Origin of the sequence: Nocardioides sp. (genome assembly GCF_041913365.1) — a bacterium.
Taxonomy (GTDB): domain Bacteria; phylum Actinomycetota; class Actinomycetes; order Propionibacteriales; family Nocardioidaceae; genus Nocardioides.
The window spans coordinates 17,204-104,452 of record NZ_JAYSFM010000004.1 but is presented as its reverse complement, the minus strand read 5'-3'; the positions used below and the strand labels follow the sequence as shown (position 1 = coordinate 104,452).

The following is an 87,249-nucleotide window of genomic DNA, read 5'->3' as shown; positions in this document are numbered from 1 at the left end:
CCCGAAATCCCCCTGGGCCACCGCTCGGGACGACGGTCAGCGGGTGAGCAGGCCGAGGTAGGTCTCGAGGTCCGACAGCGGGGCGGAGCCGTAGACGAGGAGCGCCTCGTCGTCGAGCTCGGTGGAGAAGCCGTGGTCCCCGCCGTCGTCGGACCAGGTCTGCCAGGTGTCGGTGATCTCCGAGGAGACGGTGGCGTCGTCGCCGGCGTCGGGCTTCTCGTCGACGTAGAGCTCGACGAGCTCGTCGACGGAGGCGTCCTCCTGGCGGATGCCGATGAAGTCGCCGTCGGCGGTCAGCACGCCCAGGCCCCAGCGCGGGTCACCGGTCGCGACCAGGTCGACGCTGGTGGCGGTCCAGCCGGCGGGCAGCTCACGCGGGTGCACGACCGACAGGTCGGCGCGCTCGGCGAGCGCCACGCTCTCCTGCCAGTCGACGACCGTCGGGGTCTCGTCGGACTCGCCGCGGAACAGCCCGCGCCACGTCACGAAGGCGAGCACGAACACCACGGTGACGATCAGCGCACCGGTCATGCCGCCGAACGAGCGGGTGTATCGGCTGGGCTGCTCACTCACGTGCCTCATCCTCCCAGCCACCACCACCGCCTGTAACGCCGGGTTGGTGGCTCTACCCACCCTGATGCATCGGGGTGGGTAGTTGCCGCAACCAGGCGTTACAGCAGCCCCAAGCGGCGGACGACTCTCCGCAGGAGCGGAAGGCAGCGAGCAATACGGCCGCAGGTGCGGCATACTTCCCGCGTGGTCACCTACCGAATCGCGGAAGTCGCGGAGATCCTGGCGGTCAGCGACGACACCGTACGCCGCTGGGTGGAGGCGGGCCGGCTGCCGTCCCACACCGCCGACGGCCGCGCGGCGGTGTCCGGTCCGGACCTCGCTGACTTCGCCGAGCACCTGGCCGAGTCCGCCGAGACGGCCGAGCGCGACCGCACCCGGGCGAGCTCGGTCAGCGCCCGCAACCGGATGAGCGGGATCGTCACGCGGGTCAAGCGCGACCACGTGATGGCCCAGGTGGAGATGATCTGCGGCCCCTACCGGGTCGTGTCCCTGATGAGCAGCGACGCCGCGGACGAGCTCGGCCTCGAGCCCGGCGTGCGCGCCATCGCCAGCGTGAAGTCCACCAACGTCGTCGTGGAGGTCCCCCAGTGAAGCGTGCCTTGCCTGTCCTCGCCCTCGCCCTCGTCCTGCCGCTCGCGGCGTGCGGCAACGACGACGACGGCACCGCGACCGGGGAGGACGCAGAGCTGACCGTCCTCGCCGCGGCGTCGCTCACGGATGTCTTCGAGCAGCTCGCGACACCGTTCGAGGAGGAGCACGACGCGACGGTCACCTTCTCCTTCGGCTCCAGCACCGACCTCGCCGAGCAGGTCGCCGACGGTGCGCCGGGCGACGTCCTGGCCACCGCCGACGAGACGTCGATGGGGCTCGCCGAGGACGCCGGCGTCACCGGCGCGGTCGAGACGTTCGCGACCAACGTGCTCACGATCGTCGTCCCGAAGGGCAACCCCGCCGGCATCGAGACCCTCGACGACCTCGCCGGCGCCACCTGGGTCCGCTGCGCCGACGAGGTGCCCTGCGGCAAGGTCGCGCTCGCGGTGCTCGACGCGAACAAGATCACCGCCGAGCCGGCCAGCCTCGAGGAGGACGTGCGCGCCACGCTCGACAAGGTGGTCTCCGGCGAGGCCGACGCCGGCCTGGTGTACGCCACCGACGCCGTCGCCGCGGCCGACGCCGTCGATGCCATCGAGATCCCCGGCGCGGAGGACCAGATCACCTCCTACTACACCACCACGCTGGAGCAGTCCGAGGACGCCGACCTTGCCGCAGACTGGGTCGCGTGGGTGACGTCGGAGGAGGGCCGGGCGGTCCTCTCCGACGCCGGCTTCGGCAGCCCGTGAGGGACCGGCTCGGCCGCCCGCCCGCACTCCTGGTGGTGCCGGCGGCCCTCGCCACCCTGCTCCTGCTCGTCCCGCTGGTGGCGATGGTCGCCAGCACGAGCTGGCAGGAGCTGCCCGGCCACCTCACGTCCACCGCTGCGCTCGACGCGCTGCGCCTGTCACTGGTGACCTCGACGGTCGCCATCGCGTTCTGCCTGGTGCTCGGGCTGCCGCTGGCCTGGCTGCTCGCGCGCGTCGACTTCCGCGGCCGCGGCGCCCTCCGGGCCCTGGTCACGGTGCCGCTGGTGCTGCCGCCGGTCGTCGCCGGCGTGGCCCTGCGCAGCGCCTTCGGCCGCACGGGCGTGGTCGGGGAGCCGCTGCTCGACTGGACCGGCTTCGCCTTCCCCTTCACGACGTACGGCGTGGTGCTGGCGCACGTCTTCGTGTCGATGCCCTTCGTGGTCATCGCCATCGAGGGGGCCCTGCGCTCCGCCGACCCGAGGTACGACGACGCTGCCGCCACCCTCGGCGCGACCCGCTGGACGACGTTCCGCCGGGTCACCGTGCCGCTGGCGCTGCCCGGCGTCGTGGCCGGGACGGTGCTCGGCTGGGCCCGGTCGCTGGGCGAGTTCGGCGCGACAATCACCTTCAACGGCAACTACCCGGGCCGCACCCAGACCATGCCGACGCTGATCTACGTCACCCGGCAGGCCGACCAGGACGCCGCACTCTCGCTGAGCCTGGTCATGCTGCTCGTCTCCATCGGCGTGCTCGTCGCGCTGCGCGACCACTGGCTGGGTACGCCGTGACCGCCCGGCTGGAGGCCGACCTCCGGGTGGCCGACCGCGTGCGCGCCGCCTTCACCGCCGAGCCCGGCGAGGTGCTGGCGGTCATCGGCCCCAACGGCGCCGGCAAGAGCAGCCTGCTGCACGCGGTGGCCGGGCTCGTCGACGTCGAGGGGCACGCGCTCCTGGGCGGGACCGACCTGCTGACCCTGCCGGTGCGCGAGCGCAACGTCGGCCTGGTCTTCCAGGGCCAGCTGCTCTTCCCGCACCTGACCGCGATGGACAACGTCGCCTTCGGGCTGCGCGCCCGCGGTGTGAGTCGGTCGGACGCCGAGGCCGTCGCACGCGACTGGCTGGATCGCTTCGGCATCGCCGACCTCTCCGGGCGCAAGCCGCGTGAGCTCTCCGGCGGGCAGGCGCAGCGCGTCGCGATCGCGCGCGCCCTGGCGACCGACCCCGACGTGCTGCTCCTCGACGAGCCCTTCACCGGTCTCGACGTGTCCGTCCAGATGGCGCTGCGGATCGAGCTCGGCCGCCACCTGCGTGACTTCCCCGGCATCGCGCTGCTGGTCACCCACGACGCCATCGACGCCCTCACCCTCGCCGACCGGGTGCTGGTGCTCGACGAGGGCCGGGTGGCGCAGGTGGGTCCGCCCGCCGAGGTCGCCGCCGAGCCGCGTACGTCCCACGTCGCTCGCCTCGTCGGGCTCAACCTCGTCGCCGACGGTGACGACCTGATGGCCTTCACCCCCGACGCGGTGGTGGTCTCGCTGACCGAGCCCGAGGGCTCCTCGCGCCTGCACTGGCACGGCCGGATCGGCACCCTCGCACCTCACGGCGACGCCGTACGACTGCTGGTGCACGCCTCCCCCGACCTGCTCGCGGACGTCACCCCCGCGGCCGCCACCGAGCTCGAGCTGGTGCCCGGCCGCGAGGTCTGGCTGTCGGCCAAGGCGACCGCAGTGAGCCGCTACGGAGCGCGCCGATAGCATCGCGCCATGACTGCGCCGAAGCCCGAACGCAACCTCGCCCTCGAGCTGGTGCGGGTCACCGAGGCAGCCGCCATGGCCGCCGGCCGCTGGGTCGGCCGTGGTGACAAGAACGACGCGGACGGCGTGGCGGTCGAGGCGATGCGCTACATGATCTCCACCGTCGAGATGCGCGGCACCGTGGTGATCGGCGAGGGCGAGAAGGACAACGCGCCGATGCTCTTCAACGGCGAGGAGGTCGGTGACGGCACCGGCGCCGAGTGCGACGTCGCGGTCGACCCCATCGACGGCACGACGCTGACCGCCAAGGGCATGAGCAACGCCATCTCGGTGCTGGCCGTGTCGCCGCGCGGCTCGATGTACGACCCGAGCGCGGTCTTCTACATGGAGAAGCTCGTCACCGGGCCGGAGGCCGCGGACGTGGTCGACATCCGGCTGCCCGTGAAGGAGAACATCACCCGCGTCGCCAAGGCGAAGGGCATCTCGGTCCACGACGTCACCGTCGTGCTGCTCGACCGGCCGCGCCACGCGCAGCTGGTCGACGACATCCGCGACACGGGTGCGCGGATCAAGTACATAGCCGACGGCGACGTCGCCGGCGCGATCATGGCCGCGCGTCCCGACACCGGTGTCGACCTGCTCCTCGGCGTCGGTGGCACGCCCGAGGGGATCATCACCGCCTGCGCGATGAAGTGCCTGGGCGGCACCATCCAGGGTCGGCTGTGGCCGCAGGACGACGAGGAGCGCCAGCGCGCGCTGGACGCCGGGCACGACCTCGACGCCGACGTCGTCCTCCACACCGACGACCTCGTCACCGGCGACGACGCCTTCTTCGTCGCCACCGGCATCACCGACGGCGAGCTGATGCGGGGCGTGCGCTACCGCGGCGACGGTGTCACGACGCACTCGCTGGTGATGCGCTCGCGCAGCGGCACCGTGCGGTCGATCACCGCCGAGCACCGCCTGTCGAAGCTACGCGATCTCACCGCGATCGACTTCGACAACTGAGGCCGTTTCGGCGGGCCGCAGCGCGGCCGTCACCGCGGCGATGACGGCCGGGTCGAACGCCATGCCCAGGTGCGAGGACCGCACCTCCACCGGGCGGGCGACCGGGTCGACGCAGGCGCGCCAGTCGACGATGCCGTCGCGCCGGGAGTAGATCGCGGTGAAGTCGACCTCGTCGGGCAGCGGTGCCCGGGCCTGGTCGAAGCTCTCCTGCGCGCACGAGCCGGCCACGCAGTCCTCGGCCATCAGGTTGCGCAGGCCCGCGCGGTTGAGCCGCACGAGCAGGTCGACGCTGCGGGCGAGCGAGACGTGGTGGGCGCCCGGGGCCAGCATCGGGCTGCCCATCGTGACGATCCCGGCGACGAGGTCGGGCCGGCGCGCGGCGACCCCGCGGGCCAGCATCCCGCCGAGGCTGTGGCCGACGATGCGCACCTTCGACCCGCGGCGCTGGGTGAGCCCCTCCAGCCGCTCCTCGAGCTGGGCCGCCGCCGCCAGCGTGCAGCCGACGTTGGCGCGGATGTCGGCGCGGTAGGTGCGGAAGCCCTGGTGGCGCAGGGTGCGGCTCATCAGCCCCAGCGAGGAGTCGCCGGCCAGGAAGCCGGGGACGAGCAGCACCGGCTCGCTCGCCCGCTCGGGGTGCGAGCCGAACGGCGTACGACGTCGGGCACCGCGGGCGGCGAGGGCGTACACGGCGTAGCGACCGGCCTCGGTGATCACCGAGCCCTCGCGCAGCACGGCCGACACCGACGGCTGGACGAAGCCGTCCGGCGTCAGGAATGCGGCCACTGTGCGATGCGTCACAATCGTCGAACGTAGCGGAGAGCCCCGATGGAATGGGGGATGTGGCGCAACGTGCGTTTTATTGGGGACGCCGGTCGTGTTCACTGGGGACATGTACCCGTCTCGCCGCGCTTCATCCGAGGCACCCGTCGTGTCCGACGAACTGCTCGCCCCGATCGGCAACGAGGTCGAGCTCTGCTACCAGACCTTCGGTGACCCGGACGGCGAGCCGCTGCTGCTGGTGATGGGCCTCGGCGGCCCGATGACTTGGTGGGACCCGGAGCTCTGCTCGATGCTCGCTGCGGAGGGCTTCTACGTCGTCCGCTACGACAACCGCGACACCGGCCGCTCGACCCGGATCCGCGAGCGGGTCACCCGCGGCCAGCTGGTGCGTGCGTTCGGCGGTCGCCGGGTGCGGGCGCCGTACTCCATGAGCGACCTGGCTGCTGACGCCGTCGCGCTCCTGGACCACCTCGGCCTCGAGTCCGCGCACGTCGCCGGCATCTCGATGGGCGGCATGGTCGTCCAGACGATCGCCGTCGAGCACCCCCAGCGGGTGCGGTCGCTGACGAGCATCATGTCGACCACCGGCAAGCGCACCGTCGGCTGGCAGGACCCGCGCCTGATCCCGGCGCTCATCGCGCCGCGCAAGCCGGGCCGGGAGTCGTACGTCGAGACCAGCGTGGCGTTCTGGGACGTCATCGGCTCGCCGGGGTGGCCGGGCGACCGCGACAAGCTGGCCGACCGGGCCGGCGAGACCTTCGACCGCGGCTACAGCGCCAGCGGCATGATGCGGCAGATGCTCGCGATCCTCACCCAGCCCGACCGCACCCAGCGTCTGCGCAGCCTGCGCGTGCCCGCCCTGGTGGTGCACGGGATGGCGGACAAGATGGTCCACGTCAGCGGCGGCCGGTCCACCGCCGCGGCCATCCCCGGTGCCGAGCTCGTGCTGATCGACGGCATGGGCCACGACCTCCCGCCCGCCCTCTTCCCGACCTTCGTCGAGGCCATCGCGCGCACCGCCGACCGGGCGTCCGACTGACCTAGCGGACCGCCCTCGCTCCAGCGGCCGCCTCGGCGGTGAAGAGGCTCGGCTCGCCGAAGCCGGCGTCGGCGAAGGCACGGCGTACGGCGTCGCCTGCCGCGTCGACCTCGCCCTCGGGCACCAGCCCGATCACGCAGCCGCCGAAGCCTCCGCCGGTCATCCGGGACCCGACGGCGCCGGCGTCGAGCAGGGTCTCGGCCGCGGTGTCGACCTCGGGCACGGTGATCCGGAAGTCGTCGCGCATCGAGGCGTGGGACGCGGTGAACAGCGGACCGAGCCGGTCGAGGTGCCCGGCGCGCAGCACCTCGACCGCCTCGAGGACACGGGCGTCCTCGGTCACGACGTGGCGGACGTAGCGCTGGAGCTCCTCGTCGTCGAGGCGCGCGACGGCCTCGTCCGCGTCGATGATGTCGCGCAGCGCCGGGACGCCCAGCTGCCGGGCGGCCTCCTCGCAGCCGTCGCGGCGGGCGGCGTACTCCCCGTCGACGAGGCGGTGCGGCGCCCGGGTGTCCACGACCAGGAGCGACAGGCCACTCGCCGCAGGGGCGAACGGCACGGCCTCGGAGGTCAGGTCGCGCATGTCGCAGAAGAGCGCGTGGCCCGCCTCGCCGCGCAGGCTGATCAGCTGGTCCATCCCGCCGGTCGGCGCCCCGACCGCGTCGTTCTCGACCCGCCGGCTCAGGGCCAGCAGGCCGGCCGCGTCCAGGCCCAGTCCGAGGTGCTCGTCGAGCGCCCGGACGACGGAGCAGACCAGGGCCGCCGAGGACGAGAGACCCGCCCCCGTGGGCACGTCGGAGTCGACGGAGATCCGGACCGGAGGCACGTCGACGCCGTCGTCGTGGAGCAGCCACAGCGCCCCCAGGACGTACGTCGCCCACTCGGGCACCTGCTCCCGGTCGGCCAGCCCGGACGGGGTGACGGCGACCGTCCCCGACGCCTGGGCGGAGACCACCGACCAGCCCTCGCGAGCGTCCTCGACCGAGGTCGTGCAGCCCATCGGGAGGGCCATCGGGAGGACGAAGCCGTCGTTGTAGTCGGTGTGCTCGCCGATGAGGTTGATGCGCCCCGGGGCATGCCAGACCGCCATCAGACCTCGCTCGTAGGAAGGCACCCGATCGTGTGGGTGCATGTTGCCAAATCGTGTCAAGGACCACTAGACCAGAGGTCACAAGTCGAGACGAGGGAGGGTGCGGATGTCACGGGAACCGTCGATCCGGCAACGGGGCCGGCCGAGGGGAAGACGGGCAGTGGCACCACTCGCAGCCCTCGCCCTCGCCAGCGGCCTCCTCACCGCGTGCGGCAGCTCGGGAGGCACTCCCGAGCTGGTCTGGTACATCAACCCCGACTCCGGCGGCCAGGCCGCGATCGCCGAGGAGTGCTCGACCGACGACTACACGATCACCACGCAGGTCCTCCCCCAGGACGCCGGCCAGCAGCGCATCCAGCTGGCCCGCCGCCTCGCCGCGAAGGACCCCGAGATCGACCTGATGTCCCTCGACCCGCCGTTCACCGCGGAGTTCGCCGACGCCGGCTTCCTCGCCGAGGTGCCGCAGGACGCCAGGGCCCAGCTCGAGGAGCAGGGCACCTTCCAGGGCGCGCTCGACGCGGCCACGTGGAAGGAGAAGCTCGTCGTCTTCCCGTTCTGGTCCAACACGCAGGTCCTCTGGTATCGCAAGTCCTTCGTCGAGAAGGCCGGCATCGACATGAGCCAGCCGGTGACGTGGGACCAGATCATCGACGTGGCCAGCGAGAACGACGCGAAGATCGGCGTCCAGGCCAACAAGTACGAGGGCTACGTGGTGTGGATCAACGCCCTCGTCGAGGGCGCCGGCGGCCACATCCTCGAGGACGCCGGCGAGGGTGTGGACGCCACGATCACCCTCGGCGACGACGCCGGCGAGAAGGCCGCGGGGATCATCGAGAAGCTCGCGTCCTCGGAGGCGGCCCCGGCCGACCTCAGCGTCTCCAACGAGGGCACCGCCGGCTCGACGTTCGGCTCGGACCAGGGCTCGTTCCTGGTGAACTGGACCTACATCTGGCACAACTACGACGAGACGGCCCCCGACGTGGCCGACGACATCGGCTACGCCCGCTACCCGCAGACCGTCGAGGGCGAGGACTCGCGTCCGCCCTACGGCGGCATCGGGATCGGCGTCAGCGCCTACTCCGACGAGAAGGACCTCGCGCTCGAGGCGGCGGCCTGCCTCGTCAGCCCGGAGATGCAGGGCATCAACGCCGACATGACCGGCAACATGCCGGCCAGCACCCAGGGCTACGAGTACCCCGCGCTCCAGGAGAGCTTCCCGGCCGACCTGCTGCAGCTCTTCCAGGACAGCGTCGACGCCGCCGCACCGCGCACCGTGACGCCGTACTGGAGTGACGTGTCCGGCTCCATCCAGAACATCTGGCACCCCCCGCGGTCGGTCGACAGCGACACCCCGGGGCGTTCGACGACGTTCATCGAGGACGTACTGAAGGGTGGTGACCTGCTGTGAGCACGACTGTCGCACCCGACTCCGAGAAGGACGTACGCCGCGCGGCGAAGAAGGCAGCCAGCGACCGCAGCGCGGCGGAGAACTCACTGGGGCTCAAGCTCGTCGCCCCGGCCGTCGTGCTGATGCTGCTGGTCACGGCCTGGCCGATGATCCAGGCGCTCTACCTCTCGCTGTTCCGCTATCGCCTCACCGCACCCGACGACCGGTCGTTCGTCGGCGTCGACAACTACCTGACGATCCTCAGCGACGACCAGTTCTGGAAGAGCACGCTGACCACGCTCCTGATCATGGTCGTGACGGTGGCGGTCGAGCTGGTCATCGGCTTCGCGTTCGCGATGGTGATGCACCGCATCGTCTTCGCCCGCGGCCTGATGCGCACCTCGATCCTGATCCCCTACGGCATCATCACCGTGGTCTCGGCCTTCGCCTGGCAGTTCGCGTTCTCGCTCAACAACGGGTTCGTCAACGCCTGGTTCAACTGGCTGCCGTGGATCGCCGACGACACCAACTGGTTCGGTGACTACCCGCACGCGATGTTCGCGATCATGGTCTCGGAGATCTGGAAGACCACGCCGTTCATGGCCCTGCTGCTGCTGGCCGGGCTGGCCCAGGTGAGCGAGGACATGCTCGAGGCCGCCAAGGTCGACGGAGCCACGTGGACGCAGCGGCTGACCAAGGTGATCCTGCCCAACATGCGGGCCGCGATCATGGTGGCGGTCCTCTTCCGCGCCCTCGACGCCTACCGCATCTTCGACAACATCTTCGTGATGACCAAGGGCGCCGAGGGGACGCAGTCGATCTCGTTCCTGACCTACCGGCAGGTGATCGAGCAGATGCAGCTCGGCCTCGGCTCCGCGATGTCCGTGCTGCTGTTCCTGTCGGTCCTGCTGCTGGCATGGCTGATCGTCAAGCTGTTCCGCGTCGACCTGGCGCAGGCGAGGGGTGAGGGCTGATGAAGGGGAAGAACGCAGTCGGCACCTGGATCGGGTTCGTCCTGATCATGCTGTGGTGCCTGTTCCCGGTGGCGTGGATCATCTCGCTGTCCTTCAAGTCGGTGGGTGAAACCGGTGCGGGCAGCCCGCAGTTCCTGCCCAAGGAGCCGACGCTCCAGAACTACAAGGACATCCTCGACAACCCCGACTTCACCCGGGCGCTGATCAACTCGTTCGGCATCTCGCTGATCGCCACGATCCTGTCGGTCATCTTCGCCACCCTGGCGGCGTACGCCATCGCCCGGCTCGAGTTCAAGGGCAAGCGGCTCGTGCTCTCGCTCGCGCTGGCGATCGCGATGTTCCCGGTGGTGTCGCTGGTCGGCCCGCTCTTCGACATGTGGACCACGTTCGGCCTGTTCAACACCTGGCCGGGCCTGATCATCCCCTACATGTCGTTCACGCTGCCGCTGGCGATCTGGACGCTCTCCGCCTTCTTCCGCGAGATCCCGTGGGAGATGGAGCAGGCGGCCCAGGTCGACGGCGCCACGTCGTGGCAGGCCTTCCGGAAGGTCATCGTCCCGCTCGCCGCACCCGGCGTCTTCACCGCGGCGATCCTGACCTTCTTCTTCGCGTGGAACGAGTTCGTGCTCGCGATCTCGCTGACCTCCACCACCGCCTCCCGGACGGTGCCGGCGCAGATGTCGTTCTTCGTCGGACCCGACCCGTTCAACCCGCCGTACGCGCAGCTCGCGACGGCGTCGGTCATCGTCACGTTGCCGGTGATCGTCATCGTCCTGCTGTTCCAGCGCAAGATCGTCGCCGGCCTGACCTCCGGCGCAGTGAAGGGGTGATCAGCTCATGGCTGCCATCGAGATGAAGAACATCGTCAAGCAGTACGGCGACGGCTTCCCCGCCGTCAACGACGTGAGCATCGACGTGGAGGACGGCGAGTTCCTGATCCTCGTCGGACCGTCCGGGTGCGGGAAGTCCACGCTCCTGCGGATGATCGTCGGCCTCGAGGACATCACCGACGGCGACATGGTCATCGGCGGGAAGCGGGTCAACGACCTGGCCCCGCGCGACCGCAACCTGTCGATGGTGTTCCAGAACTACGCCCTCTACCCCCACCTCACCGTCTACGAGAACATCGCGTTCCCGCTACGGCTGGCCAACAAGCCGGACTCCGAGGTGGACGAGAAGGTCCGGGAGGCGTCGAAGACGCTCGAGCTCGACGAGCACCTCGAGCGCAAGCCCGGCAACCTGTCGGGAGGTCAGCGCCAGCGCGTCGCGATGGGGCGCGCGATCGTCCGCGACGCCGAGGCCTTCCTCTTCGACGAGCCGCTGTCCAACCTCGACGCCAAGCTGCGTGGGCAGATGCGCACCGAGATCTCGCGGCTGCAGAAGCGGCTGGGCATCACCACCGTCTACGTCACCCACGACCAGACCGAGGCGATGACCCTCGGCGACCGGGTCGCGGTCATGAAGCGTGGTGTGCTCCAGCAGCACGCGACGCCGCGCGAGCTCTACGAGAACCCGGCCAACCTCTTCGTCGCCGGCTTCATCGGCTCCCCGCCGATGAACTTCCTGCCGGCGACGGTGAAGGGCAACCAGGTCGAACTGCCCTTCGGCACGGTGACGATCCCGGAGGACAAGGCCGCCAAGGCGCAGGGCAAGGACCTGCTCATCGCGGGCATCCGGCCCGAGCACTTCGAGGACGCCAGCGTGGTCGACAGCGACAAGGTCACCGACGAGGCGACCTTCCACGCCACCGTCGACGTCGTGGAGTGGCTCGGCAACGAGGCCTACGCCTACATCCCGTTCGAGGCGCCGCCCGAGGTGGAGAAGCAGCTCCAGCAGCTCGAGCGCGACCTCGACGGCGAGTCGCTGCGGACCCAGCTGGTGATCTCGCTGGACGGTGCGAGCCGGATCGCGGAGGGTGACGACGCCACGATCTGGGTCGACGCCCGCAAGATCCACCTCTTCGACCCGGCGACCGGCGACAACCTCACCATGGACGCCAACAACGCCGGCATCGTCCCCGGCGGCAACGCGATGGCGAAGGCGGAGGAGGTCGGCAAGGAGCAGGACGAGGTCCAGCCCGGCTCCGACCAGGCGACCACCTGAGACCGCACTAGTCGCCGTCGTGGAGCCACACGGCGGCGTACGGCTCCAGCGGGACCGCACCCTCGACCAGCGAGGGGGCGGTCCCGCTGATCGCGTCGCGGAGGCCCGGGGTGTGCAGCCCGAGCCAGTGCAGCACGTCCGCCTCCACGCGTGCCTCCTCGCCGCTCACGTTGAACGCGGCGAGCAGGGGGCCGGTCGGGTGCCGGCGGACCACCAGCAGCACGCGCGGATCCCGCGGGTCCCACACCTCGGTGGGCGAGGCAGCGTGCAGGTGCGGCAGCGAGCGGCGTACGTCGATCAGGTGCCGCAGGCCGACCGTGATGCCGTGCTGGTCGCGACCCGCCTCCACCTCCGGCCACGGCATCCGGGGCCGGTGCACCCAGCGGTTGTCCGCGGCGTGCGCCGGGTCGTCGGCCCAGCCGGCGTCGTTGAGCAGCCCGAGCTCGTCACCCATCCAGATCACCGGGAGGCCCCCGAAGGCGAGGACCACGGCGTGCGCCAGCAGGATGCGTGCGGTGGCGCCCGGGTCGCCGGCCTCGAGCCCGGCCAGCGACGCGAGCGACCCGGAGATCCGGCGGTCCCCCGTGGCCTCGTTCTGCTGGAAGACCAGCCCGCGGGCCCACGAGCCGGGGAAGGCGCCGGAGTACCAGTCGGAGAGGAAGCGGCGGTGCGCCACCGGGTCGAGGCCGACGGCGCGCGCGTCCTCGTCGGAGACGGCCCAGCCGATGTCGTCGTGGCACCGGGCGTAGGTGACCCAGGCGGTGGTGGAGGGCGGTTGTGGCAGCTGCTGGAGGGCGTGTGCGGTCAGCGCCACCTCGCCCGAGGCGAGCATCGACCAGACCTGGACCATCAGCCCGTTGTGGTAGGCCAGGTCGCTGACCCGGCCGCGGTGGCGACCGACGCCGAGGTAGGCGGGCAGGTCGGCCGGGCCGACGATCGCCTCCGCCTTGAACAGCACGGCCGGCGCGGCGATCCGCGCCACCGTGCGCAGCGCGCGGGTGAGCTCGTGCACCTCGGGCTGGTTCTGGCAGGCGGTGCCCAGTCGCTTCCAGATGAAGGCGATCGCGTCGAGCCGGAAGACCTCGACCCCGGCGTTGGCGAGGCTGAGGATGATGTCGGCGTACTCGCAGAGGACGGCGGGGTTCGACCAGTCCACGTCCCACTGGTAGTCGTTGAAGGTCGTCCAGACCCAGCCGGCGAGCTCGTCGTCCCAGGTGAAGTTGCCCGGCGCGAAGTCGGGGAAGACCTCCGGCAGCGTGGCCTCGTAGGCGTCGGGCGCCGACCGGTCGTCGTACACGTGGAAGTAGGCGCGCTTGTCGGGGTCGCCGGCGCGGGCGGCGACGGCCCACTCGTGCTCGCGCGCGACGTGGTTGAGGACGAGGTCGAGGCACAGGCTGATCCCCTCGCCCCGCAGCGTGGTGGCCAGGTCGCGCAGGTCGTCGACGGTGCCCAGGTCGGGCCGCACCGAGCGGTAGTCCATCACCGCGTAGCCGCCGTCGTTGGGTGCCGGGCGCGGCGTCAGCAGCGGCATCAGGTGCAGGTAGCCGACACCCAGGTCGCGGAGGTACGCCGCGCGCTCCCCGACGCCGGCCAGCGTGCCGGCGAAGCGGTCGGCGTAGGCGGCGTAGCCCACCATCCCGGGCCGCTGGAACCAGTCAGGCGTGCGCAGCCGCTCCTCGTCGAGGGCGCGCAGCTCGACGGGCCTGGCGTCGTGGGCGGCTCGGGCGATCGCGACCAGCCGGTCGGTCACGTCGGCCGCCGAGTCGGCGCCGTAGACCCGCTCGAGGGTGTCGCGCAGGTCCGGTACGAGGGCGTGCAGCCGGGCCTCGAACGCTTCCTCTGCTGCAACGTCTGGCACGGCACTCAGTATGGCGACACAACGCCTCCCGGTCACCGGCCGAGCGCCCTACGCTGACGGGTCGTGAGCAACGACCCGACCCTGCGCCCACGTGACCACTTCACGCCGCGACGCGGCTGGCTCAACGACCCCAACGGGCTGATCCACCACGACGGCGAGTTCCACCTGTTCTTCCAGCACCACCCCCACGCCCTCGTGCACGGGCCGATCTCGTGGGGTCACGCGGTCAGCGCCGACCTCGTCGACTGGACCGAGCTCCCCACGGCGCTGCTCGCGACCGACGAGGAGCACGTGTGGTCGGGCAGCGTCGTCCACGACGCCAGCCACGATCGACTCGTCGCGGCCTACACAGCCTTCGACCCCGCCACCGGGCGCCAGGCGCAGTCGCTGGCCTTCAGCACCGACCGCGGCCGGACGTGGGTGCCCCACCCCGGCAACCCGGTGCTCGACGTGGGCTCCACGTCGTTCCGCGACCCGAAGGTCTTCCGTCACGGCGACGGCTGGGCGATGGTCGTGGTGCGCGCGGACGACCGCACCGTCGACCTCTACCGCTCCCCCGACCTGCTCGCGTGGACCCACCACTCGATCTTCGGGCCCGAGGGCTCCGTCGAGGGCGTGTGGGAGTGCCCTGACGTCGTCACCGTGCCCGTGGAGAGCACCGGGGACACCGCGGACGTGCTGCTGGTGAGCGTCTCGGCCGGCGCCCCCGCGGGGGGCTCCGGCATGCAGTACTTCGTGGGCGAGCTGACGGAGGCCGGCTTCCGCTCCACGCAGCCGGCACGCTGGCTCGACCACGGCCCCGACTGCTACGCCGCGGTCTCCTACACGGACGCGCCCGGCGAGGAGCCGGTCATCCAGGGCTGGATGAGCAACTGGCTGTACGCCGACACGGTGCCCGCGACGGACTTCCGCGGGTCGATGACGGTCGCCCGACGACTGACCCTGCGCCGGCGAGGCAGCGACCTGGTCCTCGTGCAGCGGCCGGTCGTGCGCCCAGGTGAGGTGCGCTGCTCGCTCGAGGAGGTCGACGTCGCCGGCGAGCGACCGCTCCCGGTCGTCGCGCGCTCGTGCCGGGTCGTGGCGGACCTCGAGGCCGGCACGGCGCAGCGGTTCGGGCTCCACCTGCGCGTCGGCGACGGCGAGCGGACCACCGTTGCCGTCGACCCGGACGCTCTCACGGTGTCGGTCGACCGCACGGCCGCGGGCGAGGCCACGCACCCCGCGTTCGCCGCGCTCCACGCCGCGCCGCTGCCGGACGCGGACGTCGTACGCCTCGAGGTGGTCGTCGACATGACCTCGGTGGAGGTCTTCGTCGGTGGCGGTGAGGTCGTGCTCACCGAGCAGGTCTTCCCCGACCCGGCGAGCACCGGCATCTCGGTCTTCGCCGAGGGCGGCACCGCGCGCATCCACACTCTTTCGGTGGTCGAGTAGCGCCAGCGGTGCAGTTGGTCGAGTAGCACGCGAGCGCAGCGAGCGGCGTATCGAGACCCCCTCATCGCGAGTGGGTCTCGATACGCCGCTCGCTGGCGCTCGACTACTCGACCACCTGCAGTGCGGTCCTCGCTCGGCTACTCGACCACCTGTGGAACGGGTGCTCTCAGTCGGAGAGCCGCTCCCCGGTGTCGGTGTCGAACACGTGGACGTGCTGCGTGTCGGTCGTGACGTAGAGGGTCTCGCCCTTCTGCGGGTGGGTGCGGCCGGCGACGCGGACGATGACGTTGGAGGGGGTGCCCTCCACGTCGCAGGTGCCGTAGACGAAGCTGTCGGCGCCGAGCTCCTCGACCACGGTGACGGTGACCGGGAGGCCACCCTCGCCGCTGTTGACCAGCCGCCAGTTCTCCGGGCGCACGCCCACGGTGACCCGGCCGCTCATCTTCTTCTCGGCGGCGGGGTCGACGGGCACGTTGTAGCCGCCGACCTTCACCGTGCCGTCCTCGGCGGCCACGCCCTCGAGGAGGTTCATCTGCGGGGAGCCGATGAAGCCGGCGACGAAGAGGTTGGCGGGCTTGTCGTAGAGCTTGAGCGGGGTGTCGACCTGCTGGAGGACGCCGAGCTTCATCACCGCGACCCGGTCGCCCATCGTCATGGCCTCGACCTGGTCGTGGGTGACGTAGACGGTCGTGACGCCGAGGTCCTGCTGGAGCCGGGCGATGTCGGTGCGGGTGGCGACGCGCATCTTGGCGTCGAGGTTGGACAGCGGCTCGTCCATGCAGAAGACCTGCGGCGCACGGACGATCGCGCGACCCATCGCCACGCGCTGGCGCTGGCCGCCGGACAGCGCCTTCGGCTTGCGCTGGAGGTACTCGGTGAGCTGGAGGATCTCCGCGGCCTTGGCCACGCGCTCCTTCCGCTCGGCTGCCGGCACCTTCGCCATCTTGAGCGAGAACGCCATGTTCTCCTCGACGGACATGTGCGGGTAGAGCGCGTAGTTCTGGAACACCATCGCGATGTCCCGGTCCTTGGGCGGCACGTTGGTCACGTCGCGATCCCCGATGAAGATCTTGCCGTCATTGACCTCCTCGAGCCCCGCCAGCATGCGCAGGGTCGTGGACTTGCCGCACCCGGACGGCCCGACGAGCACCATGAACTCGCCGTCCTTGATCTCCAGGTCGATGCCCGGGACCGCGGGCTCGTCGGCCCCCGGATACCACCGCTGGGCCTTCTCGAACGTCACTGATGCCATTGTTCTGCTCTCCTTCACCGGCAGGTACGTGCCGGACGATCCGTAGTGAAGTGACGCGGGTCACAGTAGGTCCGCGCGACCTGCGGTGGCAACGCCGCCGTCCACCGCTCAGCGGGAGCGGACCGATCCTCCGTGTCGTACGACCATCGGCACCGAGACCGTCCCGCCCGTGTCGGTGGCGTCGAGCAGGCGACGTACGGCGAGTGCGCCGAGCTCGGTGAACGGCAGCTCGACGGAGGTCAGCACGGGACGCAACCAGCCGGCGAGCGCCGAGCCGTCGAAGGAGACCACGCTGACGTCGTCGGGCACCCGCAGCCCGGCCTCGGCCAGCGCCTGGTAGACGCCCATCGCGACCCGGTCGTTCATGCACACCAGACCGCCGGCCCGCCCACCTGCGGCCAGCCACCGCGACGCTGCGTCGAACCCCGCGGTGACGGACCAGTCGCACGGGACGATCCCGGCCAGGGCCACACCGCTCGCCGCGAGCTCCGCCCGCACGCCCCACATGCGCCGCGGTCCGGCGGTCGCCTCGGGGGTCGGGTCCTCGCCCACGACCCACACGTCCTCGACGCCGGCCTCGAGCAGCACCGCGGCGGCCTGCCGACCACCGCCCTCGTCGTCGGGCACCACCGCGGGCAGGGTCCGGTCGGGATCCTCGCAGTTGAGCAGGACGCACCGGGTGCCCTGCAGCTCCTCGGGGAGGTGGACGGTCCGAGCCGTGCGGGTGGCATAGACCACCCCGTCCACCTCGCGCTCGACCATCTCCTCGATCAGCAGCCGCTCGAGCTCCCGGTCGCCGCCGCTCTCACCCATCACCACGACGTGGTCGAGCTCGCGCGCCGCGAGGCTCGCGCCAGTGAGCATGCTGCTGCCGTACTGCTCGCCGGCGATCTGGTCGGAGATCAGCCCGACCGTCGCCGTACGCCGCGTGCGCAGGCTGCGGGCACTGCGATTCGGCCGGTAGCCCAGGCGGGCGACGGCTGCCCGCACCCGCTCCTCGGTCTCGGTCGCGATCCGCATCTCGTCGGCCCGGCCGTTGAGGATGTACGACGCGGTCGTCGTCGACACACCCGCCTCCGCAGCGACGTCGGACAGCACGACGCGTCGCCTCTTCACCATGCCTCTCCCCTCGTCCAAGGCGTGCCAGATCCTGCCGCAGCACTCGCCTGCCTCGCGGGACCTCGTGCTCGAACCGTTGCTTGACACCTGACCCGCGAGCCGAACATGATGCGGCTGATTCGATTCAGCAGTGGCGTACGTCACAGTACGACACCCCGATTGGCGCGGGTAGGCCCGTCAACCAGGAGAAGAGGCTCATCGCATGCGCTCACGGAAGACGCGTCGGCTAGCGGCGCTGGGAATCGGTTTGACGCTGGCAGTGGGGGCCACCGGGTGCCTGCAGCCGTCCAACGGTGGAGCCGGCGCCGGTGCCGGGCTCGAGGGCTACGTCGACAACGCGCAGGCCGACGGGGACGGCGAGGTCACCGTGCTGGGTGCCTTCGGCGGCACGGAGCAGGAAGCGTTCGAGGCGTCCATCAAGGCGTTCGAGGACGAGTCCGGCATCGACGTCAAGTACACGGCCGACCAGGACTTCACCACCACCATCAAGACCCGCGTGGGAAGTGGCGACAGCCCCGACATCGGGCTGTTCCCCCAGCCGGGTGGCATCGCAGAGTTCGTCGAGGACGGTGCGGTGCAGCCGATCGACACCTTCCTCGACTACGACAACCTCGACCGGACGCTGGTGCCGGGCTTCCTCGACTTCGCGCGCTTCGACGGACGCGTGTACGCCGCTCCGATGCGGATGGCGGTCAAGAGCGTCGTCTACTACCCCAAGCCCGAGTGGGAGGCGGCCGGTTACCCGAAGGAGTTCGACACCTACCAGGACCTGATGGAGTTCAGCGACCAGCTGATCGCCGACGGCGAGACCCCCTGGTGCATGGGCTGGGAGTCCGACCAGGCCACCGGCTGGGTCGGCACCGACTGGATCGAGCAGATGCTCCTGGTGACGGCTGGTCCCGACGTCTACGACGACTGGGTGAGCCACGAGATCCCGTTCAACGACCCGCAGGTCGTCAAGGCCTTCGACGTGTTCGGCGAGATCGCCAAGGCGGACGGGATGGTCCTCGGCGGCAGCCAGCGCATCCTCAACACGCCGTTCGCCGAGGCGGCGTTCCCGATGTTCGAGGCCAAGCCCGAGTGCTGGATGGAGCGCCAGGGCAACTTCGGCATCGGGTTCTTCCCGGCCGAGGTGCAAGAAGACCTCGACAATCGCGTGGGCGTCTTCAAGTTCCCGCGCTACGAGGGCGGCTACGACGGCGACCCGACCCTGGTCGGTGGCGACTACGCCGCCGTGTTCAACGGCAACGACGAGGACGCGGCGGAGTTCATGAGGTTCCTGACCTCCGACGCCTTCGGGGCCGAGTGGGCCCAGGCAGGTGGCTGGCTGTCCCCGCACACCACCTTCGACGTCTCCAACTACCCCAACGAGACGACGCGCCAGATCGCTGCGATGGCCTACGAGGCGTCGGCGACCAGCTACGACGCGTCCGACCTCATGCCGAAGACCGTCGGGTCGGGCACGTTCTGGACCGAGATGGTCAAGTGGATCGACGGCGCCTCGACGCAGGCCACGACGGATGCGCTGGAGGACAGCTGGCCGGCCAGTGGTGAGGAGTCGGAGCAGTGACCGTCGGCGACGACCTCAAGGAGCGGGGCGGAACTCCACCCCCCGGCATGCCCGACGGACCGGGCGAGTCCGGGGGAGGCAGCGGCTCGGCGAAGGCGGACGCTCGCAAGCTCGGCATCGGGCTCGTCGGGATGGGGGTCGTGGCCTGGGCCATCGGCAACCTGTTCCTGGCGTTCGGCTACTACCCCAACTGGTTCTTCGACAGCAAGATCCTCATCGGCGTCCTCGCGCTCGTCGCGGGGGTCGGCGGCGCGTACCTCTTCTTCTTCTTCCTGAACATGTTCGTCGAGGGCCTGCCCGAGCGCCTGTCGTTGCTGGCCACGCCGTACGCCTACCTGCTGCCGGCCTTCGCGGCGATCGCGGTGATGCTCCTCTACCCCACGATCCAGACGATCAACTACTCCTTCGCCAACGACGACTCGACCGAGTACGTCGGGTTCGCCAACTACCGTGAGGTCTTCTCCTCGCAGGCGTTCCGCGACTCGATCCTCAACAACGTGCTGTGGCTGCTGCTCGTGCCCGCGGTGACCGTCGCCTTCGGAGTGCTCGTCGCCGTGCTCGCCGACAAGCTCTCCACCCGCGGCGAGCAGGTGAGCAAGAGCCTGATCTTCCTGCCGATGGCGATCTCGTTCGTCGGCGCAACCGCCATCTGGAGCCTGATCTACGCCTTCGACACGACCGGCCTCCTCAACGCGATCGTGACCAGCCTGGGCGGCGAGGCACAGACCTGGTTGCAGATCTCGACCGCGCGGCTCAACTCGCTGCTGCTGATGGTCATCCTCGTCTGGCTCCAGGTGGGCTTCGCGATGATCCTGCTCTCCTCGGCCATCAAAGGGGTGCCCGAGGAGACCCTGGAGGCGGCCCGGATCGACGGCGCGTCGGAGCTGCAGATCTTCTGGCGGGTCGTGATCCCGCAGATCAAGGGAACGATCATCACCGTCTTCATCACCGTGGTGATCCTGGTCCTGAAGGTCTTCGACATCGTCTACGTGTCGACCAACGGCAACTTCAAGACCAACGTCATCGCCAACCTGTTCTTCAACAAGCTCTTCGCCGACGACCAGGCAGGTCAGGCAGCGGCGATCGTCGTGATCCTGTTGATCGCCGTGATGCCGGTGCTCGTCTGGCAAGTGCGGCACTTCCGGGAAGAGGAGGCGAACCGATGACGCACGCGCTCGCGGTGCCCGAAGACACCGACAGGGCCCAGGCGGCCGGCATCAAGCCCAGGGGCACCCTGACCAAGATGAAGGACGGCCGGCCCCGCAGCTGGGTCGCCGTGGTCTCCATGGTCGTGCTCACCGTGCTCTGGTCGATCCCCACCATCGGCCTCCTCGTCACCTCGTTCCGTTCGCGCGAGGACGCGGCCACTTCGGGCTGGTGGTCGGCCCTGCTCAACCCCATCACCTCGAACTGGACGACGGCCAACTACTCCGGCGTCTTCGGCGGGACCAGCGACATGGGCGCCGGCTTCCTCAACAGCATCGTCGTGGCCATCCCCGCCACGATCATCCCGATCATGTTCGCGGCGTTCGCCGCCTACGCCTTCTCGTTCATGGACTTCCGCGGCAAGGACGTGCTGTTCATCTCGATCGTCGCCGTGCTGGTGGTGCCGATCCAGGTGGCGTTCGCGCCGATGCTCGACATCCTCGGACCGCGGGGCCTGGGCATCTCGGGCCAGTACATCGCCGTCTGGATCCTGCACACCGGCTTCGGCATGCCACTGGCGATCTACACCTTGCGCAACTACATGTCCACGCTGCCCAAGACGGTGATCGAGTCGGCCAAGATCGATGGGGCGACGCACTTCCAGACCTTCTGGAGGCTGATCGTGCCCATGTCGGTTCCGGCGCTCGCGGCGTTCGCCATCCTGCAGTTCATCTGGGTGTGGAACGACCTCCTCATCGCCAAGCTGTTCCTCAGCGCCGACAATGCGACGGTCATCGTGAAGCTCCAGCAGCTCCTCGGCACGCAGGGGCAGGGAGCCGAGCTGCTGACGGCCGGCGCCTTCATCTCGATGGTGCTGCCGATGATGGTCTTCTTCTCGCTGCAGCGGTTCTTCGTCCGCGGCCTGACCGCCGGAGCCGTCAAGGGGTGACGGCACGTACGCTGCCCGGCGCCGGCCGCCGGGCGGCGTACGACCTGTCCTGACGATCTCGGAAGCGAGCCATGCTCTTCCCTCCCCGCGACCCGACCGGCCCCGCCCGGCTCACCCTCGAGCTGGACACCTCGCAGGACCTGCTCCCCCGGATCCTCTGGGCGGGCGTGGCCTCCGGCGAGACGGCCCACGCGGCCGGCTACCCGTCCACGTTCCGCGGGCCGGGCGTCCCGCTGCTGGGCGAGCACGCGCACGAGCTGTTCACCCGGCCCCACCTGCGCGGGCACCGGGTCGACGCGCCCGACTCGGACGCGGCGTGGTCGACGCGCTTCCTCGTCGAGGACCTGTCGGCCACCGACGACACGCTCACGCTCACGGCGTACGACGACGCGGCGGGGCTGCGGCTCACCACCGAGCTCGAGGCGCTCCCTGGCGGCCTGCTGCGGGGTCGGCACACGGTGCGCAGCACCGGCGCGGGGACCTACGTGCTCACCGGCCTGGAGGTGGTGCTGCCCGCTGCCGACGACCTCGTCGAGCTGCTGGACTTCACCGGCCGGCACGAGGGCGAGCGCACGCCGCAGCGGCACACCGTCACCGACGGGATGTGGCTGCGCGAGGGACGCGAGGGTCGGCCCGGCCTCGGCGGCGCGACGATGGCCGTCCTCGGCACGCGGGGCTTCGGCACCCGCTCCGGCACGGTCCTCGGGGTGCACGTCGCGTGGAGCGGCAACAGCCTCCTGCGGGCGGAGCGCTCTCCCGACCTCGGCACGACCCTGGGCGGCGGCGAGCTGCTGCAGCCCGGCGAGGTGCGGCTCGCGCAGGGTGAGGAGTACGCCTCGCCCTGGGTGGTCTTCGGCGCGTCGGACGGCGGTCTCGACGGCCTGGCCGAGGCGTTCCACACCTACGAGCGCTCGCTGACCGCGCACCCCGGCCACCAGCCGGTGGTCCTCAACGTCTGGGAGGCCGTCTGGTTCGACCACGACCTCGCGCGGCTCCACCAGATCGCCGACCGCGCGGCGGGCATCGGCATCGAGCGCTTCGTCCTCGACGACGGGTGGTTCCACGGGCGACGCGACGACACCGCTGGCCTCGGCGACTGGTGGGTCGACCCCGACGTGTGGCCGGAGGGTCTGGCGCCCATCGCCGACCACGTGCGCTCGCTGGGCATGCAGTTCGGGCTGTGGTTCGAGCCCGAGATGGTCAACCCCGACTCCGAGCTCTACCGCGCGCACCCGGACTGGATCCTCTCGGCGGGCGCGCGGGTGCCGCAGCTGCACCGCAACCAGCTCGTGCTCGACCTGTCCCGCCCCGAGGTCTGGCAGCACGTCCACGACCGGGTCGACTCGGTGCTCTCCTCGGCGCCGATCGACTACGTCAAGTGGGACCACAACCGCGAGCTGCTGGAGGCGGGCTCGGGCGCGCGGGGCGGGTCGTCGGCGGTGCGCGAGCACACGCTCGCCTTCTACCGGTTGCTGGACTCGCTGCGCCGGCTGCACCCGCGGATCGCCTGGGAGACCTGCGCCTCCGGCGGCGGCCGCATCGACCTCGGGGTGCTGGAGCGCACCCAGCGCGTGTGGACGTCCGACATGACCGACGCGCTCGCGCGCCAGCACATCCAGCGCTGGACCGGCCAGCTGGTGGCGCCGGAGTACCTCGGCGCGCACGTCAGCGCACCGGTCGCCCACCAGACCGGTCGGACGCTGCCGCTCGACTTCCGCGCGGCGACGGCCCTCTTCGGCGCCTTCGGCGTGGAGTGGGACCTCAGCACCGCGACCGACGACGAGCTGGCCGCGCTGGCCGGGTGGGTCGGCCTGCACAAGCACTTCCGGCACCTGCTGCACTCCGGCCGGACGGTGCGACCGGAGTCCGCGGACCCGGCCGTGATGCTGCACGGGGTCGTGGCCCGCGACGGCAGCGAGGCGCTCGTCGCGCACGTGCAGCTCGACGAGTCCGCGAGCAACCGCGGCACCGTGGTGCGCGTGCCCGGCCTGCGGCAGGAGGCGTCGTACGACCTGCGCTGGGCGGGCCCCGTCGTCCACCGTCCGGTCAGCCGGTCGGTGCCGCTGCCCGAGGAGGGCCCGACCGACGGCGTCGCCGTCCGCGGCGCGGTGCTCGACGCCCGCGGCTACTGGATTCCCCGTCGCCGACCGGAGACGATCACTCTCGTGCACCTCACGCTCACCGATCGCAGCGCGGCCCGATGACGTCCCCGGTCCTGGACCCGGACCCTGACTGGTGGCGCACCGCCGTCGTCTACCAGGTCTACCCCCGCAGCTTCGCCGACTCGGACGGCGACGGGATCGGTGACCTCAGGGGCCTGATCCAGCGGCTCGATCACCTCGAGCTGCTCGGCGTCGACGTGGTGTGGCTGTCCCCGGTCTACCGCTCGCCGCAGGACGACAACGGCTACGACATCAGCGACTACCAGGACATCGACCCGACCTTCGGCACCCTGGGCGACGTCGATGACCTGATCGCCGCCCTGCACGAGCGCGGGATGCGGCTGATGATGGACCTCGTCGTCAACCACACCAGCGACGAGCACGCGTGGTTCGAGGAGTCGCGGTCGTCGACCGACAACCCGAAGCGCGACTGGTACTGGTGGCGCCCGCCCCGCGCGGGCATGGAGGGCGGCACGCCCGGCGCCGAGCCGAACAACTGGGCCAGCGTCTTCTCCGGTCCGGCCTGGGAGTACGACGAGGCGAGCGGCGAGTACTTCCTGCACGTGTTCTCCCGCAAGCAGCCGGACCTCAACTGGGAGAACCCGGAGGTCCGCGAGGCGGTCTACGCGATGATGCGCTGGTGGCTCGACCGCGGGGTCGACGGCTTCCGCATGGACGTGGTCAACCTGATCTCGAAGGACCCGTCGCTGCCCGACGGGATCGTCCACGCGGGCACGTTCGGCGACAGCTCGCCGTACCTCGTCAACGGGCCCCGCATCCACGAGTTCCTCGCCGAGATGCACCGGGAGGTGATGGAGGGCCGCGACCGGAAGATCCTCACGGTCGGCGAGACGCCCGGCGCGACGGTCGAGGACGGCCTGCTCTACACCGACGCCGCTCGCCGCGAGCTGGACATGGTCTTCACCTTCGAGCACGTGGGGGTCGACCACGCCCAGACCAAGTGGGACCTCATCCCGCTGCGGCTGACAGCACTCAAGGCCGTCCTCGGTCGCTGGCAGGTCGGTCTGGCCGACGTCGGGTGGAACTCGCTCTACTGGAACAACCACGACCAGCCGCGCGCGGTGTCCCGGTTCGGCGACGACGGGGCTTGGCGGGTGCGCTCGGCGAAGCTCCTCGGCACCGTCCTGCACCTGCACCGCGGCACGCCGTACGTCTACCAGGGCGAGGAGCTCGGGATGACGAACCACCCGTTCGGCGCCATCGACGACTTCCGGGACATCGAGTCGCTGAACCACTTCCGCGAGGCCGTCGCCCAGGGCGCCGACCCCGAGGACGTGCTGAGGTCGCTGCGCTCGCGCGGCCGGGACAACGCCCGCACCCCGATGCAGTGGGACGCCTCGCCCCACGCCGGTTTCACGACGGGCGACCCGTGGCTCCCGGTCAACCCGAACCACACCGAGGTCAACGCGGAGGCCGCGACCGCCGACGAGGACTCGGTGTTCCACCACTACCGGCGGCTGATCGAGCTGCGCCACGACGAACCGGTCGTGGCCCTGGGCGACTTCACCATGCTGCTGCCCGAGGACGAGGTCGTCTACGCCTTCACCCGCTCGCTGGACGGCGTCGAGCTGCTCGTCCTGGCGAACTTCAGCAGCGAGCCGGTGCACCCCGAGCTCGATGCCGCTCGGTGGGCCGACGCCGAGGTGCTGCTGGACAACGTGGAGGACGGCGCCGGGACCTGGCACGGCCGGCTCGAGCCGTGGCAGGCGCTGGTCCTGCGGCGTACGACCTGAGGGCGGCGCCCCTCAGTAGGTGCCGATGATCTTCTTCGGCGTGCCGGGCGGGGGCTGGCGCTGGACCGTCACCGATCCCATGAGGGCCATGCCGCGGATCCGCACGGTCGGCGAGTCCGGGCGCAGCTCGGCCGGGACCTTGTCCTTGGCCTGGTTGTACTCGCCCATGATCGGCGTCCCGTCGACCACGACGTGCATGTCGGCCGGGACGATGACCTTGACCTCGCCCATGATCGCGCTGGCGTTGATCTGGGTCTCGTGGCCGGACAGCTGGGCCTGGCGGAGGTCGATCAGCACGCTGCCCATGAGGGCGAAGGCGCTGTGGTGCGCCGGGACGGCCCAGACGCCCTGGCGCTTGCACTCGCTCATGATCGCGGTCGAGGAGTTGTGTCCGACCGCGGGGAGGTGGGACGCCCGACGCACGGGCGCGTGCGCCGGCGGGGTGACCGGGCCCGTCGCCTGGAGGTCCAGGGTGATCGGCACCAGCTCGCCGTAGGTCTTGGCCTGGAAGGTCAGCTCGAGCCGCTCCTCCAGCTCGTCGAGGTCAAGCCGCCCCTCGCCGGCCGCATCGCGCAGCACGTCGGCCACGCGCTGGCGGTCGGCGTCGGAGATGCGCATCTGCGACGGGTCGTGCGGGCGGTTCTCGATCTCCCCCATGGCGTCAGCCTAGCGAGCCGCCGCGATCCTGACCCGTGACGGGCGTCAGGACCGGCGGGCGCGACGGCTCCATGCCGCCGCGCCCACCCCCGAGGGAGGTCTCAGCGGCCGGGGCGTCCGTACTCGTCGTCGTACTGCAGCCGGTTGAGGGTGCCGGCGATCTCGTCACCGGACTGGACCGGGTAGGGGCAGGTGGTGACGGGGGGCTGCTTCCCGGGGTTGAGGCAGTCCTCCAGCGTGAAGGTGGGGAGGGGCTCCTTGGGGCCCGCTCCTCCGATGTCGTTCTTCGGTGGTGCGACCTCGGTGCCACACGCAGCGAGTGTCACGAGGGCGACGGTGGCAGCTGCGGCTGCGAAGCCTCGCCGCACGGTGGTGATGGATGTGGTGGACATGGCAGTGCTCCTTCGGGTGGGCCGGTTCGGGTCCGGCGATGGGCACCACCCTCGATCCGCGCGGAGGCGGGTTGACGCGTGTTGACGATCGTTGACAGCAGAGACGGAATCGGGTTGCCGGAGCGTCGCCGGCGGGAGGATCCTCGACCTGAGGAATGGGTGGTTGGAGGGCCCCATGAGCGCACTTCCCCGACCCGACGTCGCGGGTCCGGCTCGGACGCTCAACGACGCCCTCCACGACCTCCACCACCGCGCCGGCTGGCCCTCGCTGCGCACGCTCGCCAGGGAGACGGGGGTCTCCCACACCACCGTCTCGAAGGTCTTCTCCTCGGGCGCGCTGCCGGGGTGGGGCACGCTCGAGCTCCTCGTCGAAGCGCTGGGCGGCGACGTCGGCACCTTCCACGACCTGTGGCTCGCCGCCTCCTCCCCGACCAACGGCAGCGGCCCGGCACCCGGTCCGGGCATCGCCGGCCGCCGCGCCGAGCTCGACGTCGTACGCCGCCACCTGGCACACGGCAGGGGCCTGCTGCTCGTGACCGGCGAGGCGGGGATGGGCAAGACCACGCTCGTGCAGGCGGCGACGGCGTCCCCGGACGCGCTCGTGCTGGCTGGTCGGTGCCTGCCGCTGTCGATCGACGTGCCGTTGATGCCGGTGTGCGACGCGCTGCGCGATGCGCTGGCGCAGGACGACGGGCGCCGGCTGGCCACAGCCCTCGCCTCCTGCCCGGCGTTCGTGGCCGTGGAGCTGGCGAGGCTCGTGCCCGAGCTCGGGACCGCCACCGCGGCGGACGACTCCTTGGGGCGCCAGCACCTGTTCACCGCCGTGGGAGCGGCGCTGGCTGCGCTGGCGCGCGACGGTCGCGTGGCGGTGGTGCTCGAGGACCTGCACTGGGCGGACACCGTCACGCTGGACCTCCTCGAGCACATGGCGCTGTCGGCCGCGGACGGGGACCTCGCCTTCGTGGGGACCTGGCGGGACGGCGACCCCGGCACGCCGGCCGTCAGCACCCAGTGGCGTGCGCGCGTCGAGCGGGCGCCGGCCAGCTCGACTGTGCGCCTCGGCCCGCTGACCCGCGAGGAGACCGAGGCGCAGCTCGTCGGGCTCGGCACCGTGGCCGACGTCGAGGCCGTCTTCTCGCGGAGCCGCGGGCACCCGCTGTTCACGACGCACCTCGCCGCCCACCTGCCCGAGGCCGGGCTGCCCCACGCCCTCTCCGACCTGCTCGACGCGCGGCTCGAGGGCCTCGACCCGGCGCCGTGGCGCGTGGTCCGCGCGCTCGGCGTTGCCGACCGACCACTGCCCGCCACCGTGGTGGGGACCATCGCTGGGCTCGAGGTGGACGAGCTGGCGGAGGCGATGCGGTCGCTGCGCGCCCTGCGCCTGCTCGGCCGTGGCGACGACGCCGACAACGCCGTGCTCGACCACCCCCTGCTGGCCGAAGCCGCGCGGCGCCGGCTCGTGCCGGGCGAGGGTCGCGAGGTGCACCGTCGCCTGGCCCGGGCCCTTGCGAACAGCCCCGCACCCGAGCCGGCCGAGGTCGCCCTGCACTGGCAGCGAGCCACCGAACCCGGGGAGGAGCTGCCCTGGCGCGTCGCGGCCGCGCTGGAGTCGGCGAGGCGGTTCGACTGGAGCCAGGAAGCCGAGCAGTGGCTGCGGGTCCTGGAGATCTGGCCCGACGGGCTCGACAGCGTGGGTGAGCCACCCACCCGGTTGTCGGACGCCTACCTCGCGGCGATCGATGCCCTCGACGAGTCGTTCCAGTGGGACCGGGGCGCGGCCCTGAGCGCCGAGGCGGAGCACCGCTTCGCCACCGCGCCGGAGGAGGTGCGCGTCGAGGTGCTCCTGCGCGCGGCGGCGTTCCGCGGCGAGCAGGAGGGCGTGTCGGTCGGCCTGGCCCTGATCGACCAGGCGCTCGAGATCCACCGGCTCCTGCCCGAAGGACCCGGCCTCGTCCGTGCGCTCAACCGGAAGCGGCTGCTGCTGGAGGACCTGGGACGGTTCGACGAGGCGCTCGTCCACGTCCGCGAGGCGGCGGAGGTCTCCGCCCGGATCGGCGACGCACGCCTCCAGAGGTACCACCGCACGACGTTGGCCGGTCCGCACGGCACCGACGGGGACGTGGCCGGATGCTTCGAGCTGTTGCGACAGGCGGCGGCGCTGACCCCGGACGGCACGGACCCGCTGGGCGACATCCGGCAGGCGGTGATGGCTACGGACGTGCTCCTCAAGAATTGCGCCACCGTTGACGAGATCGAGGCCGTGGCCCGGCCCGCGTTCGAGGCCGCGACGTCGCTCGGGGTGGACAGCGAGATGGTGATGTTCCTGCGCGGGAACGTCGTGGAGGCGATGCTGCGGGCCGGACAGGTCGCCCGCGCGACGGCACTGCTGGGGGTCGGCCCCGACGACCCGCCGGACTACGACCACTGGGTGCTGCACTTCCTCCGCGCCGAGATCGACGTTATCTCCGGGCGGGTGATCGAGGGTGCGGCGCGCTTCGAGGAGGTACGACGCGTCGTGGGCGCCCCCGACTCGGTCCAGTCGGACTTCCTGGGCGAGCTCGTGGACATGGACTACTGGACCGGGACGCCGACCCGGCTGATCGACCAGATCCTCCACTGCATCCAGGTGAACCTCGACGGTGGCGCGTCGCCCCGGATGCTCTTCCGCGCCGTCGTGGGGGCCGCTCGCTCCATCGCCAGCGGGGCGGACCCGACCCGCGGACGCTCCCCCTACCGGGAGGTCGTGCTGGAGCTGGCCGAGCGGTGCGGCATCGGCTCCGCGGGGCCGTCGGACGATCCGTGCGTGGCAGCGCACCGCTGCGCCGTGAGCGCCGAGCTGGCCCGGCACGACGGCACCGCCACTGCAGCCCTCTGGGCGGACGTGGCCGCGCGATGGGACGCCCTGGACCGCCCGCACGACGCGGCGTACGCCCGATGGCGCGCGGCGCAGTGCGCCCTGCGCGAGGGTCGCGGCACGGTCGCCGCGCGGTTGCTCAAGCGAGCCGCAGCAGACGCGCGCGAGCACGTCCCGCTCACCCAAGCCATCACCCGCACCGCGGCAGGCGCGTGATGGGCGCCCTCCCCCGCCCCGACCTCGCGCCCGGACCCGTCCGGACGCTCAACGACGCCCTGCACGACCTCCACCACCAGGCCGGCTGGCCCTCCCTCCGCACCCTCGCACGCGAGACCGGCGTCTCCCACACCACCGTCTCCAAGACCTTCTCCCGCCCGGCGCTCCCCGCCTGGGGCACCCTCGAGCTCCTCGTCGAGGCCATGGACGGAGACACCACCACCTTCCACGACCTCTGGCTCGCCGCCACCACCCCCACCAACGGCGACCGTCCCACCGCACCCCGCATCGCCGGCCGCCGCGCCGAGCTCGACGTCGTACGACACCACCTCGAGACCGGCACCGGCCTCCTCCTCGTCACCGGCGAAGCGGGCATCGGCAAGACCACCCTGATCGAGGCCGCGGCCGCGTCGACCGAGGCTTTCGTCGCGGGTGGGCAGTGCCTGCCGCTGTCGACCGTGATCCCGTTGCTGCCCGTCGCGGACGTGCTGCGGGCAGTCCATGGTGCGCGCGACGGCGCCTGGCTCCGCGACGCCCTGGGCCGTTGTGCGCCGTACGTCACGGCTTCGGTGTCGGCGCTCCTACCGGAGATCCAGTCCTCGTCCGATCTTCCCGGCCGCACGGGTGACCAGGGCCTCCTCTTCGCCGCGGTGGCAGCCGTGGTCGAGGCGCTATGCGAGGACCGGCCCCTCGCACTCCAGATCGAGGACCTCCACTGGGCCGATCCCATGACGTTGGACCTCGTCGAGTACCTCCTTGGTCGCTCCGTCTCGGTCCCCGTGGTCGGGACCTGGCGACGTGGCGACCCGGGCACACCAGTCGCGAGCGAGGAGTGGCTGGTCCGGGTACGACGCCGCCTGCCGGCCGCCTCGGTGATGGAGCTCGGTCCACTCAGCCGCGACGAGACCGCCGACCAGCTCGCCCTCCTCGGCACGGTCGAGGTCGAGACGATCGACACGATCCACGCGCGAAGCCGTGGCCAGCCGCTGTTCACCGAACAGCTGGCCGTCCAGCTGGACGAGGGCGACGGCCTGCCGAGCCTCCTGCTCGACCTGCTCGACCGGCGCCTCGCCGGCACCAGCGAGGAGTCGTGGTCGGTGCTCCGCGTCCTGGGGGCCGCAGCCAGGCCCGTTCGTCCCGCGGTCCTTGCGGAGGCGGTCGGCGTCGACGCCGACACCCTCACCCGCCGCGTGCGCGAGCTGAGGGAGCGACTCCTGCTCCGGCGCGTCGGTGAGGCCATCGAGCTCCAGCACCCGTTGCTCGCCGAGGCAGTCCAGCAGCGGCTCGTGGCCGGGGAGGACCAGGCGGTGCACCGGGCCGTTGGCCAGGCTCTGGCTGCGACTCCCGACGCCGAGCCGGCGGAGGTGGCTGAGCACTTCCAACGGGCCGGCCTGCCCGAACCCGAGCTCCAGTGGCGGATCTCGGCCGCCCGGGCCGCCGCCCGGCGCTACGACCGCGGCCGGGAGGCGGAGCACTGGCTGCGCGCGCTGGAGGTGTGGCCCGACGATGCGTCGCCCGACGTCGATCCCCCGATCACCCGTGCCGGTGCGTACCTGGAGGCGATGGACGGCCTGAGGTTCTCGCTCCAGTGGGATCGAGCGGCGGCGATGAGTGACCAGGCGGGTGACGTCCTCGGCGACGTCGATGACGCGGTCCGGGCCGAGCTCCTGTGGCGTGCGGCCGAGTTCCGCGGCCAGCGCGAGGGGGCTTCGGTCGCTCGTGCACTGATCGACGAGTCCCTCCGGCTCTTCGAGCACGTCCCCCTGTGCTCCGGGACGCTGCACGCACTGGACTGGAGGGTCAACCTCCTCGAGGCCGCCGGGCGCTTCGACGAGGCGCGCGACGCCCTTCAGGCCAAGCTCGCGGCGGCGGAAGCGCTGGGTGACCGCATCGTGCTGCGCGACTGCGTGATGGATGCCGCCTGGCACGCAGGTGTGGAAGGCAGGACGGACGAGGCAGTGCGCATGCTCGCCGGGTCGAAGCAGCGCGCCGGCCTGTCGCTCGACCCGCTGGGCGACCTCCGCCAGGCGGTCGCCGCCACAGACGTCCTCCTCATCAACGGCCGTCCACTCGCCGCTGTCGCCGACCTGGCCCACGGGGGCTTCGCGGTGGCGGACGAGCACGGCATCGCCAACCCGCAAGTGGCCATCCTGCACATCAACCTGGCCATCGCGCTCCTGCGCGCTGGACGGATCGACGCGGCGGAGGACGAGATCGGCATCGGCCGCAGCGAGCCAGTCGACGTCGGTCGCTTCCACCTGCACGGGTTGCGCGCGGCAGTCGACTCGGCGCGAGGGGCCCACCAGGCTGCCCAGGATCGGCTGGCCGCGATCTGGGCGACGGTGGCCGGCAACCTCGAGACGGACCTCGAACTCCTGGTCACCGCAGGGTCCGTCGGCTGCTGGGCCGATGAGCCGGAGCCGGCGAGGACCCGCCTGCTCCGCGCCCTCGACCTCGTCGCGGGAGGTACGCCGATCCGAGTGGTCGCGCCGGCCCTGGTGGTCGCGGCCCGTTGCGTCGCCCACCAGGCCGGGTCGGAGACCGGTGCCGATCGAGCAGGTCGGGACCGCGAGGCACTACGCGCCCTGGCCGACAAGGCCGGCCTCCTGAGCGACCATGCCGGTGACCACAACCTCGGCGCCCACCGTGCGGCCTTCGAGGCAGAACTCGCCAGGTGCGAGGACCGGGCGACCGTCGACGCCTGGGTGCAAGCCGCGGCCGGCTGGGACGGGCTCGGCCGCCCACACAACGCGGGGTACGCCAGGTGGCGGGCCGCGCAGTGCGCCCTGCGCGAGCGGCAGGGCACGGTGGCGGCGAGGCTGCTCAAGCGGGCTGCAGCTGATGCCCGCGAGCACGTGCCGCTGTCCCGGGCGATCGCCGGGACAGCGGCGGGATGAGGAGATCGAGCGGCGGCCCGAGAAAAGGCCCGGCAGGGACGGGACCGGGCGACGTACCCCGTCCGCCGCCCGGCCCCCGGTCTCTCAGTGCCAGTCCTTCGTGCGGTCGATGGGATCGTGATCCTTCCCCGGCTGCTCCGGCTCGGCGTCGCCGAACTCGTCGTTGAAGTCAGTCCTCGGGATGGTGGTCCTGGGCGACCGCGGCTCGTTCTGCTGCTGCTGCGTGCCCCCGATGTCCTGTGACGGCGGGGCGGCCTCGGTCCCACACGCGGTGATGGCGAAGAACGCGGTGGCAGCGGTGACGGCGGCGAAGCCCTTGCGAATGGTGTTTCCGTTGGTGTTCATGGTCGTGTCCCTTCAGGTTGCCGACCCCGGTCGGGTGCGGCGTTGGGACCACCGTGCGGCCGCCCGGGAGGCGGTTGACGCCGGTTGACGAAGGTTGACAATCAGCCCGCGATGGCGGGCTCGGCCGCGAGGTGGCGGGACACCGCGAGCGCCGCCTGCCGGCCGGCCCGCGAGGCGCCGATCGTGCTCGCGGAGGGCCCGTAGCCGACGAGCTGCACGCGCGGGTCGCGCTCGGCGGTGGTCGCGCCCTGCACGTTGCCGGGCACCGGCACGAGGGCGATGCCGCCCTCGGGGCTCCGCAGGCCGAGTGGCGCCAGGTGGTCCACCGCCGGCCGGAACCCCGTCGCCCACAGGATCACGTCGACGCTCTCGGACCTGCCGTCGGCCCAGCGGACCCCGTCGGGCTCGATCCGGGAGAACATCGGCAGCCGCTCGTAGGCACCCAGCCGGGCGGCCTCCTGCTCCTGCGGCCGCAGCTTGAGCCCGGTCACGCTGACCACGCTGGCGGGCGGGAGCCCACGGCGTACGCGCTCCTCGACGGCGGTCACCGCGGCCAGCCCGGCCGACGCGTCGAACTCCTCGCGCCAGACCGGCGGCCGCCGGGTGACCCACAGGGTGTCGGCGATCGGGGCGAGCTCGCCGAGGAACTGCACGGCGGACGCCCCGCCGCCCACCACGAGCACGCGCGTGCCGCGGAAGTGCTCGGCGCCCGGGTAGTGCGCGGTGTGCACCTGCTCCCCCGCGAACGTCTCGATGCCGGGGTAGAACGGCACGAACGGCCGCGTCCAGGTGCCGGTGGCGTTGACGAGCGTGCGCGTACGCCACTCGTGCTCGCCGGCACGCACGACCAGCAGGTCGCCCTCGGTGTCGACGCGCTCGACCCGCACCGGCCGCACCACCGGAAGCCCCTGGCTCCGCTCGTAGTCGCCGAAGTAGTCCGGCACCACGAGGTTGGCCGCGTGCCGCGACCCCGCCGGTGCCGCGGAGCCGGGGAGGTCGGCGACGCCGTGCACGTCGTCCATGCTGAGGGAGGACCACCGGTGCTGCCAGGCGCCGCCGGGCTCGGGGTTGGCGTCCAGCACCACGTGGTCGATGCCCCGCTGGCGCAGGAAGTACGACGCGGCGAGGCCCGCCTGCCCGGCACCGATGACGACTGAGTCGAGGACGTCCACGTGGGGTCAACGCCCGGCACGATCCCCCTATGCCCGGTCGCCCCGGCATGGCAGCCTCGTGGCATGGACATCGCCGAGCGCGCCCGCACCCTCCTCGACCTCCACCACACCGGCACCACGCTGGTCCTGCCCAACGTCTGGGACGCCTGGTCGGCCCGCACCGTCGCGGATGCCGGCTTCCCGGCCCTCAGCATCGGCAGCCACCCGCTCGCCGACTCGCGCGGCCAGGGCGACAACGAGGACATGACGCTCGCCGACGCGCTCGACGGCGTACGCCGGATCTGCGGGGCCGTGCCGGACGTCCCGGTCACCGCCGACCTGGAGTCCGGCTACGCCACCCCGGCCGCCGAGCTGGTCGAGCGGATGCTCGAGGCGGGCGCGGTCGGCCTCAACATCGAGGACACCGTCCACTCCGAGGGCGGCCGGATGCGGTCGGCGGCCGAGCACGCCGACTACATCGGCGCGATCCGCCAGGCGGCCGACGGCGCGGGCGTCGACGTGGTGGTCAACGCGCGGACCGACGTGTTCATCAAGAAGGGCCAGTTCGACGATCCCGTGGGCGAGGCGGTCGCGCGGCTCCGGGCGTGCGAGGAGGCAGGCGCCCGCTGCGTCTACCCCGTCGGCGTACCCGACGCGGCGTCCCTCGAGGCACTGCTCGATGCGCTGTCCGGGCCGGTGAACGTCATCGCCAACCCGCGCAAGGGCTCGGCTGCCGGCTCGCTGGAGGACCTGCAGGCCATGGGCGTCCACCGGGTCACCTTCGGGCCCCTGCTGCAGAAGGAGCTGGCCCCCGACCTCGCCGCGCTCGTCATGCCCTGGAAGCAGTGACGTCGTGGCGGGTGGTCGCTCAGGCAACCACCCGCCATGACGTCGTAGCGCAGCCTCAGCCGACCAGCTCGGGCTCCCGCTCGTCGCGCCACTGGGCGGTGGCGTGGTCGCGCTCGAGCGACTCGCCCTCCACGTCGATGACCGGCAGCAGGCGGTCCAGCCAGCGGGGCAGCCACCAGGCCTTCTCGCCGAGCAGGTAGAGCAGCGCCGGGATGAGCACCATCCGCACCACGAAGGCGTCGAACACCACCGCGGCGGCGAGCGCGAAGCCCATCGACTTGATGATCGGCTCGTCGGTCAGCATGAAGGCCGCGAAGACCGAGGTCATGATCACCGCCGCCGCGGACACGACGCGGGCCGAGTTGCGGAAGCCATCGACGACGGCCTCGCGCATGGAGGCCCCGTGGACGTGCGCCTCGCGGATCCGGGTGACCAGGAAGACCTGGTAGTCCATCGCCAGGCCGAAAACGACACCGATGAGGAAGATCGGCATGAAGGACACCAGCGGTGCGCCCTCGACGATCCCGAACATCCCCTCCTGGAAGACCAGGACGGTCGCGCCCAGGGTGGCGAGCACCGACAGCAGGAAGCCGAGGGTGGCGGTCAGCGGGACGAGGATCGACCGGAAGACCAGCATCAGCAGCAGGAACGCCAGGCCGATGACCACGGCGAGGTAGATCGGCAGCGCGTCGGCGAGCTTCTCCGACACGTCGGCCTGGATGGCAGTGATGCCGGTGACGCCGGTGGTCGTGCCGGTCTCGGCCTCGATCCCGGCCTGGCCGTCGCGCATCTCGTGCAGCAGGTCCTCGGTGGCGACCTCGTCGGCGCCGGTGCTCGGGGTGACGAGCACCTGGGCGCCGGTCCCCTCCTCGTTGGTCATCACGACCTGCGCGTTGACCACGCCCTCGAGGCCGGCAGCCCAGTCGACGACCTCGCCGAAGGCGGCGCCGCGGTCGGCCTCGTCGACCTCACGGGCGTCGACGACGACCATCAGCGGACCCTGCCGGCCGGGACCGAAGCCCTCGGCGACCAGGTCGGCGGCGCGGCGCTGCGTGGTCTCCGGCGACGCGGTGGAGTCCGTCGGGAAGGCCAGGTGCAGGTCCTTGACGGGTACGGCGAGCGCACCGAGGCCGACGACGACAAGCAGGATGGCGGCCACGGGCGCGCGACCGACGAGGCGGGCCCAGCGGACACCGTTGTTCAGGACCCGGCCCCGCTCGTCGCGCGCCGGGCGGTAGCGGCGGATCCGGCCACCGAAGGCCCGGCTCTTCAGCATGCCGAGCACGGCGGGCAGCAGGGTGAGGGCGACGAGGACGGCGACGAACACGGTGCCGGCGGCCGCGAGGCCCATCGTGGTGAGGAACGGGATGCCGACCACGGACAGCGCGGCGAGCGCGATGAGGACGGTCAGGCCGGCGAACACCACGGCCGAGCCGGCGGTGCCCGTCGCGATGCCCATCGCCTCGGCGCGGTCATCGGTGTGGTCGAGCTCGCTGCGGTAGCGGGCGAGGATGAAGAGCGCGTAGTCGATGCCGACCGCGAGGCCGATCATGCTGGCGAGCATCGGGGTGCTCGACCCGATGTCGAAGAACGCGGTGGAGCCCACGACACCGAGCAGGCCGGTGCCGAGACCGATGAGGGCGGTGACGATCGGGATGCCGGCCGCGACGACCGAGCCGAAGACGACGAGCAGCACGACGACGGCGACCGCGATGCCGATCAGCTCGGCGGAGCCGCCCTCGGGCATGGCCGTCAGGCCGGAGCCGTTGACCTCCGCGGTCAGGCCGCCGGCGTTCGCCTCGGCCACCGCGTCCTTGATCGCGTCGACCGTCTCCGGCTCGACGTCGGTGACCGTGTCGACGTCCAGCGTGTAGCTGATGGTGCCGATCCGCTTGTCGTCGGACAGCGGCGACAGCGCGGCGAAGTCCTCGCGCGCCTGCGCCTCGTCACCACCGGCCTCGACGACCGCGTCGACCATCTGCTGCTCCTGGCCCGCGGCGGCGGTCACCGGATCGAGGATCGTCTCGGCGGCGGGCGCCTGGGGCAGCTCGGCCAGGTCGGCGACGAGCGCGCCCACGCGGTCGGCGTACGCGTCCTCCTCGAGGGTGTGGCCCTCGGGCGCGGCGACCACGACGGTCACGCTCGCCTGGTCGAAGGCGTCGACGGCGTCCGGGAAGAGCTCTTCCTGGAGGTCGGCGGCCTTCTCGGACGGGATGCCCGGGATCGAGAAGGCGTCGGTCATCGGCTTGCTGATGGCGGTGGCGGTGAAGCCGACCGCGACCAGCGCGACGAGCCAGGCGGCGATGAAGGCGTACCAGCGCCGGTAGGCCGTGCGGCCGAGGCGGTGGAGGAGTCGAGCCATGGGTGGTGTGTCCCTCGTTGGTGTCGGTGTGGGTGGTGGTCGGGGGGTCAGCCGAAGAGGCGGCGGACCGTGGCGATGCCGGCGACGATGAGCTCGGCGAAGTCCTGCTCGGGGTCGTCGACGAAGGCGGTGACGGCGACCTCGCACACACCGCCGAGCACGGCGATGGCGACCTGTACGTCGCGGGCGGGCAGGTCGCCGCCCGGGCGCTGGACGGCCGCCTCCACGAGGCGCTCGACGAGCCGGCGCATCCGCTCCTTGAGCGTGATGAGCAGCACGGGGTTGGCGTGGACGATGCGGTCGAAGCGCTGGATCGTCGCCAGGTCGACGTCCTCGTTCTCCAGGATCGCCAGCACCAGCGCCTGGAGGTCGTCGATCAGGTCGCCGGACGGCCCGCCCGCGCGGAAGTCGTCCATCGCCGCAGGCGGCAGCACGATGTCGGGACCGAGGACGGCGTCGACCTTGCTCGGGAAGTAGTTGAACAACGTGCGCCGCGAGACCTCGCACGCGTCCGCGAGCTCGTCCATGGTGAAGCCGTCGATGCTGCCGCGCTCGTCGGCGAGCCGCTGCGCGGCGTCGACGATGCGGAGCTCGGTGCCACGCCGGCCGCGCCTCTGGATTGCACTATCGGTCACAGAGTGCAGTTTTGCACTCTGGTCCGCATGGTGCAAATCGGCGACGCTCGCCACCTGAAGGTGGCGGCACACGACACCCGCACAGGGCTTTCCGATGCGATCTGCCGCCACCCTCATCGACCGCCACCCGAAGGTGGCGGCACACCACACCCCCCACGAGGCTTCCCGATGCGATCTGCCGCCACCCTCATCGACCGCCACCCGAAGGTGGCGGCACACCACACCCCCACGAGGCTTCCCGATGCGATCTGCCGCCACCTTCGCGGCGCGCTCGGGAGACGGCGCCCGCCCGCGCGGCGTACGTCAACGAGGTCAGGACACCACCAGCACCGGCGACGGCTCGACGTCCAGCCGCACCCGGGCGCCCGGCTCGAGCCGGAGCGCGTCGGCACTGGCCAGCTGCGCGACGACGTCCGTGCCGTCGGCGAGCTGGCAGGTCACCCGCGACAACGGCCCGAGGAACATCACCGTCGTGACGGTCGCGTCGCCGGCCGGGTCCGCCACGACCGACACCGCCTCCGGCCGGACGAGCGCGACGCCGGCCCCGGTGGTCGATCCCTCGAGGGCCGGGACATTCCGGCCGAGCACGGCGGCCACGCCTCCCTGCACGGTCGCCGGGAGCCGGTTGCTGAGGCCGACGAACTCCCCCACGAACCTCGTCGCGGGCGCGGAGTAGAGCTCGGCCGGCGGGGCCAGCTGCTCGAGCCGGCCGGCGTTCATCACGCCCACGCGGTCGGCGACGGCGAGCGCCTCCTCCTGGTCGTGGGTGACGAACAGCGTGGTGGTGCCGACCTCGAGCTGGACGCGGCGGATCTCGTCGCGCAGCTGGACGCGGACCTTGGCGTCCAGCGCGGACAGCGGCTCGTCGAGGAGCAGTACGGACGGCTCGATCGCGAGCGCGCGCGCGAGGGCGACGCGCTGCTGCTGCCCGCCGGAGAGCTGGCTGGCGTAGCGGCTGCCGTGCTCGGCGAGGCCGACCAGCTCGAGCTTCTCCTGGGCGATCCTGCGGCGCGAGGCGCCGTCCTTGCCGCGCAGCTTGAGCCCGAAGGCGACGTTGTCCAGCACGGTCAGGTGCGGGAAGAGGCTGTAGGCCTGGAACACCATCCCCATGTCGCGCTTGTTGGCCGGGACGTCGGTCAGGTCCCTGCCACCGACCTCGACGCGCCCGGACGTGGGCTGGTCGAGGCCGGCCAGGATGCGGAGCGCGGTGGTCTTGCCGCAACCCGACGGGCCGAGCAGGGCGACGAGCTCGCCGGGCGCGAGGTGGAGGGTGAGCCCGTCGAGAGCACGCACCTGGCCGTAGACGCGGGTCAGGTCGGTGAGCTCGACCGCGAGCCCCGCCTCGGTCTGGGTGGTCGTCATTCCTTCTGTCCTCCGAGGTCGGGCACCTGGTTGCGGTTGAAGAACGAGAGTCCGAGGAGCAGCAGCGAGATGAGGACGATCGAGGCGAAGGCGCCCGCGATGGCCGTCGAGGTCTCGGACTTGTAGATGGCCGCCAGCTCCACCGGCATCGTGTCGTAGTGGAGCAGCGAGGCGAAGACGTACTCGCCGAGCACCAGCGCGATGGCGATGAACGCCGCACCCAGCACGCCGCTGACGATGTTGGGCATCACGACCCGGGTGATCACGGTCAGCCAGCCGGCGCCCAGCGACCGGGCCGCCTCCGCGAGCGTCGTGACGTCGATCGCCGAGAGCGCCGAGTCGATGGACCGGTAGGAGTACGGCAGCACCAGCACGACGTAGGCGAACACGAGCACCTGCGGCGAGTCACCGAGGAAGTAGTTGACCCAGGTGTAGACGTTGGAGATGCCGACCACGATCACCAGCGGCGGCACGGTCAGCGGCAGCAGGCAGAGGAACTCCACCAGCCGGTTCAGCCCGGGGGTGCGCAGCCGCACCCAGATCATCGTCGGCACGAGCAGCACGACCATCAACGCCACCGTGAGCACCGCGAGGAGCAGCGAGGAGACGATGGCGCTGCGCAGGTCCTCGTTGCGGACGAGCTCGGCGTAGTAGTGGAAGGTGATCGTGCCCTCGAGCGGCCCCTTGCCCTGCACGCTGAAGTTGGCCATCGAGACCAGGGGCAGGGCGAAGTAGGCGGCGAACAGCACGAACAGCACCACCCGGACGACGCGGAACCCGCGCCCCGCCCTCACCGCAACCACCTCGACGTACGACGGAGCAGCAGGGCGTAGAGCCCCATCACGAGCGCCACGACGACGATCATCTGGGCGGCCAGCGCGAAGCCGAGGTTCTGCTGGCCGAGCAGCACCTCGCTGGTCAGCGCGGAGCGGATCAGCAGCGGGACGATCGGGTTGCCCTGGCTGACCAGGATCGCGGCCGTGGCGTAGGCCGCGAAGGCGTTGGCGAAGAGCAGCAGCACCGAGCCGAGGAAGGCCGGAGTCAGCAGCGGGATGGCGACCATCCGCCAGTACTGCACGTTCGTCGCGCCGAGGTTGACCGCCGCCTCCTTCAGCTCGGTCTTGAGGCCTTCGAGCGCGGGCGTGAAGACGATGACCATCAGCGGCACCTGGAAGTAGGTGTAGACGACGATCAGGCCGTTGAGGCCGTAGAGCCAGCCGGAGCCGTAGATGTCGATCCCCGGCCAGGATCGCAGGATCTCGGTGAGGAGTCCGGAGAAGCCCAGCAGCGAGATCCAGGCGAAGGCGAGCGTGACGCCGCCGAACTGGGCGAGCACCCCCGCGATGGACAGGGTCGTACGACGGACCAGGCTGCGCGGGCCCAGGGACACGATCAGGTAGGCCAGCACGGCGCCGAGCACCCCGCCCAGCAGTGCCGTCGTCGCTGAGAGCAGCACGCTCTTGCGCAGCGCGTCGACCGCGGCCGAGGACGTCAGGGCCTCGATGTTGCCCATCGTGAAGCCGCCGGTCTCGCCGTCCTGGAAGGCGCCGATGACCACGGTGATCGTCGGGACCAGCAGGAAGATCGCGAGGAACCCGAAGAACGGGAGCGTGGGCAGGTACCGGCCGACGTGGATCCGCCGGCCGGTGCCTGCCTCCGCAGGTGCCGCCGTGCTCAGCTGATGACCTTGGACCAGTTGTCGGCGAGGTACTCGCCGGCCTTGGTGGTCTGCTCGTCGGTCGGGATCACCGGCTCGCCGCTCACCTCGGGGAGCGCGCCCCAGAGGTCCGCGTCGATGGTGCCGGCCTCGGCCATCGCGTCACCGCGGACGGGCCGGGCGCCGCCCTTGAGCCAGAGGTTCTGCCCCTCGTCGCTGTAGAGGAACTCCTGCCAGAGGCGGGCGGCCGCCGGGTGGGGGGCGTCGGCGTTGATCGCCTGGAAGTAGTAGCCCGCGACGACGGCCTCCTCCGGGACGACCGTCTTCCACGTGTCGACGTTGGCCGCGGCGGCCGCGCCGAGGTAGTCCCAGTCGATGACGACCGGCGTCGCGCCGGACTCGATCGTGCCGGAGTCGGGGTCGACGGGCAGGAAGTTGCCGGCCTTCTTGAGGTCGGAGAAGAAGTCGACGCCGGGCGCGATGTCGTCGGCCGAGCCGCCGTTGGCGATCGCCGCCATCATCACGCCGCTGAACGCGGCGCCGGCCTGCGTCGGGTCGCCGTTGAGCGCCACGGCCCCCTTGAACTCGGGCTTGAGCAGGTCGGCCACCGACGTCACGTCGGGCACCTTGGCCGAGTCGTAGCCGATGGACATGTAGCCGCCGTAGTCGTTGACCCAGGCGCCGTCGGGCGCCTTGAACTCGTCGGGGATGTCGTCCCAGGTCTCGACCTGGTAGGGCGCGAACATGTCGGTGTTGGCCAGCGCCACCGACTGACCGAGGTCGAAGACGTCGGGCGCCTTGTCGGTGCCCTTGAGGTCGTTGGCGGCGTTGATCTCGTCCTGCGAGGCCCCGTCGGGCTGGTCGGAGTTGACCTTGATGTCGTACTTGTCCTCGAAGGTCGAGATGATCTCGCCGTAGTTGGCCCAGTCGGGCGGCAGCGCGATGACGTTGAGCTCGCCCTCGTCCTGGGCGGCCTTCACCAGGTCGTCCATGCTGCCGAAGTCCTCGGCGGACGTCGCGGTGGCGGCGTCGACGCCGCTCTCGGTGGTGGTGTCGGCCTCCTTCTCAGGGGCCGCGCAGCCGGCTGCGGCTGCGAGGGTCGCCAACGCGGCGAGCGAGACGAGTGACGTACGGACGTTCAAGGTGCCCTCCCATGGTTCGGTCGCCGGCCGACGGCCGGTGGTGTGCCGCGCGGAGCCTCATGGGTCCCGACGACTCGGAGGCTACTCGCGAGAGGCTGTTCGCGATACGGGCGATGAACGGTGACTGCCCGGACATCCCGGCAAGCCCCCGTGCCGGCCGGCGCGAGACCGGCGACGGCGAGGGCACCGGTCCGGCGTACGATCGGCAGCCGTGACGACCGCTGAGTTCCGCTACTCCGACCTGCTTCCCACCGCCGGCTCCAACGGCGCCGAGGAGACCCCCTACCGGCTCATCACCACCGACGGCGTGTCCACCGTCGAGGTCGAGGGGCGCACGTTCCTGAAGGTCGAGACCGAGGCGATCCGGCGGCTCACCGAGGAGGCGATGCACGACATCAGCCACTACCTCCGCCCCGGCCACCTCGCCCAGCTGCGCAAGATCATCGACGACCCCGAGGCCTCGGGCAACGACCGCTTCGTCGCGCTCGACCTGCTCAAGAACGTCAACATCTCCGCCGGCGGCGTGCTGCCGATGTGCCAGGACACCGGCACCGCGATCGTGATGGGCAAGAAGTCCGAGGGCGTGCTCACCGGCTCCGACGACGGCGAGGCGATCAGCAAGGGCGTGTACGACGCCTACACCCGGCTCAACCTCCGCTACTCCCAGCTCGCGCCGCTGACGACGTTCGAGGAGAAGAACACCGGCACCAACCTGCCGGCGCAGATCGAGCTCTACTCCACGCCCGCGCAGGACAAGCCGGAGTACAAGTTCCTCTTCATGGCCAAGGGCGGCGGCTCCGCCAACAAGTCGTTCCTCTTCCAGGAGACCAAGGCCGTCCTGAACCCGACGCGGCTGATGGAGTTCCTCGACGAGAAGATCCGCTCGCTCGGCACCGCCGCCTGCCCGCCGTACCACCTCGCCGTCGTCATCGGCGGCACGAGCGCGGAGTTCGCGCTGAAGACCGCGAAGTACGCCAGCGCCCACTACCTCGACGACCTGCCGACCGAGGGCTCGATGAGCGCCCACGGCATCCGCGACGTCGAGCTGGAGGAGAAGGTCTTCGAGCTCACCCAGTCCTTCGGCATCGGCGCGCAGTTCGGCGGCAAGTACTTCTGCCACGACGTCCGGGTCGTCCGGCTCCCCCGTCACGGCGCCTCGTGCCCGGTCGCGATCGCGGTCTCCTGCTCCGCCGACCGCCAGGCGCTCGGCAAGATCACCCCCGACGGCGTCTTCCTCGAGCAGCTCGAGACCGACCCGGCGCACTACATGCCCGAGGCGGGCATGGCCCACGACATCGAGGGCGGCGCCGTCGTCCCGATCGACCTCAACCAGCCGATGGCCGACATCCTCGCTGAGCTCTCGCAGCACCCGGTCAAGACGCGCCTCTCGCTGACCGGGCCGCTCGTCGTCGCGCGCGACATCGCGCACGCCAAGATCAAGGAGCGCCTCGACGCCGGCGAGGAGATGCCCGACTACCTGAGGAACCACCCGGTCTACTACGCCGGCCCGGCGAAGACCCCCGAGGGCATGCCGTCGGGCTCCTTCGGCCCGACCACGGCAGGGCGCATGGACTCCTACGTCGAGCAGTTCCAGGCCGCCGGCGGGTCGATGGTCATGCTCGCCAAGGGCAACCGCTCCAAGCAGGTCACCGAGGCCTGCCACACCCACGGCGGCTTCTACCTCGGCTCGATCGGCGGCCCCGCCGCCCGCCTCGCCCAGGACTGCATCAAGTCCGTCGAGGTCGTCGAGTACGAGGAGCTCGGCATGGAGGCCGTCTGGATGATCGAGGTCGAGGACTTCCCCGCCTTCATCGTCGTCGACGACAAGGGCAACGACTTCTTCACCGACCCCTCCGGCGCCGTCACCGTCCCGATCACAGGCATCCGGGTCCGCTCGGCCCAGTAGCCCCGTCCGCGACGTGTTACGAGGCGGTCGTCCCAGCGACCGGATCGTCACACGTCCCCACCAGGGGGCAGCCACGGTCGCGGAGCGCGCGGATGATCTGGGCGAAGAAGTCGTCCGCCGCGACGCGGAGGCCGAGGAGCGGCAGGCGCAGGACGACGTCGGACTCCAGGCTGATGTCGTTCTGGCGCAGTGCGTCTGCGACGACGTTCGCCGCCCACGAGTGCTGGATGCCGTCGATCTCCACGACGACGCCCCACTCCTCCCAGTACACGTCGAGGTAGCAGCGGCCGTCCTTGCCCTTGCGGACCACCTGCCGGCTCGGTTTCGGCAGCCCGCGCCGTCGGCACTCGGCAGCGAACTCCGCCTCGCTGATCGAGCGGACGCCGTCGAGGAGGTCGAGGACCGCCGCGTGCAGCAACGTACGCCGGCGGTGCCGGTGCACGCGGAGGAGCGACGTCCCGATCCGTTGTGCGGTGGTGAGCCCCTGCTGGACCGGCATCGTCAGCAGCAGGACCGCCTGCTTGTCCGACGTGGCCCACAGCGCTCCGTGCACCGCAGCGACGTCGGGTCGGGCCCGGGGAACCCCTGACCGGACGACGGCGGCAGGGGCGTACCGCCGCGTGCGGACCACCCGCAGCCCTGGCGCAGACCTCGCCCGCGCGGCCATCGGGACGCTCACCCTGATGACGTCACAGGTGAACCCGGTCAGGCCCTCGGCGATCAGCGCGGACGCGCCGTCGAGGTAGGCCTGTGGCCCGCCCTCGAGGACCGCAGCCCATTGGCACCCGAGCTCGGACAACGGTCCGGTGTGCACCGCGACGACCTGCGTGTGCACCCGTCGCCACCGCCGGGCCGACACCTGCGCTCGGATCTGCGAACGGGTGACCCCGAACGCGTGCAGCTGGGCCAGGCTGACGACGCCGCCCTGCTCGCCCGCGGTCGCGACGATGCGTGCGATCCGCTGGGCGCGCAGCCTCCGGAGCTCGGCGGGGTCGTCCATCCACCGAGCGTCGGTGCACCGTCGGGTCGCTCACCAGAGGGACTGGGCGATCTGTGGAGAGCCTCGCTGGCGGACGTGTTGCGATGCGGTCGCTGGGGCGTACGGATCGCAACACGTCGCCGGGGAAGGAGGTCGTCAGGCGAGCTCGTCGGCGAGGGCGGCCGCGGCGGCACCGGCCCGGTGCCCGAGGTGGCGGGGGCCGGCGACCTCGGACTGGTGCGCGCCGCCGAGGAGGACCCGGGTCATCGGCAGCAGCGCCTGCACGGCGTCGCGCACGGCGGGGAGGTCGTCGGAGGTCGGGGCGGCGAGGACGACGGCGGCCGGCGACAGCAGGCGCACGGTGTCGACCCACGCGTCCAGCGGCAGGTCTCCACCGAGGTACGTCACCGCGACCCCGCGCGAGCGCAGCACGGTCGAGAACGCCAGCACGCCGAGCTCGTGCCGCGAGCCGCGGGCCAGGCCGGTCACCACCCGCGGGCCCCCGCGCGGGACGGCGGGCAGCGTCTGGAAGACGTGCGCGAGACGGCGGTGCGCGGCGGCAGTGACGAAGTGCTCACCGGCCACGGACACCAGGCCGCGCTGCCACGCCGCGCCGAGCCGCACGAGCGACGGCAGCAGCCAGTCGTCGACCACCGAGGCCAGGTCGGGGCGGGCGAAGCCCTCGGTCAGCACCTGCTCCAGCCGCGGCACGTCGAAGTCCTCCGCGCAGGCGGCGAGGTCGTCGATCCGCGCGTCGAAGGTCACCTCGTCCTCGCCCAGCCCCGCGGTCGCCGCGGCGACGTCCTCGACGATGCGGCGCGCCGCCTCGTGGGGCGCCCACCCGGCGTCGACCAGCTCTCGCATCACGCTGAGGCGGCGGACCGCCTCGTCGTCGTAGAGCCGGTAGTTGCCCTGCGAGCGGCGCGGCGCGACGAGCGCGTAGCGCTCCTCCCAGCTGCGGAGCGTCTGCCGCGGCACGCCCGTGAGCTGTGAGGCACGACCGACCGTGTACACGGATCGACGGTAGTCCCGCAGGACCGTGCAGTGCAGGAACTTGAGGGTTCCCGTGCCGAACCTGCGAACACAGGATGGCCGCCATGATCTCTCTCGGGCGGGTCCTCGCGACCTCGGCAGGCACACTCCTCCTCTCCGGCACCCTCGTCGGCCTCACCGCGGGGTCGGCGCACGCCGACTCCACGTGGAGCGGCACCCTCACCACCGGCATCTCCGCGATCGCGGTCGGCACGGAGGACCGCACCGGCTACTCGCGCGACCTGTTCGACCACTGGGTCGACGCCGACGGCGACGGCTGCGACACCCGCGAGGAGGTGCTCATCTCCGAGGCCGAGGAGGCGCCGACGATCGGCTCGGGCTGCAGCCTGTCCGGCGGCCGCTGGTACTCCTACTACGAGGGCGCGTCGCAGACCTCGGCCTCCGCGCTGGACATCGACCACCTGGTCCCGCTCGCCGAGGCCTGGGACTCGGGTGCCCGGACCTGGACGGCCGCGCGCCGCGAGGCGTACGCCAACGACATGGGCGACACCCGCAGCCTCGTCGGCGTCACCGCCTCCTACAACCGCTCGAAGGGTGACCAGGACGTCGCCGAGTGGCTGCCGCCGATCAACCAGTGCCGCTACGTCAAGGAGTGGGTGGCCGCGAAGATCCGCTGGAGCCTCACGGCCGACTCGACCGAGGTCGGCGCGCTCCAGGACGTCGCCGCCGGCTGCACCGACTCGGCGATCACCGTCACCGTCGTCTCCTAGCCGGAGAGGTCCCGCACGGTGCCGAGCACGTCCGGCCAGTGCGCGACCAGGGTGGCGAGGTGCGTGGTCGCCGGCCGGACCGTGACCTCGACGTCGGCGAAGCGGCGGACGAAGTCCGTCGCCTCCGCGCGGTCGTCGAGCTCGCCGAACCACACCCGCGCCGGGCAGCGCACCTCGTCCGGGCCGTGGGTCCACGGCCGGGACATGGTCGCTGCGTCCCGCAGGTAGCCCGACGGGTCGGCCAGCGCCTCGCGGACCGACGCGGCGACCTCGGCCGGCGGCCGGAGCGCGACGAGTGCCGCGTCGGCCGGCGGCAGCATGGCCAGCCAGCGTGCGGCGAGCGCGGCGTCGTCCGGGTCGTCGGGTGCGACCTGCGCGCGCCACGCCAGGAACTCGGCGGCGTACTCGTCCACGAGCACCTCCACCGGCTCCTCGCGGACGCCGGGCGGCTGCGCCGAGACGAGACCGAGCGCGGTCACCCGGTCGGCGTGCCGGGCCGCGCAGGCGACGGCGTACCCACCTCCGACGGACATGCCGAGGACGGCGAAGCGTTCGTGGCCGAGCTCGGAGACGACGCCCGCCAGGTCGTCGGCGACGCTGGCGTGCGTCGAGGCGTACGCCGTCGACGCGCCGTAGCCCGGCCGGCTGACGCACAGCAGCCGGACCCCCGCCCCACGCGCGGCCACGTCGCCGGTCATCGCGACGTGGCGGGTGTCGGGGCACCCGTGCAGCACCGCGACCAGCGGGCCGTCGGGGTCGCCGCCGACCCACCCGTGCAGCACCCTGCCGTCCGCCGCACGCCACCGCATCCCAGCAACCTAGTGGGCCTTCGGCAGGATGGTGGCCGTGGAGAGCACCGAGATCGTCGAGATCGCCCGCGCCGAGACCGAGCGCGGTGACGTCGTGCTGCGCCGCCGCCCGTCCGAGGCGGGGGCCGACGTGCTCGAGCTGCGCGTCAACGGCGTGTTCGTGATGGACACCCTCGAGACGACCAGCGAGATCGAGCTCGCCGCCCAGGCGCTCGAGCTCGTCGACGACCCGAGGTCGGTCCTCATCGGCGGGCTGGGCCTGGGCTTCACCCTGCAGCGGGTCCTCGCCGACCCGCGGGTGGAGCGGGCCGCGGTCGTGGAGATCGAGGAGCCGCTGATCCGGTGGATGCGCGAGGGGACGGTGCCGCACGGTCCCGCGATCCTGGCCGACCGGCGCGCGACGATCGTCAACGCCGACATCGCGATGGCCATCGCGGAGGCACGCTCGACGTACGACCTGGTCCTGCTCGACGTCGACAACGGCCCGGGCTACCTCGTCCACCAGGCCAACGAGGCGGTCTACGAGGAGCACTTCCTGCAGCAGTGCCGCGACCTGCTCTCCCCCGGCGGCGTGCTGGTCATCTGGTCCGGCAACCCCGCGCCCGAACTGCTCGAGGTGATGCGCGAGGTGTTCGGCGCCGCGGAGGAGCAACGGCACGACGTGCTGCTCCAAGACCGCCCGGAGGGGTACTACCTCTACCTCGCACGGTCGACCTAGCGTGCTGGAGGGGCGCCGCACCCGGTGACGCCCGTCCACCCAGGGGGAACCATGCACAAGATCGTGCCCACCGTGCTGACCACAGTCGCACTGCTCGTCCCCGTCTCGCTCACGGCGCCCACGGCCACCGCCGCGCCCGCCGAGGCAGGCACCAGGATCACCGGAACCTGGAAGGGCAAGGTGTTCGGCGACAACGGCGCCGCCGCCGGCTACCGCGCCAAGGTCCGGATCACCAAGCGCTCCGGCGAGCTGCACGGGAAGGTCAGCTCCGGCGGCTGCCACGGCGTGTGGCGGTTCAAGGGTCGCTCCGGCACCTGGTACCGCTTCACCGAGGTCATCACCCGCGACACCACTGGCGGCAACTGCGTCAAGAAGGTCGCGGTGAAGGCCCGCCGCGACGGCGCGAGGCTGCGCGTGGTGTGGCGCGAGCCCAAGTCCGGCGACACGGCGACCATGCGGGCGCGCAAGGTCTGAGCGGACCTCAGCGCAGGAACGCCTCCAGCACCGGGCCAGCGGTCTGCGAGCCCGACACACCCGTCGCGACGAACACCGCGACCGCGAGGTCGCCGCGCGTGGCGATCATCCACGCGTGGGTGGGCAGCTCGCCGGCCGCGTCGGGCTCGCCGTACTCCGCCGTGCCCGTCTTCGCCCCGACCTCACCCGGTACGTCGACGAGGAAGCGCCCCGACCCGGTGGTCACCACCGCCCGCATGAAGCCGCGGAGCGTGCCGGCCTCGGCCGCGGTCAGCGGCCGCTCCGGCGGCGTCTGCTGCACCTCGTGCTCGGGCAGCAGGACCGGCAGCACCGCGCGCCCGGCCGACACCGACGCGGCGACGGTCGCCATCGCGAACGGGCTGGCGAGCACGGTGCCCTGGCCGATCAGGTCGGCCGCAGCGCCGGTCTCGGTCTCGGGTGGCGGCACCTGCCCGAAGTAGACCGGGAAGCCGAGGTCGTGGTCGGTGCCGAGGCCGAGGGCCTGCGCCGCGGCGGTGAGGTCGCCGGGCGCCAGCCTGCCGGCGTTGCCGATGAAGGCGGTGTTGCAGGACTGCGCCACCGCCTGCGCCAGGGTGATGTCACCGAGCGCGGACGACGGATAGTCGTCGTAGTTCTTGAAGGAGCGGCCGTCCACGACGGTCGTGGCCGGGCACGAGACGCGCGAGCCGGGCTCCAGCCCGCTGCGCAGCAGGGCGAGCGAGCTCACGACCTTGAAGGTCGAGCCCGGGGCGTACTGGCCCGTCGAGGCGAGGTCCGCACCCGCGGCGCCCACGCCGTTGGCGGTCGCGAGGACCGCCCCGTCGGACGGCCGGATCGCGACGAGCGCGGCGGGCGGGGCGTCGTCGCCGAGGGTCGCGAGCGCGTTCTCGGCCTTGCCCTGCAGGGTCGCGTCGAGGGTGGTCACGAGGTCGGCGCCGTCGACGGCCGGCACCTCGAAGAGGGTGCGCAGCTGGTCCTTCGCGTCACGGGCGACCACGGCCGTGCCGCGGGTGCCGGTGAGCTGCTCGTCGTAGCGCGCCTGCAGCCCCGACACGCCGACCTCGTCGCCGGCCGCGATGCGACCCCCGGAGCCCTCCACGAGCTCGGCGGTGGCGGGTCCCACCCGGCCGAGCAGGGCGGCGGCGAACTCGCGTGTCGGCGCCAGCGGCAGGGTGTCGCGCACCGCGAGCGCCCCCCGGACCTTGCGGAACGCCGGCAGCACCTCGAGCGCGTCGTCCTCGCGCAGCACGACCGCCTCGACGAAGGCGTCCGGGCCCATCGCCTCGGCCCGCTCGACGAACGACGCCACGTCGACGTCGAGGGCCTGTGCGATCCTCCGCGCGCTGCGGGCGACCTGGGCCCCCTCGACCTTCGTCTTGTCGAGGCCGTAGCGCAGCACCGGGCGCTCGGTGACCAGCACCTGACCGCCGTCGCCGGTGATGTCGCCGCGGACGGGCGTGAGGGTGCGCAGGCCGAGGGTGTCGCCCTCGGCGAGGTCGGGGGCGAGGTCGTCCGGCGACCAGGCGACCTGCCAGGCCGACCCGTCCTGGTTCACCAGGGACACGGAGGTGTCGTACTCCCACGGGGTCGCGTCGGTGACGTCCCAGCGCCACGCCAGCGTCACGTCGGCCCGGCCCTCCTCGTCGACCTCCCGCACGTCGGCGACCGAGACGGTGACGGGCACGTCGTCGAGCGGGGTGACCACCTCCGCGAACACGTCCCGCACACCCTCGTCGACCAGCGGGACCTCGCCGAGGGAGTGCTCGGAGAGCGCCGCAGCCAGGTCGTCGGCGAGGTCGGCGGCAGGATCGGCTTCGTCGCCACCGAGCACGGAGCAGGCGGACCCGACCCCCACGAGCACGACGGCGATCCCGAGACGCAGTGATCGCATGGCCCCATCCTGCCGGGGGTACGGTCGCACGATGACCGAGACACGCACCGAGCACGACTCGATGGGCGAGGTCGAGGTGCCTCGCGACGCACTCTGGCGGGCCCAGACCCAGCGGGCGATCGAGAACTTCCCGATCAGCGGGCTGACCCTGCAGCCGCGGCACGTCCAGGCCCTGGCGCACGTCAAGGCCGCGGCCGCGACCGCCAACGCCGGGCTCGGGGTCCTGACCCACGAGCAGGCGCACGCCATCGTCGCGGCCGCCGACGCGATCGTCGCCGGCGAGCACGACGGCGAGTTCCCGCTCGACGTCTTCCAGACCGGGTCGGGCACCAGCTCCAACATGAACGCCAACGAGGTGATCGCCACCCTCGCCGCGCAGGCGGGCGTCGAGGTCCACCCCAACGACCAGGTCAACGCCTCGCAGAGCAGCAACGACACCTTCCCGACGAGCATCCACGTCGCCGCGACGCTCGCGGTCGTCGACGACCTCGTCCCGGCGCTCGAGCGCCTCGCCACGTCGTTCGAGGGCAAGGCGACCGAGTTCGCTGACACGGTGAAGTCGGGGCGCACCCACCTGATGGACGCCACGCCCGTGACGCTCGGCCAGGAGATGGGGGCGTACGCCACCACGCTGCGGCTCGGCGTCGAGAGGCTCGAGGCGGTGCTCCCCCGGGTCCGCGAGCTCCCGCTGGGCGGGACCGCCGTGGGCACCGGGATCAACACCCCGTCGGCCTTCGCCGAGCGGGCGATCGCCGCGCTCGCCGAGCGGACCGGCCAGCCGTTCACCGAGGCCCGCGACCACTTCGAGGCGCAGGGCACGCGCGACTCCCTCGTGGAGCTCTCCGGGGTGCTCCGCACGATCGCCGTCGGGCTCACCAAGATCTGCAACGACCTGCGCTGGATGTCCTCCGGACCCACCACCGGCCTCGCCGAGATCCACCTGCCCGACCTCCAGCCGGGATCGAGCATCATGCCCGGCAAGGTGAACCCGGTGCTCCCCGAGGCGACGCTGATGGTCTGCGCGCGGGTCGTCGGCAACGACGCCACCATCGCCTGGGCCGGCGCGTCCGGGTCGTTCGAGCTCAACGTGCAGATGCCGGTCATGGCGCACGCGCTCCTCGAGTCGATCCACGTGCTCTCCACCTCCACGGTGCTGCTGGCCGAGCGCTGCGTGGACGGCATCACCGCGGACGCGGAGCGGATGCGTCGCTACGCCGAGTCCTCGCCGTCGGTGGTGACACCGCTCAACGCCCACATCGGCTACGAGGAGGCGGCGAAGGTCGCGAAGAAGGCCCTCGCCGAGGGCGCCACGATCCGCGAGACCGTGATCGCGATGGGCTACGTCGAGCGGGGTGACCTCACCGAGGAGCAGCTCGACGCCGCCCTCGACGTCACCTCGATGACACGGTCCTCGGCCGACTGACACCCCTCGACACCTATACCCCCCGGGGGTATAGTGGCGGTATGGACCACAGCAGCCACGAGCACCACCGGATGGGCAGCACCAACGCGATGGCCGTCTCGGCGACCCTGCACTGCCTCACCGGCTGTGCCATCGGCGAGATCCTCGGTCTGGTCCTCGGCACCGCCTGGGGGCTGGGCAACGTGGCAACGATCGCGATCGCGGTCGCGCTGGCGTTCCTGTTCGGCTACGCGCTCTCGACGCTGCCCCTGCTGCGGGCCGGTCTGGGCGTCGGTGCGGCCCTGACCGTCGTGCTCGCTGCCGACACGCTGTCGATCGCGACCATGGAGGTGGTGGACAACCTCGTCATGGCGGTGGTCCCGGGCGCGATGGAGGCCGGTCTGGTCAACCCCGTCTTCTGGCTCTCCATGATGCTGGCGCTGACCGTGGCGTTCTTCGCGGCGTGGCCGGTCAACCGCTACCTGCTCGCCCGCGGCAAGGGCCACGCGCTGACCCACGAGTTCCACGGCGCCACACCCGCGGGTGCCCGCCGGTTCATCCCGGACCTGGCCACGTCGACGCTGGTCGCGGCGATCACGGCGTTCATGCTGGGCGGGCTGCTCGTGTCGACGGCCGACGAGCTCGGCGCCGAGCGGGAGACGGGGCACGCCTCGGCGCCCGCGCACCGCCCCTGACCCACGCGCGACAGGTGCAGCCCGCTCATCCCCCTGCGGACGAACGGGCCACACCGGTGCCCACGAGATCCCGGGTACGTCGGACGGCCCCTGGAGAGCGCCGACCGGCGTGAGCAGAGACTGCACCCGCCGCCGCCGCGTCGGAGCGCGAACGGCGTGAAATGGCGGGAAATGGTCAGAACGGGCCGGGCCGGAGCGCCGGGACGTGGTCAGACCGGCTCAGTACCAACCGTGGCTGGACTTGAAGCTCCAGGCGCTGCACGGGGTGCCGTAGGACCCCTGGATGTACTCCAGGCCCCAGCGGATCTGCGACTCGGCCGACGTCATGTAGTCGGCCGGCAGGTCGTGGAGCTGCGTCAGCGCCTGCGGGATGCCGTACGCCGACGAGGTGGGGTTGTCCGCGTCGACCCGCCAGCCCGACTCGCTCACGTAGAGCGAGTCAAGGCAGGAGAACTGGTCGGAGGAGAAGCCGTACTCCGGCAGCAGCGCGCGGGCGATGTCGCGCGGGTCACCCTCGGAGAGCTTCTCGGACTTCGTGACGGCAGCGCCGGAGGCGACGTTGAGCGCGGCGACCTTCTCGGCGGCCTGGCGCACCCGGCGCGAGGAGCGGGAGACCGGGGCGTTGGCGGCGCGCTGCTCGAGCTCGGCCGCGCTCATCGTCGCGTCGCCGGTGGAGGTGCTGGTGTCGGCGACGTCGGCGGCCGCCGGGGTCAGCGAGGGGTCGCTGGAGAGCATGCCGCCGGAGATGCTCACGCCGGTGACGGCGGCGGCCAGCCCGGTCAGGGCGATGCCGGAGCGGAGGGCTCGGCGGGGCGCGCGCGCGGCCTTGTGCTTGCCGGGGGCGCGGTGCTTCGGGACGTACTTGTCAGGCTTCGACACAGGGGCTCACGGGGGTTGACGACAGGGGTGTGCACGACGCGGGGGACGCACGGTCGACCGGCCGATTTCGGGGCGACGGAGCCGGATCCCCCGACCCAGCTCACGACCAAGATCACGAAACGGTCACGAGCCACCATGCATGAGGCTCCGAGGGCGTGCAAACCGAACGCCCGAATTGACCATGTCCCTTGCGTCACAGCAGTCACATGGACCGCTGGGAGCACACCAGCCACAGATCCGGGGCTCGGGCGTAGCGGAGAACACGTCGGCCCGGCAGCGCTGCCGGGCCGACGTACGTCCTCCGGGTCCGTCAGAGGGTGACGTTCTCCAGCATCTCGGTGACGAGGGCGGCGATCGGCGAGCGCTCGGACCGGGTCAGCGTGACGTGGGCGAAGAGCGGGTGGCCCTTGAGCTTCTCCACCACCGCGACGATGCCGTCGTGGCGACCGACCCGGAGGTTGTCGCGCTGGGCGACGTCGTGGGTCAGCACCACCTTGGAGTTGGCCCCGATCCGGGAGAGCACCGTCAGCAGCACGTTGCGCTCCAGCGACTGGGCCTCGTCGACGATGACGAAGGAGTCGTGCAGCGAGCGACCGCGGATGTGGGTCAGCGGCAGGACCTCGAGCATGCCGCGGTCCATCACCTCGTCGATCACGTCCTTGCCGGTCAGCGCACCGAGGGTGTCGAAGACGGCCTGCGCCCAGGGCGACATCTTCTCGCCCTCCGAGCCCGGCAGGTAGCCGAGCTCCTGGCCGCCGACCGCGAACAGCGGCCGGAAGACGACGACCTTCTTGTGCTGGCGGCGCTCCATCACCGCCTCCAGGCCGGCACACAGCGCCATCGCCGACTTGCCGGTGCCTGCGCGGCCGCCGAGGGAGACGATGCCGACCTCGGGGTCGAGCAGCATCTCCAGCGCGACCCGCTGCTCGGCCGAGCGGCCGTGGATGCCGAAGGCGTCGCGGTCGCCGCGGACGAGGTGGACCCGCTTGTCGGCACCCACCCGGCCGAGTGCCGTCCCGCGCTCGGAGAGCAGGACCAGGCCGTTGTGGCACGGCAGGTCACGGGCGTCGGCGAGGTCGATGACGCCGTCCTCGTAGAGCTCGTCGAGGTCGGCGGCCGGCACCTCGAGCTCGGTCATGCCGGTGTAGCCGGTGTCGGAGTCGCTGATCGCCTCCGCGCGGTACTCCTGGGCGTCGAGTCCCACCGCCGACGCCTTGATCCGCAGCGGGAGGTCCTTGGAGACCAGGGTGACGGTGTGGCCCTCGTTGGCCAGGTTGCGGGCCACGGCCAGGATGCGGGTGTCGTTGTCACCGAGCCGGAAGCCCGACGGCAGCGACTCGGGGTCGGTGTGGTTGAGCTCGACCCGGATCGTGCCGCCCTCCGTGCCGATCGGCACCGGCTCGTCGAGGCGACCGTGCAGGATGCGCAGCTCGTCGAGCGACCGCAGGGCCGAGCGCGCGAAGAAGCCGAGCTCCGGGTGGTGCCGTTTGCCCTCCAGCTCGGTGATCACGACCACCGGCAGCACGACCTCGTGCTCCGCGAAGCGCTTCAGCGCCCCCGGATCGGCGAGGAGGACGCTGGTGTCCAGGACGTACGTGCGACGGGCGGAGCTGGGCGATGAGGTCTTGCTGCTGGCCACGACTAACCCCTTGCTGCGGGTCGGCGCGCGCACTCCTCGCCCGGCCCGATGTCATTCAACGGACCGGAGAGCTCCCATCTGAGTGCCCAAGGCTTGCCTCCCGGTACGGCAAGCTTCCCCACCTGCCGATGCCGCGAACGTACGCCCGGCGCCTCCACGAAATCGGTCGACACGCCCGAACGTGGGGTGAGCAGACGGTAACGATTCGTCAACCCCGGCTAGCCGCCGAAGCGGCGCTCGCGGGCGGCGTACGCGCGGATCGCACGCAGGAAGTCGACCCGGCGGAAGTCGGGCCAGAGCGCCTCGCAGAAGTAGAACTCCGAGTTGGCCGACTGCCACAGCAGGAAGCCGCCCAGACGCTGCTCCCCCGAGGTGCGGATGACGAGGTCGGGGTCGGGCTGGCCCTTGGTGTAGAGGTGCTCGGCGATGTGCTCGACGTCGATCAGGTCGGCAAGCTCCTCCAGCGAGGTGCCCTTGGTCGCGTGGTCGGCGAGCAGGGCGCGTACGGCGTCGGCGATCTCGCGGCGCCCGCCGTAGCCGACGGCCACGTTGACCAGGATCCCGTCGATGTCGCGGGTCGCCTCCTCGGCCGCCTTGAGCCGCTCGGCGGTCTCGGTCGGGAGCAGGTCGAGCGCGCCCACCGGGTGGATCCGCCAGCGCCGGGCCTCGGCCAGCGACTCCACGGCCCCCTCGATGATCTTCAGCAGGCCGGTGAGCTGCTCGGGCGGCCGGTTGGTGAGGTTGTCGCTGGAGAGCAGCCAGAGCGTGACGACCTTGACCCCGACCTCCTCGCACCAGCCGAGGAGCGGGCGGATGTTGTCGGCACCGGCCTGGTAGCCCTCGGCGGTGTTCAGCCCGACCGCCTTGGCCCACCGGCGGTTGCCGTCGAGCATGACGCCGACGTGCTGCGGGATGCGGTCCTGGGGGAGGAACTTCACCACCCGGGACTCGTACGCCGGGTAGAGCACCCGTCGCACGGCGTCCTTCACGTTGACCACCTGTCGATCGTAACGCCGTGTGACCCGGCACTCGTCGGCAACGGCTGCGCGCGTCACCGCAGCACCGGTACTTTTGGACCATGGTCCAGTCCGTGGAGAGCCTTTCGTGACCCCCCGCGACCGCGTCGAGCACGCCGTCGAGCGGGCGGGCGAGCTGATGGCCGACAAGATGGCGGAGGTCAAGCCCAAGCTCCGCGGCTGGCTCCACGCCGGCACCGCGCCGCTCGCCCTCGCCGCCGGCATCGTCCTGGTGGCGCTGTCCCCCACCGCGTCCACGCGCGTCGGCTCGGCCGCGTTCGCGCTCTCGGCGCTCCTGGTCTTCACCGTCTCCGCGATCTACCACCGCGGCACCTGGTCGCCCCGCACGTGGGCGTTCCTGCGACGCTTCGACCACGCCAACATCTTCGTGCTGATCGCCGGCACCTACACGCCGTACGCCCTGCTCTTCCTGCACGGCAGCGCCCGTACGACGCTGCTGGCGGTCGTGTGGGGCGCGGCGATCGCGGGCATGCTCTTCCGCGTGTTCTGGACCGACGCCCCGCGCTGGCTCTACACGCCGATGTACATCGCGCTCGGCTGGGCCGCGGTCTTCTTCATCCCGCAGTTCGTCGACGGGGCCGACAAGTTCAGCTCCGGCATCGCCATCGCCACCCTCGTGCTCGTCGCCGTCGGCGGCATCCTCTACACCCTCGGCGGCGTCGTCTACGGCCTCAAGCGCCCCGACCCCTCGCCCCGCTGGTTCGGCTTCCACGAGGTCTTCCACTCCTTCACGGTCCTCGCCTTCGCGGCCCACTACGTCGGCGTCTCCCTCGCCACGTACTCCCTTCGCTGACCGGGCACTTCATCCCCGTCCCGGACGCTGACCGGGCACTTCGTTCCCGTCTGGTGAGCGGAGTCACGAAACCATCGGTGTCTCCCACTCGTCGTACTGGGGAAGTCCCCCGTACCCGACCAGATCGCGTCATGCCTGACTCACCGAACGAGAACGACCGCCAGCCCTTCCTCGACCTCAGCCTCCCCCAGCTCGTCGCCGGCGCCACTGCCGCCGCCACCTCGGCCATCCTGATCGGACGGATGGGCATGCTCGGCACCGTGCTCGGTGCCGCCTTCGCCAGCATCGTGTCCGCCGTGGTGACGTCGGGTCTCGTCGGCGGGTGGCACCGCGTCCGCACCGTGCCGAGCCGGTTCCCGCGCAACGTGAACGGCATGGTCGTCACCGCCGCAGCGCTCGGGCTGGTGGCGTTCGCCTTCCAGGCCGGGATCGACCTGGTCACCCAGGACCTGCCGTCGGACACCTTCGCGGGCCGCTGGCTGGCCCAGATCGGCCTCAACCGAGGCTGACGACCCCGAACGTGACGAGCGAGCCGCCGACCACGGCTGCGGCGAGCACCCATGCGGCCGCGGCGGACCACCGGGCGAGCCGCTCGAGGGCGAGGTAGCCCGCGGCGATGACCGCCAGCCCGACGGTGACGTGCAGCAGCACGGCCAGCATCACCCCGGCGATCGCCCCCGCCATCCGGAGCCGGCCCCACAACAGGCTGAGGGCGAGCGGGAGCACGACGGCGCCGGAGAAGCCGCCCGCGACCTCGGCCCAGAACGGTCGGTCACCCATCCACGGCACGTCGATCGCACCCACCCACGACCGGTCGAGGAGGTCACTGGTCGAGCTGTAGCCGAGGTAGAGGATCGTCGCGATCGTGACGGCGGCCGCCACCCGGTAGGACCAGTGCTTCGCCCGTGACCACGGCACCGCCCGGCCCACGAAGACCGTGGCGACCGTGACAGCCGTCCAGACGATCCACCGCCGGACGACACCCGTGCCGGTGTCGGCCATGGCGTCGCGGAAGACGCGGTCCGCGGTGACCCGGTCGACTTCGTGCCCCTCCGTGGAGACGTACGACGTCGGGTCGCCCCGGCCGGCCACCAGCGCGTCGTGCAGCAGAGCCGCCGGCAGGTGGGCACCGGTCTTCGGCACCAGCCAGGTGAACAGAGTCGGCACCGACGTGAGGTCGGTGCGGAAGTCGGGGTCGGCCGGCACGAGCAGCTCACCGAGGTGGCGGTCGCGGTAGGCCAGGCGGCGCTCCAGGGCGAAGGTCTCGACGCCCTCCTCGGAGTGCCGCTCGAGCACGATCCGCATGTCGGAGCCGGGATCGGGCGGCTCACCTGGCCGGCCGTCGCGCGGCAACGTGCCACCGTCGTGGAAGCGCCGTGGCTCCACCGCCACCTGAACACCCATCCCGCGTTCCCGAGTCCGCATGGCCCCCAGTCTGGCGAAGCACACCGACACCGAGCGGGCGCTTCCTCCCCGTCACGCCCGGCGGCCGGGCACTTCGTCCCCGTGTAGCGCAACGAAGTGCCCGGTCAGCGTCCCGGACCGGGAGGAACCGCCCGGTCAGCCGTTGGTGGCGAGGACCAGCAGCCAGTCCCCCTCGTCGTCCGCGAGCCGCACGTGCCACGTCGGCGTCAGCCCCGCCACGGCCAGCGCGCCCTCGAAGTCGTCGCGCGTCCACGTCGTCACGTGGTAGCGCCGTCCGGACTCGCCGACCTGCCACGCGTCCGTGCCGCCCTCGCGCATCGACACCAGCGCGACGCCGCCGGGGCGCAGCGCGCCGGCGGCCTTCGCGAGCACACTTGGGGTCGCCGCGCGCTCGACGTGCTGGAGCACGAACAGCGCCAGCACGCCGTCGTACGCCGGCCAGGTGGCGTCGGTGAACGCGTCGGTCGTCACGTCAAGCAGGTCGCACCGGTGTCCACGGCCGCGCTGGAGGTCGCAGAACGACACCGCCCCGTCCGTACGCCGCACCCGCACGCCCTGCGACGACAGGAAGTCGGCGTCCCACCCCGGCCCCGAGCCGAGCTCGAGCACCGACCCACCCGCAGGGAGTGCGTCGAGCAGCCGGCCGAGCGCCTCGGCACCCACGCCGGACGGCGTGCCGCGGGTCGACTCGGCGTAGTCGGACGCGATCGCCTCGTAGGAGTCGAGCGTCTCCCGGTTCCTCGTCGGCTCCGACACGTCGTCAGCCTAGGGTGCCGCCATGACGACTGCCCGGACCGTGCCCGTCACCACGGAGATGGACGGTGACGAGCTCGACGCGCTCGACGCGTGGCACCTCGCCCGGCGCCACGGGCTCGGCACGATCGCGGTCGAGTCGTTCGTGCGGTTCCGCTTCGGCGACGGCTTCACCAACTCCCGCGCGCTGGCGCTGCAGGCCTGCCTGGCCGTCGTGCCGTTCCTGCTCGCGCTGACCGGGCTGGCCTCCGACCTCGACGAGGAGCGCCCGGCCGCGGTCGTCGCGCACGTCGTGGACTCCCTCTCGCCCGGCGCCGGCGACAGCGACGCGCTGACCTCCGCGGTCGAGAGCTCCGACGAGTCCGAGCGCGCGGGCGAGGTCGCCCTGGTGCTCGGCCTCGGCTTCGCGCTGGTGTCGATGACGACCGCGATGGCGCAGGTCGAGCGCGGCGCCAACCGCATCTACGGCATCCGGCGCGACCGCAAGGCGCTCGCCAAGTACGGCCGGGCCGCCGTCCTCACCGCGATCCTGGCGGCACCGGTGGGTCTCGGCTTCCTCATGATCGTCGGCGGGGGAGCCTTCGGCGACGCGATGGCGGAGGGCTACGGCTGGTCCGACCGGACCGTCGACACGTGGAACGTGCTGCGCTGGCCGGCCGGCCTGGCACTCCTCGTGCTCACCATCGCCGTGCTCCTCGACCACGCCCCGCGTCGCCGCCAGCCGGCGCTCTCCTGGCTGGCGCTGGGCTCGGGGATCGCGGTGCTGCTCAGCGCCCTCGCGACGGGCGGGCTGGCGGCGTACGTCTCGCTGAGCGGGTCGTTCGGCAGCGTCTACGGGCCGCTCGCGGGGGTGTTCGCGCTTCTGCTGTGGGCCCTGCTGTCGTCGATCGCGTTCTTCTACGGCACTGCCGTGTGCGCCCAGCTCGAGGCGCTCCGCGCGGGCGAGCAGACGCCGGTCTACGACGACCCCGGCCGCCCGCACGCGCGGACCGTGGGCGACGAGGTGTAGCGACGCGTGGTCCAGACCGAGACGCGGCCGCGGTTGCCACGACCCTGACCGGGGAGGACCGTGGAGGGGACGGGGGGTCACCACCATGAGCGTCTTCGCGAGCGGCAAGATCGAGGCGTACGTCGGCCCGACGGAGCTCGGCGCGGCGGACGACCTCGAGGGCGTCATCGCCGGCTTCATCGCGGGCGCCCGCACCTCGCTGGCGGTGGCGGTGCAGGAGCTGGACAACCCGGTGATCGCCCAGGCGCTGCTCGACGCGAGCTGGCGCGGCGTCCGGGTCGAGCTGTTCCTCGAGCAGGACTACCTGCGCTCGCCGCTCGCGGGCAACCCACCGGCCCTCCCGGTGCCACGTCCCGGCGAGAGCCAGGCGGACGCGCTGCTGCGGGTGCAGTGGGGCACCGACGAGACCGAGCTGGCGGAGAACCGCCGCATCCTGGCGGCGCTGCTGCGCTCCGACGTGCAGGTCCGCGGCGACTACAACCCGAAGCTCTTCCACCAGAAGTTCGTGCTGCGCGACTACGACGGCACGGCGGCCCCGACGTCGGCGCTGCTGACGGGGTCGGCCAACTTCACCGTCACCGACTGCCACCAGAACCTCAACCACGTCTTCGTCTTCCGCAACGCCTTCGTCTGCCGGCAGTACGCCACCGAGGTCGAGCAGCTGCGCCGCGGGTCCTTCGGGCGCGGGATGCACGGCCCGGTGCCCAAGACGTACGACCTGGCCGGGGTCCCGGTGAAGGTGCTCTTCGCCCCCGACCACACGCCCGAGCTCGAGATCATGAAGCAGATGCTGAAGGGGACGAAGGAGATCACGTTCGCGATCTTCACCTTCGCCGGCTCCTCGGGCATCGACGACGCGATGCTGGCGTTGGCGCGCGGCGGGATGAAGATCCGGGGCGTCCTCGACCGGGGGCAGGCCGCCCACGACTGGGCCGCGCCGCCCTGGCTGGTGCACGACAACATCGAGCTCTACGTGCCGCGCCGCGACGGACCCTTCGCGCGCCTGCGCAAACTGCACCACAAGCTGATGGTCATCGACGAGCAGGTCGTGGTCGCCGGCAGCTTCAACTACACCGCGCCCGCCAACGACTACAACGACGAGAACATCTTCGTCGTCGGGTCGGTCCACGACGAGGTCGAGGGGATCGAGGTCGCCCACGACCCCGGCGGCGACATCGCGCGCCACCTCAAGGCCGAGATCGACCGCATCATCGACACCAGCGACGTCTGGACGCCTGGCCCCTAGATCTCCTGGAGCAGGTCCAGCAGCGGGCGCAGGTCGTCGTGCACGTCGACCGCGCCGGCCGCGACCAGGAGGTCGGAGGGATGGGTCGTGCCCACGCCGTGCACGCGACGTACGCCGGCGCCGAGCGCGGCGCGCACGCCGGCCGGTGAGTCCTCGACCGCCAGCGCGAGGGCCGGGTCGGCGCCCATCCGCTCGCAGGCCAGCGCGTAGCCCGCCGGGTGCGGCTTGCCGTCGACGACGTCGCGGGCGGTGACGACCACGTCGACGACGTCGAGCGGGAGCCCCAAGGCCTCCACGACGGACCGCTCGACCCAGGCCGGACCGGCGGAGGTCACGATGGCGACCGGCACGCCGGTCGCGCGGGCGGACTCGAGCAGCTCACGGGCACCGGCGACCGGCTCGGGCGCCTCGTCGGGGATGAACGGGACGACCCCGCGCGCGAGCTCGTCGGGGTCCTCCCCCGTCCACGGCCCTTCCGTCGTGGCGAAGACGTCCTCGGCCCGCCGACCGGTGAAGATCCGGAGGTCAGGCAGCTCCCAGCCCCGGTGCGCGAACCAGGCGACGTACGACGCCCGGTGCAGGGGCTCGGAGTCGACCAGCGTGCCGTCGAGGTCGAGCAGCAGCGCGGCTGGCGTCGGCTCGGCCGTCACGAGGTGGTGAAGAGCAGGTCGCCGGTCGCCACCGTGCCGCCGATCGCCTCGCTGCTGACCGAGCCCTTCGGCGCGTCCATCAGCACGATCGGGACGACGGTCGACAGCTCGTGCCCGTCGTGCGAGGTGGGGACGCCGGACGGGTCCCAGCGGACCATCTCGTCACCCGCGGCGACCTGGGCGCCCTGGGTGGCGAGCACCTCGAAGCCCTCGCCGCCGAGGCGGACCGTGTTGATGCCGAGGTGCACCAGCACGCCCACGCCGTCGCCGAGGACGACGAAGGCGTGCGGCATCACCTTCACGACGGTGCCGGCGATCGGGGAGACGACGGTGGTCGGGCCGGCGTCGGGCTCGATGGCGACGCCCGGGCCGACCATCTCCTCGGCGAAGACCGGGTCGGGCACGTCGGCCATCGCGATGACACGGCCCGGGCAGGGCGAGAGGACGCTGACTGGCGAAGGGGTCACATCAGGTCCTCGATGTCGTCGGCGAGGTTGTCCGCCTCCGGCCCGACGACGACCTGGACGACCGTGCCGCTCGCCATCACGCCGTGCGCACCGGCGGCCTTGAGGGCGGCCTGGTCCACGAGGGAGCCGTCCTTGACCTCCGTCCGGAGCCGGGTGATGCAGGCCTCGATCTCGACGACGTTGTCCGCGCCGCCGAGGCCCGCGAGGATCTGCTCGGCCTTGCTGCTCATGGTGGGTTCCTCTCGGTGGTGGGTCAGCTCGGGTGGATCAGTGGGTGATGTCGGTCTGCGTGACCTTGTTGAGGCCGCGCGGGTTGTCGGGGTCGAGCCCGAGCCGGAGCGCGAGCCGCTCGATCATCATCTGCGCAGGGACGATGCTCGCAACAGGCTCCACCGTCTCCGGGAGGTCCGGACCGGCGAGGTGGACGTCGCAGCGGTCCGCGAACTCCGGCGTGCCGCCGAGGCCGAGCACGCGGGCACCGCGGCGGTGGAGGTCGTCAGCGAGCTCGACCATCGGCTCGGCGAGCGGCCCGTGGGCGGCGGCGACGAGGACGGCGAGGACGCCCTCGCCGACCACCGAGATCGGGCCGTGCCGCAGGTCGGCGTAGGAGTAGCCGCGCACCGGGCGCAGGCAGGTCTCCTCCATCTTGAGCGCGGTCTCCAGCGCCGTGCCGAGGAGGAAGCCGCGGCCGGAGACGACCACGCGGTCGACCTCCGAGAGCGCGGTCGCCGCGGCGTCGACGTCCTGGCCGAGCAGTCCCTCGACGGCCGCCGGGACGCGAGCGAGGTCGTCCGCCAGCGACGAGGACGGCCCGAGCGCGTCGGCGACCACGGCCAGCGCGAGCATCTGGGCGAGGTACGTCTTGGTGGCGGGCACCGCGACCTCGGGCCCGGCCTGGGTGGTCAGGGCGAGGTCGGCAGCGGCCGCCAGCGGCGAGCCGGCGACGTTGGAGACCGACACGGTGGCGGCGCCGCACGACCGGGCCCACTCCTGGGTCTCCACGATCTCCGCGGTGGACCCGGACTGCGAGACCGAGACGACCAGCGTGTCGGTCAGGTCGAGCCGCGCCCGGTAGTGGGTCGCCACGCTCGGCGCGGCCAGGCCGGCCGGGATCCCCGAGGTGACCTCGAGGAGGTAGCGACCGTAGATCGCGGCGTTGTCGCTCGACCCGCGGGCGACCAGCAGGACGCGGCGACGGTCCGCGAAGAGGTCGCGCAGGCGGTCGCGCTCGGGCAGCAGGTGGTCGAGGGTGCGGCGGGCGGCGTCGGGCTGCTCGGCGATCTCGGACGCCATCTGCGTCGTGGAGGTGGTGCTCATCGCGGTCCTTGACAGGTTCGGGGCGCTGGGGCCATGCTCTCCCAACTGGTACGTACCAGACCGTACCAATCAAACCCGCTGACGTCGAGAGGTGGAGATGGCCCGCAGGATCGACGACGGCCCCAGGCCCAAGCACGCGCAGCTCAGCGACGTGCTGGCCGAGCTGGCCGTCCGCGAGCTCGGTCCTGACGTCGCGATCCCCTCCGAGCGCGAGCTGATGACGACGTACGACGTCTCGCGCGCCACGGTCCGCAAGGCGATCGACAACCTCGTCGCCGGCGGGCTGCTGCACCGCATCCAGGGCAAGGGCACCTTCGTGGCCCGGCCGCGGGTCGAGAGCCGCCTGCACCTGGCGTCGTTCTCCCAGGACATGCTGCGGCGCGGGCTCACTCCCTCCACGCGCCTGCTCCGGGTGGACGAGGAGCGCCCGCCCGCCGAGGTGGCGAAGTCGCTACGGCTCGGCGCGCGCGGCACGGCCTGGCGCATCGACCGGATCCGGCTCGCCGACGGGCAGCCGATGGCGATCGAGCAGGGCTGGTACCCCACCTCGTTGCTGCCCGACCTCGACGCCGAGGACCTCTCCGGCTCGCTCTACACCCTCTTCGACGTCCGCTACGACCTCGTCATCGACGCCGCCGAGCAGACGCTGTGGGGCGAGGCGGCCGAGGGCACGACCGCGCGCCGCCTCGAGGCCCCCGTGCACACCCCGCTCCTCGTCTTCCGCCGCGTCTCCAGCGCCGCCGGCCGGCCGCTCGAGCACGTCGTCTCGCGCTACCGCGGCGACCGCTACCAGGTCCACATGACGCTCGGCCCCACGTCCACCCCTGCACCAACCCCCACCCGCACAACCCGCACCACCAGAAGGGATCCATCGTGACGACCCAGGACACCGCCTCGGGCGGGACCGCCAGCACGGACAAGCGCAGGCTCAACCTCGCGCCCCTCCAGAAGTTCGGGCGCAGCCTCATGCTCCCGATCGCCGCCCTGCCCGTGGCCGCGCTGCTGCTCCGGCTCGGCGCCGACGACCTCCTCGGCCCCGACGGCCTCGGCTGGAACAACGTCGCTGCCGTCATCGGCGCGGGCGGCGGTGCCCTGTTCGACAACCTGCCGCTGCTCTTCGCCGTCGGCATCGCGATCGGGATGGCCAGGAAGGCCGACGGCTCGACCGCGCTGGCCGCGGTCGTCGGCTACCTGGTCTTCAAGGCCGTCGGCGACGCGATGTCCCCGGTGATCCTCGGCCTGCCCGACGAGGGCGGCACCCAGGAGCTGATCAACTACGGCGTCCTCGGCGGCATCGTGTCGGGCCTGGTGAGCGCCTGGCTCTGGCAGCGCTACCACCGGATCTCGCTGCCGCCCTACCTCGCCTTCTTCGGCGGGCGCCGCTTCGTCCCGATCATCACGTCCTTCGCGATGCTGGTGATCGCGGTGCTGATGAGCTTCGTCTACCCCGCCTTCGACAGCGGCATCACCGCGCTCGGCGAGTGGGTCACCGACAACGCGGTCCTCGGCGGCTTCGTCTACGGCACGCTCAACCGCCTGCTGATCCCGCTCGGCCTGCACCACATCCTCAACAACCCGCCGTGGTTCGTGTTCGGCGAGTACACGACGAGTGGCGGCGACGTCGTCCACGGCGACATCGCCCGCTTCCTCGCCGGCGACCCGACGGCCGGCGCGTTCATGACCGGCTTCTTCCCGATCATGATGTTCGCCCTCCCGGCCGCCGCCCTCGCCATCTGGCACGAGGCCAAGCCGCAGCACCGCAACCTCGTCGGCGGCATCATGCTCTCGGCCGCGCTGACGTCGTTCCTGACCGGCGTCACCGAGCCGCTCGAGTTCGCCTTCATGTTCGTCGCCTGGCCGCTGTTCGTGATCCACGCGCTGCTCACCGGCACGTCGCTCGCCCTCGTCAACGCGCTCGGCATCAAGGACGGCTTCGGCTTCTCCGCGGGCCTGTTCGACTACGTCCTCAACTTCAACATCGCCACGGACCCGCTGCTGCTGATCCCGATCGGCCTCGGTTACGCCGCGATCTACTACTTCCTGTTCCGGTTCGTGATCCGGAAGTGGAACCTGAAGACGCCGGGGCGTGAGGACGAGGGCGAGGAGTCCCTCGTCGAGGCGGACACCCGCGCGTGACGGTGCTCCTCACGGCTGACCAGGTGGTCACCCCGGCGCGGGTCCTCGCGCCGGGGTGGCTGATCCTGGACGGCGACCGCATCACCGAGGTCGGCGAGGGTGCACCGCCCCGCACGGCTGACCTCGACCTCGGCGCGACCACGGTCGTGCCCGGGTTCGTCGACCTCCACGTGCACGGCGGCGGCGGCGCCTCCTTCGACACCGGCACGGCGGACGCCGCCGCGGTCGTGGCCGACACCCACCTCTCCCACGGCACCACGTCGATGGCCGCCAGCCTGGTCACCGACACCCACGACCGGATGGCGGCCGCGGTCCGCGAGCTCGCCCTGCTCGTGCAGGACGGTCGGCTCGCCGGCGTACACCTCGAGGGGCCGTGGCTGAGCCCGCGCCGCTCGGGTGCCCACCAGCCCGGCTCGCTCTCCGACCCGGACCCCTCCTCGGTCGAGGCGCTCCTCGACGCCGCCGACCCTTCGACAGGCTCAGGACGACGCGGCGCCGTTCGGATGGTCACCCTCGCGCCCGAGCTGGCCGGCGGCCTCGCCGCCGTGCGGCTGCTCGCCGAGCGCGGGGTCGTCGCGGCGATCGGCCACACCGACGCGACGTACGACGAGGCGCGCGCGGCCCTCGACGCCGGTGCGCGGCTCGGCACCCACCTCTTCAACGCGATGCGGCCGCTGCACCATCGCGACCCCGGCCCGGTCGGCGCGCTGGTCGACTCCCCCGTCGACGTCGAGCTCATCGCCGACGGCGTGCACCTGCACCCGGCCGTCCTGCGCACCGTCTTCGCGGCCAAGCCGGACCGCTGCATCCTCGTCACCGACGCGATGGCCGCGGCCGGTGCGCCCGACGGTGACTACCGCCTCGGGCCGATGGCGATCGAGGTCCGCGAGGGCGTCGCCCGGCTCGCCGACGGCAGCGGCACCGGAGCCATCGCCGGGTCGACACTGACCATGGCCGCCGCCGTCCGCTTCGCCGCGGGCGAGGCCGGGCTGCCGCTGCTCGACGTCGTACGCGCGGCGACGACCACACCGGCCCGGGCCTGGGGCCTCACCGACGTCGGGGCCCTCGAGCCCGGACGCCGCGCCGACCTGGTCGTGCTGGACGACCGGCTCGACGTGGTGCGGGTGATGCGCGCGGGGGCCTGGGTCGCCCGCTGACCCGCTCAGCCCGCGGTCGCAGCTGAGCCGGAGAGCAGCGCGGTGACGGTCGGGTCGGCCGCCGGACCGGCGACGTCCTCGGCCACCGCAAGCCGCTCGTCGCCGGGGAACACCCCCGGCGGCAGCACCGCCGCGACGGCCGCCGCCGCGATGACGGCTCCTGCCGCGTCGACGGCGCGCTCGATGACCGGCGGGAGGTCGGCGGTCACCGTGGTGACGCACGCGGCCAGCAGCTGCGCGACAGGACTGGCGTCGGAGGCGGCCAGCAGGGCGAGGCCCTCGGCGGCCGCACCGATCGTGCTCACCGAAGCCAGGCTGCGGACGACGTCGGGGTCCTCCAGCGCCCGCTGACGTGCGGCGGCGCCGGGGTCGGTCGCTGCCACCCGGCGGACGGTGGCCGGTGCGGACGTCACCTCGAGGTCCGGCCGGACCGCGAACGCGGCCAGGACCGCGTAGTCACCGGGCGCGGGGAAGAGCGAGCCGGTCGCGGACAGCAGCAGCGCCGAGCCCACGAGCTCCTGCCCGGGCGCCAGGTCCACCTCCGTACGTCCGGAGTCGACCTGCCACGGCCACTCCACCCGGACCCGGTCCCCGCCCTCGGGCGCCACCCACACCGACAGGTCCCCCTGCGCGAGGTCGAGCCGGCTGCTCGTCGTCGCCGGGGAGCTGCCGTCGTTGCGCAGCCGGAGCACCACGACGACGGCCTCGCCGAGCGGGACCTCGGCGGGGGCCTCGACGTGCAACGACAGGTCCGTCACCGTGCCGATGGTGCCACGAAGTCGGCCGCCAGCTCCTCGGCGCGGGCGAGGTCCGCCTTGGGCTTGCGGGCCCGCTTGGCCCGCGCGAGCGCGTCCGCCACCACCGGGGCGCCGCGCTCGACCGGGCTCGGCACCGTGGTCGCCAGCGCCAGCAGCTCCTCCGCCGTGCGGCCCTGGGCGGCCAGGTCGAGGAACCGCTTGGCCTCCGAGGCATCCGCCTCCCGGGTGTCGCCCGACCGGTAGTCCGTGTGGTCGCGCGCCAGCGCGTTGGCGAGCACCAGCGCAGCGGCACCGCCGGTGTCGGACTCCGGCTGGGCCTCCGCCACCGTCACCAGGCGAGCCTTGGCCGCCTCGTCGCGACCGAAGTCGCCGAGCGCGAAGGCGACGCCCACGCCGGGCTCCAGGGTCGCCACCGACACGTCCCTCTCCTCGTCCGTCCCGGCCATCCGGACCTGGACCGCGACCCGTGGGCTCCGCACGGCCGCCCAGCCGAGCGCGTCGAACTCGGCACGTACGACGTGGCGGCCCGGGACGTCGAACGTCACGCCCTCGCTGGTGAAGAACACCTGCAGCCGCGAGGTGATCGACTCGCCCGGGTTGAGGACCGCGGTCTGCGGCGGCCCGCACGCCAGCACCACGTCACGCACCTGCTCGACGTCGCCGCCGGGCAGGGCGTGGAGGAGCCGGAGGTCGCCCTCGGCGAGGTTGAGCCGCGTGCTCACCTCGCGCGCCTCGTCCCCGGTGTTGGTGAGGACCAGCTCGGCGACGACGTACTCGCCGACGTAGACCTCGTCGGGGAGCCGCAGCTCGAGCGCCAGCCCCGTGGCGTCGTCCTGGTTGACCAGGCCCTCGGCGTCGGTGGGCTGCGGCAGGCCGGAGGAGAGGCTGCCGTGGCCCCAGCCGAAGCCCTTCCAGCCCGGCCTCACCTGGGGGTCGGGCGAGTGGATCAGCGACATCCGGTCGTGCTGGCTGAAGCCGAAGGTCGCGTTGCCGGGATAGGGGTTGGCCGCCGTCGCGAACCCCATCACGTCACCGGTCTGGTTCATGATCTCGGTGCCGATGCCGGGCACGTGCACGTCGTGCTTGGGGTGGAACAGGTTGAACGCGTGACCGGCCTCGTGCACCAGGGTGCGGAGGAAGGCGGCCGGGACCTCGTCGAGCGGCCGGTTGCGCGCGACCGCCTCGATGTTCGACCCGCTGCCCAGGGTGGCGTCGGCGAAGCCGACCGCACCCTCGCGGGGCACCGCGTCCTCGTCGAACATGATGCCGAAGAGGGTGCCCTGGGTGGACCCGACCAGCAGCCAGAGCCGCCACTGGTCGCCCGTGGCTGCGCCCCGGTGGGTGCTGAGCAGCGTCTGCAGCTCGGCGTTCGTCAACGAGGTGTCGTCCGGGACGCCGACCTCGTCGAGCGTGGTCGGGGTGTCCCACCCGGCCGAGGCGTAGACGTTCTGGAACGTCGACGTCACGCCTCCCGCGGTGAGGGCCGAGACCGGCCACCGCCGCCCGGTCATGGCGTCCACCTCGACCCGGCAGCCGCGGTAGAACGTCGAGGTCTTCGTGGCCGTCAGGACGTACCTGCGGCTGCCGATGGTCGCCGTGCCCTGCATGGTCACCGGCCGGAAGATCGACTCGATCAGGGGCTGCTCGCAGCGCAGCGTCATCCGGCCGGTGTCCGTGGAGACGAACTCCTGGGTGGTCCGGTCCCACAGGTGCCGGACGAAGGAGAAGGACAGAGTGCCGCCGGAGTAGGTGACCCCCGTGGAGCGGAAGTACCAGCTGTACTCGTTCTTGGGCAGCTGCGGGTACCACCGGATCGTCGGCGAGACGATCCCGCCCGGGTCCTCCGCCTCGCCGCCGTCGTCCGCGGCCGCGTCGTCGGGCAGGTCCTCGTCACCGCCCGGTCGCACCGGCACGAACGGCTGGGTGACCACCGGGCCAACCAGGCCGCTGCGCCGGACGTACACGTCGCCGCTGATGCGCAGGGACGACGGGCCGACCTCGATCCGCATCGGCCCGCGGACCTCGCTGAACGGGAACGCCGCGACCAGCGGACGGATCTGCAGCAACCACGACCCGTTGAGCCGCGAGGTCGAGCACGGACGCCGCAGCGCGATCGGGAGCGGCTGGCGTGGGGCCGTGCCCGGCGGGCCGGCCAGGTCCGGCAGGTCCTCCACCAGCTCGCCCTGCTCGTCGAACACCAGCGGCTGCTCCCCGTGGCACCCGCAGGCCCCACCCCGGTCGTGACAGCTCATGGCCCGATCTCCCCTCTGTCCCGAGCCCGCGCGTGGGCCCGCCCACGCGCAGAGCGTGCGCGCGCCTGCGTGACTCCTGCGTGACTCGGGCCCCACCCGGTCCAGCCCGGTCCAGACCGCAGAGGCACGGGGCTGGTCGTCCCGGCCGCCGGCGTCGCGGTCGTAGGCTCGGGCCATGGACGCCCGCGCGTGGGACGAGAGGTACGCCGCTGCCAAGCTGGTGTGGTCGCGCGAGCCCAACCAGTTCGTCGCCACCGAGCTCGCCGACCTCACGCCCGGCACGGCCGTCGACCTCGCCGCCGGGAAGGGCCGCAACGCGATCTGGCTCGCGTCGCGCGGCTGGTCGGCGACCGCGGTGGACTTCTCGCAGGTCGCGCTCGACAAGGGTGCCCGCCTCGCGGGCGAGCTCGACGTCACGTGGGTGTGCGCCGACGCCACCACCTGGCACCCACAGGCCCCGGTCGACCTCGTGGTGGTCGCCTACCTGCAGGTGCCCGCGGACGACCGGCGTCGGGCGGTGCGCTGCGCCTTCACGATGCTGCGCCCCGGCGGGACGCTGCTGCTCGTCGCCCACGACTCGACGAACCTGGCCGAGGGCACGGGCGGTCCGCAGGATCCGTCGGTGCTGATGACGGCTGAGGACGTGCTGGCCGACCTCGAGGGGCTCGAGGTCGAGGTGCTGCGCGCGGAGCGGGTCGCCCGGGAGGTCAGGTCAGCGGACGAGCACGGCGGTGAGGAGCGGCGTACGGCGTGGGACTGCCTGGTGCGGGTGGTGCGGGGCTGATCAGCCCTCGCTGTCGGCCCTCTCCTCCGGCTTCACCGGCTCGTCGCCGTAGACGCCGGCGTCCTTGGCGGCCTGCGCCTTGCGGAGCTGCTTGACCAGGCTGAACCCGAGCACGACGACGGCGAGGATCAGGAAGATCCAGATCGCGAACCCGAGCGGTCCGGCGACGACCTCGTCGTCCGTCGGCGTCGGGTCGTCGGCGAGGATGAGCAGCAGCTGGAGCATGCCCCCATCCTCCCACTTCCCACTCAGGGAGCGGGCGTCGGGATGCCGGCGAAGAGGTCGTCCTCCGGCCGGCTGCTCTCCACCTTGCTGTCGACGAGCTCGTAGTCCTCGGTCGGCCACGTCTTCTGCTGGATCTCGCGCGGGATCGCGAACCACATGCCGTCGGGGTCGATCTGGGTCGCGTGGGCCAGCAGCGCCTGGTCACGCACGCCGAAGTAGTCGCCGCACGGCACCCGGGTGGTGATCCGGTCGTCCCAGTCGGGCTCGCGCTCCCAGGTGGCCAGGCGCTCGGCGTAGGGCGACTCCAGGTCGTGGGCGAGCATCGCCTCGTGGAGGGCGTTGGTCTTCGCCCAGCTCCAGCCGTGGTGGTAGTAGAGCTTGAGCGGCTGCCACGGCTCCCCCGCGTCGGGGAACCGCTCGGGGTCGCCGGCCGCGTGGTAGGCGGCGACGGAGACCTCGTGGCAGCGGATGTGGTCGGGGTGCGGGTAGCCACCGCGCTCGTCGTACGTCGTCAGCACGTGCGGGCGGAACTCGCGGATCAGCCGCACCAGGCGCTCGGTCGACTCCTCGAGCGGGACCAGCGCGAAGCAACCCTCCGGCAGCGGCGGCAGCGGGTCGCCCTCGGGCCAGCCGGAGTCGATGAAGCCGAGCCAGTCCTGCCGGATGCCGAGGATGTCGCGGGCGCGGTGCATCTCCTCGCGGCGGATCTCGGTGATGTTCTCCCAGACCTCGGGCCGGTCCATCTTCGAGTTGAGGACCGAGCCGCGCTCGCCGCCGGTGCAGGTCACCACGTGCACGTCGACGCCTTCGGCGACGTACTTGGCGGTCGACGCGGCGCCCTTGCTCGACTCGTCGTCGGGGTGGGCGTGGACGTGCATGAGTCGGAGCCCGGTGCGGGTCCGGTCAGCGGTGGGCTGGGGCATGGGCGCGAGTCTAGGAGGTGCCACTTACCCTCTTCGTCGTGACCACTGACCTCGCCGACCGCTACGGCTCGCCCTCCCCCTGGCGGCGACCGGTCACGATCGCACTGGTGGCGGCGCTCGCTGCGGTCGGGCTGACGTGGCTGGTGTGGGTGGCGTGGTTCCACGGCACGCCCGAGGTGCGCTCGGAGGTCGTCTCCTTCGAGGTCACCAGCGACCACGAGGTGGCCGCCCGTCTCGACGTCCGGCTGAGCGACGACGACGTCGACGCGACGTGCCGGCTGCGGGCCCTGGCCGAGGACAAGACGGCGGTCGGCGAGCTCGCGTTCACGCCCGTGGACGGCGACAACGACGTGGTGATCCGCACCGAGCGGCGAGCCACCTCGGTGGAGAAGCTGGGGTGCACCACGGCCGACCAGCCCCGCCCCCGCTGAGCGTACGACCTGCGCTTTCGTCGCGGGCTTGCTAGCCTGTTGTCCTGCCCGTCCGGCAGCGCTGGCCCACGTCTGCGGCCGCGCTGACCCCGATCGGACGGAAGATGACCAACCGACCAGATGCGGTCGCGCTGAGGCACACCCGCATCCAGCACCACCTGAATCTCTACGTTGAAGCAGGAGTAGTGACATGACCGACCAGGGCACCATCTGGCTGACCCAGGAGGCCTACGACAAGCTGCGGGCCGAGCTCGAGGACCTCAAGGGTCCCAAGCGCCAGGAGATCATCGAGCGCATCTCGGCCGCCCGCGACGAGGGCGACCTCAAGGAGAACGGCGGCTACCACGCCGCCAAGGACGAGCAGGGCAAGCAGGAGGCCCGCATCCGCCAGCTCGAGGACATGCTCCGTCGCGCCGAGGTCGGCGAGACGCCGCCCGACGACGGCGTCGTCGAGCCCGGCATGGTCGTCACCGTCGACTTCGGTGACGGCGACGAGGAGAAGTTCCTCCTCGGCGCCCGCGAGAACCTCTCCGACGGCGACACCCTCGACGTCTACTCCCCCGAGTCGGCGATGGGCGCCGCGATCAACGGCCGCTCCAAGGGCGAGAAGGTGACCTACACCGCGCCCAACGGCAAGGAGCTCTCCGTCACCATCGTCGACGCGGAGCCCTACAAGGCCTGACCGCTCTCTCTTCATCGCCCTGGGCGGTGGTCCACCTACATTTCGGCAGCTCGAAATGTAGGTGGGTCACCGCCCATCGGCGTGTCCGGGCGTACGACGCTCAGTCGTCGACGCGGTAGCCGCGCTCGCGGAGGCGGGCCCGGAGGTGCTCGGCATGCGCCTCGCCGCGGGTCTCGAGCTGGATCCGCACCTCGACCTCGTTCAGGGTCAGGGACGGGGAGATCCGCTCGTGCGCGACCTCGAGCACGTTGGCACCCTCCTCGCTGATCTCCGTGAGGAGCGAGGCGAGGCCACCGGGGAGGTCGGGGATGCAGACGCGGAGGTAGAGGTAGCGGCCGGCGGCGGCCAGGCCGTGCCGGATCACCTTGCTGAGCAGCAGCGGGTCGATGTTGCCGCCGGAGAGGATCGCCACGGCGGGGGTCTCGAAGCCGGTCGGGTTGTCGAGCATCGCGGCAACCGCGGCCGCGCCCGCCGGCTCGACGACCTGCTTGGCCCGCTCCACCAGCGACAGCAGTGCGCGGGACAGCGACTCCTCCGACACGGTCAGGATCTCGTCGACGTGGTCACGGACGGCGGCGAAGGTGATGTCGCCGGGGCGACCGACCGCGATGCCGTCGGCCATCGTGCTCATCGACTCCAGCGCCACCGGGTGCCCGGCGGCCAGCGACCCGGGGTAGGCGGCGGCACCCTCGGCCTGCACCCCCACCACGCGGACGTCGGGGCGCAGCGCCTTGATCGCGATCGCCACACCGGCCAGCAGGCCTCCCCCGCCGGTCGGCACCAGCACGGTGCGTACGTCGGGTGCCTGCTCGAGCACCTCGAGGCCGAGGGTGCCCTGCCCGGCGACGATGTCGACGTGGTCGAACGGGTGGATCAGCACCGCGCCGGTGCGCTCGGCGAACTCGCGGGCCGCGGCGAGCGAGTCCTCGAGGTAGCGACCGTGGAACACCACGTCCGCGCCGTAGCCGCGGGTCGCCTTCTCCTTGGGGATCGGCGCGCCCTCCGGCATGAAGACGGTGGACCGGATGCCGAGCGTGGTGGCGGCGAGCGCCACGCCCTGGGCGTGGTTGCCGGCCGAGGCCGCGACGACGCCGTGCGCGCGCTCGTCCTCGGAGAGCCGGGCGATCCGGACGAAGGCGCCGCGGGACTTGAAGGAGCCGGTGCGCTGGAGGTTCTCGCACTTCAGGCGCACCGGTCCGCCCGCCATCGCGGACAGCCAGCGGGCACCCTCCATCGGCGTGGTGAGGGTGACGTCGCGCAGCATCTCCCGCGCGGCGTGGATGTCGTCCAGGCTCACCTGGTCGGTCATGACCGGTCCTTCTCCGTCTCGTCGTCGTCCGGCGCGTCCGGGCCGGCGAGGGGGCTGTCGTCCTCGGGGATCAGGTCCCCCTCAGTCGGTGGTGGCGCGATGTCCTCGTCGAGCGCGTCGTCGGGGTCGTCGTCACCGATCGCGGTGTAGCTCGCGAGGTGCTGGGCGACCGCGTTGCCCGCGGCGGCGAGGGGTACGGCGATGAGCGCGCCCGCGATGCCCGCGACGAGCACGCCGCAACCGATCGCCACGATCACGCCGAGGGGGTGCAGCGACACGAACCGGCCCATCAGGAAGGGCTGGAGGATGTGCCCCTCGATCTGCTGGACCAGGATCACGCCGCCGAGCATGAGGACGGCCGTCCACGGGCCCTGGTCGACCAGCGCCACGAGGATCGCGACCGTGCCGGCGACGGTCGCGCCGATCATCGGCACGAAGGCGCCGAGGAAGACGAGCACGCCGATGGCGACCACGAACGGCACGCCGAGGATCGCCGCCACGACCATGATCCCGATCGCGTCGGCCAGGGCGACGAGCACGGTGGCCCGGACGAACTGGGTCAGCGAGACCCAGGCGACCCGGCCCGAGGCGTCGACCCGCTCGCGGGCCGCGCGGGGTGCGAGGCGGACCAGCCACGACCAGATCCGCTCGCCGTCGGAGAGGAAGAAGTAGGTCGAGAACAGCACGATGAAGAAGCCGGCGACCACGTGACCGACGGCAGTGCCGACCTCGGTGACCCGGGTGACCATCCCGTCGGTGCCGGTGCTGTCGGTGATCGCGCCCTGCACCTCCTTGATGTAGCCGTCGAGCTGGGAGTCGGAGACGCTGAGCGGGCCGGTGCGCAGCCAGTCGCGGATCTGCCCGAGGCCCTCGACCACCGAATCGGCGAGGTCGTTCGCGCCCTGGGCGACCTGCTGGCCCACGAAGGTGAGCAGCAGCGAGACCATCCCGATGCCGAGGACCATCACGATGCCGGTCGACGGCCCGCGCGGCAGGCCCACCCGCCGCAGCGCGGCCACGACGGGCGCCGCCAGCGCCGCGATCAGCAAGGCGATCGCCAGCGGCAGCGTGATCACCGCGAAGTACCTCAGCGTCCAGAGCACGCCGAGCCCGGCGACGACGATGACGATCAGTCGCCACGACCAGGCCGCGGCGAGGTCGAGCCCCCACGGCACCTGGGCCCGGCTGAAGTTGGAGGGGCCGGTCGTGAACGCCGGCTGCTCGACCCGACGTTCGGCCCGCATCTGTGCCCACTGCGCGACGATGCGCTCGGTCAGCCCGTCGTCGTCGCCGCGGGACAGGGCCGCGAAGAGGCGCCGGCGACCCGACTCGTCGTCGGTCTCCTCGGCCCCGGCCGGGTGCTGGTCGCTCACGTCGGCCACGCTAACGGGTGCCCGCGCCGGTCAGGCGGCGCACCAGCCGGTGCGCCGCGAGGGGGTGGGTCTCGGCCAGCAGCCCGGCCGCGGCGAGGACGTAGTCGTGGTCCACGACGACCTGCGGGTCGCGCGGCAGCTGCCAGCCGCCCTCGAACGCGTCACCCGTCGCCGGCGTCAGCACGCGGCGTACGGCGTCGGGGCCGCCGTGGCGCAGCACCCCGCCCGAGCCGACCAGCAGGTCGACCTCGCGGAGGTCCTTGCCGCTGCGCTCGACGACGCGACCCTCCGGGCTCACGATGACCTTGCTGCGGCCGGCGTGCCGCTCGAGCGCGATCCGCACCGCGGCCGCGGCGATGTCGAGGTCGGCGTCCTGCTCGGCGTCGGAGTCGGGGAGGAAGTCCGGATGCGCGTGACGGCGTACGGCAGCCTCGTGGAGGCGGCGTCCTGAGCCTGTCGAAGGGTCGGAGCCCCACGCTGCCTCGATCGTGGAGAGCGCCGACCACCGCATGCCGAGGTCGCCCTCGACGGTCCGCGTGACCGGGGTGGTCGCCACGACCTCGCGGGCCAGGCCGCTGTCCTCGGGGTCGAGCTCGACGACGCTGTGCACGTCGGTGGTGGCGCCGCCGACGTCGACGACGACCACGTCGCCGGCGCCGCGGTGCTCCTCGTCGAGGCCCCGGGCCAGCAGCTCGACCCCGGTCAGCACCACGTCGGGCGTCGCGCCGCGGACCATGTCGGTGAAGCTCCGCCCTCGTGCGTCGGTGCGGCTGCTGAGGTGCTTGCCGCCGATGACGTGGGTCAGGAAGATCTCGCGGATCGCGCGGCGGGCGCTGTCGGGCGCCAGCACGCCGATCTTCGGCACCACGTTGTCGGCGACCACGTGGGGCACGTCCACGCGCCTGAGGATCTCCTCGACCTCGAGCTGGGCGTCGCGGTTGCAGGCCACGACGACCGGGCGGTCCCAGGCAAGCGCCTCGAGCGCCTCGGCGGCACGCGTGACTGCCTCTTCGTTGCCACCGTCGGTGCCTCCCGTCAGCAGCACGATGTCGGCATCGGCCGCGTGCAGCGCCTCACCGTCCAGTCCGCCGTCCGACATGGGGAGCACGGCGACGACCTTGCCGCCGCTCGAGAGCGCGACCCGACGGCCCGCCTCGGCGGTGACCAGCTCCTCGTTGCCGACCACGGCGACGCGCAGCCCGCCGCCGGCGCTCGAGCAGGCGAGCACCTCGGCGTCCAGGGCGCGGGGGTCCTGCTCGGCGAGCGCGGTCACGCACGCGTCGTACCCGTCGAGCACGTCACCATGCCCGCGCCCGTCGGGGAGCGTCGTCGGGTGGCTGGCAGTGGCGAGCAGCTCGCCCGTGGCGAGGTCGACGAGCGCGGCCTTGGTGAACGTCGAGCCGAAGTCGACGCACACCACCGAGGTGGCGGTCACACCAGCACCGAGAGCCCGGCGGCCACGATCACCACGACCACGGCCGCGGCGAGGACGTGGACGGTCGTGCCGGCGGGGAAGTCACGCCCCTCGCGGATGGCCCGGTCGGCCTGGCGGTAGCGCAGCCAGCCTCCCCCGGCCGCCACGAGGGCGGACGCCACGAGCAGTACGCCGAGCAGGCGCTGCGGCCACGACGCGTCGAGCAGGTGGAAGACGGCCAGGGCGGCCGCGACGAGCCCGACCGCCGTGCGCTCGTAGGCGAGGAAGGTGCGCTCGTTGGCCAGCGAGAAGCGGACGTCGGGGACGTCGGGTGCGGCCACGCCTCAGCCCAGGGACCGGTCGAGGTCGGCGACGAGGTCCTCGACGCTCTCGATGCCGACGCTCAGGCGGATCAGGTCGGCGGGGACCTCGAGGTCCGTCCCGGCGACGCTGGCGTGCGTCATCTTCCCTGGGTGCTCGATCAGCGACTCGACGCCGCCGAGCGACTCGCCCAGCGTGAAGACCTCGGCGCGCTCGCAGACCGCGAGGGCCTGCTCGAGGCCACCGGCGACGCGGAAGGAGATCATCCCGCCGAAGCGCTTCATCTGCCGCGCCGCGACCTCGTGGCCGGGGTGCGCGGCGAGGCCGGGGTAGATCACCTCGGTGACGCGCGGGTCGCCGTCGAGGAACTCGACGACCTTCTCCGCGTTGTCGCAGTGGCGGTCCATCCGCACGCCGAGCGTCTTGAGGCCGCGGTGGGTGAGGAAGGCGTCGAAGGGTCCGGCCACCGCGCCCATGGCGTTCTGGTGGAAGCCGATCTTCTCGGCGAGGTCGAGGTCGCGCACGACGACCGCTCCCCCGACGACGTCGCTGTGGCCACCGACGTACTTGGTGGTCGAGTGCACGACCACGTCGGCGCCGAGCGTGAGCGGCTGCTGGAGGTAGGGCGAGGCGAAGGTGTTGTCGACGACCAGCAGGGCGCCGGCGTCGTGGGCGACCGTGGCGAGCGCCTCGATGTCGCCGATGGTGAGCATCGGGTTGGTGGGCGTCTCCACCCAGACCAGCTTGGTGCGGCCGGGCTGGATCGCGGCCGCCACGGCGTCGGTGTCGGCGACCGGCGCCGGGCTGTGGTCGGTGCCCCAGAGCTTGGCGACCTTGTCGAAGAGGCGGAAGGTGCCGCCGTAGGCGTCGTCGGGGATGACCACGTGGTCGCCGGGCGACGTCAGCGCGCGGATGATCGTGTCCTCGGCCGCCAGGCCGGAGGCGAAGGCGAAGCCCCGCTCGCCGTCCTCGACGGCCGCGAGCGCCCCCTCCAGTGCCGTACGGGTGGGGTTCGCGGAGCGGCTGTACTCGTAGCCGCCGCGCAGTCCGCCGACGCCGTCCTGCTTGTAGGTGCTGCTGGCGTAGATGGGCGGGTTGACCGCCCCGGTCATCGCGTCGGGCTCGTAGCCGGCGTGGATCGCACGCGTCTCGAACCCGGCCTTGTTGGCGCGTTCCTGGGTCACACGGCGAGCGTAGACCTCGGCGTCCGTGTGCTGGTCACTGGACGACGCGGAACGGCCGCCGCACCGGCTGGTGCGGCGGCCGCGGTCCGAAGCTACGTCCGCTCAGGGACGTGGTGCGGCGTTGCCCGACCGGGCCGGCGTCGGCGCGACCTTCGCCCCGGTCGCGAACCCATTCGCGGGACGGAGTGCGTAGGTCCCCGTGACGTATCCGACGCTGGCCGTGCCGCTCGCCCAGACGGTGGTGCCGAACACGGTTGCCGTCGGCGCCGTTCCGCTGAAGTCGGGAACGGTCACGACGATGTTGGACATGCTCTGGCGCGCGCTCTCGAAGACGCACAGGTAGCCGGGTGCGGCGTCGGGTGCCGCCGCGGTGCCACCGCACCCGCTGGGAACCGCCCCACCGAGCGGGATGACCCTGACCGTGGGGACCGCGTTGAGCTGGGGATAGACGATCTCGGTGAACCCGGCCTCGGTCGTGCCGGCGGCGCTGAGGGCCCACACCCCCCGCACGACGGCGGGCGCCGGCGCGTACCTGCCGTCGCTCTGCCCCTTGGAGTAGTAGTTGCCGAGCTTGGAGTCGGTCGCGGAGTTCGCTGCCGCCTGGGCGCCGGCGGCCGCGGCAGCCGACTCCGCCTTGGTCGCGAAGGTCGAGTCCGACTTCTTCTTGGTGTAGAAGGTCTTGGACGCCAACGGCTTGAGCTCGTTCTTCCAGATCTTCTTCCAGCTCGTGGCGAGGGACTGGGAGACCTCGGCGCCGGCAGGCGTGATGGCCATCAGGCCGCCCCCGACCATGACTCCGAGAACGACGGCAACGACGAGCTGCCGCAACGAACGACGTGAAGACATGGCGCAGTTCCTTTCGATGGCGATGCTGGACGGGCACACGCGTGCTCTGCGCCACCGGACCACCCCTCGGTGCCGCCGCGGCGACAAGCCCATCGACTTTCACCGACATCTGGTACTCGAGAAGCCCGATCGACGCTTGCGTGACCGGGGAGAATGGGGCCATGTTCGGATTCGGCAAGCCCACCACCCTGCCCACGCCCGACCAGGCCCTGCCCGGGCGCGCGGAGCAGATGTGGCGCCTCGGGGAGCACGTGGTGCTGCACACGCCCGTCGTCACCGACGACGTGCCCGCCGGCCACGAGGTCGCGGTCCTCGGCCTCGGCTGCTTCTGGGGCGCGGAGGAGATCTACTGGCAGGTCCCCGGCGTCTGGTCCACCTCGGTCGGCTACGCCGGCGGCAGCACGCCGAACCCCACCTACGAGGAGGTCTGCAGCGGGCGCACCGGCCACACCGAGGCCGTGCGGATCGTCTTCGACCCCGCCGTGGTGTCGTACGCCGACCTGGTCAAGAGGTTCTTCGAGATCCACGACCCCACCCAAGGCATGCGCCAGGGCAACGACGTCGGCACCCAGTACCGCTCGGCGATCTACTGGACCACGCCCGAGCAGGAGCAGACCGCGCGCGAGCTGACCAAGATCTACGGCGACGAGCTGGCCCGCCGCGGCCTCGGTGAGATCACCACCGAGATCCGCCCCGCCAGCGAGACGCCGTACTTCTACGCCGAGGACGCGCACCAGCAGTACCTCGCCAAGAACCCGTTCGGCTACCGCTGCCACGCGAACACGGGAGTGGCGTTTCCCGAGACCGCCTGACGCCCCTTCCGGGACGTCATACGGTGGGGGCACCCGCTGGCCCCATCCGTATGACGTCTCGGAGTCCTCGATGAGTGGTGCTGAATGTCGCTGCGCACAGGTGTCGCAGTCGTGGCCTGCGAGCTCGTGATCCCACTGCGACCGGGCTAGTCCACGACGTCCACCGCGTGGCGTATCGGGGCCGCGCCACGCTCAGGGGCACCCGGTGGCAGGTTCTTGCCGCACCCATGATCACCGGGGCCGCCTACGCTGGAGGTGTCGACGTTGAGAAGTGGCGCCGCACACTTCGTCGAAGGGCCTCGTCATGAGTGCCGCCCCTCCCGTTGACCCCGTCGTCTCGTGCACGTTCCAGCCCCCGCGCGCGTTCGTGGAGCTGCGCGGCGAGTTCGACATCGCCGTTCGCGAACAGCTGGCCGACGAGCTCGCCCGCGCGCGACTCGCCGGTTGCACGAGGGTGGAGGTCGACGCCCGCGACGTGGGCTTCATCGACGCGAGCTGCCTCCGGGTGCTCCACCAGGAGACCGTCCGCCAGGCGCGAGGGGGCGGGACGTTGCAGATCGTCACGGCCTCGGCCGTGATGGTGCGGACCGTGACGGTCGCCGGCTACGCCGACCTCGCGCCGCACGCCGCGATGAGCACGACGCCGGCCTGAGCGCGCTGTCGATTCGCGGCCTGCTCATCCGTCAGAGTGGTGACGGGCCGCACGGGCGGGCCAGCGACGGAGGAGCGACATGACGCAGTACGCTATCTACTTCCACCAGCAGTGGGTCGGGGACCACGACGAGGAGTGGTTCCTGGGCCGCGTGGCACCGTCCACGGCGGTGGTCGACGACATGCGAGCAGCCGGGGTGCTGGTCTTCGCCGGCGGCCTCGTGGAGGACCGGTCCGAGGCGTTCAGCGCCGACGGCACCAGCGGGACGATGATCATCAGCGACGGGCCGTACACCGAGACGACGGAGTACCTCGGCGGCATCACCATCATCGACGTGCCCGACCTGGAGACCGCCAAGATGTGGGCGGCGAGGATCGCGGAGGGCTGCGGCTGGCCGCAGGAGGTCCGGGTCATCAAGTAGGCCGGCTACTCGACGCAGAACTCGTTGCCCTCGGGGTCGAGCATCACGACCAGGTCGCCACCGTCGTGCTGGACGGTGGCGCCGAGGGCCTCGAGGCGTCGTACCTCTGCGGGGATGTCGCCGTCGAGCGCGCGCAGGTCGAAGTGCTGGCGGTTCTTGGCGGTCTTGCCCTCGGGCACCCGCTGGAACCAGAGCGTCGGCCCACCCCAGCCGGCCGGCTCGACGAACGCCTTCCCGGACGTGCTCTCCTCGTCGACGTCGGAGCCGAGGGCCGCGGCCCAGAAGGTCGCGAGCGCCACGGCGTCGCGGCAGTCGAAGGTCACCGACTTGATGAAGGACACCATCCGGTCACGCTAGACCTCCGACAGCCGCGACCGCTTGTGATTACTGCGCGACCCAGTCCGTGAAGGAGCGCGGGGCGCCGAGCCAGTCGGTCCTCGTGGTGGAACCGTTGGGCCGGGTGCCGGCGACGCGCACCGCGACGCGGACCTCGTCCGGGGAGCCGATGGCCTCGCGGGAGATCCGGAACCGCACCGTCTCGCGGTCGTAGTCGACCTTCATCCGGTAGGACCCCTCGACGGGCTCGCCCCACGCCGAGTGGGCGAAGCCGTCGGTGCTCAGGAGCACGTAGTCGGTGCCGACGAAGAAGCCGCCGGAGAAGACGTACTCCGGGCCGGCGTCGGCAGGGTCGGTGTCGATGAAGACCGAGCCGGACGAGCCGGTGCGGAACGACTCCCGCAGGTCGGCGTGCGTCGTGGTCACCACGACGTTGGCGGCCTTGTGCTCGACCTCGACGGATCGCAGGTCGACGCCGTGGCCGAGGTCCTGCGGGTCGGCGACGCCGATGCCGTCGGCGGTCGCCGGGGCGAGCTGGGTCAGGGTCAGGGCAGCCACCGACAGGGCGGCTCCGCTCAGCAGGGTGCGACGCATGGTCATCCGTTCCTCGTGTCCTCTCCCCGGACGGGGACAGTGAGAGGACGCGGCGGAGGGCGGGAAGGTTGCATCCGGTCTGGACCAACGGGTCCGATCAGTCCCGACCCACCTGCAGCCGCACGTCGACGACCTCGCCGAGCTCGACCTGCTCCGCGCGGCGTACGGCGTCCTTGATCGGCAGGAACCACGTGTCCTCGCGCGGGAACATCGACGTCGTGAACTCGGTCTCGCCGATCCAGGCCCGCACCGGTACGACGCCCCAGTAGACGACCTCGGCCTTCACCTCGTCGACGAGGTCGGCCTCGTCGGGCGGCAGCGGGACGAAGTGGTAGGGCGCGGGGCCGCGCCACTCCACCAGCTCGCCGCTGAACTCGATCTCCATGCCCGCCAGCGTCGCAGAGGTTGCGGACGATCGGGTGCAGGAACCAGTGAGGGCGGACGGGAGTCCCTGGTCCCCGTCCGCCCTCGTCACCGCGCCCCTGCGTGCACGGTGTTCCCCCTGGAGAGGGTCTGGAGCGGCGCCTAGCCCAGCGCCGCGACGGCGGCGACCACGTCGACGAGGCCGTAGCCCTTGTCGTACGACGTGGTGCCCAGCGGGCCGGCCTGGTAGGCCGCGCCGTCGGTGTACTTGTGGGCCGAGACCTTCAGCGCCCGCTCGATGTCGGCGGGGGTCGCCGTCGGGTCGGCCTGGAAGAGCTGCGCGACGATGCCGGCGATGTGCGGGGCGGCCATCGAGGTGCCGCTGATCGTGTTGAAGGTGCCGATGTCGAGCGGGCCGGGGCCGTTGCGGAAGTCGAGCCCGGTCGAGCAGATGACCAGGTAGGGGCGGCACGAGGACGTGATGTTCTCGCCCGGCGCGGAGATGTCGGGCCACGTCGAGGCGTCGGACGAGAGGCCGCGCGAGCTGAACTCGGAGACGGCGCCGTCGCGGGTGCCGGTGTCCTGGTCGAAGTACGACGCCACGGACAGGATGCCGCCCGTCGGGTCCTGGCCGGGCGGGTTCGTCAGGCTCTCCGAGCCGTCGCCGCCGTCGTTGCCGGCCGCCCAGACGGTCACCACGCCCTCGGCCGCGAGCGCCCGCTGGATCTTCACGGTGGCGGACTCGGGGTCGAACTCGCCGCCGCCGGTGGGGCCGTAGGAGTTGTTGGTGACCTTGATCGGCGGGCAGGTCGAGGCCGGGACGCCGGCGCCGCACGGGGCGGCGTGGTTCTCCAGCACCCAGTTGAGCGCCGAGTCGGCGCCGAGGATCACGATGCCCGCGCCCGTGGAGATCGACACCAGCTTGGCGCCGGGTGCTGCACCCTGGACCTTGCCGCCGTCGCTCAGCGTGGTCGGGCGCCCGGCGACGATGCCGTTGACGTGGGTGCCGTGGCCGCCGACCGAGAGGGTGTCGGTGTCCACGTTGGCGGGGAGCTTCTGGACCGAGCAGGTCTCGGTGAGCGGCTCGCACAACGCCTTGAGGTTGGCGACCACGGCCGAGGAGCCGTCGGCCTCCTTGAAGTAGGGGTGCGTCGGGTCGACGCCGGAGTCGATGACCGCGACGCTGACGCCCGTGCCGGTGAGCGGCTTGCCGTCGGCCCCGGTGAGGGTCGCGGCCGCCTCGGCGCCGCGGGTCGCGGTGTTGGAGGTCTCCTGGAAGAAGTCGATCGGCTGCGCGCCGCCCTCGACGTACGTCACTCCGGGCTGGCTGCGCACCGCCTCGATCTGGCTCTTCGTCGCGTTGGCGACGACCACGCCGATCTTGCGGAACTCGCCCTTCCGGGCCATCCCGGTCGCCGTCACCGCCTGGCTGGCGGCGGTGAGGGAGGTGCCGTGCACCAGCACGGTCGTGCGGCCGGTGAGCCCGGCGAGCTGGCCGGCGAGGAAGTCGGAGACGTTGGCCCGCTCGGCGGCGGACTGGCCGGCCGCGGACGCGCCGCCGGTGGTCAGGGTCGCCGAGGCGACGAGGGCGGTCGCCGCGAGGGCGAGCAGGGGCGTGGAGCGCAGACGCACGGGGGTCCTCCCGAGGGTGGGGGTGTCGTTGTCCGGCTCAACGACGAAACGTGCGCCGGGTCACGCGTGGCGTGGCAACCCGATTGCCCCGTTGGGGACAATGGACGCATGAGCGAGCTCCCCCGCAAGGCCGCAGCCCGCACGGCACGACTGGCGGCGCTCCCCCTCGGCTACGCCGGACGCCAGGCGGTCGGGCTGGGCAAGAGGCTCGGCGGCAAGCCCGCGGAGGCCGTGCTGACCGATGTCCAGCAGCGCACCGCCGAGCAGCTCTTCCGCACGCTCGGGGAGCTCAAGGGCGGCGCGATGAAGTTCGGCCAGGCCCTGAGCGTGCTCGAGGCGGCCTTGCCCGAGGAGGTGGCCGCGCCCTACCGCGAGCACCTCACCGCGCTCCAGGACTCCGCGCCGCCGATGCCCACCGCCACCGTGCGCGAGCAGCTGACGACGTACCTCGGCGCCGACTGGCCCGAGCGGCTGGTGTGGCTCGACGGCGCCCCGACCGCCGCCGCCTCGATCGGCCAGGTCCACCGCGGCCGCTGGCTCGACCACGCCTCCGACGAGCCCTCCGAGCGCGAGGTCGCGGTCAAGGTGCAGTACCCGGGCGCCGGCCAGGCGTTGATGTCCGACCTCCGCCAGATCTCCCGGCTCGCGCGCGGCGTCGCCCCGGTCTTCCCCGGGCTGGACATCAAGCCGCTCGTCGCCGAGCTCCAGGCCCGCGCGGCCGACGAGCTCGACTACCACCTCGAGGCCGAGGCGCAGTCGGCCTACGCCGAGGCCTTCGCCGATCACCCCGACATCGTGGTGCCGGCCGTGGTGGCGGTCGGCGAGCAGGTGCTCGTCACCGAGTGGATGGACTCCCCCCACTCGCTGGCGCACGTGATCAGGGAGGGCACGCAGGAGGAGCGCGACCACTACGGCGAGATCTTCGTGCGGTTCCTCTTCGAGGGCCCCAACCGCACCGGCATGCTGCACGCCGACCCGCACCCCGGGAACTTCCGGGTCCTGCCCGCCCCCGACGGCGGACTCGGCCGGCTCGGGGTCCTCGACTTCGGCGCGGTGGCGCGGCTCGAGGACGGCGGGATGCCGCCCGCGACCGGCCGGCTGATGCGCATCGCGCTGGACAACGACGAGGAGTCGCTCGTCGCCGGGCTCCGTGCCGAGGGCTTCATCAAGGACCGGATCGAGGTCGAGCCGCGCCAGGTCATGGACTACCTCGCCCCGTTCGTGGAGCCTGCGGCCCAGGAGCGGTTCACCTTCACCCGCGACTGGATGCGCGAGCAGTTCGAGCGGGTCAACGACCCGCGCTCGGAGGCCTTCACCCTCGCGATGAAGCTCAACCTGCCGACGTCGTACCTCCTGATCCACCGCACCTGGATCGGCGCCATCGGCCTGCTGAGCCAGCTCAACGCGACGGCGCCCTTCCGCGAGATCCTCGAGGAGTCGCTGCCGGGCTTCGCCCCCTGAGGTCGCCTCTCGTGGGGGTAGTCCAGTGGCAGATGGCTGTCGCCCTGGGGTAGTCCAGTGGCAGATGGCTGTCCGGAGGCCGGATCCACGACCATCTGCCACTGGACTACCCCGTGGTTGCCCGGAAGCCCGTGGCACGATGCGGGCCATGAGCACCGCAGCCGAGGCCCTCGCCCGCTGGCACGCCGTCGTCGAGAGCCGCGACCCGGCCGGGCTGGCCCCGCTGATCGCGGAGGACGCCGTCTTCCACAGCCCCGCCGTGCACACGCCGCAGGTCGGCCGCGACACCGTCGTCGGCTACCTCACCGCCGCCTTCACCGTCCTCGGCCCCGAGCTGTCCTACGTGCGGGAGTGGCTCGGCGCCGACTCGGCGGTCCTGCACTTCCGCACGAAGGTGGGCGGCCTCGACGTCGAGGGCATCGACATGATCACGTGGGACGCCGACGGCCAGATCGTCGACTTCACCGTGATGGTCCGCCCGAGGAAGGCGCTCGACGCTGTGATCGAGCACATGGGTGCCGAGCTGATGCGGATGCTCGAGGCGTCAGGCGCCTGAGGCGGCCCGGCGCCGTACGACCCGGTCGAGGATGCCGAGGGTGGCCCGCAGGGCGGTCTCGTCGTTGACGGGGAAGATGGGCCGCCACTGCTCGCTGACCGCCGACCAGTCGTAGACCGAGGTGACCCAGGTGCCGGCCCTGCCCTCGACCTCGCCCGGCTCGAGCAGGTAGCCGTAGGTGTGGCCGATCGGGGGCTTGATCGTGCCGTCGATCCACCACGTGATCTCGCGGTCCATCTCGTAGCGGTCGATGACCACCTCGACGTCGTAGCGACCCATCGGGTAGTCGCCCTTCGCCTCGCGGTCCATGTGCACGGTGAACCTGTCGCCCACCGCCCCCACGCGGACGCCCTCCGCGGACTGCAGCATCCCGGAGGAGTCGATGTCGACGTGCCCCTCGGGGTCGCGCAGGACGTCGAAGATGGCAGTGGGCCCGGCCTCGATGAAGCGGCGGGCGGTCAGCTGGTCGGTCACGCGCCCAGCCAAGCAGGTCAGCGCGGGCGCTGCTCCACGAGCCCCACGGTGGTGCCCTCGGGGTCGACGAAGAAGGCCATCCACTCGTCGGTCCCGGCCGGGCCGAGGGTGTCGTCGTCGTGGCCGAAGATCACGTGCGGCTCGGAGGCGATCTCCACGCCCTTGTCCCGCAGCCCGGCCACCGCCGCGTCGATGTCGTCGACGGGCAGGTAGATCAGCGCGCCCGGCGCGCCGCGGTCCATCAGCAGGCGTACGCCGTCGAGGTCGAAGAACGCCAGGCCGGGCGGGTCGAAGCTCGCGACGGGCCCCACGCCGAGGAGCTCGGCGTAGAAGGCGGTAGTGGCGGCGAGGTCCGTCGCCCGCTGGGCGACCTGCACGAGTCGGGGCATGCCGTCAGTGTGCAGCGGCGACCCGCACCGTGCCAGCCTCCCGGGCCCGACAGTGGCGGCACACGACATCCCCAGACCCCGATCCGATGTCGTCCGCCGCCACCC

At 72.0% G+C, this 87,249-nt stretch carries 85 protein-coding genes; 40 read left to right on the top strand and 45 right to left on the bottom strand.

Annotated elements, in window-relative coordinates:
* Window positions 1-36 precede the first annotated feature (36 nt).
* Window positions 37-573, bottom strand: coding sequence for a DUF4245 domain-containing protein (locus ACE3QY_RS11285; RefSeq protein ID WP_374456123.1), 537 nt, complete (start codon window positions 571-573; stop codon window positions 37-39).
* A 183-nt stretch (window positions 574-756) separates the two neighbouring features.
* On the opposite strand from ACE3QY_RS11285, the gene ACE3QY_RS11280 reads away from it, so the two are divergent.
* From ACE3QY_RS11280 to glpX, 5 genes are read left to right on the top strand one after another with little or no spacing between them, the layout of a single operon-like run.
* A complete protein-coding gene (locus ACE3QY_RS11280; RefSeq protein ID WP_374456122.1) occupies window positions 757-1,164 on the top strand; it encodes a molybdopterin-binding protein in 408 nt (135 codons plus the stop codon).
* Window positions 1,165-1,172: 8 nt separating this feature from the next.
* Window positions 1,173-1,913, top strand: coding sequence for a molybdate ABC transporter substrate-binding protein (gene modA, locus ACE3QY_RS11275; RefSeq protein WP_374456121.1), 741 nt, complete (start codon window positions 1,173-1,175; stop codon window positions 1,911-1,913).
* Complete coding sequence (gene modB, locus ACE3QY_RS11270) at window positions 1,910-2,701, top strand: molybdate ABC transporter permease subunit (protein ID WP_374456120.1); 792 nt, start codon at window positions 1,910-1,912, stop codon at window positions 2,699-2,701. Before modA ends, modB begins: the two co-directional genes overlap by 4 nt.
* A complete protein-coding gene (locus ACE3QY_RS11265; RefSeq protein ID WP_374456119.1) occupies window positions 2,698-3,666 on the top strand; it encodes a sulfate/molybdate ABC transporter ATP-binding protein in 969 nt (322 codons plus the stop codon). The genes modB and ACE3QY_RS11265 overlap by 4 nt, the downstream gene beginning before the upstream one ends.
* Window positions 3,667-3,675: 9 nt before the next feature.
* A complete protein-coding gene (gene glpX, locus ACE3QY_RS11260; RefSeq protein WP_374456118.1) occupies window positions 3,676-4,674 on the top strand; it encodes a class II fructose-bisphosphatase in 999 nt (332 codons plus the stop codon).
* Here the strand turns inward: glpX and ACE3QY_RS11255 are convergent.
* Window positions 4,639-5,457, bottom strand: a complete 819-nt coding sequence (locus ACE3QY_RS11255) for an esterase/lipase family protein (protein ID WP_374456117.1) — start codon at window positions 5,455-5,457, stop codon at window positions 4,639-4,641. The two genes, glpX and ACE3QY_RS11255, sit on opposite strands and share 36 nt — an antisense overlap.
* Before the next feature lie 145 nt (window positions 5,458-5,602).
* On the opposite strand from ACE3QY_RS11255, the gene ACE3QY_RS11250 reads away from it, so the two are divergent.
* Window positions 5,603-6,493 (top strand): alpha/beta fold hydrolase, encoded by an 891-nt coding sequence (locus tag ACE3QY_RS11250; protein WP_374456116.1) that lies wholly within the window; start codon window positions 5,603-5,605, stop codon window positions 6,491-6,493.
* 1 nt (window position 6,494) lies between these two features.
* Here the strand turns inward: ACE3QY_RS11250 and galK are convergent, their stop codons facing one another.
* Entirely contained in the window at window positions 6,495-7,583 is a 1,089-nt protein-coding gene (gene galK, locus ACE3QY_RS11245; RefSeq protein ID WP_374456115.1) for a galactokinase, read from the bottom strand.
* Window positions 7,584-7,743: 160 nt separating this feature from the next.
* Here galK and ACE3QY_RS11240 point away from each other — a divergent pair, with 160 nt between their 5' ends.
* The 4 genes from ACE3QY_RS11240 to ACE3QY_RS11225 are packed head-to-tail and all read left to right on the top strand — an operon-like array spanning window position 7,744 to window position 12,047.
* Window positions 7,744-8,991: an extracellular solute-binding protein gene (locus tag ACE3QY_RS11240; protein ID WP_374456114.1), complete on the top strand. Its 1,248-nt coding sequence runs from the start codon at window positions 7,744-7,746 to the stop codon at window positions 8,989-8,991.
* Complete coding sequence (locus ACE3QY_RS11235) at window positions 8,988-9,944, top strand: carbohydrate ABC transporter permease (protein ID WP_374456113.1); 957 nt, start codon at window positions 8,988-8,990, stop codon at window positions 9,942-9,944. The genes ACE3QY_RS11240 and ACE3QY_RS11235 overlap by 4 nt, the downstream gene beginning before the upstream one ends.
* A complete protein-coding gene (locus ACE3QY_RS11230; protein WP_374456112.1) occupies window positions 9,944-10,774 on the top strand; it encodes a carbohydrate ABC transporter permease in 831 nt (276 codons plus the stop codon). The genes ACE3QY_RS11235 and ACE3QY_RS11230 overlap by 1 nt, the downstream gene beginning before the upstream one ends.
* Before the next feature lie 7 nt (window positions 10,775-10,781).
* A complete protein-coding gene (locus ACE3QY_RS11225; protein ID WP_374456111.1) occupies window positions 10,782-12,047 on the top strand; it encodes an ABC transporter ATP-binding protein in 1,266 nt (421 codons plus the stop codon).
* 7 nt (window positions 12,048-12,054) lie between these two features.
* Here the strand turns inward: ACE3QY_RS11225 and ACE3QY_RS11220 are convergent, their stop codons facing one another.
* Window positions 12,055-13,683, bottom strand: a complete 1,629-nt coding sequence (locus ACE3QY_RS11220) for an alpha-amylase family protein (RefSeq protein WP_374456414.1) — start codon at window positions 13,681-13,683, stop codon at window positions 12,055-12,057.
* A 285-nt stretch (window positions 13,684-13,968) separates the two neighbouring features.
* Here ACE3QY_RS11220 and ACE3QY_RS11215 point away from each other — a divergent pair, with 285 nt between their 5' ends.
* Window positions 13,969-15,336, top strand: a complete 1,368-nt coding sequence (locus tag ACE3QY_RS11215) for a glycoside hydrolase family 32 protein (protein ID WP_374456110.1) — start codon at window positions 13,969-13,971, stop codon at window positions 15,334-15,336.
* A gap of 166 nt (window positions 15,337-15,502) precedes the next feature.
* Here the strand turns inward: ACE3QY_RS11215 and ACE3QY_RS11210 are convergent, their stop codons facing one another.
* Both ACE3QY_RS11210 and ACE3QY_RS11205 read right to left on the bottom strand, forming a co-directional pair.
* Complete coding sequence (locus ACE3QY_RS11210; protein ID WP_374456109.1) at window positions 15,503-16,588, bottom strand: ABC transporter ATP-binding protein; 1,086 nt, start codon at window positions 16,586-16,588, stop codon at window positions 15,503-15,505.
* A 108-nt stretch (window positions 16,589-16,696) separates the two neighbouring features.
* Window positions 16,697-17,707 (bottom strand): LacI family DNA-binding transcriptional regulator, encoded by a 1,011-nt coding sequence (locus ACE3QY_RS11205; RefSeq protein ID WP_374456108.1) that lies wholly within the window; start codon window positions 17,705-17,707, stop codon window positions 16,697-16,699.
* A 247-nt stretch (window positions 17,708-17,954) separates the two neighbouring features.
* Here ACE3QY_RS11205 and ACE3QY_RS11200 point away from each other — a divergent pair, with 247 nt between their 5' ends.
* The 5 genes from ACE3QY_RS11200 (at window position 17,955) to ACE3QY_RS11180 (ending at window position 25,288) form a co-directional block, all read left to right on the top strand.
* Window positions 17,955-19,277 carry an ABC transporter substrate-binding protein gene (locus ACE3QY_RS11200; protein WP_374456107.1) on the top strand — a complete coding sequence of 441 codons (1,323 nt, stop codon included), beginning with the start codon at window positions 17,955-17,957 and terminating at the stop codon, window positions 19,275-19,277.
* 47 nt (window positions 19,278-19,324) lie between these two features.
* Entirely contained in the window at window positions 19,325-20,443 is a 1,119-nt protein-coding gene (locus tag ACE3QY_RS11195; RefSeq protein WP_374456106.1) for a carbohydrate ABC transporter permease, read from the top strand.
* Complete coding sequence (locus ACE3QY_RS11190; protein WP_374456105.1) at window positions 20,440-21,372, top strand: carbohydrate ABC transporter permease; 933 nt, start codon at window positions 20,440-20,442, stop codon at window positions 21,370-21,372. Before ACE3QY_RS11195 ends, ACE3QY_RS11190 begins: the two co-directional genes overlap by 4 nt.
* A gap of 71 nt (window positions 21,373-21,443) precedes the next feature.
* Window positions 21,444-23,576 carry an alpha-galactosidase gene (locus tag ACE3QY_RS11185; protein ID WP_374456104.1) on the top strand — a complete coding sequence of 711 codons (2,133 nt, stop codon included), beginning with the start codon at window positions 21,444-21,446 and terminating at the stop codon, window positions 23,574-23,576.
* Window positions 23,573-25,288, top strand: a complete 1,716-nt coding sequence (locus tag ACE3QY_RS11180; RefSeq protein ID WP_374456103.1) for an alpha-glucosidase — start codon at window positions 23,573-23,575, stop codon at window positions 25,286-25,288. The genes ACE3QY_RS11185 and ACE3QY_RS11180 overlap by 4 nt, the downstream gene beginning before the upstream one ends.
* A 12-nt stretch (window positions 25,289-25,300) precedes the next feature.
* Here the strand turns inward: ACE3QY_RS11180 and ACE3QY_RS11175 are convergent, their stop codons facing one another.
* Together ACE3QY_RS11175 and ACE3QY_RS11170 are read right to left on the bottom strand one after the other, a co-directional pair.
* Window positions 25,301-25,945 carry a DUF1707 domain-containing protein gene (locus ACE3QY_RS11175; RefSeq protein ID WP_374456102.1) on the bottom strand — a complete coding sequence of 215 codons (645 nt, stop codon included), beginning with the start codon at window positions 25,943-25,945 and terminating at the stop codon, window positions 25,301-25,303.
* Between the two features lie 101 nt (window positions 25,946-26,046).
* Window positions 26,047-26,337, bottom strand: a complete 291-nt coding sequence (locus ACE3QY_RS11170) for a hypothetical protein (RefSeq protein ID WP_374456101.1) — start codon at window positions 26,335-26,337, stop codon at window positions 26,047-26,049.
* Between the two features lie 175 nt (window positions 26,338-26,512).
* Here ACE3QY_RS11170 and ACE3QY_RS11165 point away from each other — a divergent pair, with 175 nt between their 5' ends.
* Both ACE3QY_RS11165 and ACE3QY_RS11160 read left to right on the top strand, forming a co-directional pair.
* Window positions 26,513-29,407, top strand: a complete 2,895-nt coding sequence (locus ACE3QY_RS11165) for an AAA family ATPase (protein WP_374456100.1) — start codon at window positions 26,513-26,515, stop codon at window positions 29,405-29,407.
* Window positions 29,407-32,304 carry an AAA family ATPase gene (locus ACE3QY_RS11160; RefSeq protein ID WP_374456099.1) on the top strand — a complete coding sequence of 966 codons (2,898 nt, stop codon included), beginning with the start codon at window positions 29,407-29,409 and terminating at the stop codon, window positions 32,302-32,304. The genes ACE3QY_RS11165 and ACE3QY_RS11160 overlap by 1 nt, the downstream gene beginning before the upstream one ends.
* An 84-nt stretch (window positions 32,305-32,388) precedes the next feature.
* Here the strand turns inward: ACE3QY_RS11160 and ACE3QY_RS11155 are convergent, their stop codons facing one another.
* Together ACE3QY_RS11155 and ACE3QY_RS11150 are read right to left on the bottom strand one after the other, a co-directional pair.
* Window positions 32,389-32,649: a hypothetical protein gene (locus ACE3QY_RS11155; protein WP_374456098.1), complete on the bottom strand. Its 261-nt coding sequence runs from the start codon at window positions 32,647-32,649 to the stop codon at window positions 32,389-32,391.
* A 101-nt stretch (window positions 32,650-32,750) separates the two neighbouring features.
* On the bottom strand, window positions 32,751-33,821 hold the full coding sequence (locus ACE3QY_RS11150; protein WP_374456097.1) for a flavin-containing monooxygenase: 1,071 nt from the start codon (window positions 33,819-33,821) through the stop codon (window positions 32,751-32,753).
* Window positions 33,822-33,884: 63 nt separating this feature from the next.
* On the opposite strand from ACE3QY_RS11150, the gene ACE3QY_RS11145 reads away from it, so the two are divergent.
* On the top strand, window positions 33,885-34,649 hold the full coding sequence (locus tag ACE3QY_RS11145; RefSeq protein WP_374456096.1) for an isocitrate lyase/phosphoenolpyruvate mutase family protein: 765 nt from the start codon (window positions 33,885-33,887) through the stop codon (window positions 34,647-34,649).
* 55 nt (window positions 34,650-34,704) lie between these two features.
* Here the strand turns inward: ACE3QY_RS11145 and ACE3QY_RS11140 are convergent, their stop codons facing one another.
* The 6 genes from ACE3QY_RS11140 to ACE3QY_RS11115 all read right to left on the bottom strand — a co-directional run bounded on the left by ACE3QY_RS11140 (window position 34,705) and on the right by ACE3QY_RS11115 (window position 41,807).
* Window positions 34,705-37,011 (bottom strand): MMPL family transporter, encoded by a 2,307-nt coding sequence (locus tag ACE3QY_RS11140; protein WP_374456095.1) that lies wholly within the window; start codon window positions 37,009-37,011, stop codon window positions 34,705-34,707.
* Between the two features lie 47 nt (window positions 37,012-37,058).
* A complete protein-coding gene (locus tag ACE3QY_RS11135; RefSeq protein ID WP_374456094.1) occupies window positions 37,059-37,646 on the bottom strand; it encodes a TetR/AcrR family transcriptional regulator in 588 nt (195 codons plus the stop codon).
* Window positions 37,647-37,958: 312 nt separating this feature from the next.
* A complete protein-coding gene (locus ACE3QY_RS11130; protein ID WP_374456093.1) occupies window positions 37,959-39,008 on the bottom strand; it encodes an ABC transporter ATP-binding protein in 1,050 nt (349 codons plus the stop codon).
* Entirely contained in the window at window positions 39,005-39,802 is a 798-nt protein-coding gene (locus tag ACE3QY_RS11125; RefSeq protein WP_374456091.1) for an ABC transporter permease, read from the bottom strand. The genes ACE3QY_RS11130 and ACE3QY_RS11125 overlap by 4 nt, the downstream gene beginning before the upstream one ends.
* On the bottom strand, window positions 39,799-40,566 hold the full coding sequence (locus ACE3QY_RS11120; protein ID WP_374456090.1) for an ABC transporter permease: 768 nt from the start codon (window positions 40,564-40,566) through the stop codon (window positions 39,799-39,801). Before ACE3QY_RS11120 ends, ACE3QY_RS11125 begins: the two co-directional genes overlap by 4 nt.
* 116 nt (window positions 40,567-40,682) lie before the next feature.
* Window positions 40,683-41,807 carry an ABC transporter substrate-binding protein gene (locus tag ACE3QY_RS11115; RefSeq protein ID WP_374456089.1) on the bottom strand — a complete coding sequence of 375 codons (1,125 nt, stop codon included), beginning with the start codon at window positions 41,805-41,807 and terminating at the stop codon, window positions 40,683-40,685.
* Window positions 41,808-42,018: 211 nt separating this feature from the next.
* Here ACE3QY_RS11115 and ACE3QY_RS11110 point away from each other — a divergent pair, with 211 nt between their 5' ends.
* Entirely contained in the window at window positions 42,019-43,713 is a 1,695-nt protein-coding gene (locus tag ACE3QY_RS11110; protein WP_374456088.1) for a fumarate hydratase, read from the top strand.
* Between the two features lie 16 nt (window positions 43,714-43,729).
* Here ACE3QY_RS11110 and ACE3QY_RS11105 read toward each other — a convergent pair whose 3' ends face one another.
* Window positions 43,730-44,713 carry a hypothetical protein gene (locus ACE3QY_RS11105; protein WP_374456087.1) on the bottom strand — a complete coding sequence of 328 codons (984 nt, stop codon included), beginning with the start codon at window positions 44,711-44,713 and terminating at the stop codon, window positions 43,730-43,732.
* Window positions 44,714-44,848: 135 nt separating this feature from the next.
* Entirely contained in the window at window positions 44,849-45,706 is an 858-nt protein-coding gene (locus tag ACE3QY_RS11100) for a MerR family transcriptional regulator (RefSeq protein WP_374456086.1), read from the bottom strand.
* Window positions 45,707-45,789: 83 nt separating this feature from the next.
* Here ACE3QY_RS11100 and ACE3QY_RS11095 point away from each other — a divergent pair, with 83 nt between their 5' ends.
* Window positions 45,790-46,455 carry an HNH endonuclease family protein gene (locus ACE3QY_RS11095; RefSeq protein ID WP_374456085.1) on the top strand — a complete coding sequence of 222 codons (666 nt, stop codon included), beginning with the start codon at window positions 45,790-45,792 and terminating at the stop codon, window positions 46,453-46,455.
* Here ACE3QY_RS11095 and ACE3QY_RS11090 read toward each other — a convergent pair.
* Complete coding sequence (locus tag ACE3QY_RS11090) at window positions 46,452-47,264, bottom strand: alpha/beta fold hydrolase (protein WP_374456084.1); 813 nt, start codon at window positions 47,262-47,264, stop codon at window positions 46,452-46,454. The two genes, ACE3QY_RS11095 and ACE3QY_RS11090, sit on opposite strands and share 4 nt — an antisense overlap.
* Before the next feature lie 28 nt (window positions 47,265-47,292).
* Between ACE3QY_RS11090 and ACE3QY_RS11085 the strand changes: the two genes are divergently transcribed.
* Window positions 47,293-47,982, top strand: a complete 690-nt coding sequence (locus ACE3QY_RS11085) for a spermidine synthase (RefSeq protein ID WP_374456083.1) — start codon at window positions 47,293-47,295, stop codon at window positions 47,980-47,982.
* Window positions 47,983-48,033: 51 nt separating this feature from the next.
* Window positions 48,034-48,456: a hypothetical protein gene (locus tag ACE3QY_RS11080; RefSeq protein WP_374456082.1), complete on the top strand. Its 423-nt coding sequence runs from the start codon at window positions 48,034-48,036 to the stop codon at window positions 48,454-48,456.
* Between the two features lie 7 nt (window positions 48,457-48,463).
* Here the strand turns inward: ACE3QY_RS11080 and ACE3QY_RS11075 are convergent, their stop codons facing one another.
* Entirely contained in the window at window positions 48,464-50,347 is a 1,884-nt protein-coding gene (locus ACE3QY_RS11075; protein WP_374456081.1) for a penicillin-binding transpeptidase domain-containing protein, read from the bottom strand.
* A 31-nt stretch (window positions 50,348-50,378) separates the two neighbouring features.
* On the opposite strand from ACE3QY_RS11075, the gene ACE3QY_RS11070 reads away from it, so the two are divergent.
* Together ACE3QY_RS11070 and ACE3QY_RS11065 are read left to right on the top strand one after the other, a co-directional pair.
* Window positions 50,379-51,770, top strand: a complete 1,392-nt coding sequence (locus ACE3QY_RS11070) for a class II fumarate hydratase (RefSeq protein WP_374456080.1) — start codon at window positions 50,379-50,381, stop codon at window positions 51,768-51,770.
* Window positions 51,771-51,811: 41 nt separating this feature from the next.
* Window positions 51,812-52,444 (top strand): DUF4396 domain-containing protein, encoded by a 633-nt coding sequence (locus ACE3QY_RS11065; protein WP_374456079.1) that lies wholly within the window; start codon window positions 51,812-51,814, stop codon window positions 52,442-52,444.
* Window positions 52,445-52,663: 219 nt separating this feature from the next.
* On the opposite strand, the gene ACE3QY_RS11060 is transcribed toward ACE3QY_RS11065, so the two are convergent.
* The 3 genes from ACE3QY_RS11060 to ACE3QY_RS11050 form a co-directional block, all read right to left on the bottom strand.
* Window positions 52,664-53,323 (bottom strand): lytic transglycosylase domain-containing protein, encoded by a 660-nt coding sequence (locus ACE3QY_RS11060; protein WP_374456078.1) that lies wholly within the window; start codon window positions 53,321-53,323, stop codon window positions 52,664-52,666.
* 310 nt (window positions 53,324-53,633) lie between these two features.
* The gene (locus tag ACE3QY_RS11055) at window positions 53,634-54,962 is read right to left on the bottom strand and encodes a PhoH family protein (RefSeq protein ID WP_374456077.1); all 1,329 of its coding nucleotides are present in this window, start codon (window positions 54,960-54,962) and stop codon (window positions 53,634-53,636) included.
* 218 nt (window positions 54,963-55,180) lie between these two features.
* Window positions 55,181-55,960: an isoprenyl transferase gene (locus tag ACE3QY_RS11050; protein WP_374456076.1), complete on the bottom strand. Its 780-nt coding sequence runs from the start codon at window positions 55,958-55,960 to the stop codon at window positions 55,181-55,183.
* 106 nt (window positions 55,961-56,066) lie between these two features.
* Here ACE3QY_RS11050 and ACE3QY_RS11045 point away from each other — a divergent pair, with 106 nt between their 5' ends.
* Window positions 56,067-56,792 carry a hemolysin III family protein gene (locus tag ACE3QY_RS11045; RefSeq protein ID WP_374456075.1) on the top strand — a complete coding sequence of 242 codons (726 nt, stop codon included), beginning with the start codon at window positions 56,067-56,069 and terminating at the stop codon, window positions 56,790-56,792.
* Between the two features lie 131 nt (window positions 56,793-56,923).
* Window positions 56,924-57,301, top strand: a complete 378-nt coding sequence (locus ACE3QY_RS11040) for a hypothetical protein (protein WP_374456074.1) — start codon at window positions 56,924-56,926, stop codon at window positions 57,299-57,301.
* On the opposite strand, the gene ACE3QY_RS11035 is transcribed toward ACE3QY_RS11040, so the two are convergent.
* Together ACE3QY_RS11035 and ACE3QY_RS11030 are read right to left on the bottom strand one after the other, a co-directional pair.
* Window positions 57,288-58,217, bottom strand: coding sequence for a DUF1353 domain-containing protein (locus tag ACE3QY_RS11035; RefSeq protein WP_374456073.1), 930 nt, complete (start codon window positions 58,215-58,217; stop codon window positions 57,288-57,290). The two genes, ACE3QY_RS11040 and ACE3QY_RS11035, sit on opposite strands and share 14 nt — an antisense overlap.
* 135 nt (window positions 58,218-58,352) lie before the next feature.
* Window positions 58,353-58,973: a class I SAM-dependent methyltransferase gene (locus tag ACE3QY_RS11030; protein ID WP_374456072.1), complete on the bottom strand. Its 621-nt coding sequence runs from the start codon at window positions 58,971-58,973 to the stop codon at window positions 58,353-58,355.
* Window positions 58,974-58,995: 22 nt separating this feature from the next.
* Here ACE3QY_RS11030 and ACE3QY_RS11025 point away from each other — a divergent pair, with 22 nt between their 5' ends.
* Together ACE3QY_RS11025 and ACE3QY_RS11020 are read left to right on the top strand one after the other, a co-directional pair.
* Window positions 58,996-59,979: a YihY/virulence factor BrkB family protein gene (locus ACE3QY_RS11025; RefSeq protein ID WP_374456071.1), complete on the top strand. Its 984-nt coding sequence runs from the start codon at window positions 58,996-58,998 to the stop codon at window positions 59,977-59,979.
* 85 nt (window positions 59,980-60,064) lie between these two features.
* On the top strand, window positions 60,065-61,225 hold the full coding sequence (locus ACE3QY_RS11020; protein WP_374456070.1) for a phospholipase D-like domain-containing protein: 1,161 nt from the start codon (window positions 60,065-60,067) through the stop codon (window positions 61,223-61,225).
* Here the strand turns inward: ACE3QY_RS11020 and ACE3QY_RS11015 are convergent.
* From ACE3QY_RS11015 to ACE3QY_RS11000, 4 genes are read right to left on the bottom strand one after another with little or no spacing between them, the layout of a single operon-like run.
* Complete coding sequence (locus tag ACE3QY_RS11015) at window positions 61,222-61,875, bottom strand: HAD family hydrolase (RefSeq protein WP_374456069.1); 654 nt, start codon at window positions 61,873-61,875, stop codon at window positions 61,222-61,224. The two genes, ACE3QY_RS11020 and ACE3QY_RS11015, sit on opposite strands and share 4 nt — an antisense overlap.
* Entirely contained in the window at window positions 61,872-62,342 is a 471-nt protein-coding gene (locus ACE3QY_RS11010; RefSeq protein WP_374456068.1) for a PTS glucose transporter subunit IIA, read from the bottom strand. Before ACE3QY_RS11010 ends, ACE3QY_RS11015 begins: the two co-directional genes overlap by 4 nt.
* On the bottom strand, window positions 62,339-62,572 hold the full coding sequence (locus ACE3QY_RS11005) for a glucose PTS transporter subunit EIIB (protein ID WP_056908300.1): 234 nt from the start codon (window positions 62,570-62,572) through the stop codon (window positions 62,339-62,341). Before ACE3QY_RS11005 ends, ACE3QY_RS11010 begins: the two co-directional genes overlap by 4 nt.
* A 37-nt stretch (window positions 62,573-62,609) precedes the next feature.
* Window positions 62,610-63,659 carry an SIS domain-containing protein gene (locus ACE3QY_RS11000; protein ID WP_374456067.1) on the bottom strand — a complete coding sequence of 350 codons (1,050 nt, stop codon included), beginning with the start codon at window positions 63,657-63,659 and terminating at the stop codon, window positions 62,610-62,612.
* Between the two features lie 97 nt (window positions 63,660-63,756).
* Between ACE3QY_RS11000 and ACE3QY_RS10995 the strand changes: the two genes are divergently transcribed.
* Genes ACE3QY_RS10995 through nagA form a run of 3 tightly spaced genes read left to right on the top strand, consistent with a single transcriptional unit; the run spans window position 63,757 to window position 66,952 of the window.
* A complete protein-coding gene (locus tag ACE3QY_RS10995; RefSeq protein WP_374456066.1) occupies window positions 63,757-64,536 on the top strand; it encodes a GntR family transcriptional regulator in 780 nt (259 codons plus the stop codon).
* On the top strand, window positions 64,533-65,795 hold the full coding sequence (locus ACE3QY_RS10990; protein ID WP_374456065.1) for a PTS transporter subunit EIIC: 1,263 nt from the start codon (window positions 64,533-64,535) through the stop codon (window positions 65,793-65,795). Before ACE3QY_RS10995 ends, ACE3QY_RS10990 begins: the two co-directional genes overlap by 4 nt.
* The gene (gene nagA, locus ACE3QY_RS10985) at window positions 65,792-66,952 is read left to right on the top strand and encodes an N-acetylglucosamine-6-phosphate deacetylase (RefSeq protein ID WP_374456064.1); all 1,161 of its coding nucleotides are present in this window, start codon (window positions 65,792-65,794) and stop codon (window positions 66,950-66,952) included. The genes ACE3QY_RS10990 and nagA overlap by 4 nt, the downstream gene beginning before the upstream one ends.
* Before the next feature lie 5 nt (window positions 66,953-66,957).
* Here the strand turns inward: nagA and ACE3QY_RS10980 are convergent, their stop codons facing one another.
* Both ACE3QY_RS10980 and ACE3QY_RS10975 read right to left on the bottom strand, forming a co-directional pair.
* A complete protein-coding gene (locus ACE3QY_RS10980; RefSeq protein ID WP_374456063.1) occupies window positions 66,958-67,710 on the bottom strand; it encodes a hypothetical protein in 753 nt (250 codons plus the stop codon).
* A complete protein-coding gene (locus tag ACE3QY_RS10975) occupies window positions 67,707-69,908 on the bottom strand; it encodes a hypothetical protein (RefSeq protein ID WP_374456062.1) in 2,202 nt (733 codons plus the stop codon). The genes ACE3QY_RS10980 and ACE3QY_RS10975 overlap by 4 nt, the downstream gene beginning before the upstream one ends.
* A gap of 229 nt (window positions 69,909-70,137) precedes the next feature.
* On the opposite strand from ACE3QY_RS10975, the gene ACE3QY_RS10970 reads away from it, so the two are divergent.
* Complete coding sequence (locus ACE3QY_RS10970; protein WP_374456061.1) at window positions 70,138-70,746, top strand: class I SAM-dependent methyltransferase; 609 nt, start codon at window positions 70,138-70,140, stop codon at window positions 70,744-70,746.
* Here the strand turns inward: ACE3QY_RS10970 and ACE3QY_RS10965 are convergent, their stop codons facing one another.
* On the bottom strand, window positions 70,747-70,971 hold the full coding sequence (locus ACE3QY_RS10965; RefSeq protein WP_374456060.1) for a hypothetical protein: 225 nt from the start codon (window positions 70,969-70,971) through the stop codon (window positions 70,747-70,749).
* Between the two features lie 23 nt (window positions 70,972-70,994).
* Window positions 70,995-71,894 carry a mycothiol conjugate amidase Mca gene (gene mca, locus ACE3QY_RS10960; protein WP_374456059.1) on the bottom strand — a complete coding sequence of 300 codons (900 nt, stop codon included), beginning with the start codon at window positions 71,892-71,894 and terminating at the stop codon, window positions 70,995-70,997.
* 38 nt (window positions 71,895-71,932) lie between these two features.
* On the opposite strand from mca, the gene ACE3QY_RS10955 reads away from it, so the two are divergent.
* The gene (locus tag ACE3QY_RS10955) at window positions 71,933-72,325 is read left to right on the top strand and encodes a DUF4307 domain-containing protein (protein ID WP_374456058.1); all 393 of its coding nucleotides are present in this window, start codon (window positions 71,933-71,935) and stop codon (window positions 72,323-72,325) included.
* Between the two features lie 190 nt (window positions 72,326-72,515).
* The gene (gene greA, locus ACE3QY_RS10950; protein WP_374456057.1) at window positions 72,516-73,007 is read left to right on the top strand and encodes a transcription elongation factor GreA; all 492 of its coding nucleotides are present in this window, start codon (window positions 72,516-72,518) and stop codon (window positions 73,005-73,007) included.
* Between the two features lie 100 nt (window positions 73,008-73,107).
* Here the strand turns inward: greA and ilvA are convergent, their stop codons facing one another.
* From ilvA to ACE3QY_RS10920, 6 genes are all read right to left on the bottom strand, one after another.
* Complete coding sequence (gene ilvA / locus ACE3QY_RS10945; protein WP_374456056.1) at window positions 73,108-74,316, bottom strand: threonine ammonia-lyase; 1,209 nt, start codon at window positions 74,314-74,316, stop codon at window positions 73,108-73,110.
* Window positions 74,313-75,689, bottom strand: coding sequence for an AI-2E family transporter (locus ACE3QY_RS10940; RefSeq protein WP_374456055.1), 1,377 nt, complete (start codon window positions 75,687-75,689; stop codon window positions 74,313-74,315). Before ACE3QY_RS10940 ends, ilvA begins: the two co-directional genes overlap by 4 nt.
* A 10-nt stretch (window positions 75,690-75,699) precedes the next feature.
* A complete protein-coding gene (locus ACE3QY_RS10935) occupies window positions 75,700-77,124 on the bottom strand; it encodes a glutamate mutase L (RefSeq protein ID WP_374456054.1) in 1,425 nt (474 codons plus the stop codon).
* Window positions 77,121-77,444, bottom strand: a complete 324-nt coding sequence (locus ACE3QY_RS10930; RefSeq protein WP_374456053.1) for a DUF202 domain-containing protein — start codon at window positions 77,442-77,444, stop codon at window positions 77,121-77,123. Before ACE3QY_RS10930 ends, ACE3QY_RS10935 begins: the two co-directional genes overlap by 4 nt.
* Window positions 77,445-77,447: 3 nt before the next feature.
* Window positions 77,448-78,608, bottom strand: a complete 1,161-nt coding sequence (locus ACE3QY_RS10925; protein WP_374456052.1) for a cystathionine gamma-synthase — start codon at window positions 78,606-78,608, stop codon at window positions 77,448-77,450.
* A 102-nt stretch (window positions 78,609-78,710) separates the two neighbouring features.
* Complete coding sequence (locus tag ACE3QY_RS10920) at window positions 78,711-79,454, bottom strand: hypothetical protein (protein WP_374456051.1); 744 nt, start codon at window positions 79,452-79,454, stop codon at window positions 78,711-78,713.
* 161 nt (window positions 79,455-79,615) lie between these two features.
* On the opposite strand from ACE3QY_RS10920, the gene msrA reads away from it, so the two are divergent.
* The 3 genes from msrA to ACE3QY_RS10905 all read left to right on the top strand — a co-directional run bounded on the left by msrA (window position 79,616) and on the right by ACE3QY_RS10905 (window position 81,339).
* Window positions 79,616-80,266, top strand: a complete 651-nt coding sequence (msrA, locus tag ACE3QY_RS10915) for a peptide-methionine (S)-S-oxide reductase MsrA (RefSeq protein WP_374456050.1) — start codon at window positions 79,616-79,618, stop codon at window positions 80,264-80,266.
* 304 nt (window positions 80,267-80,570) lie between these two features.
* Complete coding sequence (locus ACE3QY_RS10910) at window positions 80,571-80,918, top strand: STAS domain-containing protein (protein WP_374456049.1); 348 nt, start codon at window positions 80,571-80,573, stop codon at window positions 80,916-80,918.
* Window positions 80,919-80,997: 79 nt separating this feature from the next.
* On the top strand, window positions 80,998-81,339 hold the full coding sequence (locus ACE3QY_RS10905) for a YciI family protein (RefSeq protein ID WP_374456048.1): 342 nt from the start codon (window positions 80,998-81,000) through the stop codon (window positions 81,337-81,339).
* 5 nt (window positions 81,340-81,344) lie between these two features.
* Here ACE3QY_RS10905 and ACE3QY_RS10900 read toward each other — a convergent pair whose 3' ends face one another.
* The 4 genes from ACE3QY_RS10900 to ACE3QY_RS10885 all read right to left on the bottom strand — a co-directional run bounded on the left by ACE3QY_RS10900 (window position 81,345) and on the right by ACE3QY_RS10885 (window position 84,264).
* Window positions 81,345-81,683 carry a VOC family protein gene (locus ACE3QY_RS10900; protein ID WP_374456047.1) on the bottom strand — a complete coding sequence of 113 codons (339 nt, stop codon included), beginning with the start codon at window positions 81,681-81,683 and terminating at the stop codon, window positions 81,345-81,347.
* A gap of 40 nt (window positions 81,684-81,723) precedes the next feature.
* Complete coding sequence (locus ACE3QY_RS10895) at window positions 81,724-82,275, bottom strand: hypothetical protein (protein WP_374456046.1); 552 nt, start codon at window positions 82,273-82,275, stop codon at window positions 81,724-81,726.
* Window positions 82,276-82,366: 91 nt separating this feature from the next.
* The gene (locus tag ACE3QY_RS10890) at window positions 82,367-82,654 is read right to left on the bottom strand and encodes a DUF1905 domain-containing protein (protein WP_374456045.1); all 288 of its coding nucleotides are present in this window, start codon (window positions 82,652-82,654) and stop codon (window positions 82,367-82,369) included.
* A gap of 140 nt (window positions 82,655-82,794) precedes the next feature.
* Window positions 82,795-84,264: a S8 family serine peptidase gene (locus tag ACE3QY_RS10885; RefSeq protein ID WP_374456044.1), complete on the bottom strand. Its 1,470-nt coding sequence runs from the start codon at window positions 84,262-84,264 to the stop codon at window positions 82,795-82,797.
* A 108-nt stretch (window positions 84,265-84,372) separates the two neighbouring features.
* On the opposite strand from ACE3QY_RS10885, the gene ACE3QY_RS10880 reads away from it, so the two are divergent.
* On the top strand, window positions 84,373-85,725 hold the full coding sequence (locus ACE3QY_RS10880; protein WP_374456043.1) for an ABC1 kinase family protein: 1,353 nt from the start codon (window positions 84,373-84,375) through the stop codon (window positions 85,723-85,725).
* 148 nt (window positions 85,726-85,873) lie between these two features.
* Window positions 85,874-86,281 carry a nuclear transport factor 2 family protein gene (locus ACE3QY_RS10875; protein WP_374456042.1) on the top strand — a complete coding sequence of 136 codons (408 nt, stop codon included), beginning with the start codon at window positions 85,874-85,876 and terminating at the stop codon, window positions 86,279-86,281.
* Here ACE3QY_RS10875 and ACE3QY_RS10870 read toward each other — a convergent pair.
* Window positions 86,270-86,755, bottom strand: coding sequence for a polyketide cyclase (locus tag ACE3QY_RS10870; RefSeq protein ID WP_374456041.1), 486 nt, complete (start codon window positions 86,753-86,755; stop codon window positions 86,270-86,272). The two genes, ACE3QY_RS10875 and ACE3QY_RS10870, sit on opposite strands and share 12 nt — an antisense overlap.
* A gap of 17 nt (window positions 86,756-86,772) precedes the next feature.
* On the bottom strand, window positions 86,773-87,144 hold the full coding sequence (locus ACE3QY_RS10865; RefSeq protein ID WP_374456040.1) for a VOC family protein: 372 nt from the start codon (window positions 87,142-87,144) through the stop codon (window positions 86,773-86,775).
* Between the last annotated feature and the right edge of the window lie 105 nt (window positions 87,145-87,249).

Excerpts from the sequence above, each read along its gene's own strand:
- glpX (WP_374456118.1), top strand. The coding sequence starts at position 3,676 with ATGACTGCGCCGAAGCCCGAACGCAACCTCGCCCTCGAGCTGGTGCGG.
- galK (WP_374456115.1), bottom strand. The coding sequence starts at position 7,583 with ATGGCGGTCTGGCATGCCCCGGGGCGCATCAACCTCATCGGCGAGCAC.
- ACE3QY_RS11230 (WP_374456112.1), top strand. The coding sequence starts at position 9,944 with ATGAAGGGGAAGAACGCAGTCGGCACCTGGATCGGGTTCGTCCTGATC.
- ACE3QY_RS11225 (WP_374456111.1), top strand. The coding sequence starts at position 10,782 with ATGGCTGCCATCGAGATGAAGAACATCGTCAAGCAGTACGGCGACGGC.
- ACE3QY_RS11220 (WP_374456414.1), bottom strand. The coding sequence starts at position 13,683 with ATGGTGGGCTACGCCGCCTACGCCGACCGCTTCGCCGGCACGCTGGCC.
- ACE3QY_RS11210 (WP_374456109.1), bottom strand. The coding sequence starts at position 16,588 with ATGGCATCAGTGACGTTCGAGAAGGCCCAGCGGTGGTATCCGGGGGCC.
- ACE3QY_RS11205 (WP_374456108.1), bottom strand. The coding sequence starts at position 17,707 with ATGGTGAAGAGGCGACGCGTCGTGCTGTCCGACGTCGCTGCGGAGGCG.
- ACE3QY_RS11195 (WP_374456106.1), top strand. The coding sequence starts at position 19,325 with ATGCCCGACGGACCGGGCGAGTCCGGGGGAGGCAGCGGCTCGGCGAAG.
- ACE3QY_RS11190 (WP_374456105.1), top strand. The coding sequence starts at position 20,440 with ATGACGCACGCGCTCGCGGTGCCCGAAGACACCGACAGGGCCCAGGCG.
- ACE3QY_RS11185 (WP_374456104.1), top strand. The coding sequence starts at position 21,444 with ATGCTCTTCCCTCCCCGCGACCCGACCGGCCCCGCCCGGCTCACCCTC.
- ACE3QY_RS11180 (WP_374456103.1), top strand. The coding sequence starts at position 23,573 with ATGACGTCCCCGGTCCTGGACCCGGACCCTGACTGGTGGCGCACCGCC.
- ACE3QY_RS11175 (WP_374456102.1), bottom strand. The coding sequence starts at position 25,945 with ATGGGGGAGATCGAGAACCGCCCGCACGACCCGTCGCAGATGCGCATC.
- ACE3QY_RS11170 (WP_374456101.1), bottom strand. The coding sequence starts at position 26,337 with ATGTCCACCACATCCATCACCACCGTGCGGCGAGGCTTCGCAGCCGCA.
- ACE3QY_RS11165 (WP_374456100.1), top strand. The coding sequence starts at position 26,513 with ATGAGCGCACTTCCCCGACCCGACGTCGCGGGTCCGGCTCGGACGCTC.
- ACE3QY_RS11160 (WP_374456099.1), top strand. The coding sequence starts at position 29,407 with ATGGGCGCCCTCCCCCGCCCCGACCTCGCGCCCGGACCCGTCCGGACG.
- ACE3QY_RS11155 (WP_374456098.1), bottom strand. The coding sequence starts at position 32,649 with ATGAACACCAACGGAAACACCATTCGCAAGGGCTTCGCCGCCGTCACC.
- ACE3QY_RS11145 (WP_374456096.1), top strand. The coding sequence starts at position 33,885 with ATGGACATCGCCGAGCGCGCCCGCACCCTCCTCGACCTCCACCACACC.
- ACE3QY_RS11140 (WP_374456095.1), bottom strand. The coding sequence starts at position 37,011 with ATGGCTCGACTCCTCCACCGCCTCGGCCGCACGGCCTACCGGCGCTGG.
- ACE3QY_RS11130 (WP_374456093.1), bottom strand. The coding sequence starts at position 39,008 with ATGACGACCACCCAGACCGAGGCGGGGCTCGCGGTCGAGCTCACCGAC.
- ACE3QY_RS11105 (WP_374456087.1), bottom strand. The coding sequence starts at position 44,713 with ATGGACGACCCCGCCGAGCTCCGGAGGCTGCGCGCCCAGCGGATCGCA.
- ACE3QY_RS11095 (WP_374456085.1), top strand. The coding sequence starts at position 45,790 with ATGATCTCTCTCGGGCGGGTCCTCGCGACCTCGGCAGGCACACTCCTC.
- ACE3QY_RS11090 (WP_374456084.1), bottom strand. The coding sequence starts at position 47,264 with ATGCGGTGGCGTGCGGCGGACGGCAGGGTGCTGCACGGGTGGGTCGGC.
- ACE3QY_RS11085 (WP_374456083.1), top strand. The coding sequence starts at position 47,293 with ATGGTGGCCGTGGAGAGCACCGAGATCGTCGAGATCGCCCGCGCCGAG.
- ACE3QY_RS11080 (WP_374456082.1), top strand. The coding sequence starts at position 48,034 with ATGCACAAGATCGTGCCCACCGTGCTGACCACAGTCGCACTGCTCGTC.
- ACE3QY_RS11075 (WP_374456081.1), bottom strand. The coding sequence starts at position 50,347 with ATGCGATCACTGCGTCTCGGGATCGCCGTCGTGCTCGTGGGGGTCGGG.
- ACE3QY_RS11070 (WP_374456080.1), top strand. The coding sequence starts at position 50,379 with ATGACCGAGACACGCACCGAGCACGACTCGATGGGCGAGGTCGAGGTG.
- ACE3QY_RS11065 (WP_374456079.1), top strand. The coding sequence starts at position 51,812 with ATGGACCACAGCAGCCACGAGCACCACCGGATGGGCAGCACCAACGCG.
- ACE3QY_RS11040 (WP_374456074.1), top strand. The coding sequence starts at position 56,924 with ATGCCTGACTCACCGAACGAGAACGACCGCCAGCCCTTCCTCGACCTC.
- ACE3QY_RS11035 (WP_374456073.1), bottom strand. The coding sequence starts at position 58,217 with ATGCGGACTCGGGAACGCGGGATGGGTGTTCAGGTGGCGGTGGAGCCA.
- ACE3QY_RS11025 (WP_374456071.1), top strand. The coding sequence starts at position 58,996 with ATGACGACTGCCCGGACCGTGCCCGTCACCACGGAGATGGACGGTGAC.
- ACE3QY_RS11020 (WP_374456070.1), top strand. The coding sequence starts at position 60,065 with ATGAGCGTCTTCGCGAGCGGCAAGATCGAGGCGTACGTCGGCCCGACG.
- ACE3QY_RS11005 (WP_056908300.1), bottom strand. The coding sequence starts at position 62,572 with ATGAGCAGCAAGGCCGAGCAGATCCTCGCGGGCCTCGGCGGCGCGGAC.
- ACE3QY_RS11000 (WP_374456067.1), bottom strand. The coding sequence starts at position 63,659 with ATGAGCACCACCTCCACGACGCAGATGGCGTCCGAGATCGCCGAGCAG.
- ACE3QY_RS10995 (WP_374456066.1), top strand. The coding sequence starts at position 63,757 with ATGGCCCGCAGGATCGACGACGGCCCCAGGCCCAAGCACGCGCAGCTC.
- ACE3QY_RS10970 (WP_374456061.1), top strand. The coding sequence starts at position 70,138 with ATGGACGCCCGCGCGTGGGACGAGAGGTACGCCGCTGCCAAGCTGGTG.
- ACE3QY_RS10965 (WP_374456060.1), bottom strand. The coding sequence starts at position 70,971 with ATGCTCCAGCTGCTGCTCATCCTCGCCGACGACCCGACGCCGACGGAC.
- mca (WP_374456059.1), bottom strand. The coding sequence starts at position 71,894 with ATGCCCCAGCCCACCGCTGACCGGACCCGCACCGGGCTCCGACTCATG.
- greA (WP_374456057.1), top strand. The coding sequence starts at position 72,516 with ATGACCGACCAGGGCACCATCTGGCTGACCCAGGAGGCCTACGACAAG.
- ilvA (WP_374456056.1), bottom strand. The coding sequence starts at position 74,316 with ATGACCGACCAGGTGAGCCTGGACGACATCCACGCCGCGCGGGAGATG.
- ACE3QY_RS10920 (WP_374456051.1), bottom strand. The coding sequence starts at position 79,454 with ATGTCTTCACGTCGTTCGTTGCGGCAGCTCGTCGTTGCCGTCGTTCTC.
- msrA (WP_374456050.1), top strand. The coding sequence starts at position 79,616 with ATGTTCGGATTCGGCAAGCCCACCACCCTGCCCACGCCCGACCAGGCC.
- ACE3QY_RS10910 (WP_374456049.1), top strand. The coding sequence starts at position 80,571 with ATGAGTGCCGCCCCTCCCGTTGACCCCGTCGTCTCGTGCACGTTCCAG.
- ACE3QY_RS10905 (WP_374456048.1), top strand. The coding sequence starts at position 80,998 with ATGACGCAGTACGCTATCTACTTCCACCAGCAGTGGGTCGGGGACCAC.
- ACE3QY_RS10900 (WP_374456047.1), bottom strand. The coding sequence starts at position 81,683 with ATGGTGTCCTTCATCAAGTCGGTGACCTTCGACTGCCGCGACGCCGTG.
- ACE3QY_RS10895 (WP_374456046.1), bottom strand. The coding sequence starts at position 82,275 with ATGACCATGCGTCGCACCCTGCTGAGCGGAGCCGCCCTGTCGGTGGCT.
- ACE3QY_RS10890 (WP_374456045.1), bottom strand. The coding sequence starts at position 82,654 with ATGGAGATCGAGTTCAGCGGCGAGCTGGTGGAGTGGCGCGGCCCCGCG.
- ACE3QY_RS10880 (WP_374456043.1), top strand. The coding sequence starts at position 84,373 with ATGAGCGAGCTCCCCCGCAAGGCCGCAGCCCGCACGGCACGACTGGCG.
- ACE3QY_RS10875 (WP_374456042.1), top strand. The coding sequence starts at position 85,874 with ATGAGCACCGCAGCCGAGGCCCTCGCCCGCTGGCACGCCGTCGTCGAG.
- ACE3QY_RS10865 (WP_374456040.1), bottom strand. The coding sequence starts at position 87,144 with ATGCCCCGACTCGTGCAGGTCGCCCAGCGGGCGACGGACCTCGCCGCC.